Genomic DNA, 115,343 nt, shown 5'->3' with positions numbered 1-115,343 from the left:
TCCACCTCGGCGCTGACCTGCTTCTCCTTGATCGCGTCGGTATCGATCCGCGTGATGGTGCGACCATCCCGGTCCACGAATCGCATACCGGTTACATCGGCCGCGTGCTCGCGTACCCGCGGCATGATGCCCATTCGCTCGGCCACGCCGATGGCCTGGTCACGAATATCGACTCCCTGTCCGCCGGTGCGTAATTCGGCCGCCCGCTCGACCACGGTGGGCCGGAACCCATGCCGCGCAAGCCAATACGCCAGGACCTGCCCGGCAATGCCCGCACCTGAAATCAGAATCCGTTCGTTCCGCATGATCTCTTCCCCAAGTCTCAGAAATACTGACCGATGGTCAGTAGCCAGGGTAGGCTCCTGACCATCGGTCAGTCAATGGCTAGAATTCGAGACATGACCGATGACTCGCGGACCCGCATCCTGCGCACCGCGCTGGAGCTTTTCGCCGACCGCGGGTACTACGCCGTCTCGGTGCGGGAGATCGCCGAACAGGTAGGTCTCACCAAAACCGCTGTGCTCTACCACTTCTCGAACAAGAGCGATATCGTCGCCGCCCTGGTGGAGCCGCTGCTCGTCGAGACCGAAGCCGCACTCGCCACCGTGCGTGAGATCGAGGATCCGGATTCCGCGCGCTGGGCCGTGGTCGAAAGCCTGATCGATATCTGGCTGACCCACCGGCAATTACTGCGCATGCATATGCAGGACCAGGCACTGTCGGCGAACCCGGCGACCTTCGCCCGCCTGCGCGATATCGCCCTGTCGGCCCAGCAGTTACTCGCCGGACCCGAACCCGGCCTCGCCGACCGAGTGCGCGCCGCGCAAATCTATGCGGCACTGAGCGATCCAGTGGTCGTGTTTGCCGATCAACCGGTTACGGAGTTGCGCGCCGCGATCATCGAGGGAGCGCAGCGGCTGCTGGATTCGCCCCGGCCGCCGCACTGCCTGGAATTCCCTCGGCCCCAGCGTAATTCGACAGCGGACAGCGCGGGCAGCACCACCCCGGCCCGCCGCGTCTCTCGTGGACGACCGGCCACAGTAACGGCCGAGTTGATGGAATCCGCACGCCGCCTGCGCGATTCGGACGGCCGCAGTATCAATGAGATCGCCGCCGAGCTGGGGATTTCCCGCGCCACGCTGTACCGCCACCTCAATGCTCCGAAGACAGGCGACCACCCCTGATCCGCTCCGGAAACGGCAAAGCCCGGTCGAGCCATCGGCTCGACCGGGCTTCCCTCACCCGGTACCGAGTTGCCTCGGAAGGTTCTTACTCAGCGCCGATGATGAACGCTTCCAGCTGGTCGCGGGCGATGTCGTCGGCCAGCTGCTTCGGCGGCGACTTCATCAGGTACGCGGAGGCCGGGATGACCGGGCCGCCGATGCCGCGATCGAGGGCGATCTTGGCGGCGCGGACGGCGTCGATGATGATGCCGGCCGAGTTCGGGGAGTCCCACACCTCGAGCTTGTACTCCAGGTTCAGCGGCACATCGCCGAAGGCGCGACCCTCGAGGCGTACGTACGCCCACTTGCGGTCGTCCAGCCAGCCGACGTGATCGGACGGGCCGATGTGCACATTGCCCTCGCCCAGATCCTTCTTCAGGTTGCTGGTGACGGCCTGGGTCTTGGAGATCTTCTTGGACTCGAGACGCTCGCGCTCGAGCATGTTCTTGAAGTCCATATTGCCGCCGACGTTCAGCTGCATGGTGCGGTCCAGCTGCACACCGCGGTCTTCGAACAGCTTGGCCATGACGCGGTGTGTAATGGTCGCGCCGACCTGGGACTTGATGTCGTCGCCGACGATCGGGATGCCCGCGTCGACGAACTTCTGCGCCCACACCGGATCGGAGGCGATGAAGACGGGCAGCGCGTTGACGAAGGCCGCACCCGCGTCGATGGCGCACTGCGCGTAGAACTTGTCGGCCTCTTCAGAACCGACCGGAAGGTAGGAGACGAGGACGTCGACCTTGGCGTCCTTCAGCGCCTTGACCACGTCGACCGGCTCGGCGTCCGACAGCTCGATGGTCTCGGCGTAGTACTTGCCGATGCCGTCCAGGGTCGGTCCGCGCAGCACGGGCACATCGGCCGGCGGCACATCGGAGATCTTGATGGTGTTGTTCTCGCTGGCGAAGATCGCGTCCGAGAGATCGAAGCCGACCTTCTTGGCGTCGACGTCGAAGGCGGCGACGAACTTCACATCGCGTACATGGTAGGGGCCGAACTTGACGTGCATGAGGCCGGGAACGGTCGCGGTTTCGTCCGCGTCCTTGTAGTACTGCACACCCTGGACCAGGGAAGAAGCACAGTTACCCACACCTATGATGGCCACCCGAACTTCGGTGTTGCTCTCACTCATGGCCGCTATTTCCCTCTTTCTGTGGTGCCGCCTTCGTCGATTGCTCCGCAGCAATCAACTCGTTGAGCCAGCGCACTTCGCGCTCGCTTGATTCGAGACCCAGTTGATGGAGCTGCCGGGTGTAGCGATCCAGTTGCCCGCTGGCTCGTTTGATCGCCTCCCGCAGTCCTTCTCGGCGCTCCTCGACCTGCCTCCGCCGCCCCTCCAAGATCCGCATCCGCGCCTCCGCGGGGGTGCGACTGAAGAAGGCCAGATGAACGCCGAAGCCGTCGTCGGTGTAGTTCTGCGGTCCCGTATCGGCCAGGAGCTCGGCGAAGCGCTCCCGGCCGGTGTCAGTCAGCTGGTACACGCGCCGCGCACGGCGTGTGGTCAACCCCGGTGGAATCTCTTCCGCGATAAGGCCATCGGACTGCATGCGCCGCAGGGTCGGATAGAGCGACCCGTAGGAGAAGGCCCGGAACGGGCCGAGCAGTCCGGTCAACCGCTTGCGCAGTTCATAGCCGTGCATCGGAGATTCGAGGAGCAGCCCGAGGATTGCCAGTTCGAGCATCGGGCCTCACCCCCTCCTGACTGTTATTTGCAGATCTAACCGATGGATGCAGTTCCAAACTATATCGCGCCGATATATTTCGCGCGCATGTACCGCCTGACGGAACCCTGAGAGTCCATCTGGGGCGTGCGGGCGGAGTGCCCCCGCAAGTACTCTGGGTCGCGTGCGAATACAGCGGCAGGTAGTGGACTATGCGCTTCGGCGCCGGTCGCTGCTGGCCGACGTCTACGCGGGCCGCGTGGATGTCTCGTCGGTGTGCGATGCGAATCCGTACCTGTTGCGTGCGGCGAAATTCCATGGGCGGGGGAGCGAGGTCACATGCCCCATCTGCCGGAAGGAACAGCTGACTCTCGTATCGTGGGTCTACGGTGACGGGCTGGGACCGGCCTCCGGGTCCGCGCGCACCCCGGAAGAACTGATCCGGCTGGCCGAGACGCGCGAGGAGTTCTCGGTACACGTGGTCGAGGTGTGCCGGACCTGCAGTTGGAACCACCTGGTGCAGTCGTATGTGGCAGGCCAGGCCCCGGCCCCGACCGGGCGCCGCCGAACCGGCACCCGCCGCCGCGCGGCCGAGTGAAGGGCCACGTCGTCTGCTGATTCGCGGGCACACCCGTGCCCGCCGCGGCTTATCGCCGCATGAGCTCGCCCCGCCTCCCCAGGCCAGGACCGTAAGCATCGAGAGTTATTGGAGAGCCAGGCTGTGACATCGCCCTATGACGACGGACCGCACGGCGGCCGCCCCCAGCGTGGCGGTTCGCAACCCGGCCCCGGCGGCTACCCGCCGCCGCGACCGCAGAGTCCGCCGCCGGGAGCACGGCAGCCCGGTCCGGGGCAGCCGGGTCGTCCCGCACAGGGCGGCATGCCGCCGCGTGGACCGCAGGGCCAGCCGATGCGCGCACCCGTGCCACCGCCGGGACAGCAGGCGCGCCGTCCGGTGCCGCCGCCGCAGGGCCGCGCCACTCCGGATGCGACACGCAAGCTGCCCGCACCCGATGCCACCCAGAAGATGAACACCGGCGGCCGGCAGGCCGTGCCCGCGCATCTGCAGCGGGCCGCGACTTCCGATCGCGCCGAACGGGTTTCCGATCGCAATCCGCGGGTGCAGGCCCGCGCGGGGGCCGGCACCGCCGAGCGGACGCGCGGCGATGACCGCACCCGTCCGCCGACGGGCGCGAATCCCGCGGTCTCGCGCCGTCCCCAGGGTGGTGGTCCGGGCGGTCCGCCGCCGCGGCGCCCCGGCGGGGAAGGGCCCGGTGGCGGTGGCGGTAGTCGCAGGCCGAAGAAGAAGTCGCCGTGGAAGATTGTGCGCCGGGTCGCCTACGTGATCATGGCTTTGCTCATCGTCGCGCCCAGCACCATGTTCCTGGTCGCCTACTCCACCGTGGATGTACCCAAAGCCGGTGACCTGAAAACCAATCAGGTGGCCACCATGTTCATGGCCGACGGCACCTCGGTGCTGTCCAAAGTCGTTCCGCCGGAAGGCAACCGGACCGATGTGAGCATCGACCAGATCCCGCCGCACCTGCGCAACGCCGTGATCGCGGCCGAGGATCGCGATTTCTACACCAATCCGGGCTTCTCCATCTCCGGCTTCGTGCGCGCCGCGCGTGACAATGTCATGGGCAAGGCCAGCGCCGGTGGTGGTTCCACGATCACCCAGCAGTATGTGAAGAACGCGATGGTCGGTGACGAGCGTTCGCTCAGCCGCAAGCTGCACGAGCTGGTGATCTCGGCCAAGATGGCGCGGCAGTGGTCCAAGGACGACATTCTCACCGCGTACCTGAACACCATCTACTTCGGTCGTGGCGCGTACGGCATCGACGCGGCGTCCAAGGCGTACTTCGGTAAGAAGGTCTCGGAGCTGGATCCGGCCGAGGGCGCGGTGCTGGCGGCGACCATTCAGCAGCCGTCGAATCTGGACCCGGAGAAGAATCCCAAGGGCGCGCAGACGCGCTGGAACTATGTGCTGGACGGCATGGTCTCCGGTGGTCATCTGGCGCAGGCCGATCGGGCTGCCATGCAGTACCCGGCGGTGATTCCGGCGGCGCAGGCGGCCGGTGACAAGACCATGGACGGCGGCCCCGAGGGCCTGATCAAGACCCAGGTGCTCAAGGAGCTCGAGGCCGCCGGTATCAGCGAGCACGAGCTGAATACCGAAGGGCTGCAGATCACCACGACCATCGACGCGAAGGCGCAGCAGGCGGCCGTCGATTCGGTGAACAAGACCATGGATGGTGAGCCGGAGATTCTGCGCACCGCGGTGGTGTCGGTGGATCCCAAGACCGGTGCGGTGCGCGCGTACTACGGCGGCACCGACGGTCAGGGCTACGACTTCGCCAATGCCGGTCTGCCGCCGGGCTCTTCGTTCAAGGTGTTCGGTCTGGCCGAGAACCTGGAGATGGGCAAGCCGCTCTCGACGCTGTACGACTCCTCGCCGGTGACGGTGAACGGCATCAAGATCACCAACGTCGAGGGCGAGCAGTGCGGTATGTGCACCATCGCCGAGGCACTCAAGCGCTCATTGAACACCAGCTTCTACCGCATGATGCTGGATATGCCGGGCAACGGCCCGCAGAAGATCGCCGATATGGCGCATAAGCTCGGCATCCCGGAGAACATTCCGGGCGTGGGTAAATCGCTGACCGAAGCCGATGGCAACGGCCCCAATAACGGTGTCGTGCTGGGCCAGTACCAGGTGCGGCCGCTCGATATGGCCTCCGCGTACGCCACTTTGGCGGCCTCGGGCATGTACCGCGCACCGCATTTCGTGCAGAAGGTGGTCACCTCGGACGGCACCATCCTGCTCGATCGTGGCGAAACCGCCGGCGAGCAGCGGATTTCGGCGGCCGTGGCGGACAATGTCACCGATGCTATGAAGCCCATCGCGCAGTGGTCGCGTAATCACAATCTGGCGGGCGGTCGCGATTCGGCCACCAAGACCGGTACCAACCAGCTCGGCGATACCGGCGAGAACCGCGACTCCTGGATGGTCGGCTTCACCCCCGAGCTGTCCACCGCGGTCTGGATGGGCACCGAGCAGGGCGTGAAACTGCGAAATGCCAACGGCGGCATGATCTACGGCTCCGGCCTGCCCGCCGATATCTGGAAGGGCACCATGGACGGTGCGCTCAAGGGCGTACCGAACGGCAAGTTCCCCAAGCCGGGCACCATCGGCGGTCAGGCGGGTGTGCCGTCCTGGTCGGCGCCGTATACCGCGCCCTCGACCACCGACGCGCCCGTGCTGCCGCCGGTGATCACCCAGAGTCAGGTCGAAATCCTGCCCGGTATCACGATTCCGGTGCCGGGGCTGGCGCCGAATCCGCAGAACCAGCAGCGGGCGCAACCGCAGCCCTCACAGGATCCCGGTACGGGTCCGATGTCCGGGCAGCCCGTCGCTCCGGCGGATGGTTCGACAGTGACCACCGCGCCCAATCCGGGTGGGGGCAACGGCAACGGGAACGGCAATGGGAACGGGGCTCCACGCAGTCGGTAGCCTCGAAACGTGATCGAGCAGGAAGTGACCCATCGGTCGACCACCCTCGGTGAGTCGGCCGGTGGCGCACCGGAACCCGGCCCGTCCGCCCCTGTGCGGTATGTCTCCCCCGCACCGCTGGCAGTCGACCTCCGGTCGGTCGACGACCGCGACAAGCCCAGTCGCACCGATACGCTCACCGCCCAACTGTGCGATCTGATCGGCGGTCCGGTCGGCGATCACGCGCTCATCGGGCGGGTCCGATTCTGGACGCCCATGCGGGTGCTCATGGCGTTCGCGGTGCTCTTCCTGGCGCTCAGCTGGTTCGGCAAGGCGGGCTGTATTCAGCAGGCCCCCGACGGCGAGGGCGGGCTGGGTCTGGATTGGAACAATGGCCGCCAGTACGTGGCCATGTGCTACTCCGATACCGTGCCGCTGTACGGCGCGGAGCATCTGAACGAGGGCGCGTTCCCGTACAAGAAGCAGTGGACCGACTTCGGCTCGGACGGTAAACCGCAGACTCGGTATATGGAGTATCCGGTGTTGTCCGGGCTCTACCAGTACGGTGCCATGGTAATCGCCAAGGCGTGGAAGCAATCTCATCTGCCCGGCGCGCTGGAAGTGGTCGTCTACTTCAATGTGGTGGCGGTGGGGCTGGCGCTGGCTTGGCTGGTAACCCTATGGGCCTCAGCGCAATTGGCTGGACGGCGGGTGTGGGATGCCGCGCTGATCGCCCTCTCGCCGCTGGTGCTGGTGCACGCTTTCACCAATTTCGACACGCTCGCAACGGCTTTCGCGGCCGGTGGGATGCTGGCCTGGGCGCGTAGACGGCCGGTGCTGGCGGGCATCCTGCTCGGCTTGGGTGGGGCGGCGAAGCTGTATCCGCTATTGCTGCTCGGGCCGATCCTGGTGCTGTGCCTGCGCGCGGAGCGACTGCACGAGGACGAATCCCGCTGGGGCGGAATGCGTCCGCTACGTGCGGCCGGTGCGACGGCCGCCGGCGCCGCCATCACCTGGCTGGCGGTGAACGCGCCGATCGCGGTGCTCTACGGCAAGGGTTGGCGAGAGTTCTTCCGGCTCAATACCGAACGTCACGCCGACCCGGATTCGATCTACAACGTCTTCACCTCGTTCACCGGTTGGAAGGGGTTCGACGGTGTCCTGCAGTCCACCGATACGCCCACGATCCTGAACCTGATGTCCCTGCTGCTGTTCAGCGCCGCCTGCGCGGGTATCGGCTGGATCGGGCTGACGGCCGCGCGCCGGCCACGCCTGGCGCAGCTGGCCTTCCTGGTGGTGGCGGCGTTCCTGCTCACCAATAAGGTGTGGAGCCCGCAGTATTCGCTGTGGCTGGTGCCGCTGGCCGCGCTGGCGCTGCCGCAGCGCCGAATCCTGTTGGCGTGGATGACAATCGACGCCCTGGTCTGGGTGCCGCGAATGTACTACTACCTCGGCACCGACAAGAAGGGCGTCCCCGAACAGTGGTTCACCGGCACGGTGGCGCTGCGGGATATCACGGTGATCATCCTGTGCGCCTTGGTGATTCGCCAGATCTACCGCCCGGCCGAGGACCCGGTGCGCCGCGACGGTGTGGACGATCCGAGCGGCGGGCCGCTCGATCGCGCTCCCGACCCGGAGTACCCGTGGCTCCCGCCGCTGCTGCGGCCGCGCGCCACCGCCGCCATGAACCACTGAGCCTCGGGCCGACGAGGTCGTAGCTCGCCCCGCCCCGTCATTCCGGCGCGCTTTTGGCCGGAATCCACCGAAACATGTTGCGGTGCCGCAGGTGTGGATCCCGGCCAAAAGCATGCCGGGATGACGGGAGGTACCTCCGATGACGGGGTGACACGTGCCTAGTGCAGGAAGCGCCCCAGTTGGGGAACGGCCTCGCCCGGGTGCTTGGCCTGGATGCCCTCGCCCAGCGCCTCCAGTTTCCAGTCCTGGGTATTGCCGGTGCGGTACACCTTGGCCATCGCCATACCGGTGAACGGCATACCGCCCGCCAGGGTGTAGCGCGCGAGTTCGGCATTGTTGGTGCCGTCGACCAAGCGGGAGAACGCGTTCGCCACCTGTTCGAAGGTGTGCCCCTTGTACGAGGTGACGATGAACAGCAGCGTGGTGACGTGCGTGGGGATGCGGGTGAGGTCGACCACGATCACCTCGTCGTCGCCTTCGCCCTCACCGGTGAGGTTGTCACCCAGATGGCGAACCGAACCGTCCTTGGAGGCGAGGCTGCCGTAGTAGACGACATCGACGGGGCTCATATCGGCGAACAGCACCACCGAGGCGTCCAGATCGATATCGGGGGCGCGGTTTCCGAACATGCCGCCGCGCTTGACCGGATCCCAGCCCAGGCCCATCTTCACGTAGCTGAGCGCGCCGCCACCCTCCTTGCGGAGGTTGATGCGCTGGCCTTTGACCAGGCTCACCGAATGGTTCTTGGGCAGGTCGCGATCCGCGCTCGGATCGGGCACGAGTGCGGGCGCCACCGCCGCGCCCTGCGGCGGATAGTCCGGTGCCGCAGGCGGATAGCCCGGTGCGGGCGGCGGGTAGTCCGCGGCCGGCGGGGCATAGCCACCGGCGGGCGCGGCCTGCTCGACGGGCCGGGACTGCGCCTGATTCACCTGTACGCCGTGGTCGGTGACCAGTGCGGCGAATCCGCCCGCATACCCCTGCCCGACCGCGCGTACCTTCCAACCGCCCTGCCGCCGATACACTTCCAGCGCGATGACGATGGATTCGGTGTCAAGGCCCTCGATCCGGTACTCGTACAGCGGATTTCCGCCGAGGTCGGTGACGACCGCGACGGGTGCGGATATCCGCCCGAAGTTGTTGCCCGCCTCGTCCAGGGTGACGACCGCGCGAATCTGCTGGATCCCGGCGGGCACCGCGCCCAGCGAGATCACCAGGGACGCGGGCTGCCCGGACGCACCGGGCTGCAGATTCACTCCCGGTCCGCTGGGTTGATTGAAGAACACGAAGTCGGCGTCCGTTCGGACCTTGCCGTGCTCGGTGACCAGGAGTGCGGACAGATCCGCGGGGGCGGCGATCTGCACGCTGATCACCACATCGTTCACATTCAAAGAGCCGTTCTGGCCCTTCACCAATGCTGCGGACAAGGTCGACCCTTCGCTTGTCGGTGCTTTGGCTGCCACTCTACGAGAAAGAGACCGGCGCGGGCGGCGACCTGATCAGTTAGGGTTGCGCCACCGTTTCTAGTATGGGGAATCGATGGCACAGCTGTTCGAGAAGTCCAAAAAGGTGATCGAGGCACATCTTTCGGGGACCGGTATCCGCGCGATCGCGGGTTCGATGGTCGCCTATGAAGGCAATGTGCAGTTCAAGAGCGCCGGCTTCGGCGGCGGCGACGGTGTTCTCGCGGGTTTGAAGCGCCGCGCCACCGGTGAATCGCTCTCCCTCATGGAGTGCTCGGGTCAGGGCCGGGTGTTCTTCGCGGTGAACGGCCAGAACGTGACCGTGGTGGATTTGAACAATGACACCCTGCAGGTGGAGTCGCAGCAGCTGCTGGCCTTCGCCGGAAATCTGCGCACCGATGTGACTTTCGCGGGCGTGCGTGGCGCGACCACCGGCGCGGGTCTGTTCACCACCAAGGTGTCCGGTCAGGGTCAGGTGGCGTTGCTGTCCGCGGGTGGGCCGCTGATTCATCTGGAGGTGTCGCCGCAGTATCCGCTCGTGGTGGATCCGGATGCGTTCGTGGCGGCGCGCGGCAATCTGCAGCAGTCTTTCGTCACCGATGTGTCGTGGCGCGATGTGATGGGTCAGGGTGGCGGGGAGGCGTTCTCGTTGCGCTGGGACGGGCAGGGCGTGGTGTTGATCCAGCCCGCCGAACGGTAGGGGACGGCGAATGTTCGAGCAGATCAACGCAAAAGTCGTGAAGGTGAATCTCGCCCAGGCGGGCGGGGTGGTGGCGCGCACGGGCGCGATGCTGTTCTACACCGGTGATGTGTCGTTCTCCCCGCATCAGGTGCCGGGCGCGGGTGCGATGGGCGGTATGGCCGGGCTCGCCGGTATGGCCGGTCGCATGATGGCGGGTGAGCACGAGCGCACCATGATGGCGCAGGGCAATGGCGAAGTACATTACGGTTTCGCGGGTTTGGAGACCCATGTGGTGCAGCTGCAGCCGGGCGCGGTGCTGCGGGTGGAGGCGTCGCGGCTGCTTGCCAATACCGCCGGATTGCAGAGTTCGGTTGTGTCGGTGATGAGTTCGGGTGGCGGGCAGGGTGGGCGCGGCGGCGGCATCATGGGCGCGCTGCGGGGTGCCGCGTCCGGAGTGCTCACCGGCGCGGGCATGTTCACCACACAGCTGTCCGGGCAGGGCAGTGCCGTACTACTCGGGCACGGCGGCTTTTTCGAGCTACCGGTCGGCGGGCAGTACCCCGTCGTGGTCGACCCGCAGGCTTTCGTAGCGACCTACGGGAATGTGCAGACGGAATTGAAAACCGCGTTGAGCTGGCGGGACGCGGTCGGCCGTGGATCCGGTGAGGCCATGCAACTGCACTGCGCCGGCCAGGGCGTCGTCTACGTGCAAGCCTCCGAACAGAAGCTGTGAGACTGCCATGAGCACCCTTCTCAATCCGATGAATCTTGTTGAAAGCGATAATCTTCCGGGCAACGATTATGCCTACAGCATTGATCTGCGCCAACCGTGGTTCATGCGCCGGGGCGCGATGATCGCGTACTACGGGCAAATGGAGTTCCGGGCACTGACTCACGGTCTGCAGGGCGGGCTGCTGCACATGGTGTCGCAACAGTTTTCAGCTCCATTATTCACCGGTGACTACGTGATTGCCGAAGGTCACGGGAAATTGATCATCGGCGATCGTGGATACAACATCAACTCCTATGACCTCGACGAGGGCAATCTCACCATCCGTGCCGCGAATTTGCTGGCATTCGAGCCGGGACTGTCACTGAATCAGTCGATCGTGCCCGGGTTTCTCACGCTCATCGGCACGGGCCGATTCCTGGCGTCCTCCAACGGTCCGGTCATGTTCGCCGAACCGCCGCTGCGGGTGGACCCGGAGGCGCTGGTCGGCTGGGCCGACTGCCCCTCCCCCAGCCATCATTACGACCAGCGCTGGGTTTCGAGTTTCCTGGCGGCCGGTGCGGCGCGATTCGGCGTGAACTCCGGTGAGGAACGGCAATTCGACTTCACCGGCACGGGCACGGTGCTCATTCAGTCCAGTGAGAAGATCCTCGACGACGCACACCTGGTGCGCGCCATCGAAGGACAATTGCAGAGCGGAATGACCCCGGGCGGGCTGCAACAAATCCAGGCCGTGGTCATGCAACAGCTGGGCGCGCAGCAGACGCACTGAGTGCCCACACTGAACAGGGCACGCCAGAGGTTTGCTGCCATTGCAACGCGGCGCCGCGCACCCGTGGCAGGATCGGTCGGGTGAGCGACGGTGAGGTAGAACCCGCGGAAGCGCACGACCAGTATTTGCGTGCCTTCCGGCATCCCGCCGTGTCCCGGTCGCAGCTCGAGGACCTCCTCGACGCCGTGAACGGCTTCCTGGACACCATTACTCCGGGCGAGGGTGAGTTCGTGCCGCAGGGCGGCTGGGCGCCGGAATCCACCGCCATGGCGTTCCAGATCGGGCGTGCCGTCGAACAGGTGCTCACCGAACGCGAGAACGCCGAACAGGAGTTGGTGCACCGCCGCGATATTCGTGATCGCCTGGTCGTGGCCCTGGACGCGGTGCTGGACTGCCTCCGTACCCTGCCCGATCTCGCCGAGGCCGAGATCGCGCTCGGCACAACGGCTGTCAATGAGGGATTCCAGGTGTTCGACGACGGCTCGGTGCGGACCACCGTCTCGCAGGAGATCGGCGCGGATCTGGGTGCGCTGGAGGCGAGACGGGTCGAACTCGACGAACAGATGACCGCCGCCGTCGCCGCCCGCAGCGGATTGATCGACGACACCACCGATCTCGTGCGCGACCGGCTCGGCGTGGCCGAGGTCGGTATCCCGTGGGTGATCCTGGAGGCCACCAAGGGCGGGCTGGATGTCTCCGAGCCCTTCGAATTCGCCGCCCACCACCTGCCCGACTCCGAATTACGGGATCTCATGGTGCAGTTGGTCACCGATATCGAATTGGCGCGCACGCTGGAAGACGACGCGTAACGTCGGGTCGAGAGCTCCGAAACTGCCTTCCGAGGAGATGATTCGGTGAAGAAGCTGATCAATGATCCGGCGGATGTGGTCGACGCGGCATTGGCGGGTATGGCCGCCGCGCACCCCGATTTGCGGGTGGATGCCAAGCACCGGGTGGTCGTTCGGGGCGACGCGCCCGTACCCGGCAAAGTGGGTCTGGTCTCCGGTGGCGGCTCCGGGCACGAACCCCTGCACGCCGGATTCGTCGGCCACGGCATGCTCGACGCCGCCTGTGCCGGAGAGATCTTCACCTCCCCCGTGCCGGACCAGATCCTGGCCGCCACCAGTGCCGTCGACGCCGGGGCGGGTGTGCTGCACATCGTGAAGAACTACACCGGCGATGTCATGAACTTCGACATGGCGGCCGAACTCGCCGCCGCGGAGACCGGGACGCAGATCCGCTCCGTCGTGGTGAACGACGATATCGCCGTGCGGGACAGCCTGTACACCGCCGGGCGGCGGGGCGTGGGAGCCACCGTGATTCTGGAGAAGATGGCCGGGGCCGCCGCCGAATCCGGCCGTCCACTCGCCGCGGTCGCGGGCATCGCCACCCGCGTGAGCGTCGAATCACGCAGTATCGGAATGGCTTTGACCTCCGGCACCGTCCCCGCCGTCGGCCACCCCACCTTCGAACTCGGTGACGACGAGATGGAGATCGGCATAGGCATCCACGGCGAACCCGGCCGCCGCCGCGTACCCCTGGCCCCCGCCCGCGAGATCGCCGCCATGCTCGTCGAACCGATCCTCACCGACCTGCCCTTCACCCGGGGCGATCGCGTGCTCTGCTTCCTGAACGGGATGGGCGGGACACCGCTGATCGAGCTGTACCTCATGTTCGACGAGGTAGCGCGACTGTTGCGCGGGCACGGCGTGGAAATCGAACGCTCCCTGGTGGGTTCGTACATCACCTCACTCGATATGGCGGGTTGCTCGGTGACCCTGACCCGCCTGGACGAGGAGCTCACCGCGCTGTGGGACGCACCCGTCCGGACTCCCGCCCTGCGGTGGGGCATGTGATGACGGTCGACGCGGCGGCCTGGATACGAGACTTCGCGGCGCTGATCGATACGCACGCCGACGAACTGACCGCCCTCGACGCGGCGATCGGCGATGCCGACCACGGCACCAATATGCGACGCGGAATGGCCGCAGCGGTCGCGGCACTGGATGATTCGGCCCCGGACAGTCCGGCCGAGGTGTACAAGCAGACCGCCATGGTGCTGATCCGCACCATCGGTGGTGCGAGCGGTCCGCTGTACGGCACCTTCTTCCTGCGCTTCGGCGCCGCAATCGACAGCGGTTCGGGCACAGTCGATTTCGCGCGCGCATTCCGTGCCGGGCTGGAGGGTGTGATCGCACGCGGTAAAGCCGAGCCCGGCGACAAGACGATGGTCGATGCCTTGATCCCCGCTGCCGAAGCACTCGACAAACAGGTAGCCGCAGGCAGTTCCGAGACCGAGGCATTCGAGGCGGCGTCGCTGGCCGCAGAATCCGGCCGAGACGCGACCACTCCCCTCATCGCACGCAAGGGCCGAGCCTCCTACTTGGGCGAACGCAGTGCGGGACACCAGGATCCCGGCGCGACCAGCGCCGCCCTCCTGGTCCGCGCCGCCCGGCAGGCCCTGCGATGATCGGCCTGGTGGTCGTCTCCCACAGCCGCCCCCTCGCCAGAGCCGCCATAGCCCTGGCCACCGAACTCCTCCCCACCCAGCCGGTCCACATCGAAATGGCCGCGGGCTCATACGAAAACACCCTCGGCACCGACGCGGTCGCGGTAGCGGAGGCCATCACCGCCGCCGACAGCGGCGACGGCGTCCTGGTCCTCATGGACCTCGGCAGCGCCATACTCTCCGCCGAAACCGCCCTGGAACTCCTGGAATCCCCAGTCCGCGTGCGCCTCTGCGCCGCCCCGTTCATCGAGGGCCTGATAGCCGCCCTGGCAACAGCCGGCGCCGGCACAGACCTGGAAGAGGTCGCCCGGGAAGCAGAAAAGGCCCTCGACGCCAAACGCGCCCAACTGGGCGACGAGCACACACCCCCAGCCGAACCACCTCCCCTCACAACGCAACACACAACCGGCCGGCACACCGTCTCGATCTTCGAAGTCACCAACCCACACGGCCTACACGCCCGCCCCGCCGCCGAACTCGTTGCGGCCCTGCGCGATCTGGACGCCCACATCGAGCTCCGCAATGCCACAACCGGGGCGGGACCGATACCGGCGGACAGCCTCACCCGGCTGCTGACCCTCAATATCCTTCCGGGCCAGCAGTTGGAGGTAACCGCGTTCGGTCCCGACGCGACCGACGCGACCGAGGTGGTGCGTTCATCGGTCAGAGGCGGCAGTTACCCGGGGCCTACCTAGCCGGGCCGAAAGCCCCCCGCGTTTCGCGGATCGGATGGGAGGAGCAGGATCGAGGGATGACGCTGAAGGAACAAGCTGACACGTTTCTCGCTCTGCATCAGCCGGGGAATCCGGTGATTCTGCCGACCGTTTGGGATGCCTGGTCGGCGAAGCTGGTGCAGGAGGCCGGGTTCGCGGGGATCACTGTCGGGAGCCATCCGCTGGCCAATTCGCTCGGGAAGCAGGATCGGGAAGGGATGACCTTTCCCGAGGTGACCGCTCGGATTCGGGAAATCACTGCCGCCGTGAGCATTCCGGTGTCGGTGGATATCGAATCCGGGTATGCGCAGAAGCCGGCCACCCTCATCGAGGGGCTCCTCGAGGCCGGGGCGGTGGGGCTCAATATCGAGGACACCGTGCACAGTGAGGGCGGGCGACTGCGGGAGCCGCAGGAGCATGCGGATCTGGTGGGAGAATTGCGGTCGGCCGCGGATGCGGCGGGCGTGCACTTCGTGGTGAACGCCCGCACCGATGTGTTCCTGCGGCCCGATACCGGAACCCCGGCCGAACGGCTCGACAGTGCGCTCGAGCGGTTGCGGCTGGCCGCCGCGGCCGGGGCCGATGTGCTGTATCCGGTGGGGCGGCACGAGCCCGAGGTGCTGCGCCGCCTCACCGGTGAACTGCCGTTGCCGATCAACTCGATCGGGATTCCCGATCAGGGTGGGCGCGCCTACTTCGCCGAATTGGGTGTTGCCCGAGTGAGTTTCGGACCCTTCCTGCAGAACGCGCTCACCGAATACGCCGATGGCCTGTTCGGCCCCTGGCGCTGAATCGATTCCGTCAGGAGTGCCGGAAACACAGTGTGCCCCACTGGAATCCGGCACCGATGGCGGAGAGTAGATAGGTATCGCCCGCGCCGACCCGATGCTCGGTGCGGGCTTGATGCAGCGCGGTGAAGACTCCGGCCGAGCCGGTATTGCCGAGCCGGTCGAGGGTGACGGGGGCTCGATCCATCGGCACTCCGAGTTCCGCCATGGCCGCGTTGAGAATATTCAGGTTGGCCTGGTGCAGGAAGAAGTGGTCGATCTCGGCCACCGTCAACCCGGCGCGGTCGACGGCGGTTCGAATACTGTGTGGGAGACGGCTTGTCGCGGTCTCCCAGACGGCGCGGCCGTCCATCTTCAGGTAGTGCGTGCGATCCGCGACGGTGTCCGCACTGGTCGGCAGGCGAGATCCGCCCGCCGGAATCTCCACGTCATAGGAGAGTTTCGAGCCGAAGTCCCAGGAGAGCAGGCCCGCCCCGGATGCGGCCCCACGGGTGAGGACGACGGCTCCGGCGGCATCACCGAAGAACACGCCGGTCGTCCGCTCGCGTGGATCGGTGACCCGGGACGCGCAGTCCGCGGCGATCACCAGCACCGCGCGCGCCGACACCTTCAGCAGATGTGCCGCGAGCAGAATCGCTTGCAGCCCATTGGCGCACGCCGCCTGGGTGACGTCCAGCGGCAGTGCCCGTTCCGCGCCGAGTTGTGCCTTGACGATCAGCGCGGTGGACGGCAGGGGCTGATCGCCGGTATAGGACGCCACGATGACGGCATCGAGATCGCTCGCCGCGAGCCCGGCATCGAGCAGCGCCGGGCGAGCCGCGGCGACACACATATCCGAGACCGCTTGATCGGGGGCCAGTCTCCGCCGTTCGCGGATACCCGTCCGACGGACAATCCATTCGTCGGTGGTATCGAGTGTCTCGGTCAGCTGCCCGTTGGTGACGACGGTCTCCGGCAGGTGAATTCCACTGCCCACCACCGTAATCGGGATGGCCATGCGGACATCGACCGCACAGTTACCGACCGCCTCCTCCAGCCCGTTCACCGGGTCGCCGCGAATGCCGCGGTATTGCGGTCGGGTGCGATCAGCTCGGCCAGGTCCACATAGAACCTGCCCGATTCGCAGTCCTCGCCGAGAAGAATGCGCCGGGCCGCCTCGGTGACCAGCGCGCCGCCGAGCGCCACATCGGAGGCGAGCTGCGGCCAACTGCTCAGTGTGCGGCCGATTTCCGGGAAGGCCGCGGCCAGCTGCGGGCTGATGCGCTCGGCGTCGACCATGGCGAGAATGAGTTCGGCGCGCGCCGCGGCGGTCAGGCCCGCCAGTTCGGCGGCGCGGGTGTCGCCGAGCCTGCCGTGCAGCAACGGTCGATCCGGTTCCAGATCGAAGCGCTCGATATCGAGCATGCCGCGGTCATTGCAGTCCATGAGCACCGGAATGCCCAGTGCCCGTGCGTACTCGCGGGCGGCGAGCTTGATGTACGGGGTGTCGCATTCCTCCACGAGCAGATCGATCGGGGACTCGCCGCCGCGGAAGAACTTGTCCATGGTGTCATCGGTGAGACCCTCGGGCAGGATCTCGACATCCAGGTAGGGGTCGATCTCGTAGAGCTGACGGGCACAGAGCACCGCCTTGCCGACCCCGATATCGTGCACGCCCGCGCGCAGCCGGTTCATATTCGACAGGCTCAGTTCGTCGAAGTCGGCGAGCCGGAACGCACCGCCCACCCCTTCCAGGGCGAGGGTGACGGCGGCGCTACTGCCCACCGACAGCCCGATCACCCCGATGCGACGGCCGAGCAGTCGGCGCTGTTGCGGGCGCTGGATCTTCTCCCGATTGCGGTCGGTGCGCACCAGGCGGAACTCCTCGCGCGGCAGCACGTGCACCAGCCGGCCCGACCACGGGTACCAAGCCCACGCACCGTACGACCAGGGCGCGGCGCCGGCGAGCTGTTCGGTTACCTTGTCCGCCAATTCGATATCGGTGAATCGGCGGTGCGGTTCGCGGCTGCGGATCAGTTCGATCAGCTGCGTATCGATGGTGTCGTGGACCTCGGTGACATCGTCGGATTCGAGCAGGGCGCCGAAGGCCACGCGGTCGTCGGCATACCTGGGTTCGAACAGCATCGGACGCCAGCAGTCGCCCGCACCGGTGCGGATTGTGCGCAGCGACCGCGGCTCGGGGTGGGACTCGGCCTGTTGGGAGATCCACGCGCCCCCAACTGCGGCGACCAGTGCGGGGAAGTTCGCGGACCAGAGGGCGACGAGATCGGCGTATTCCGCTGCGCCCCTGTCGGTCCGGTGCACCAGGATGACGACGTTCTCGGTGTATTGCTCCACATATCGGCGGGTGCCGGGTACCGGGTGGAAGCCGAAGCGGCCGTGGAATCGGTCCTGGCCGTCCTTCGTACCCGAGGTTCCGATCATGATCTCGGCGCCCAAATGGTGTGCGGCGCCGATGGCGACGGCATTCAGATGAACACCCAAACCGAGTTTGCGAGATCGTTGCTCAACCACCAATCGGCTGTGTTCGAAGACCACGTTCGGCTCGACGCCCTCGGCGGCGAGCACCCTGCGATATTCGGCGTCGCCGAGGAAGACACGCGACTGGAACAGCGCGCCCGTGACGGGCGTGGAGAGCCTGATATACCCGAGCGGTTCACCGTCGGGATCTCGCCTGGCGATGAAATGCCAAGCGCCGTAATCCAAGTCCTGGTCGTCGCGAAGCGACCCGTCGTCGGCGCGGAAGTCCGGGCGTCGGCCGTGGTCGTAGAGGATACGGGCGCGCAGTTCACGCACCCGACCCACCAGACCCTCGTGACCGACGCCGTACCGCGGCACATTGAAGGCCGAAATATGCCATTGCGCAGGAGCATTGGCGTCGTCCACGGAACCGTCCCGGGTCGTCCGAGGTCCACCGGAGAATGCCACGCAGAATTTCCCTTCCGAGTGCAGGATTTTGAGATCGTGTGGGACGCGATCGGTGCCGGAAGTTGAATCTGAAGGCTGAATCGGCAAGTACCGAAACACGTTTGCTGAAGGTTAGCAGGACGTGTTTGGGTACCCTGGATTGGACGCGGCCACCGGCGCGTGCCGAACTCCGCAGTCTGATTACACCCGCGCGGACACGGCCGTTGGGAACCAGCAGAGAATCTCTTCACCCGCGAGGATTCCCGCGGATGTGGTGCTGGTGAGATCGGGAGCGATCCACCCGAGCTGTTTCAGCTCACCGCGCCGGGAACGAATGGCATCGGCGGTGCGCGGCAACCTGCGTCGAGTGCATCGACAACAGCCGGGTCCGCGGCCGGCGAACTGGCCCCCACCGACCGATACCATCGGAATTCTGGATCAGTGCAAACTCGCCAACTTCACCGAATCAGGTTGAGCCCGAGTAGGTTTCGGACCATCGCCTATAGAATGCCCGCACCGAACGCGCCCAACAAGCTCATCGCACCCTGGTACTGAGCCCCCGCTGCGGGGCGGTCCGGCCTGAGCGGTCAAAATCTCTGCGTAGATACGCAAATCCGCCCTCCCAGCCCGAACTCTGACCGCGCAGGCCGGTTTCACCTTCTTGAACAGTGCGCGCAAGCCAGAGTGTGAAGTCAGTCCTTGAGACCCGCGTAGTTGGACAGGGCGCGCAGGCCGTTGGAGGCGCGGCGCTGTTGTTCGGCGGTTGCCTCCAGTGTCGTCTTCACCGCACGCGCGTTGCGGAAGTATTCGGGGGCAATGGATCTCGCTTCCTGCAAGGCATCCACCGCGTCGTCGGGTTTGCCGGCCGCCAGGTGTGCGCGGGCGGTGTCGAGCCAATAGTGGGCGCTGCGTTCGCGCGGAAATTCGGCGGGCAGTCGAACTATTTTGGCGATTTTCTGGGCCTCTGCGACGCGACCGAGATCCACTGCCGCATTCAGTTCCCATAGTCGCAGATTGGTCGGCCCGACGATCGTGCCGAGCACTTGACGATCTCCGACCCGCTCCGCCAGCCCACCGGCCGCGCCGAAATGGGTATCGGTGGTGTCACTGTCACCCGCGAGACAGGCAAGCCCCGCACGGCGCATGTGCAGCGCACACAACACCGCTGCTGCTGTGTCGTCGGCGGCATAGGGTTCGATATCCGCGATGGTGCGGTCGGTCAGCCGAATTGCCTGTGCCGTGGCTCCGATCCGGGCGAGCGCCGCGGACTTCACATATTGGGTTGTCGCCAGCAATAAGGGATCAGCGGAACGCTCGGCGGCCCACACCATCCGATCGGTTGCCAGCATGGATAGGTCGTTGTGACCGAGTTTGTGAGACAGCGTATTTGCCGCCCGGTACACGCTGGTCAACAGCACGTAGGCGGGAGCACCATCCCGCTCACCGGCGACCAGGAGCTGCTCGGCGAGATCGGGTAGCACCTTGGTGAGCTTCGCGTACGCGGCGGCATGCCGCCAGCGCACAACCTGCTCGACCAGGGGACGCAACTGTTCGAGGGAGTCCGGCTCGAGAGACGGCAGCAGATCGGTGGACGCGAGCACACGGCGCACCGCCGGAATCGTGCCGTCGAGGCGCGGCCGTTCATTGTCGATGCCGTAGATCAGGTCCGCTTCCACGCCGAGCGCGTTGGCCACCGCCCCGATCCAGACCGAAGAGGCCGCGGCGGCGCCTGTCTCAACCTTCGCCAGCCGGTTCTTGCTCACGCCCGCGGCCATGGCGAGTTTGGTTTGCGTCATTCCACGCAGCTTGCGGTACTTCGCGATTCGCCGACCAGGGTGTTCGGGCTCCAGCATGCAGCCAACGCTACCGGCAAAATGTTGCCCTTGAGAGGGCAACTTCAGGGCATCTTCATGACCTGATTCGTGCGTAGCGTCACAGGTGGATCGATGTTGGGGAATTCGAGGACCGGGAGGCACCTGATGGAAACCGTGATCACCATGCTGTTCATTGCCGCGGTACTGCTCGTGACCGGGCATCCGTTCCGGGGTGGGGCGCATGCGGCGCACCGGGTTCGGGGGCTACCGGTTTCGGTGATTCAGGCTCGGCTCACTCGGGAGCGCGGCGCCGTGCCGGTTCGGGGGTGGTGAGGATGTTGGAGATTCCCACTGCCATCGGGTATTTGCGGAGCGATATCTCGGGGGTGCGGCAATCCTGGGATGAGATCCGCATGCGCAGTATGGCGGCACGACTGGGCTACACATTGGCGAAAACCGTTGTGTTCGGGCTTTATACCGATGAGCCGGTGCAGCGGCTGATCGATGTGGTGCGGTCGGTGGATGCCGAGGCGGTGATCGTGCCGAGCCTCGAGCATCTGGGCGGGGTCGTCCCGAAGCCGCTGTTGGCGGTGGCCGACACGATCACCGTCGATCCGCAGGAAACATTCGCCCGCTGGATCATTCCGCCCGAAGCGGCTGCCGATATAACAGCTCGATAGTCACTCGAACGCGTTGGTGAACCAGTCGAGGATCTCCTCGCCGGCACGAATACCGGAGGCCGCGGTGACCGTCAGATTGGGGTGGGTCCAGGCGAGTTCTTCCAGTTCGCCGTGGCGGGGCCGGATGGCGGCGTGGGCCGCGCGCAGCATCTCGGCATCGAGAGCACCGTCACCCGCCGCGAGCAACCGGGCAGAACTATCCAGGTCGCCCGAATTCTCCAGGCGGCGACGGACTTCCGCCACCGTACGACTCTTACAGACCGCGTTCGGCATGGTGTAGATCTTGCGGCCCTGTTGGGAGGCGGACCAGCCGCGCGGGCGGCACCAGGCATCCCACTCGGCGAGGAAGTCCGCGGGCAACGCCGCGAGATCGACCACCAGGTAGCAGAAGAGTTCATCGGCGACCCGATACTTCAGCACGAAGGAATCGTCTGTGCGCGAATGCAATTCGGCACTGATCTCGGCGAGCGAGGCGCTGGTGGCGCGGACGTCACGGTCCAGGGCCGCCCGCCATTCGGCATCGGGTTGACCGTTGTCGAGAATGTTCCCGCCATTGGTGGTGACGGCATACCGCCAGGGTGCGCCGGGCAGCTGAATCCTGTTGAACTGCTCGATGGTTCGGGTGGTGGTGGGGATAACCACCGCCATCTCCGCGAGCGCCTTCAGGCGGTCCGCCGCCGCGGCCGTCATATAGGAGAGCGGTTCGCCGTCCAGGTGTTCCACACAGACGGTAGACAGGTCCGGCACCGTCCCGAAGGCATTGCGGGAGTAGATCATCGTGCGATCGAGATCGGTGGCGATCAGCGTTCGGAAGCCGGTCACTGGTCGCTCACATCCTTGATCAGGCCCATGCACGCGTAAGCGAGGTCGGGGACCACTTCGACGGGCACGTCGCGCGCCGCGGCGAGCATACGGATGTGCGCGTGCTCGGGCGCATCGGCGTCGCGTACCAGCACCCGCCAGGGCAGGCGGCGCAACAGCACCCGGGTCGTCTCTCCCACACCGGGTTTCACGAAATTGACGCTGGATATCCCGTACTCCGCGCGCACCTTCTCCACCGAAGCCCAACCCGCCCAGTCGGGCGTCCGGTCCGAACGCTGGATCGCGGCCAACTGCTCGGCGATCCAGGGTCGCACGGTGTCGAACTGCACGCTGACCGCATCCACCAGGCGCGCGGAGACATCCTCGCCCGCCAGCTCCCGATAGAACTTCGCACCGTGGAAATCGCGCGGGCCGATCAGGGTGTCATTGAGCACCGTGCGCGAAACCAGTCCGGAGACAGTGGAATTCAGGCATGCGGAGGCGATGAGAAAGTCGTCGCGAGTGCCGTAGGTGCGAACACAGCTGCCCGGGTCGGCGAGCACCACCAACTCGTCGTTGAACCGCGCACCACCGGCCGCATGGTAAGCGTCGAGGGCTTCGCCGAGTTCACGGGTGATCGCACCCTTGCCGGTCCAGCCGTCGACGAACACGATGCTCGACGGATCATGATGCCGCGCAAGATAATCGAGCGCTACCGAGTCGATACCCCGATCCCTGACGATCGACACCGCGTAGTGCGGAACCTCGAGTCCCCGGGTTCGCAACCACCGGCGCATCAGGACTCCGACCGGCGTGCCGGCCCGGGCCAGCGACACCAGCACGATGTTCTCGCCGCGCTCGGCGACCACCAGTTCCGAGACGGTCGCCACCGCCGACGCCAGTCGCTCCGCACTCTCGGCGAGCACCTTGTCGAACAGCTCCCGATACGCGGCATCGGGCTGATACTCCACCGGCAACGACTCGGCGTAGTGCGCGGCGCCGGATTGAATGCGCCGTTCCCGTTCGGCCACATCGGCTTCCAGATCCACGGCGGACAGATCCTTCAGCAACCATGCCACCTCGTCCGGGGCATACGAGCCGAACTCCGGACCGCGCAGTGGCGGCGGAAGCGCGGGAAGCACAGCGGCCACCGCGTCACCGGATCCGATTCCCGGCACGGTGTTCGATCCGCCGATACCGGCGGCCGTGCGCACGGCCGCGAGCCGTCGCGGGTCCGCACCGCGCAACACCGCCAGCACCACATCGGCCCCCGAGGCGGTCAGCACGTCGAGCAACCCGCCTTCGGCGGTGAGGCGATCGGTGTCGGCGGGTTCATCGGCGATCACCAGCAGGATCGGCTCGGCCGCACCCGGCTCCGGCCAATGCGCGTTGTACAGATAGCGCGATGACTCCTCACCGGATTCCGGTGCGATGAAACGGAATCCGCGCCGCAGCGGATACCCGGGCTCGTCCAGGACATACGCCGGTGACCGGGTGGTCGTCTGATACCGAGTCGGCACCCCGCCCTCGGCGAGGGCGGCGGCCAGCCGCAGCGGCAGATACATGAACTCCTCGTGCGCGAGCACCACCACCGGGCGGCCGAGCGAGCCGTCCGCAGACCGCGCTTCGGTCTCCCACGGCAGGGCGTGCAGCTCATGACGGAGCGTTGTCGCGGCGTCGGTGACGGCTGATTCGAAGTCGGCGATGTCGGAGTTCAGAATGCCGTGCCGGCCGCCTTCGGGGACGGTCTCCGGCCAGGGCAGCGCTATCCGGGCCACCCGGCCTCGTACTGCCGCGGCCGGGTTGAGTTGCGGATCCGGCAGTGCGGCAACGGAATCGACCAGGTCGGCGGGGAGCAGGGTTTCACCGGAGGCGAGGCAGACCGTGTCGATACGGACGCCGAGGTCGAGTGCGGCGGCGTCGAATGCGATGCGGTCGGCCGCGGTTCGCATGTCGACCAGGGACGCCAGCACGTAGTGGGGGCGCGGGTTGAAGGCGTGCAGCGCGCGGATGGCGTCCAGAGCCGTTGCACCGGTGGAGATTTCGTCGTCGACGAGAACCATCGGCAGCTGGTTGCGGAAGATCCCGGCGGGCGCGGGTTGCAGCATGTGCGAGGTGGCGTGCGAATGGCCCTCCTCGAATCCGGTGAGCACCTCGGCGGTGGGCACGGTGCGGCGCGTCGAGTGCAGGTAACACCGCGCCTGAATGCGCGCGGCCACACAGTGGCCGAGTCCCGTTGCGGTTTCCGCGAATCCGAGCACGATGACGGGGCCGTCGATCTGCTCGCGAACCAGATCGCCGAGCCGATTTCCGGCCTCGATCACGCGATGCGGATCGGTCGGCAGATGCTTACCGAGCACGGTGGATACCAGCAGATGCCCGCGCCGCGGATTACGGCGCAGCCCGGGCTCGATGAGCTCGGCGATCTGCCACTCGCCGGGCAGCACGTACGAGTTCCCGTGGCGGAGTCCGAGGCCCAGTTCGCGGGTCGCCCAGGGCGCGGCGGTCAGGACGCCCTCGGCGGTCACGGTGCCTTCAGAACCCGAGCTCACGATGCCACCAGCACTTTCAATAGATCCACGAAGGAGACGCCCTTATTGGTGACTCCGAAAACTCTTGCGCGCAGGATGGTTTGGTGAGCCCAGCTGCGGTGCGGTTTCATCTCGTTCATTTTGTTGCGGTACTCCGAGGCCGCTACGCCGCCGCAGTCCTCGCGCAGGATGTCGAGGGCGTCGGAGTACTCCTCGTGGGTGACCACGGAGAGAGCGTGCACCACCGCGACGTGTGAGGGGTGGATGACGGTCTTGCCCTGAATGCCGTTGGCGCGGTCCAGGGTTATCTCGCGCAGCAGGCCGTCCAGGTCGCGGCTGACCAGGTATTCCCGGAACGGCACCGCGTCCGAGTCGGCGAAGGGTGAGGTGCGCAGTTGCGGGCGGAACATACGCTCGTGGTCGGCGAAGTACTCCCAGACCGGCCCGGTGATGGTGAATCCCGTTCCGTCCGTTCGCCCGAGGTAGTTCACGATATCGGCGATGACATCGGCGACCACGCGCACGTCGTAGATGGTCAGATCGCGATCGCGTCGAATTCCGAAGGTGGAGCACATATCCGTGGCTCCGATGCGCACCGCGAGCACGCTGTCGCGGCGGGCGGTGAGCAGGTCCTGGATGCGATGCAGCTCCAGATCGCGGGTCTGCCGATGCACCAGCGCGGGCGATTCCAGCACGGGCATACCGAAGACGGTGCGCCCCAGCACTTTCGACGCCTCGTCCAGCGCGTCGAGGTATTTCGCCCCCGAGGTGCTGTCGAATTTGGGGAAGACGAAGCCGGTGAGCACGCGCGCTCCGGGCCCGATGGCGGAGACGATCTCACCGATGGTCTCGGCATCGCGCACGCGCACGAACAGCAGCGGATACGCGGCGATCCCGCTGCCGAGTTCGTCCAATGTCGTTGCGGCCTGCTTCTTTCCGAATTCCAGGTCGTGGTCGGCGACGGCATCCTCGAGGTCGATGACCATGGAGCAGACCCCGCGTGCGGCCCGCCGCTGGATGGTGACGGTGAGGTCGGCGCGGGTGGCGGGGACGTACAGCGTCGCGCCCAAGGCCATCGCGAGCAGGTCGCGGTCGCCGGACTCGCCGAAGGGTTCGGGCAGTCGGTGGAAGAGCAGTCGCAGTTCCGGCCCCGGCACCTGCGGGAAGTGACGCATGGGGAAGCGTTTGTGCAGGGATACGGGGGCGACTTCCGGATAGGTGCTGATAATCGCGGTCATCGTCGCCCGTGCCTCCTACTGATCGGTCGTTTTATCTATCGGTACTTCGCATTCGATCTACAACACCCGCTATGAACGCCGAGATGGCATCCAGTTCGGAGATATACGCCCAATAGTCCGGATGTGGGCCGGTGAGCCCGGCGACCACCCGATCCAGGCGTTCGGACTGGGCATCCAGTACCGAACCCCACTGCGGGACGAGGCCGTTGTTCACCGCCAGCATCTGCGCGTCACGCAGTTTGAACCGAACGGTTTTGGCCTTCTCCTGTGGCTTCTCGCGGACCTCGCGTAACAGTGTCAACCGGTCGGTGACAGCGTCGGCCTGCTCCTCTGCGGAGGCGAGGTGCCCGCGGGCGGATGTGGTCAATTCAAGCGTTTGCTCCGGGTCGTTGTGCTGCAATGCGGCCCGGGCCCGGGACAGATCCGCGGCTGCGGCGTCGATGGCTCGGTGGGCTTGCCGCTCATTGTTCGCCAAATCCGCCGAACTTGCAGCGTTGAACTCTCGGAGCAGGGCAGACAGCGCCGGCGTGAGTCGCTCGGTGCGATGCTGGGCGGCCGCCAGCCGAGTACCCGCGGATGCGAGGGCGGTAGTTGCCGAATGCTGTTTGCCCGGTGCGTCTTCCAGTGCCCTTGACAGCGCACGGGTGCGGTTCTCCAACTCCGTCGCGGCCTCGCGCGTGGCGCCTACCCCGGCACTCGTGGCGGCCTCCAGTGTGACGAGGCCCTCATCGACCGCGGCCTTGCACAAGATCACCGAGGAATAGCCGGAGAACGGTGAGGCGTCGGCGGCCTGCCGCGCCTGCCGCGCCGCCGACCGCACCTGCGCCACCAACTGCGGCACCGTCCCGTACACCGCGACCGCGTGCTCGAGATGCGCCTGATTACCGCGATAGAACTCGTCCACTCCGCGCGCCGCATCGGCGAGTTTGCGTACCTGACCATCGATTTCGGCCCGCGGGACCGTGCCACCGTCACGTTCGGCCTGGTCGAGACGTTCGTTCAGGGCCAGATAGGAGCCCGCCGCGTCATAGCAGCGGGCCCGCACGCGATCCCACTGCGCGGCCATCCCGCGCTCGGGAAATACCTGCGCGGAGGCCGCGACGGCATTCTCGGCAATGCTCTGCCGGGTGTCCATGTCCAGGAAGGCGGCCGTCAGCGCCGTCCGGGCCTGTTGCACCCATGCTGTGTCCCGAGGGGTCCGGAACCATCCGCGTCTACGGCCTGCCACGCCCCGATGTTAGGTGCACGTTCACACTGCGGGCGACTGTGACGATCAACCCGGTGACATGTCGCGCGACAGGCCGATGCCCGGGGATGTCCTCGGTTTGTTCATGCACAAGCCAGGGGAAAACTACTAGGGTCGTACCTGCGGACCCGGCAATTCGGACATGCCGCGCTACAAGAACGTTTGAACGCTTTCCAACGGAAGGGATTCCCGCATGGGTGTCAGTTTGTCCAAGGGCGGCAATGTTTCGCTGACGAAGCAGGCCCCGAACCTCACCGCCGTGTCGGTCGGCCTCGGCTGGGACGTGCGGACTACCACCGGGACCGACTTCGACCTGGACGCGAGCGCCATCGCCACCGGCGCGGACAAGAAGGTGGTGTCGGACAAGCACTTCGTGTTCTTCAACAACCTGACCTCGCCCGAAGGCTCCATCGTGCACACCGGCGACAACCTCACCGGTGAAGGCGAAGGCGACGACGAGATCATCAATGTCGATCTCGCGGCCACCCCGCCCGCCATCGAGTCCATCTTCTTCCCGGTCTCGATCTACGAGGCGGATCAGCGCGGCCAGAGCTTCGGCCAGGTCCGCAATGCGTACATCCGCGTGCTCGACCGCGCCAATGGCGCCGAGCTGGCCCGCTACGACCTCAGCGAGGATGCCTCCACCGAGACCGCCATGGTCTTCGGCGAGCTGTACCGCAACGGCGCCGAATGGAAGTTCCGGGCCATCGGCCAGGGCTACGCCTCGGGCCTGTCGGGCATTGCCCGCGACTACGGCGTCAACGTCTGATCGAATAGCTCGACGCGCCAGAGGGGCTCAGCAACCCGGGCCCCTCCTCGTGCGAGCATTCCCCGATTCACAACGATTCCGGCACTACGAAAGGCCCCCTAGCGGTGCGTATTTTCGGCCTATCCATCATCGTCTCGGTGCTGTCTCTGATAGCGGCATTCGTGTACGGCGGTCCGACAGCGCTGGCACTGTGCGCCATCCTGGGCATCCTCGAGGTGTCGCTGTCGTTCGACAACGCAGTCATCAATGCCAGTGTCCTGCAACGGATGAGCGAATTCTGGCAGAAGATCTTCCTCACCGTCGGCGTCGTCATCGCCGTCTTCGGTATGCGCCTGGTCTTCCCGCTCGCCATCGTCTGGATCACCGCGGGCCTGAACCCCGGTCGCGCGTTCGACCTGGCGATGAACCCGCCCGCGGACGGTGCGCTCACCTTCCCCGACGGCAGCGCCTCCTACGAGAAACTGCTGACCGACGCGCATCCGCAGATCGCCGCCTTCGGTGGCGCGTTCCTGCTGCTGCTGTTCCTGAACTTCATCCTCGACGACCACGAGATCACCTGGCTCGGCTGGATCGAACGGCCGCTGGCCAAGCTCGGCAAGCTGGACATGCTCTCGGTGGTACTCACCCTCGGCGCGATTCTCATCGCCGCGGAGATCATCGCCGACGCGGATGACCGTGGCACCGTGCTGATGTCGGGCGTGCTGGGTGTGATCACCTACATCGTGGTCGACGGCCTCGGCTCGATGTTCCACACCGAGGACCTCGAAGAGGGCGGCGAATCCGGCCCCGGCGGCCTGGTCAAGGCCACCGGCAAAGCGGCATTCTTCCTGTTCCTGTACCTGGAAGTACTCGACGCCTCGTTCTCCTTCGACGGTGTCATCGGCGCGTTCGCCATCACCTCGGACCCGATTCTGATCGCCCTGGGCCTGGGCCTGATCGGCGCCATGTTCGTCCGCTCCATCACCGTGTTCCTGGTCCGCAAGGGCACGCTGTCGGAGTACGTGTACCTGGAGCACGGCGCGCACTGGGCCATCGGCGCACTGGCGATCATCCTGCTGGTCTCGATCGGCGTGCACGTCAACGAGATCGTCACCGGTCTGGTCGGTGTCGCGTTCATCGGAGCGGCGTTCATCACCAGCATCATTCGCAATCGGAGGCTCGACGATGACGAGTCCAAAAGCGTGAGCAGTGAGGAACCGACACCGGTCGGCTGAACCCGGCGGTCAGAGCATGCGGCGCGGGATGACCATGTGTCGAGCGCGCCGCACCGACACCCGCGCCCACACCAACTGCTGAACGGCCAGTGTGGCCCAGCCGGCCAAAGCCATTCCGGCGATATTCAGGAACAGCTGCGCCACACTGCCCCAGATGGTCGAACCATTGCCGAAGGCGATACCCAATGCGATATTGCCCGCGGCGGGGACCGTGGTGACCGAGATGAAAACCCCTGCCAGGCCAACGGATTTCGCCGAGGTGATGGACAGGACACCGGCCGCGCCCGCGATTACCGCGACAATGAACGACCACTTGTCCGGCGTGTAGATGAATGCCGTGCCGGGGCGCGGGCCGACCACATCCCCGAGGGTGACCCAGCCCAGCGCGCGGGCGATCAGCGTCAGCACGATGGTGACCGCGATGGCGGTCACGAAACCCGTGACCAGCGTGCGAATCGCCAACCGCAGCAGGATGAAACGCCGGCGAACCAATGCCACGCCCAAGGCCGCGATCGGACCGAATTCGGGGCCCAGCACCATGGCTCCGACGGTCAGAATCTGCGAATCGGTAATGATGGCGATACTGGCGATGACGGTCGCCAGCGTCAGAAAACTCAGGTAGGACCAGTTCAGTTCGGTGTCCTCATAGGACCGCTGGGTCACCTCCGCCCACACCACCGCATCCGAGCTACTGCCGGGCGTGCGGATCTCGGCCTCGAAACCCCTGCGCGACAACCAGGTTCCGACCTGCTCGATCTCGATACTGCCGTCCCGGTGCACCTTCAGTGCGCGCAGGCGGTCGATCACATCGTTGGCGGCCTCGCGGGCCACCTGGGCGGTGATCACATCCCCGGGCGGACGCACGGCCGCGCCGCGGAAAACGGCGAGACCCGTGACCGCCTGATCGCATTCCAGCGCGGCGAGCACATCGTCGGTCATGGTGGCGGGAGCCATAATCCGCAGGTGCAGCATGCGCACAGTCTGCCGTGCGCGCGCCCGCACTGTCCCTTCCCGACACGCAATCGGTCAGGCGCGGGCGAGTTCGGGCCGCCCGACAGCCGGGACCAGCGCCTCGGATGTCGCGCCCGACGGTGTCCGGCGGGAGGCGAGCACCATCCCGAGGATGCCGACCGCGAGCCCGGCAATTGTCATGGGGTGCAGCGGTTGTGCGATGAACAGCCAAGCCAGCACCGCGGTGGTGACCGGCGTCGCGAAGAACAGCCTGCCGACCCGGGTGGCGTCCCAGCGGCGCAGCATGGCGTTCAACAGCAGGAACGCGCCCATGGAGTTGATCAGCACCATCCAGGTGAGCGCGCCCGCGAAACGACCGGGATCGCTGATATGGAAATTGCCGCTCAGCAGGACGAGGAGTCCGGCGAAGGGGGCGCTGAACAGTTGATGCACGGCGGTGGCGGCACGCGAGTCCACGGTGGGGGTGAACTTCTTCTGGTAGACCGTGCCCAGGCTCAGGCCGAGCAGGCCGATCACGCACAGCAGCAGGCCCAGCCAGGTGAAATTGGATTGATCGCTGACCGCCAGGGCGACGCCGAGACCGCCGACTCCGAATCCGAGCCATTGCCGCCTGCTGATGTGTTCACCGAGTACACCCGAGAACAGCGCTATGACAACGGGATTCAAGCCCTGCACCAGGGAGATGACGGCCGCGGAGACGTGCTCACCCATAGCGGTGTAGAAGGCGCCGAACTGCACGATCTGCATGAGCAGGCCGGCGACCATCACATGGCGTAGTTGCCTGCCGCGGGGCCAAACCGCGTGCACCGCAAGGCCGTACAGCACCAGTAGCGGACCGGCGACGGCGTAGCGGCCGAGTAGCACCACCATCGGCGGGGCCGCGCCGACGCCGATGATTCCCACGATGAACGCACTGCTCCACATGAGTACGAACGCGGGCTGTGCGACCCCGTTCATGAGCCGGTCCTGCATCGGTATCTCCGTTCGAGTAACCCCTTAAGACGGTTATTACCCTGCGCTTGTCGATGTAACCTGTCAAGGGGGTTATTGTGAAGACATGTTCACCTTCGTCAGCGGCAATCTCGCCCTGGACTTCATCGGCACCGTGAAGGCCCGGCGCGGACGCTTCGAGGACACCCTCGAAACACCCGCCGACCTGGGCACATGGGCGGTCGCCGCGAACCTGCTGGATAGCGCGCCGGACGCGGACGCCGCCGAACTGGCACGCGCGACACGACTACGCGAAGCCACCTGGCGCATGGCACTGGCGGTCATTCACGACGAGACCATTGCCGAATCGGATCGTCGGCTCGTCAACGAAATCGCCCGCGGCACAACGCCCGGCGTCGAACTCTCTGCCGACGGAGGGATATCGCGCAGCGGCACAGGCGAATCCGTGCTCGCCGCCATCGCCCGATCGGCCATCGAATTGGTAGGCGGCGCGGACCGGAATCGGGTCCGCGAATGCGGGCGCGAGGACTGCACTCGCCTCTACGTCGACACCTCACGCGCGGGTTCGCGGCGCTGGTGCGATATGACCGTGTGCGGAAATCGCGCGAAGAGCGCGGCATTTCGCGCCCGCAAGCCCGAAATCGATTCAGCGACAGCGCATTAGAGCGCCGAGTACGCCAATACCGGTGCCGGATCCCGCTCGAATCCGCCTGCCTCGCTATCCCTCACCCGCGGCTTGGCCCGGATGAACAGGAAGAAGAACACCACCAGCAGCACCGCCCGGCCCCACACCCCGAACTGCACCACATTCTCGGTCACCTCGGCGGAGTGCCCCGAACCGAGTGTGTAGAAGTACCGGAACACCCCGATCCCGATCGCGGCGTCGGCCAGCAGATACGCCCCGACCAGCGTCCACGGCACCTCCAGGAGCACCAGGAACGGGATCAGCCACAGCGTGTACTGCGGCGAATGCACCTTGTGGAACAACAGGAATCCGCACAGCATGGCACCGCTCACGCCGATCCACGGGTACAGCCCGGTGACCGCGAACCGCCGCCAGCCCAGCCAGGTCGCCACCGCGAAAGCGACCATGATCAGCAGCGGAGAGGCCACGGACACCACGTCCTGGAAGGTCGCCTCCGCGGCGGGTGTGCTGCCGAACAGTGGGCGCAAACCCCAGTACCAGATCGAATTCGTGGTGATATCAGCCTGCCGCAATTGCTGGAAGGTGATCGACGCCCGCCAGCCCTCATATCCCGCCAGCGCGAACGGCAGATTGATCGCCGCCACCGTGACCAGGGCGGTTCCGGCCACCGCGAACGCGCCCCGCACATCGAAAGGACGCGGTGAACGCGCGTCCACACCCGGCTCCGGCTCGCCGACCAGCACATGTAAAAGCAAGGGCAGCACGAAGATTCCGGGATACAGCTTCAGACAGAAGCCGATACCCAGCAGTACCGCCGCGGCAATTGCCCTGGCCCGCAACGAATATCGGGTCATAACCGTCACGGTGTACGCCGCGCCGACCGCCGCGCACACCACCGGCAGCTCCCAATTGTGGAAGGCGTACAGGATCAGTGGCGGCCCGGCCGCCCACAGCAGCGCCGCGCGACCGCCCATGCGGCCCAACATGTACGCGGTCAACAGCGCGAACGGAGCCAGCAGCAGCGCCGAGTGCAGCAGGAACGCGGCGTCATCATTCGCGCCGACCGCGCCCAGCCACATGAAAAGCCCACTCAGCACCGGATATTCGACCGCGCCGCCGGTGAGCGCGCCATCCGGGGTGATACCGCCACTCAGGTACGGGAAGACATGCTCATTGATATCGCGGCCCAGCCACAGGAACTGGATATCGGAATAGCAGACCGTCGAATCCTTCACCGAATCGAAGATGGTGCTGCGCCCGAATTCGTCGAACGGCGCGCCCGCGCAGCGCGCCTTGTTGAAGTAGGCCACCAATAATGTGACCGCGCACACCAGTACGGACACGAACGCGAACGACGACCACACCCCGCCCGCGCGACGGTCGGCGACCGGCTCACTGGCGACGGGTCGGTTCAGCATGGCCACCACCATAGGGCCAGCACCCCGATCCCGGCCCGTCAAACCCGTCGACCGAGCCGATTTCGCTGCTCACACCCCGTTCATGTAGCCTTGGCGGGTTGCTGACGCAACGAACCCTCCTGCCACGGATCGTCCGTGGCCGTTTAAGCCCATAGGAGGTGATGAGGTCCGTGCGTCATTATGAAGTGATGGTTATCCTCGATCCGAGTCTGGACGAGCGCACCGTTGGCCCGAACCTGAACACCATGCTCGGCGTGGTTGGTCAGGAAGGCGGCAAGGTCGACAACGTCGACATCTGGGGCAAGCGTCGTCTCGCTTACGAGATCGCCAAGCAGGCCGAAGGCATCTACGCGGTCGTCAAGCTGACCGCTGAGTCCGCGACTGTCAGCGAGCTCGATCGCCAGCTGGGACTGAACGAGTCGGTGCTGCGCACCAAGGTGCTGCGGCTCGGCAAGAAGTAGGTCCTGTCCTCCCGCATGTGCGCTCACAATGCGTCGGTCTGTGTCTCTAGGCTGGGCGCAACAGGCGAGTGCACTGCGGACTGCACCGGATAGCAGGAGGAACAATGGCAGCAGGCGACACGGTCATTACCGTCATCGGAAACTTGACGGCTGACCCCGAGCTTCGATTCACGCCCGCGGGAGCGGCCGTCGCGAACTTCACGGTCGCGTCGACTCCCCGTGTGTTCGACCGTAATACCAATGAATGGAAAGACGGCGAAGCGCTTTTCTTGCGCTGCAACATCTGGCGAGAAGCTGCGGAGAATGTCGCCGAGAGCCTGACCCGTGGATCTCGGGTGATCGTGAGTGGACGACTGAAGCAGCGCTCCTATGAAACCCGCGAGGGTGAGAAGCGCACGGTCGTCGAACTCGAGGTCGAAGAGGTCGGTCCGTCCCTGAAGTACGCGACCGCGAAGATCAACAAAACCACCCGTGGCGGTGGCGGCGGAGGATTCGCAGGTGGCGGCGGCGCTCCCCAGGGGGGCGGCGGTCAGGGCGGCGGCGGAGGTTTCTCCGGCGGAGGCAGTGGCAGTGGCGGAGGTCGTGGCGGCCAGAGTGCCGGCGACGACCCGTGGGGCAGTGCGCCCGCAGCCGGCTCCTTCGGGGGCGGGCAGCAGATGGACGATGAACCGCCGTTCTAGGCAACGGCTTTCGCAGGGAGCTTGAGAGCTCCCCCAGGATTACGGAGTAAAACCCATGGCCAAAGCACCGGCACGCGAGAAGGTGCTGAAGAAGAAGGCTTGTGCTTTCTGCAAGGAAGCCAAGACCGGCACCGTCAACATCGACTACAAGGACACCGCGCTGCTGCGCAAGTACGTGTCCGATCGCGGCAAGATCCGCGCGCGCCGGGTGACCGGTAACTGCGTGCAGCATCAGCGCGATGTGGCCGTTGCCGTCAAGAACTCCCGTGAGGTCGCACTGCTGCCTTACGTGTCCACGGCTCGCTGAGAAGGGAAGACACAGCAATGAAGTTGATTCTGACTGCTGATGTGGACAACCTCGGTGCGCCCGGCGACACCGTGGAGGTCAAGGACGGTTACGGCCGTAACTTCCTGCTGCCCCGCGGCCTGGCGATTGTCGCCAGCCGTGGCGCCGAGAAGCAGGTTGCCGGCATCCGTCGTGCCCAGGACGCGCGCAAGGTGCGCGACCTGGATCACGCCAACGAGCTGAAGCAGGCCCTCGAGGGTCTGACCGGCGTCGCGCTGTCTGTGAAGACCGCGGGCACCGGCAAGCTCTTCGGTTCGGTCACCACCGCCGACGTCGCCGCCGCCATCAAGGTTGCGGGCGGCCCGGTTGTCGACAAGCGCAGCATCGAGCTGCCGAAGGCTCACATCAAGAGCACCGGCAAGCACGGCGTCGTGGTGCACCTGCACCCCGATGTGGCTGCCAAGTTCGACCTGCAGGTCAACGCCGCCGAATAAGTTCGGCGCGAGCGGAGGCCGCCTTCGTACTTCTGGTGCGAGGGCGGTCTCCGATTCATTTCCGCTATGCACCGCTGTGTGATTCGCGGTGCTGTTTGCCGGGTTGTGGATGGTTGAGCAAACCAACCGCTCTCTTTGTGCAGCGGGTCACACGCCGGTGAAATACTGTTCACCGAACACGCCCGAAGGTGGACGGACGGCGACACGCCGGAGCAATTCGATCCACAGTTGCCAGCATTGAGAAATAGGCCACTACCTGGGCGTTGCGCGTCTCAGCCGAGTGTTGTCCCCAAGCTATCCACAGGGGGTGCACAACGGTTGGTGAACAACACCCACTTTGTCCACAGGTGTATGCACAGCTCGGTTTGTCGGTGCCTGTCCGGTCACCTAGGTTCACAGCGTGGCGGCCCGAATCTGTCGGTACGCAGGCGTAGAAACGGTGAGGAAATCGCTTCCGGGCCGGAAGAGGGAGGACGGTCGAAATGGCAGTCATCGACGATCGCGGCCATGACGATAACGGATCCTCCGAGTACCGTGAAGCCCCCGGTGAGGATTTCGGCCGCCAGCCCCCCCACGATATGGCCGCCGAACAATCGGTCTTGGGCGGCATGCTCCTGTCCAAGGACGCCATCGCCGACGTCATCGAGGTAATCCGCCCCGGCGACTTCTACCGCCCCGCCCACCAAGCCGTCTACGACGCCATCCTGGACCTCTACGGCCGCGGCGAACCCGCCGACCCCGTAACCGTCTCCGCCGCGCTGGATCGCAAAGGCGAACTCAAGCGCATCGGCGGCCCCCCGTACCTGGTCACCCTGACCCAAACGGTCCCCACCGCGGCCAACGCCGGCTACTACGCCGAAATCGTCGCGGAAAAATCCGTCCTGCGCCGCCTGGTAGAAGCGGGCACCCGCATCGTCCAATACGGCTACGCCGGCGCCGACGGCCAAGATGTAGCCGAGGTAGTAGACCGCGCCCAAGCCGAACTCTACGACGTAACCGAACGCCGCTCGAGCGAAGACTTCCTCCCCCTCGAAGAGCTGTTGCAGCCGACGATGGACGAAATCGACTCCATCGCCAGCCGCGGCGGCATTTCCCTCGGCGTCCCAACAGGTTTCACCGAACTCGACGAACTAACCAACGGCCTCCACGCCGGACAGATGATCATCGTCGCGGCTCGACCCGGTGTGGGTAAGGCGCTCGCACTCGACACCCCGCTGCCGACGCCGACGGGCTGGACCACCATGGGTGAGGTTCAGGTCGGCGATCTACTGCTGGACGCGAACGGTAATCCAACCCGTGTGGTGGCAGCCACCGAGATCATGTCCAACCGGCCCTGCTACGAGGTCGAATTCTCCGATGGCACAGTGCTTATCGCGGATGAGCAGCACCAGTGGCTGACCGAGACACGGGCGTCTCGACGGTCCGCGCAGGCCGCGGCGACCGGGTACAACCGAAATCGCAATCAACGAACGTTCGCCGAAGTTCGCACTACTGCGGAGATCTCGGCAACCCTGCGCTGTGACACCGCCGATCGGCGTCTCAATCACAGCGTGGTCAATGCCGCAGCGCTACAGCTGACGCAGCGCGATTTGCTGGTGCCGCCTTACACATTGGGCGCTTGGCTCGGTGACGGGACCTCCGCGGCCGCACAACTGACCACCGCCGATCCCGAGATCCTGCATCGTATCGAAAACGAGGGAATCGTTACGGTGCAATCGAAGTCGGCTGCACTGCGCTATTATCTGCAGCTACCTGCCGAAGCGGCGGTTCCGCCTCGTAACTGCGCAGTGTGCGGCACCAAGTTCGTCCCCTTCACCAGTGAAGTCCGAACCTGCGGACAGTCCTGTGGCGGCAAGGCCCGATTCGTTTCGGCACCTGTTCCCGCACCTGCCTGCGCCGTCTGCGGTGGCCCGTCCATCGGACTTCGCATGTGTCAGACCTGCCGCAACACGGTGGGATCGGTGCAGGCGCGACTTCGCACGATTGGCGTGCTCGGCGACAAACACATTCCGGTGGACTACCTACGCGCCTCCGAGACCCAGCGGCGCGCCATGTTGGCAGGTCTGCTCGACACCGACGGCACCGTGACCAAGGGTGGTTCGGTGCAGTTCGCGGTGACCAGTGAACGCCTTGCCCGCGACGTCGAGGAGTTGATCGTCAGCCTCGGTTACCGTTGCCAGCTCTCGACCAAGAGGGTTCGGGGTCGCACCGAACAATCGTCGACGGCATACACCCTGACTTTCGCGACCGAGGACGAAGTCTTCGGCCTGAGCCGAAAAGAACTGCTACACAAGAAGCGCCGCGGTGCGATCAATACCGCCCGTTCGAACTCTCGCTTCATTGTGGATGTACGCCCGATCGCGAGCGTGCCGGTCCGTTGTGTAGAGGTCGCCAACGCGGACCACCTCTATCTCGCAGGCCGCGCCATGGTGCCGACCCACAACTCCACGCTCGGTATGGATTTTATGCGGAGCTGCTCGATCAAGCACGGTATGGCGAGCGTTATTTTCTCCCTGGAAATGAGCCGCACCGAAATCGTCATGCGCCTCCTATCCGCCGAAGCGAAGATCAAACTCGGTGATATGCGTTCGGGTCGCATGAGCGATGACGACTGGACTCGACTGGCTCGCCGTATGAGCGAAATCAGTGAAGCGCCACTATTCGTGGACGACTCCCCGAACCTCACCATGATGGAAATCCGCGCCAAGGCTCGTCGGCTGAAACAGCGCCATGACCTGCGGCTCATCGTGGTCGACTACCTCCAGCTGATGAGTTCCGGTAAAAAGGTGGAATCCCGCCAGCAGGAAGTCTCGGATTTCTCCCGAAGCCTTAAACTAATGGCCAAGGAATTGGAAGTCCCGGTTATCGCAATCAGTCAGCTGAACCGTGGTCCAGAACAGCGAACCGATAAGCGACCAATGGTCTCCGATCTTCGCGAATCGGGCAGCCTCGAGCAGGATGCCGACATGGTTATCCTGCTCCATCGACCCGATGCATTCGAAAGAGATGACCCCCGCGGAGGCGAAGCCGACCTCATTGTCGGTAAACACCGTAATGGTCCGACTGCGACCATTACAGTGGCACATCAGCTGCACCTGAGCCGGTTTGTCGATATGGCCCGAGGCTGATCGCGGCAACTGTAGATTCTCGTTCCGCACTGCATCTCCTCACTCTCGGCTGCATGTGATCTTCACTCATGCAGCGTATTTGAGAAGTTGAGACCAATGCTCCGCACAGTCTGTGTGTGGGGTGGACAATCAGAGTCACCAGGTTGTCGCGGAGGGGGTCTGCGGTTATGGTGCGGTGCAGTTCAACGACGGTTGCTGTTCAGGTGCGGTCGTGTGAGGCCGAGCCTGTCTCCTTCCCCTGGGCGGAAGTGACTTTCGACCGGCTCTCGGGTTCCCTACCGTGGCGGACGTTCCGTTGGTACTACGGACAGAAGCACTACTCTGGCGAGTACTGGTCGGCGACGGTCGGCGACGGCATCGTCTACGAGTCTCTGCTCGAACTGTCACAGCTTCGGATCGCTGACTACGACAGGGCAGTGAGTGACATTGCCGCGCAGCCGTTCTCGATGCGGACGGTCATCAACAAACGCCTCTATCGGCATGTGCCCGACTTCCTGCTGCTGAAGGATTCGCGACCGACTGTTGTCGATGTCAAGCCCCGCAAGAAGCTGTCCAACCCCAAGGTTGCCTTCACGTTGGAGTGGTGACTCGGTATGCTCAGCCTCAAGGCGGTGAAGCAGCGGACATTCAGATCGCCGACGCATCGGTGCTGGAGTCTCGGTCGTCCAATCGAGCATGGACTTTGATGAAGACGAGCGCCAGGCCCTGATCGATGAGGGCGTTAATCCGGACGACCCGGAAGTTCAAGCCGGGCTTCTCTGGGGGTCGAGTAGCCCAAGGGCGATACTGCACCGAAATCTGTGCAGCTCAGCGGCTTTCGCCGAACTGTAGCAAATTACGACAGGTGTGGCGCTGGAACGCGGAACCGATCGATGCTGCCCGGGCCACAATCCATGACGCGCGGACAGCTGCGAACGCCGTCCACTCGGCGCGATTGGAAAAGCGCGTGAGGGAAGTCGAGTTGATGCTGAGCGGTCCGACGCGCCGCTGACTACCAGTTCCGCACAGCAGAAGCTGTCGATATGTCGGTGTAGCGTCCACTTCCTTGCGTCAACCGTCCCCGCCGTGCCGGATTCGGCGACCCCGTTCCTGGACCCCCTATGCCAGGAGGCCGACCGGTCGCGTCGCTCGACTTCCTTGCACTGAACTATCCCGCGAAAAGTGTTGTGCCGCGGGCTTGATGAGCCACGTAATTGTGGGTGAAAAGTTGGGAGCCCGGAGGAAGAAAAGAAGAAGGAACCGGTAACCCAAAGAAATAGCCAACGAAAAATTGTCGGGCTTCAGGTGATGCTTGACGTTTTGACTTCACGGGATGTTTGACGTCACCAATTCTCGGTGGGCGGATCGGCTGCACCCGACGTCACCACCAGAAATCCCTGATCTCGGCCCTACTCGGACCTCTAAAACCGACCGGTCACCTGGTCTAATGCGAGTCTGGCAGAGCGGGGCCTCGCCACTTTCTCCCGATCCCCACCCATGGCTGCTACGGCAGCCTAATAGATTCATTACATTTATTTTCGGTACAACACCCAAACTCAAAGTTTAATTAGGAGACATAGTCTTGAAGCGTAATATCGCAGTAACACGTGTTGAGTTCAATAAGCACTTCGTTGGCTACCGAGGCAATAGACCGATCCGCTCGCATTCACGATTGCATGTGAGCCTTGTGGACGAATTCTATGTGTCGAGGAGTTCCTATGAGGTCGTCATTTTGTGCTGTACCGGTCATCCCAGGGGTGCCCGGCGGTCCCGGCCTACCGATTCCGGAATCACCACCGCAAGACCCCGGCGGTTCAGGTGGACCCGGTGGTGGTCAGGGCGGCGCCGATACGCCCGAGACAGCACCGCCTGTGACGCCTGGCCCCGGAGTTCCGCCAAAGGGTCCGCCAGGTACCGGCGAGGGCGGCACCCCCGATAGTCCGCACCCAGTTGATGACCTTGGGTGTGCTGGCGGTACCCGGACTCAGCCTCCCGCTCGAGCGGACCACTCGCCGACGTCAGGGACCGACCGCAGCACGGCCGGAACCGGAATGACTGAAGCACGAGCGCGCACTCCGCGCAGTACAGGACGCAGTTCGCCGGTGTCGTCGAAGCACCTACGATTAGCGGCGAGCATTCTGCTATTTCTTGCGGTACTGAGTCCGATCGCTCGACTGTGCCCGGGTGGGAACCTGGTCCCGGCCACCGATGCCGCCGTGACCGCGTTCGGTAGCGTGGCCCCGGCCGCGCTTCCAGAATCGCTCCCTGTGGAACTACGCATCCCAGCTATCGCGGTGGATGGACCGCTCTCCGAGCTCGGCCTGAATCCTGATCGCACCGTAGAACTTCCGACGGACTTTCAGGTGGCGGGCTGGTACCGAAACGGCCCCCCACCCGGAGACATGGGCTCCGCGGTCATCCTGGGACACGTAGACTCCTACACCGGACCTGCGGTCTTCTACCGACTATCGTCACTGCGCCCCGGGGACCAGGTCGACGTGACAAGAGCGGACCGATCGGTTGCTCACTTCCGCGTTCAGGAAGTAGCCACCTATCTGAAGTCAGAGTTCCCAACTCATGAGGTCTACGACTCGCGCGGATACAGCGCGCTGCAACTGGTGACGTGTGGTGGCGAATTCGACCACACCACAAGAAGCTATCTGTCCAACGTAGTGGCCTACACCGTGCTCGTGGGCATCACCCCGTAGCCCGCTGGCACGCCATGGCCCTGAAGAGACCCGGGCTCGCAGCATCAACCTCGGTCGATGAGGGCGGTTTGACCGCGAATACTGCGCGCCAGGTTGTCGCGAGAGCGGGAGACGGTGTTGATCTTGTCGTGGTGGGCCCACTTTACGCGACGGCAACCCCGCAGCCCCTACAAAATGGTGATCTGTCGGTATCCCCTACAGGAACTCGCGCACCGACACCACGATAACCGACATGGCTCCGACTGCTGCGGCTATCGGCGGCGCGCTCTTATACCCCCACCAGCCGGCGCTGTTCGAGGCTGAGTTTGTGGACCCGGCAAGAAAGCTGGATCCGGCACCGGCGTCAGCGCCAGCGGTGAGCCGATGTCGAAGCAGTCGACGCAAAACCACGAACATCAGGAGCATCCAAAGGCAATCCCACATAATGATGTTGGCTGGGTCGCCAAGGGCGTTTCCGCTGTCTTTCCGTAGTGCGTGCCGTGCGGGAGCAGCCTCGGGCGCAGATTTGGCCGTAGCTGGTTGGGCGCCCTGGCTCTCCGGTGGAGACGCATCGCCTCGCGCCACAGCTTGATCTGTATCCATTGGCCGACTAGGAGCACTCGGTGCAGCGGAAGCCTTGGCGGCGGTGCCTGTCCGGGTGGCGAGACTGCGCGCCAGCGCCGCAAACCAGCCCGCGACGAATTGGGTAGACGTCTGGCCGGTTTCGGTGACGGATTCCCATACATAGGCGCCATGGCGTGCGACAACATCCTGATATCTCGCCCACGTTGCGGGTTCGAGGAGCGCGGCGTTGTCTGCGACGGCAAAGGCGACCGCGTCGAATGCTTGTATCACCAGGTTCCCGGCGGGTTCGATCGGCACCGATGGGAATCGCGGGCCAGCAATCTTTTCCGTAAGGAGGGCAATGCCGTCCATAGGTTGATTCTCACCCACGCTGAGAATGTCGGCGACTTCGCTCGGTTCGAGTGTCACGCCTACTACGGCGAGCAAAATATTGAGCGCGACTGTAGCCACTTTGAGCAATGCCGCCTGCGCGTCGGGACCATGAACCGGCACCCGAGGGTCCGAGGCTTCCGCAAGGCGCTGACTGAGCGTCCTTTCGGACGTCAGCGTCAGTGTTCCGACCGTGTTGCCGACCACATCATTGCTTACGACGGCGGCGGCGGTCTTCACCGTTGTCGCGACAACAGCTTGAATGATAGAGGACAGTACGGTACTTGGGTCGAGCGGGGACAGCAGCGCCTGGCCGATGATGTTCGTCAACGCGTGCAGTATCGGTGCGCCGGTGGGTGCGTCGCAAGCGAGGTCTTCTGCAAGGCATAACGAAGCCACGCGTCCGGTGAGCGCGCCGAAGTCTGCGGCAATGTCTTGTTGCGGTCCGATGCCACCGCCCGCTGGCATCGTCTGTGCAACTGGTGGCAGCCCCGCTAATGCTGTTCGGTCGGTGCCGGGTGCGGGGGCGGGTGTGTGCTGTCCCGGCGCGCCAGGGAACACTGGTGCCCCCGGGTCACGGGTCGGGTCGCCGAAGAGTGCGGCGCCGGCTATCTTGTCCGGTGCCACCACGCCGTATCCGAGCCCTACTTCGCGAAGGAACAACGAAACAACGTGCGCCCCTTGTGAATACCCCAGCAAAGCCAGGCTGGTGTTCTCGCATTTACTTGTGATCGCGCGGGTCATGCTCCGCAGCTCGTCGAGTCCGGCGAAGACGGATTGTGTGTACGGCGGCGTGGCAGCGCCGGGCACGATCCCGCCGAACGCCGCGGGATAGGGCACGTATGCGCGATCGACCGCTCCGGGCTTCGAAACGCTGGCCAGCAATGGCGCGAAAACGCCCGACAGCATGCCGGTGTCGACGGTGGGCGATGCGCTGAGGGAGGACTGCCCTGTGCCCTGAACGCCGAGGGTGTACAAGGCCGGGCAGTCGGTCGGATCGAATTCCGGAGCGGCGGCAGAGGGTTGGGCTACGACGGCGCCTGTGGCTGCGATGACGGCACACGCGCCGGTTACGGCGACTGCTTGAGCTAGCTTCCTCGACACAACGATCCGACCTCTCTGCGACTCGAGCTTTACTTGGACTTGCCGCACTTCACGTTGATCCCGCTGGGGTTGTCATAGCCCCCTAGAGCAGGCCGCCGGTCAGAAAATGGATTGTGCCTCCCGCGACGGCGAGAAGTCCTGTGACGAGGTCGATTACGGGCTGGAGGATCATTCGGACAGCCTTTCGGTTGATCGTCTTTGTATCGGTTCGGCGTAGTGAATTGTTTGCGGCCCGACCCCCGACGGACTGTTTTGAGATGTCGGGGGTCGGGCCACAAACCAAGCATTCGTGTCAGAACAGCGAGTGGACCAGAACGCTGACGACACCGGTGAGAAGGTTGCCTACGACCGGCAGCAGACCGCTGAGAAGACCGCCCATGTTTGTTTAACCTCTTCTTGTTTGGTGAGTGGTGGGGCCCCCGAGGACCGTCCTTGAGAGGACCGTCCTCGGGGGCGCTTGCTTGGTCGCCCGCCAGAAGAGGGATCGCCCACTAGTTGCGAACACTGCTACTTCCGTGGCGAGACTCGACCGTGACACCGCGTGCCGCTGCAGCGGCCAACGTTGTTCGCCGCTGCAGCGGCAAACAACGCGCGCGAGCATGTCGCACCAGTTGTTTACTGCTGCAGCAGTAAACAACGCGCGCGAGCATGTCGCGCCAGTTAGATCGGCATCGGAAGGTACTTCGTAGGCCGCGCAAACCTGGATGGGTTAATTTCTGGCTTCGGACTGTCGTTGGGCTCGAGCCGGTTTGGAGTGCGGCCAAGGTGAGGTTCCCCCGAGGAAGTGGACACCTGATGCCTCGGCGTACTTTGCCTCGATGCAGAACAACCAGCCCGGTTCGATCTGATGGCGAAGTGCGCCGCCTCTGGGGCCGCCGCCGCCGTCGCGGTACCCGCCGGCACCACCGGTGCCTGTGGCGGGTTCGATGTCGTGCGGATGGCGCGATTGCTGAAGGTATCGGCATCGGGGTTCTACGAATGGAAGAAACGCAGGGCCGCAACAGAGTTGACGACACGGCAGCAGCGGCGCGCCGATCTGAGCGTGAAGATCGTGGAGGTACACGCCGACTCCGACCGCACCTACGGGTCACCACGAATCACGGCTGAGCTGCGCGAGCACGGGGAAGTGGTCACCGCCAAGACCGTCGCGGCGATTATGGCGGAGATCGGGATCGAGGGCTTGAGTCCTCGCACGTTCAAGGTCCGCACCACGGTGGTCGATCCGACGGCGTCGTTCCCGCCGGATCTGGTGCGCCGAAGGTTCGATCAGGGTCGCCTGAACGCGGTGTGGTTGACCGATATCACCTATCTGACCTGCGGTGAAGGTGACATGTTCTTGTGTGCGATCCGGGACGGGCAGGTGGCCGGGACCGTGTTGCATTCCGATCGCGGCGGGGAGTTCACAGCCGGGTTGACAACGAAAGCCTGTGCCACACACCAGCTTCGGCGATCAATGGGCGATACCGGGATCTGCTGGGACAACAGCCCCGCAGAATCGTTCTGGTCGAGTTTCAAGCACGAACACTACTATCGGCACGCCTATGTGATAAAGGCTGAATTGGTTGCCTCGGTTAACAATTGGATCGGCTGGTACAACACTGGCCGCCGGCACTCGGCAATCGGGATGGTCAGTCCCATCCGCTTCGAGCAGTCCCTGACAGTCGCAGCGAAAGCTGCTTGATTTCCTGTCCACCATTCGGGGTGAACCTCAAGGGGCGTATGAAATTCGCGTCTGGATCGACCCATCCACTCCTACCGATTGGATCGAAGACGGACAGTGACATTCATACGTGTGCCGTTAAACGGCGAAGGGAAACCAGTGACGTTTCCGTCCAACTCGCCCCGGCGGCGTCCGATCAAACGATTGATCGTCGCCGGGGCGACGGTTGTGACCGCCACGGTCCTGCTGATATTCAATGGGGTAGCGTCAGCGGCCCAGCCCCCGGTCGGGTTAGGGACGGCCACATCGTTCGCGGTATTGGCGGGCCAGACGGTCACCAACACGGGACCTTCGATTATCACCGGCGATCTGGGGGTCAGCCCGGGTTCCGCGGTCACCGGCTTTCCGCCGGGATCAGTGGTCGGAACCATTCACGCTGCCGACGCGGTGGCGTTGCAAGCGCAATCAGATCTGACTACGGCATATAACGATGCTGCGGGTCGCGGTCCTGCCACCGCTGCTCCCCCTGATCTCGCCGGCCTCACACTGGTCGCGGGGGTGTACAACACGGCGGGCCCCATGGGCCTAACCGGGACAGTCACCCTCGATGCGCAGGGCGATCCCAACGCGGTCTGGATCTTCCAAGCGGGATCTACGTTGATCACGGCATCGAGCAGCACGGTCAGCCTCATCAACGGGGCCTCAGCGTGCAACGTCTTCTGGCAGGTGGGTAGCTCCGCAACACTGGGCACCAACTCCACCTTCGTCGGAACCATCATGGCGTTGACCTCGATCTCGGTGCAGACCGGAACCATCGTGGAGGGACGGGTACTGGCACGCAACGGCCAGGTCAGCCTGGACAACAACAGGATCACCCGACCCAACTGCGCTATTCCACCGACGTCCACGACGACAGCGCCGCCGACAACGACAACGACGACAGCGCCGCCGACAACGACGACAGGCCCACCGACAACGACAACAGGCCCACCGACAACGACAACAGGCCCGCCGACAACGACGACAGGCCCGCCGACAACGTTGCCGACCATCCCCATCCCCCCTGGCGGAGTTGTCCCCGTCATCCCCGGCGGCATCCCGGCTGGCATCCCCGGCGGTGGTGGCGGAGTCGGAGTTCTCCCCATCCCGATCCCCATTCCCATTCCCATTCCCATTCCGATTCCCCCTGGCGGTGGTCCCGGTGGACCGGGCGAGCAAGGGCCCGGCGAGCAAGGGCCCGGCGAGCAAGGGCCGGGCGGGGACGTGCCCGAGGGGTCTCCGGAAACGGGTGGCGGTGGTACTGCCTAGCCCGGAGAATTCACCGTTTTCCGGCATTGTGTACCGGTAGAGAGCGAAAGGTGCTCTAGCAGGCGGCCGGGAGGGTTCACCTCCCGGCCCTCTCAGAGCCGTGTGTGACAGTCTCCCGTCACACGGCTCCTATCATCGAGCGTTCACGGTTGCGGGGTTCCCGATTGCCCAGTCGGAGAATAATTTCGGGTAGGCCTCCGCGGCCTTCGGAAGCGCTTCACGTGCTCGTTTCCAACGGCCCCGGAACCGCCTACCTTTCTGCACGAGCCACCGCACCAGATAGTCATTGATCCGTTCGACCACCAATGGGCATGCCTGTCCAGCATCGCGCGACTATCTCGAAACAGGTTGCCGCACTGGCCACCTCGCTGTAGAAAGCCGGGTACTGGGCATCTCATGGTGTCGACTGTGAGGTCTCAGGACATGCTTGTCGGTTTGTTCTCAAGAGACGCTTGACGTTTCAGTCCTGAGCATGGTCGGGTTGCTCGTTTGTGATCCGCCCGACCGACAACGACGACTACGCGCGTCCACGGACACATCGATCGAGCACAGCTGTGAAGTTTGGGCGTAGCCCTGGAGAGTCGTCGCGGTGAGGTCCGGGAAATGCATTGCTGATTGAGAACCTACAGGCGGCAACGAAAGCCAATCGATTTCATCATTCGAGTGACACGTGAGGTGCAAACGAGTGACACGTGAGGTGCAAAGCTGAGGTCTGCTGGGATGAAGTGACCTCGGTCCGAACCCGAGTGCGGGGCATGTGATGAGTTCACATGCCCCGCACTGGGTTCGGTCGATTTTGTGTGTCAGTGGCCGCTGATTGTTGTCGTCACCGGCGGGGTCGTGGTCGGCGCGACCGTTGTGGTGGGGGCAACCGTTGTCGGAGCCACAGTGGTGGGGACGGTCGTGGTGGGGGCCGCGGCGGCCGCAGGGTCCGTGGTGGTCGGGGCGACGGTGGTCGGGACCGTGGTGGTCGGGGCCGTTGTCGTGGGGGCCGTTGTTGTGGAGCCCGGGGTGGTGGGGGCGGTTGTTGTGGTGCCCGAGGTCTTCGACGTTGTTGTGGTCGAGGAGGGGGTGGTGGTGACGTTGGCTGTGGTGACGCCGGTTTCGGGCTTGGCGGCCTTGTAGGCGGCGGCGAGGTCAGCCGGTTCGGGCTTGGCGGTGGTGGTTACCGGTTCGCCTTTTTGGGCTTGCTGGGCGAGGTGGGTCAGCCAGGCTGCGGCGTATTCGGCTGAGGTCAGGGGCTTTCCGTTGGACTGGTCGGCGTCTTTCCAGTAGTCGAAGTGGTGGCCGGTGTGGTCGGGGCCCAGGGTTTGCTGGTACGGGTCGCTGAGGATGACCGGGATGGTGTTGGTGTTGGTGACGATCAGGCCGACGATCTCGTTGAAGACCTTCTGGGGCAGGTAGGCCAGGGGCGACATGTCATTTGTCGCGATATTGTCGGCGGCGGCGACAGGGGCCGCGGTGGTCGCGCCGGGCTTGTAGCCGGGGGCGGAGACCTTCAGCAGGACCGAGAGGAAGGTTTCGTCGCTCTTCATCCAGTTGGGGTTGGACCCGATGTACTGGAAGGCGTTGAGCGCGATGCTGCCGAGTTTGACGGCTACGTCCTGACCGGTCGCGGGGGTGAGCCCGTCGTTCTGGAGGGCGTCGACATTGATTTGACGGCCGACGTTGATCGCCAGCTGCAGCAGCGAAATGTTCTGCGGCGCAGAGCAGGTGAGGTCGCCATCGGAGCAGAAGGAGGCGATTTTGCCGTTCAGTTTACCGAAGTCGCCACCGGTGTCGGGGAGTGCGCCTTGGCCGCCCGCACCCTTGCCGCCGTAGTTGGTGTCGAAGTTGTCGGGGTGGTTGGGGTCCTGGGCGCCGATGAAGGTGCCGTCGCCCGCCTTGCGGCCCGGGTCGGCGAGGATGACCACGCCGAGCACCTTGTCGGGGTCGACGATGTCGTATTTGCCGTCGGCGCCGGCGTTCTGGTTGCCGACCTGCATGGCGACGCGGCGAACCACGTCCGAGCCTTCGCTGTAGCCGACGATGGAGAACTTGGTGTTCGGGCAGACCGACGCGATTTCGCGCATCACCCGCTTGGTGTTGTCGACACCGGCGGTGACGGCGGCCTCTTCGGAGTTCAAGTTGGCCGGGTACGCGATGTAGATGGCGGCGTTCGAGTCGGAGCCGACGGCATTGCTGCCCGCGTTCACGACCGGGTCGAGCCATTCGCTCTTGTGGTCGCCGGACAGCGCGGCGGGCAGTTCATTGCCGTTGGCGTCGACCAGCATGGCGGTGGTTCCGGAGACGGGCGTGTCATTGCGCCCGGCGACGGAGATGGTCACCATGTCGTGGCATTCGGTGACCGATGAGGTGAGTTGCGTTTCCGTGGTGCGCGGCGAGGAGGTGATGCCCCAGGAGGCCGCGACGGCTACGACGAGTCCCAGCGTGGCGAGTGCGGCCACGGGTATCGCGGTGCGACGGTTTTTCCCGAGGTAGGACCATATGCGCGCAAAAAAGGTTCGAAGAGCCAATGTCCCGGTTCCCATTCCCGTTCCGGTGGATGGACCGGCCCCCCGACGGGCCGTGATTCTTCCAGGACGTCGGAATCGGGAAGGGAATCGTTACTGCGGCTACTGGTTAGTGGGCGCGGAGCAGGCGTCCGGCGGCGTCCACGGCGGGTGTGGAGGACCCGGCGTCATTGATGAAAACGGCGAAGGCCAGGTCGTCTTCGATGCCGACGAACCAGCCGTGCGCGTGCTTGTCATCGATGAATTCGGCGGTGCCGGTCTTGCCGAGCAGGCCCGGGATATCGGCCAGTTGGGTGGCCGTGCCCGAGGTGACGGTCTCCCGCATCATGGCTTTGATCTGATCGGCTGTCCCGGCGGGCAGTGGTGCGGCGGCATGGTCGGGGGTGCCGGGTCGGCCTTGCACCAGGATCGGATTCGGCGGCGCGCCGTGTGCGAGTGCCGCGGCGACCAACGCCATCCCGAAGGGCGTGGCGGTGACCTTGCCCTGTCCGATGCCCTCCTCCACGCGCAGCGCGGGTGTGTCGGCGACGGGCACCTTGCCGGTGACGGTGGTCAGCGCGGGTGTCACATAGTCGAGCCCGAGGCCCAATTGGCTCGCCGCATTGGTGAGCCCATCCGGTGGCAGGTTGACCGCGAGCCGTCCCATGGTCGTATTGCAGGATTTCGCGAACGCGGTGTGCAAAGGCACGCTGCCCAGGTCGAAGTTGTTGTCATTGGGAATCTGTCGCCCCTCGATATTCTCGGTGCCCGGGCACGGCAGCACGGTGTCCGGAGTGACGGCACCCGACTGCAGTGCCGCCGAAACGGTCACCGTCTTGAAGGTGGATCCGGGCGGGTACAGCCCGGTGAGTGCGATCGGTCCCTGCGCGTCGGCGGGGGCGTTCTGCGCGATGGCGAGCACATTGCCGCTGGATGGTTGTAGCGCGATGATGGTCGCGGCCTGTGGAATCGGCGCGAGCGCGGCCTCGGCGGCCCGTTGTAGCGCGGGGTCGAGGGTGGTGCGAATGTCGTTGACCGGCTTGGCATCCGGCCCGCCGACGCGCTGTGTCCCGTCGGTGCCCTGTGCCCGCACGGCCCACCCCGCCGCCGCGTCGGTGTCCTGTTGCCAGAGGTCGGCGAGCCCGGACCAGGTGGGTGAGGTGAGGGCGCGGTCGGTGGTGAGCAGCCGGGTCTGTGGCGCCAGGGTGACATTGGGCAGCGCCGTGAGCGCGTCCTGGATGGGTGCGATGTCAGCGGCCCGCAGGGTGACGGCGGTGATCGATTTACCTTGTGCGGCAGTCAATTCCGAGTTCAGCGAGGCTGCGGTGATATCGGCGGCGACCTGGTGCAGCAGTGCGGCGACGGCCGCGGTGTCCGCGCCGGGCGCGAGGTTCACCAGGGTGACGATCTGCTGGGTCATGAATTCGCCGCCGGTGCTGTCCAGGATGCGCGCGGCGGGTGTCGGGTCGACGGCACTGTAGGACAGCGGCCCGATATCGAGTCCGGGGGCGACGGTGGCCGGATTCCAATGCACCTTCCAGCCGTCGGCGGTGTCGTCGAGTCGCCCGGTGGTGCTGTACGTCCACCGGTTGTGGCCGTCCTTGCCGAGTCTCCAGTCGGCCGCGAGGGTGAAGGTCCCGCCGCCGTCGGCCTTTTCGACCTTGTCGACCTGGAATTTCACATCCTTGCCGAGCCCGTCGTAGAGCCCGGTCAGGGTGTCGGTGGCCGGCTTTCCGTCGGTGGTCGCCGCGGCCGCCGCGGCGATATCGTCGCGGTTCAGCGCGTCGGCGAAGTTATTGGCCGCCTCTTGCATTCGGTCGGCGGTTTTGTCGCCGGAGCAGGCGGTCAGTGCAAGACCGGAAGCGACGACCATTCCGAGCAGTCTGGTTCCCGTGCGCATCGGCCCGACGCTACCTGCCGATCAGTCGCTGGGCACGGACCCGCGCGGCTACTGTCGCGGGGTGGGTTTCGAGGTTCGGGTGGACAGTGCGGGTGCGATCGAGATCGTCCGGGCGGCGGTGCGGTTCGGCTGGAGCTGGGATGCGACCGATGTCCGCAGCTTCGCGCGCCGAGTGGGCTGGGCTACACCGGAACCGGTGGGCACCATGCGCCACGGTGCGGTGTTCTCGCGTACCGGGCTGAATATCTGGTGGGATTCAGCCATGTTCTGGGGCAGCGGGCGCAGGCTCCAGTATGTGCGGGTTCCGGTATCGGATTGCCCCGCGACCGGTAATCCCGAACTGCTCGCCGATGCGCTGGCCCGGGTGCGCGCGGCCTTCATCGAAGTATGGGGTGAGCCCGAATCCGGCGCGGGACCCGATGACGGACCGGCTTGGATCTTCCCGAATCTATTGGCGGGCTTGGCGATCGGCCCCAATACGGTCGATCTCATGCTGGTGAATCCCCTGGACCAGCGCTTCTGGATGGACAAGCGGCATGAGGGCGCACGCCGGCGCGCCGGGCTCGGCGGCTGGGGCCGGTTCACCGAGGATCTCGCCGACTATCTGGAGTCACTACCCACCGACGCGCGCCTGGTGATCACCGCCCCCGGCGGCAGGTACGTCCAATTCGCGGTGGAGCCGGGCGAATTCACCGGTGAGCTGAGTCGCAGCGAATTCATCGACCCCACTTGGCGTTACGGCGACGAGGTCGGCGATCTCCTGGTGGCACAGGGCTGGACGCCCACCGAGGACGCGAACTGGTGGCGCAAACTGCGACGCGATGCGGGCCGCACCGCCATCGGTCATTTCGCCGCCCGCGCCGTGGAGGCGCTGCGCATGTTGGAGGTACAGGCCGTCACCGAGCTGGTGGCCGATGCCTGGATCGAGGGCGGCGAGGATCTGGAGATCGAGGCGCTGGGTATTCCCGCGCATGCGACCGCCCGCACCCAGCGCGCCGAATTCCTGCGCAGCAATGCCCCGTACGGATTCGATATCGGCCCGCTGCGCGTGGATGTGCCCAGCGGTATCGATATCGCCCGCGCCGCAAGGGAATTCGAGTGGTCCTGGACGCGCGCGGATATCACCGCTTTCGCCGAGCGGATCGGCTGGCAACTGGAGGGCGAGCCCGGCCCGGCGGATCGCCTGGTCCCGGTCAAAACCGAACTGCGCGTGGATCATTCCCGCGCCAGATTCTGCTACGACGGTGACCGGCTGGAGTCGGTGTGTATCACCTTGTCCGACAGTATCGAATCCCACCTGTACGAGGAGGGTCCGCCCGCCGAGGTCCGGGAACAATTGACGGCGGCGGTGACCCGCGCGGTGGACGGCCTGCGCACCGAGTTCGGCGCACCGATTCACGGCACGCTCTGGCATGCGCACGGCCCGGTCTGGTCGTCGCCGAATCTGTGCATAGGTGTTGTGCCGGACGACAATACGGTCGAGCTGTATCTGGTGAATCCCGCCGAACGCGCCCGGCAGTTGATCATCGAGCAGCAGCGGACCGCGCGCCGGGCGGCCGAACGCGAATGGCGGCAGTTCTTCGACGATCTCGCGGTGGTGGTGGCGGCCCTGCCCGAAAACACCGAGGCCACAATCGATGCCGGCGATCGCGGCACCGCGCATTTCCTGCGTGACACCGACGGCCTGCGGGTGCGCCTGGATGCGGAGGCCGGTCTCGGCCTGCACCCGCGGATTACCGGGCTCATGCGCGCCAATGGCTGGCAGCGTCCGGAGGCGGCTCGCCCGGTGTGGCGGCACGGCCTGTATCGCCCGGTGCTGTATCGCGATTTCCGGCAGTTCGTGGAGTTCGCGCTGTGGCCGCTGCGCACCCGGATGGGTCCGTACACGACACTTCGGGTCCGCGCGGGGGATGAAGATCACGATCTGCGCACCCCGTCGACGGGGGCTACCGGCTTCTGATCGGCTCGCACCTAGAGTCACTGCCATGACCGAGATCGACGATGTGCGGGTGACCCGAGAGAGCTATGACGAGATAGCGGAGCTGTACACCACCACGTTCGGGCAACCGATCGAGGAGAATCCCTTCGATCGGGCCATGCTCGATGTGTTCGCTGCCGGGGTGCACGGCACCGAGAGCGGGCTGGTCGCCGATCTGGGCTGTGGTCCGGGCCGGGCAGCGCGCTATCTGGATTCCTTGGGGCTGAACGTTTTCGGCCTCGACCTGTCCGCCGAGATGATCAGTCGTGCCCGGGCGACCGCGCCGCACCTGCGGTTCGAGGTCGGCTCGATGGAGAAACTGGATCTGGCCGATGCCTCGCTGGCGGGAATCGTGGCCTGGTACTCCATCATTCACACTCCCCCGCATCGAATCCCCGCCGTGCTGGGTGAATTCGCGCGCGTGCTGCGCCCGGGTGGTCACGCACTGTTCGCCTTCCAAGCCTCCGATGAATCGCGCGGCATCCAGGAGCATGACCACAAGGTCGCGCCCTCCTACCGCTGGGCCCCGGACACGCTGGCCGCCACTCTCGAGGAACTCGGCTTCATCGTCACAGCGCGCATGTCCCGCACCGCGCTGCCCGATGAGCGCACCCCGCAGGGCTGCCTGCTGGCCGTCAGGAGCTGAGCGGCTGCGGCTCGCGGGCCGCACGCTCGTCGAATGCCGCTCGGGCGGTACCGATTTCGTCCACGTGTGCGAGTGCCCACTGCCCCATGGCGTGGGTGAGTCGCCCGAGATCGGCCCCGAGCGGTGTGAGTGAATACTCGACTCGCGGTGGCACCGTGGGATAGACCGCGCGCCGGACCAGGCCGTCGCGCTCCAGGTCGCGCAGGGTGCGGGTGAGCACTTTCTGGGTGATGCCGTCGAGTCGGCGGCGTAACTCGTTGAATCGAATCGGATGCTCGCCGGCCCGAAGGACTCCGAGTACCAGTAGCACCCATTTGTCGGCGAGCACCGCGAGTACATCGCGTGCCGGGCAGCGCTTCAGATAGTCCTCCACCAGATCGGTGGATTTCTCCATGTCGAAGACGGTATCCATCAGGAACCTCGGGATCTATTTAGTGCCTTCTTCCGAGAAGATACTACGAGCCGAAGAATCGAAGGCATGCGAGCGATCACTCAACAAGCCCTCGGCGGACCGGAAGTACTGGAGCTGGTGGAGGTGGAGCGGCCACACCCCGGCGCGGGTGAGGTGCTGGTGCGCGTCGCCGCCACCTCGGTGAACGCGGCCGACTGGAAACTCCGCACCGGGGAGGTCGACAAGCTGGGCCCGCCGCCCTTCACCCTGGGCTTCGACGTCTCCGGGACCGTGGCCGAGACAGGTTCGGGGGTAACCGATTTCGGCATCGGCGATGAGGTATATGGCATGGTGTTGAGTCGTTCGGGCGCGTACGCCGAATATGTGGTCGTCCCAGCGGATTACCTCGCACCCAAGCCCGCGAGCATCGACCATTCGCAGGCCGCCGCCCTGCCGACCGCGGTGCTCACCGCCTGGCATGCCCTGACGAAAATCGCTCCGGGGCAACGGGTTCTGGTCCATGCCGCGGCGGGTGGCGTCGGACATCTCGCGGTGCAGATCGCCAAACTGCACGGCGCGTATGTGATCGGCACGGCGCGCTCGGATAATCACGAGTTCCTGCGTTCCCTCGGCGTGGATGAGGTGATCGATTACCGGACAACAGATTTCACGACGGTGACCCCGCCGGTGGATGTGGTGTTCGATCTCGTCGGCGGCGAGTACGGCGAACGCTCGCTCTCGATCCTGACTCCGGACGGCCGTCTCATCGACGCACAGCGCGATGACGCGCTCGATGATCCGCGCTTCCACCGCACCTATGTGGCCCCGTCCGGTGCGGATCTGCGTGAGATCGCGACGCTGGTCGATCGCGGCCTGCTGCGGGTCGAGGTGGCAAGTGTCATGCCATTCGCGGACGTGGCTCGGGCACATCGGCTCAGTGAATCCGGGCGGGTGCGCGGCAAGATCGTGCTGGTCCCGTAGGCCGCCGCCGATTCCTGGCTATCGCGACATTCGTATGCGTGGCCCGCCCTCGCGTCCTACCGTCGAGCAGAGACGAGAGCAGGGAGTTGTGGTGACGTACTGGGACAATGAGGTCGATGTGCTGGTCGCCGGATCGGGCGGCGGCCTGGCCGGAGCGTATACGGCGGCGCGCTAAGGGCTGACGGTGCTGCTGGTGGAGGCGACCGAGAAATTCGGTGGCACCACCTCGTACTCGGGTGGCGGCGGAATGTGGTTCCCGTGCAATCCGGTATTGCGGCGCGAGGGTGTGGACGACACGTTCGAGGACGCGCTCACCTACTACCGCGCCGTGGTCGGCGATCGCACGCCCGCCGAACTCCAGGAGGCGTATGTGCGCGGCGGCGCGCAGGCGATCGAGTATCTGGAGAGCGATCCGAGCATCTCGTTCCAGATGTTCCCGTGGCCGGACTACTACGGCAAGGCCCCCAAGGCGCGACTGGACGGCAAGCGGCACATCATTCCCAAGCCCCTCGCCGCCGCGAAACTGGGCGAGCTGAGTGAGTCCGTGCGCGGGCCGCTCGCCACCGACCGGCATGGTGCGCCACAGCCGGACTATCTGATCGGCGGGCGCGCCCTGGTCGGACGCTTCCTGCTGGCAATGGCCAAGTACCCCAATGCTTCTGCGATTGAATACCGCGCTGGTGGAGTTGGTCGTCGAGGATGGCGCGGTGGTCGGCGCGATCGTCGAGCACGCGGGCGAACGCAGTGCGATCCGGGCTCGTAAGGGAGTCCTGTTGGCGGCGGGCGGATTCGAAGGCAATGACGAACTGCGGCAGCGCTTCGGCGTACCCGGCGTCACACGAGACACCATGGGGCCGTGGGGAAATCTCGGCAAGGCGCATGAAGCAGGAATGGCGATCGGCGCGGACACCGATCTGATGGATCAGGCCTGGTGGTCGCCGGGCCTGATCCACCCGGATGGCCGCGCCGCGTTCGCGCTGTGGTTCACCGGCGGCATCTTCGTGAATCAGGCCGGTGCGCGATTCGTGAACGAGTCCGCGCCGTACGACCGGCTGGGCCGGGAGATTATCGAGCATACGGACGGCGGCTCGGTGAGCCTGCCGTTCTGGATGATCTACGACGACTCCGAAGGCGTTGTGCCGCCGATCAAGGCGAGCAATGTGCCCATGGTGGAGACCGAGAAGTACGTCGAGGCCGGGCTCTGGCACACCGCCGACACGCTGGAGGAGCTGGCCGCCGAGATCGGCGTGCCGGGGGACGCGCTCGCCGCCACGGTGGCGCGGTTCAACGAACAGGCCGCCGCCGGGGTGGACGCGGACTTCGGGCGCGGCGATGAAGCCTACGATCGCGCCTTCTCCAATGGTGCATCGCCGCTGGCCCCGATTGTGAAGGGGCCGTTCCACGCTGCCGCCTTCGGAATCTCGGACCTCGGCACCAAGGGCGGACTGCGCACAGATACCGTCGGCCGGGTGCTGACCGAGGCCGGGACGCCCATCCCCGGGCTGTACGCGGCGGGCAACACCATGGCCGCGCCGAGTGGCACGACCTATCCCGGCGGCGGTAACCCGATCGGCGCGTCCGTGCTGTTCAGCCACCTGGCGGCGCTGTACCAGGCGAGCCGCTGACAACTTCGAGGGGCTCTGGACTTGGGGGCCTAGAGTCGCTTTCATGAGCGACGAGACAGCTCCGGGCGTGCCCGCACGGGCGCGATACGACGTGGTGGTGGTCGGTGGCGGCCACAATGGCCTGGTAGCCGCCGCGTATCTGGCGCGGGCCGGGCGGTCGGTACTGGTGCTGGAGCGGCAGGACCACACCGGCGGCGCGGCCGTCTCGTCCCGGGTGTTCCCGGGTGTGGACGCGCGACTGTCCCGGTACTCGTATCTGGTGAGCCTGCTGCCGCAGCAGATCGTGCGAGAACTGGGGCTGCGCTTCGAGACTCGCAAACGCCGCATCTCCTCCTATACGCCGGTCGGTGCGGGCGGACTGCTGGTGGACAACGGTTCCGAGGCGCGGACCCGGGCGAGTTTCGAGCGAGTCACCGGCTCGGACAAGGACTTCCGAGCCTGGCAGGACTTCTACGCGCGCACGGCCGAACTCGCACAGCGGGTGTTCCCCACACTCACTCGGCCGTTGCCCACCCGCGACGAAATACGCGGCACCGTAGCCGATTCCGCGATATGGGAGTCGATTTTCGAACGCCCCCTGGGTGACTGGGTGGAGCGGGAATTCGCCGATGACACCGTGCGCGGGGTGGTCCTCACCGATGCGCTGATCGGCACCTTCACCCATGCGCACGATCCGTCACTGCTACAGAATCGCTGCTTCCTCTATCACGTGATCGGCGGCGGCACCGGCGACTGGGATGTCCCGGTCGGCGGTATGGGCGCACTGACCGATGCCCTGGCGACGGCGGCGCGGGCGGCCGGGGCGGAGATCATTACCGGTTGCGCCGTGACAGGTATCGAAACCGACGGCAGCACAGCCGAAGTCGACTTCACGACAGGAGATCGCGCGGGCACCGTGTCCGCCGGATATGTGCTGGCGAATGCCGCACCCTATGAGCTGGCCCGGCTGCTCGGCGAAACCGCCGAGCGACCCGAGGGCTCCCAACTCAAGATCAATATGCTGCTGCGCCGCCTACCGAAACTCCGCGATACCTCGGTAGATCCGGTCGATGCCTTCGCGGGCACGTTCCATATCGCCGAGTCCAGTTCCCAACTGGCGCAGGCATATCGGGAAGCCGCTGGCGGGCAACTCCCCTCTGCCCCACCCGCGGAGATCTACTGCCACACCCTGACCGATCCCTCGATCCTGTCACCGGAGTTGCGCACCCAGGGCGCACACACCCTCACCCTCTTCGGATTACACACTCCCGCCGGGCTTTTCGCGGCAGACCCGGAGGGCACGAAGGCACGACTCGTCGATGCCACTCTCGCCCAATTGGATTCGGTGCTGGCCGAACCCATTCGCGACTGCCTGGCCCTCGACGGCGACGGAAATCCCTGCCTGGAGGCGAAATCCCCGGCGGATCTGGAGCGCGATATCGGCCTGCCCGGCGGTCATATCTTCCACCGGGATCTCGAATTCCCCTATCTCCCCGCCGATTCCGACGGCTCCCCCGCAGCCCGCTGGGGCGTGGCCACCACGCACCCGAACATCCTGCTGTGCGGTGCGGGCGCGATTCGTGGTGGAGGCGTGAGCGGGGTTGGTGGCCACAATGCCGCGATGGCGATACTGGAGTAGATCGCCTGTCTGGATAGCGAAGGGTGTCAGGGCGTTTCGATCACGGCGGCCGGCTGCTGCCCCACGTGCGGACTCTGCGCGCAGACATCCACACAGCAGCCGATGAAATCATTCACCAGCGGCGAGGTGGCGGCCGAGGCGGGCCAAGCCACGGCGACGCGGCTGGGGCCGATGCCGTTCACCGGCCGGTAGACGATGCCCGGGCGCGGGTAGTAGCGGGCCGAGGAGGCGGGGGTGAAGCTGAGTCCGAAGCCATTGGCGATGGCGGTCAGCCATTCGTCGGTATTGCGGGCGATGGCCCCGATAACGGCGGTGGCCGCGGGCCGGGCGTCCGCGCCTATCCAGAAGTCGCGCCACCAGCCATTTTCCGGTGGTGAGGCGACGAATGGCTCATCCCAGATATCCCGGAATTCGATCTCCGCGGTGGCGGCGAGCGGATGGTCGGCGGGCAGGGCGAGCCAGCGCGGTTCGGTGAACAGCTCCCGGGTGCGGTAGCCGTCGTGCCCGGGGAATGGGAGTCGGACCAGTGCCGCGTCCACATCCCCGTCGGCGAGTCCGGCGCTCGGATCGGTCCACCCGGTCTGCCGCATATCGACCCGCCAGCCGGGATGCGCGCGCCGGAAGGCGGACACGATCTCGGGCGTGAATTCGTTTGCGGCGCTTGCGATGAACCCGATGCGCAGTACCTTCCCGGCCCGGCTGGCGCCGCTCTTGGTGTCCCGCAGCATGCGGTCCCAGCCGGCCAGTAGCACGGGAGCGTGCTCGGCGAAGACGCGTCCGGGTTCGGTGAGTGTCATTCCGGTGCGGGAGCGCGTGAAAAGCTCCACGCCGAGCTGGTTTTCGAGTTGTTTGATCTGTTTGGTCAGCGCGGGCTGGGACACGTAGAGCCGTTGAGCGGCCCGGGTGACGTGCCCCTCCTCCGCGACGGCGACGAAGTAGCGCAGCAGTCGCGTGTCGATGTCCATTCCCTCAGGTTATGAATGCGGGTATTGGACGTGAAATCCGGGTCGGGCCAGGCTTGTCTTCATGAACGGTATCGAAAACGGTTCCCGCCCAAGCATTGTCATCGCCTACCACTCCGGCTGGGGGCATACCGAGGTGCTCGCGGAGGCGGTGGCGGAGGGTGCGCGACTGGCGAACGCGCGCACAACCGTGGTGGCTGTCGACCGGATCACCCAGGACGATTGGGATGCTCTGGACAGCTCGGACGGCATTGTCTTCGGCAGCCCCACCTATCTGGGTGATGTGTCGGCGGCCTTCAAAACCTTCGCGGAGGCCACTTCTCGCCGTTGTGTCGAGGGCAGCTGGCAGGACAAGGTCGCGGCGGGTTTCACCAATTCCGGGGCCATGAGCGGTGACAAACTGCATGCGCTCATGTCCATGACGATTCTGGCCGCGCAGCACCATATGCATTGGGTGAACCTGGGTTTGGTGGCGGGCTGGAATTCCGGCACGGCAAGTCCGGAGGATATGAACCGGCTCGGTTTCTGGCTGGGCGCGGGTGCGCAGACCGATACCGATCTGCCGCCGGATGCCGTGTCCCGGGCCGATATTCGCACCTGCGCGCACTTGGGTGAGCGGGTCGCGCGGGTGGCCGCACAGCTGCGGCTGGGGCAGGCAGCGCCGCTATGAGGTGCGGCGGCCGTCGCCGGCCTGCTGTCCCATGATGTCGGTGCAGCACCGAATGAAGTACCGCACAATGGGATCCGCCTCGGAGGCGTCCGGCCAGACCAGCGCGACCCGGGTCTGACCGATGCCGTGTACGGGCCGGAACACCACGCCCGGATGGGCATTGGTGGCGGCGGTGGAGGCCGGGGTGAAGCTGACGCCGTACCCATTGGCGATGGCGCGCAGCCACTCGTCGGTATTGCGGGCAATGGCTCCGATAATGGCGGTGTCGGCGGGCCGGGCGTCCAATCCCATCCAATAATCGCGCCACCAGCCGGTTTCGGCAGGTGAGGCGACATAGGGTTCATCCCAGAGTTCGCGGAAGGCGATGTCCTCGCGTTCGGCGAGCGGGTGATTGTCCGGTAGTGCGATCCAGCGCGGTTCGGTGAAGAGTTCGCGCACGTAGTAGCCGTCCTGGCCGGGGAACGGTAGTCGTAGCAGCGCGACATCCACATCGCCCTCGTCGAGTCCGGCGGTGGGGTCGGTCCAGCCGCCCTGATGGATATCGACCTGCCAGTCCGGGTGCAGCCGGTGGAAGACGCGGATGATCTCCGGAATGTGCCCGTCGGCGGCGCTGTGCACGCAGCCCAGGCGCAGGACGCGGGCGGCCCGGCTGGCATCACTCTTGGTGTCGCGCAGGATGTGGTCCCAGGCGCCGAGGAGTCCGGGAACCCGTTCGGTGAGTACCTTTCCCGCGGCGGTGAGTGTCCAGCCCGCGCGGGATCGGATGAAGAGCTCCACGCCGAGTTGTTGTTCCAGCTGTTTGATCTGGGTGGCGAGGGCCGGTTGGGCGACGTGCAGCCGCTGCGCTGCCAGCGGCAGGGACTCGGTCTCCGCGACCGCCAGGAAGTAACGCAGCAGTCGCGTGTCGATATCCATGCAATCAGGTTATGGACGGCGCAACCGGTAGGCACATCCCGGCGTCACCGGCCGGGACGACCGGGGATGCGATTCGGGGTTCCGGCACATCGCCCATGCTCGCAGATGACCGGCGTGAGGCGAACCGAATTAGTCGAAGCGCGCGAGCTAGGGTGAGTTAGCCGAAAAGTAGCCGACTCGCGAAGGGGGCGGAAGGAGGCGCGTGAATCCCACTGAACCCGAACAACATCAGCCTCAGCACCGCAGGGCTCCGCGCCCCGTGAGCGGCCGGCTCTACCGCGCGACCCGCCGCGCCGCCGGATCCATGGACCGCTGGCTGCGCCGGGTCAGCGCCGCTCCACCGGAGCCGCCCGAGGACGCGCCCGAACCGGAGGAGCCGCCCGTCTCCGCCGATCTACTCGATTTGCTGCGGCATATGGGTGTGGCGCTCATCGCCTCCGGTGAGACCACCAATCAGGTGCAGCGCATTCTGGATGATCTGGCCCGCCGCTACGACGCCGATGAGGTGCACTTCTTCGTCCTGCCCACCGGCATTTTCGTGCGCGTGCACGATTCCCGCGGTACGGCCGTGGACCTGCTCGAGACCAGTGTGGATACGCTGCGGCTGGATCAGATCGCCGCGCTGTACAAGCTCATCGACGAGATCAAACACAAGGTGCCCCCGCCCCGGCAGGCCACGCTCGCGCTCGCGCGGATCCTCGATTCGCCGCCGCCGACCGCGGTGTGGCTCATGCTGCTCGGCAATGTGGTGCTGACCACGGGCCTGGGGCTCATGCTCAACCCGACCGCCAATGCCCTGCCCGGCTATATCGTGATCGGCCTGGTGGTGCAGTTGCTGATCATGATCGCCGACCGGATGCCACTGATCTCGCTGGGCCTGCCGGTGCTCGCCGGTGGCGCGGTCACCTTGCTGGCCTTCGGTTTTCCGCACGCGCTGGGCGGTGGCAATCCACAGCAGCTGCTGGTGCCGGGCGTCTCCACGCTGCTGCCGGGCGCGACGCTCACCAATGGCTCCATCGAATTGGCGACCGGCTCGATGGTGGCGGGTGCGAGCCGCACCATCTATGGCTTGAACAAACTGTTCCTGCTGGCCTTCGGCGTACTCATCGGCTTACAGCTGCTCGGCCCGAATCGCTCCAATCCACCCGATCATATGCATCAATTGGGTTGGTGGGCACCGGTTCTCGGCGTATTGCTGATCGGGCTCGGACACTCCTGGCGGGCCAGCGCACCGCCGAAGTCACTGCCCTGGCTGCTGGTGGTGCTGTACGCGGCGTTCGCGGCGCAGCGGCTCGGTGTGCAGATCGGCGGCGGACTGCTGGGGTCGTTCCTGGGTGGCATGGTGGCGGTGCCCGCGGCATATCTGGTGCAGCGCAATCGAAATGCCCCGCCGACCCAGGTGGCGTTCCTGCCCGCCTTCTGGATGCTGGTGCCCGGCGGTATCGGATTCGCCGGGGTGTCGCAGCTGGTGGCCGAATCCGATGCGAACGGGCTGCACGTACTGGTGACCACCACGCTGACGGTGCTGGCCATCGCATTGGGCGTACTGGTCGGCTCGGGTCTGGCGACCAAACGGCCGCCGCAGATCACACCCATGGTGGAGCAGTTCCTCGGCCCGGACACCGGGCGGCATTCAGCCGACCGCCGGAAGTCCTGAACCGGGCGTGCCGAGCCACCGCAGCCAGTGCGGTGCGAGCAGTGCGGCGAATTCTTCGTAGCCGGGTGCGTCGGGGTGGTAGCCGTCGGTGGCGGCGACCTCGCGCATCCAGATCCGATTGTCCCGCAATTGTTGGTGCGCACGCAGATACGGCACATCGGCGCTGTCACAGAGTTCCGCGAAACGGGCATCCAGAGCCAGCAGCCGCTGATTGTGATCCTCGTCCACATTCGGCGGGGGCGCGACGACCATTGTCTGCCAGCCTTTTTCCCGCACGCCGCGCAGGATGGCGGCGAGGTTCTCCACCGAGTCCGCGGGATCGACGCGGAGGCGGCCGTGCTCGAATTGCGAATCATTGACGCCGGTGGAGATCACCACTCGACAGTCCGCTCCGGCGGGCAGCCGGGGTGTGCACTCGGCCTCCCAGCGGGCGCGTAACTCGGTACTGGTTTCCCGGCGAATCCCCAGGTTGTAGTAGCTGAGCGGCTGTCCGGCCGCGGCGGCGCGGACCGCGAGACGGCCCGCCCAGCCCAGGCATTTTCGATCACCTATCCCCGCCACGAACGACTCACCCAGGAAACACACACGAAGATCAGGTACCACCGGCCGATACTCGCACAGCGCGGCACGAACGGGCACGACATGTCGGCGCGGCGGGCGGGGTCGTCCCGATCGGAGTCCGCGACGGGTTACGGTAACCGGCGGGTTGGAAAGTCGGCTTGCCGCCGACCGGACACCCCACCCCGAGCCGACCATGGGACCGCAGTCGTTCCCACGATCCGAAAGCGCCCATAGGACATGCGAGTCGACGGACGGGAAATTCCTGTCTCCGGCAGCCTGCTGCAGCCGCGGATCCGGCGGACCAGCGACATTCTGCGTGTCGTGCTGTCCGCGGTGCTGACCGCCGTCATCATCACCGGCTCACTCATCACCCGCCCGCAGTGGGAGGCGCTGGAGCGCTCGGTCTCCGACATTGTCGGATTCCTGACGCCGGAGCAGTCCAATCTGGTCTACATCCTGTACGGCATAGCGATTCTGGCGCTGCCGTTCGCGATTCTGGTGCGGCTCATCTGGAGTCGGCAGTGGAAACTGCTGGGCGGCTTCCTGTCCGCCGGATTGATCGCGCTGCTGCTGTTCTCCATGACCGACACCGGATTCAGCGCGCCGCGCTGGCATCTGTCCGAGCCCGAGCAGGTCAATACCTTCCTGTCGCAATTCCTGGACGATCCACGCTGGATCGCCATGCTGGCGGCCACGCTCACCGTGGCGAGCCCGTGGCTGCCCGCACGCTGGCGGCGCTGGTGGTGGACGCTGCTGCTGGCCTTCGTGCCGATCCACCTGGTGGTGTCGCTGGTGGTGCCCGCGCGCGCCCTGCTCGGACTCGCGGTGGGCTGGCTGGTGGGCGCGATCATCGTGCTGGTGGTCGGCACGCCCGCACTGGAGGTTCCGCTCGACGCGGCCGTACGGGTGTTGGCGCGCCGCGGTTTTCAGGTGACGGCATTCCATGTGGTGCGTCCGGCCGGGCGCGGGCCGCTGGTGCTCTCGGCCAAAACCGAGGCCGACTCGCTGACCGTGGAGATGTACGGGCAGAACCAGCGCAGCCGCAGCGCGCTGCGACAATTGCGGCGCTGGTTGACGATTCGGCCCGGCGAGTATCCGACCCTCTTCGCCTCCATGCGGCGCGCGGTCGAGCATCGCGCGCTCATGGGTATCGCCATCGGTGATCTCGGGCTGGGCAGCAACCGGCCGCTGACCGTCGCCGCACTGGATCGCGGCTGGATGATGTACGCGCACACCGTGCCTCGCGGTAAACTGTTCTCCGCCGCGGACGGCGAGAAGATGCTCGTCAAGGTGTGGCAGGCGCTGCAAACCCTGCACGAGGCACAGATCTCGCACGGTGATCTACGCGCCGAGGATATTCGAATCGTGGACGGCGAGGTGCGATTCGGCGGTTTCATGATGTCCGAGTTCGGCACCTACGAGGTGCGGTTCCAATCCGATATCGCGCAACTGCTGCTCACCTCGGCGGCACTGTTCGGTCCGGAGACCGCCGTGCGCACCGCCCTGGAATTGATGGGGCCGCATCGGGTACTCAGCGCCTCCCGGCGGCTCACCAAAACGGCTATCCCCGAACAGGTTCGGCATTCGGTGCCCGATGCCGGCGACCTCATGAAGGCCACCCGCGACGAGGTGGCGGTCCAGACCGATCAGGACAAGATCGAGGCCGCGCGCATCACCCGGTTCTCCCGCAACCAGTTCATTCAACTGGTACTGCTCATCGGCCTGGTGTACGTGGCGTACCCGTATATCAGCGCCGCACCCGGCTTCTTCTCCGAACTACAACAGGCGAACTGGTGGTGGGCGGCACTGGGCCTCACCGTCTCTGCCCTGACCTATCTCGGTGCGGCAATGGCGTTGTGGGCCTGCGCATCCGAAGAAGTCAACTTCCGCAACCTGCTGCTCATGCAGGTCGCCAACACCTTCGCCGCGACCACCACCCCGGCGGGCGTGGGCGGCCTGGCGCTGAGCGTGCGCTTCCTGCAGAAGAGCGGCCTGGGCGCGGTGCGGGCCACCGCGGCGGTCGCGCTGCAACAGACCATCCAGGTCGTCACCCACCTGGTGCTGCTGCTGTTCTTCAGTGTGGCAGCGGGTGTTTCGACGAACCTCTCGCATTTCGTCCCGAGCGCGACGGTCCTCTATCTCGTGGCAGGCGCCCTACTCGGCCTGGTCGGCGTAACCATGTTCGTCCCCAAGATCCGCCGCTGGCTGGTGCACGAGGTGCGCCCGCAATTGGCAGACGTCCTGGCGCAATTGAAAGACCTGGCCCGCCGCCCGGCCCGCCTGGCCATGATCATAGGCGGCTGCGCCACCACCACTTTGGGTATGGCCCTGGCCCTCTGGGCGAGTATCGAAGCCTTCGGCGGCAGTACAACTTTCGTGACGGTCACCATTGTCACGATGATCGGCGGCACCCTGGCATCAGCCGCTCCGACACCCGGCGGTGTAGGCGCAGTCGAGGCCGCTTTGATCGGTGGTCTCGCAGCCTTCGGAGTAGCGGCGACCATCGCGGTCCCCGCCGTCCTCCTCTACCGAGTCCTCACCTGCTGGCTGCCGGTCTTCTGCGGCTGGCCCATCATGCGCTGGCTCACCAAGAACGACATGATCTGAGCACACCCGCCTACTGTCCGGCCAGCTTGGCCACGACCGGAGCGAACCTCTCGGCGAAGTCGGCACCGAAAACGAAGTAGGAGAAACCCATCTCCTCACGCCGCCGCTGAATTTCCTCGATGGCGGCCGCCGGATCATCCGGCAGTACGGTCATCGCGTCCGCGGCGCGCAGTGCGGCGGTATCGGTATTCGGCGGTGCCATATGCGGCGCGACCGCATCCCCGATAACTGGAACCGCAAGCGCGAGTTCGATATTCGGAAGCGCACGAAAGTCGTGTGCCATTCGCGCGACTTCACCCCGAGGCTGATCCCCCAGCACAAAGGTCACCGTGTCGGCGACCTCAGCCGCCAACGCCCGCGCCTTCGGCCCGTACACGGCCATCGCCACCGGCGTATGCCGATCCGGGCCATCGAGTTCCCGCAGGCGCCCAACGGTCTCCCGCACCTGAGCCAACCGCTCATGCGGCGGCGGCACAGCGGGCATCCCCTTATCCCGAAGCTCGTCCTCGATCCCCGGCCTCCCGGTCCCGATCCCCATCTCGAACCGCCCCTCGGTCAGCAGCGACAACGAATGCGCTTCCCAAGCCGTCAACCAAGCCGGCCGCAAAGGAGAGGCATAAACCCACGACCCCACCCGCAAATCGGTCAACGCCGCGACAGCGGCCAACATGGGCCCGGGCGCCGGTTGCATCAGCGGAAAGTCCGGCACCAAGAACGTCGAATACCCACTATCGGCAACCCGCCGCGCCCGATCGCGCCACGTAGGCACATCACCCCTGAGCGGAGCAACAACCCCGAATCGAAACGGTCTCGTCATCCCTGAACTCCTGTCCGTCGGAACATCCAGAGTTATCGACGACGAATCCACCCGAAATTCATCGGTACGGCCGAGACCGCGTCCCGAAGCCTTCCACGTCGTCAGGCAACGTAGCCGAGAACTCTACGAACCATGTCTTCATTTCCCGTCCCAGCATGTGTTGTTGATGTGAGACTGATCGACCGGTTTTCACACCCGTTCTACTTGCGGAGTTCTACCTTGAGGACCTTGCCGCTGGCGTTGCGGGGGAGTTCGGAGACGATGACCAGGTCCTTGGGGTGTTTGTAGCGGGCCAGGGATTCGTTCAGGAAGGGGGTTATTTCCTCCAGGGTCAGGTCGTTGACGCCCTCGATCAGGGCGACCACTGCTACCGGGACTTCGCCCCACTTTTCGTGGGGGCGGCCGATTACCGCTGCTTCGTGGATTTTGGGGTGGGCGTAGAGGACGTTTTCGACCTCGGCGCAGTAGATGTTCTCGCCGCCGGAGATGATCATGTCTTTTTTGCGGTCGACAACGTAGATGAAGCCTTCGGGGTCGGCGCGGACGAGGTCGCCGGAGTGGAACCAGCCGCCGTGGAAGGCTTCGACGGTGGCTTCGGGCTTGTTCCAGTAGCCCTGCATCATGGTGGGGCCGCGGTAGACGATTTCGCCGATGGTTCCGGGGGCGACGTCGTTCATTTCGTCGTCGACTATGCGGGCCTGGATGGTGGGGATGGGTTTGCCTACCGAGCCGAGTTTGGTGAGGGCGTCCGCGCCTTCGAGAACGCAAGTGATGGGCGACATTTCGGTTTGGCCGAAGACCGCGACATTGATGGCGTCGGGGAAGCAGTCGGCCATGGCTCGCAGCACCGTGTCGGAGGCGGGGGCCGCGCCCCAGCACAGCGCCCGCAGCGCCAGTTTGCGCTGTTTGACGGTGGGTTCCTCACAAATGAGCTGCCACTGTACGGGTACGCAGAAGGCGGCGGTGGCCTGCTCGGCTTCGATGGCGTCCAGGAAATCGGTGGCGTCGAACGCGCCCAGCGGATGCAGCACGGTCTTGCCGCCGAGCATGAAATACGGTGTGAGGCTGCCCAATCCGGCGATGTGGAAGAGCGGGGAGCTGCAGAAGCCGATGGAATCGGGGGTGATCTCCATGGCGCGCAGACAGGTGAGGGCCTGCGCGTTCAGGTTGGCGTAGGACAGTACCGCACCCTTGGGGCGGCCGGTGGTGCCCGAGGTGTACATGATCAGCGCCGGGGTGTCCTCCGGAATGTCCAGTGGCGCATGGGGTTCGCCCGCCTCGGCGAGTGCATCCTCGAAACCGAGGACGCCGTCACCGGTCTGCCCGTTGATGACCACGATGGTGTCCAGGCCGTCCGCCTGTCCGGCGACACCGACGGCCAAGGGCTGCAGCGGCACATCGGTGACAATGGCCTTCGCGCCGGAGTCGCCCACGATATAGGCGACCTCCGGCGGAGTGAGCCGGAAATTCACCGGCACGGCGATGGCCCCGAGGGCATTGATGCCCATGACGGCCTCGATGTACTCGGTGTAGTTCAGGGCGAGGATGAGCACGCGGTCGCCTAACCCGATCCCGCGACGGGCGAGCGCGTCGGCGAATTTCTCCGCACGCTCGTGCAACCGCTTCCACGTGGTGTCCACGCCCTTGAACCGGAAGGCAACATGGTCCGGCCGCATGGCCGCGTGCCCGGCGACCTGGTTGACCCAGTGATTGCGCCTGGACCGGATCGGCTCGTCGAGCGGCCGGAAACCTGTGGTCATGCTGTGTCCTTCCGTCTGGTCGTCCGCGAGAATACCAACTAACTTCTTGGCGTGACAAGGGTTACAGAGAAGGTTCTGATGAATGTTTGTCATCGATTCAATCCGCAGCTCAGACGGCACAAATTGGCCTCGATAGCGTGGCGGCCCGCGTGGAGTTATCCCCAGGTAAGCGGCCAGAACACCACCGAAAGTGCAAACTCCGACTCACATCGAGGTTGAAGCCCCATATGCAACTATGCGAGTATCAAAGCCAGTTGTGAGAGGCTATGAGAGGACTGCGCCGATGCTTCGTACCAGGTTCACCGAGACCTTCGGGGTAGAGCACCCGATCGTGCAGGGCGGCATGATGTGGGTCGGCCGCGCCGAACTCGCCGCCGCCGTGTCCGAGGCGGGCGGCCTCGGCATCATCACCGCGCTCACCCAGCCCACCCCGGAGGATCTCCTGAAGGAGATCGAGAAGGCCCGGTCCCTGACCGATAAGCCGTTCGGTGTGAATGTGACGATCCTGCCGTCGATCAACCCGCCGCCGTACCAGGAGTACATGCAGGCGATCATCGACTCGGGCGTGAAGATCGTGGAGACCGCGGGCTCCAATCCCGAACCCTTTCTGCCGTACTACAAGGCGGCCGGAATCAAGGTGCTGCACAAGTGCACCAGCGTCCGGCATGCGTTGAAGGCGCAGAAGATCGGCGTCGACGGCGTCTCCATCGACGGTTTCGAGTGCGCGGGACACCCGGGTGAGGACGATGTCCCCGGTTTGATCCTGATCCCCGCCGCCGCAAAGGCTTTGGACATTCCGGTCATCGCCTCCGGTGGTATCGCCGATGCGCGCGGCCTGGTCGCGGCGCTGGCGCTGGGCGCGGACGGCGTGAATATGGGCACCCGCTTCATGTGCACCCGGGAGTCGGCCATCCACCAGAGCGTCAAGGAGCAGATCGTCGCCAATACCGAGCGGGCGACCCAGCTCATCTTCCGCACCATGCACAACACCGCGCGCGTGGCCGATAACGAGATCAGCCGCAAGGTCGTCGAAATCGAGAAGGCCGGCGGCAAATTCGAGGATGTGCGCGATCTGGTCGCCGGTGCGCGCGGCCGTCGTGTCTTCGAAGAGGGCGATCTGGATGCCGGCATCTGGTCCGCCGGACAGGTCCAGGGCTTGATCGACGACATCCCGACCTGCGCGGAACTGGTGTCCCGCATGGTCTCCGAGGCCGAGGACCTGATCAAGGGCCGACTGGGCAGCATGCTGGCCTGACGATCACCCCGAATCTTCTCACCACCGCAATAGACGGTTTGAGAATTTTCGCTAAGAGCCCTTGGCAGAACTTGCCAAGGGCTCTGGCCATTTCGGGTGTCCGGAGCCCGCCGATACGTCATGCTTTAACGACAGTCCGACGTGGCGGAGGTGCCGAAATGGCAATCACTCGTATCTATCTCGACGATGACGCGGTACGGCGGACCATGGCCATTTCAGGCGTCGACACCGAACAAGACGCCGTGAACCTAGCGTTACGGTTCTTCAGCCTGCACGCCACACCGGCCGATCTGGAACACCCCATTCACCTCCACGCGGCGAAGGCGTCGTAGCCGAGGGAATTCCCCGGCACCGGCTGCTCCGGAGCCACCCGGCCCGCCACCCATGGTCATGGGTGGCGGGCTGCGGTTGGTCACGACCCACCTGCGCGAAAGCTATTCTGGGCGAGGCGAAAGTTCGGCAGAATCGCCGAAGGTACCCCGGCGCACACGTCGCCGGACCACGGGGAGGATTTTCCTGTGCGGCAGCGTACGACAGCATCGAACGATCAGGCACCCGGTTCCCAGGTGTCGATCGTCGGTGTCGGCTACCGGTCGACGGGTACCGCCTTCGACAACGACTGGTTCGCGCTCGCCGAACACGAGGTGGCCGCACTCGATCCGCGCCAGCGCGTCACCCTGGAACTCGCGGTCGAGGCCCTCGACGATTCCGGCCTGGGCTACCTCTCCCCCGGCTCACGCGCGGGCGTGGTCTTCGGCACCGCAACAACATTCGGCTCCACCGCACTCAATATCGCCCACCAACTCTCCCGAACCCTGGACCTGCACGGCCCGAGCCTGCTGGTGGCGAGTGACCGCACCGCACCGCTGGTGGCGGTCGATACCGCGGTCCGCCTGCTCGCCGACGAATCCGTGCCGTTCGTCATAGCGGGTGGTGCAGACCTCACGCTGCTCACGGAAGGCACGCTCCCCCAGGGCTTTTCGACGATTGCCATAGCCGAGACCGGTCACGCCGCCGTCCTGATCCTGCAGCGTACGCAGGACGCCCTGCGCACCGGCACCCGCCGCTACGCCGAATTCAGCGGCGCCGGAATGGGTTTCCCGCACCCGGATGACACCGCCGCCCACATAACCGTGCACAGTCCCGCTGAGGCCCCGAAAAGCACTGCCGTACAACGAGCCCAGCCCGCGCGTGCCACCGAACCACCGCTTCTCATCCCGCTGTCCGCCCGAGACCTCGACGCCCTGCACGAGTTGGCGCGCCGCTACGCGGCCGAGGTGGCCTCCTACCCCACCCTGCGCGATTTCGCCGCGGCCGTGGCCCGACGCACCCCCGACCGCATCCGAGCCGCCATCCTGGCCCACGACGTCACCGATGCCGCGACTCAACTCCGCCTACTGGCCACCCAGCTCACCGCCATGGCGGGTACCGCACTCGCCACACCGCACCGTGGCTCGAATGCCGCCACGGCAGCGCGGCCCGGCGCGGCGAGTAGGCCGAATGACTCTGCGGCGGCGACCAATTCGTGCGGCGTGGCAGGGGAGATGGTGCGGCACGTCATGGGCTCCGCACGGTCCGAGGGCAGCGGCCCGGACGAGACCGGCGAAGTCGTCGGGGTCACCGCCGAGACGCGCACGGGCGGGCTGCTGTTCCTGTTCTCGGGCGGCGGCGGGCACGCGCGCATGGGACGCGGGCTGGCGGCGCGATATCCGGTCTTCGCGACGGCCCTGGCCGAGGCGACCGATGCCGTGGTGGAGGCCGGTGGGCCGCGAGTGTGGACCCCGCGCAATGGATTCGGGCCCGGGGAGCCCGGACAGGAGTTCGCACAGCCCGCCCTGTTCGCGTTTCAGGTGGCGCTCGCGGAACTGCTCGCGTGGTGGGGCGTGCGGGCGAATGCCGTTGCGGGACATGGGGTCGGTGAGCTCGCGGCGGCGGTGGTGGGTGGCGCGATATCGCTGGCCGTCGCGGCGCGAGTGGTGGTGGCGCGCGGCCGGCTGCTGTCGAAGATCGGCGAGGACGGTGCCGCCGCCGTGCTGGAGGCCACGCCCACCGAGGTACAGCGCCTGATCGATCCCATGCGGGCGGCGGTCGGCGTGGCGGCGGTCGACGGACCGACCTCGATCACGGTCTCGGGCGACCCGCGCTATATCGACGCACTGGTACGGCGCGCACATCGGCGGGCGATCTTCGCGCAGCGGATCACCGCGGACAGTGCCGCCGCCGGAGCCATTACAGTGCCGCATGCCCCGCGCGCCCAAGCCCTTGCGCCACAGTTGGTTTCGGAGCTCGGCAACATCCCGGCGCGGCGCGCGGAGCTGCCGATATTCTCGACCACGCGACGCGGCGCGGTGATCGGCGAGCCACACAACGACGACCGAGCGAACCTTGCCCGCCCGTCCTCCGCCGCCCCTGGCATGGAGCGCGCGGAGCATTCGAATATCGCCGTCCATTCATCGGATCGGCCCTACGCGAACGGGGTCATGAGCGCCGGTGCGGAACCACGCATGGACGCGGCCTACTGGGGCGCGAATGCCGCCGGTCCGGTGGAGCTCGGAGCGGCGCTGGAACGCGCTGTGGCAGCGGGTATTTCGACCGTGATCGAGGTGGGTCCGCACGGGGTGCTGACGGCCGCCGTCCGGGAGCAGGTGACCTTTCGGGAGTCCACGTATGCGGTCGGGTCCCGGGTCGACGAGGCGACGAGTCTGCTGCGCGCGCTGGGTCTGCTGCACCTGGAGGGACGGCGGATCGACTGGTCCGCACTCGGCGCACTGACGGTCGCACCGCCGGAAAGGCGTTGGGGCCGAAGGGTTTCGATGCAGGGCGTCGGCGTGGCCATGCCCGAGGTACGGATTCGGGCGGAGGGCACCTATGTGGTGGCGGGCGGACTCGGGGACTCGGGGGCGCTGGTGGTGCGCTGGCTGCTCGAGGCCGGCGCGCGGGATGTCGTGGTGCTGACCCGGACCCCTCGCGCGCTGCCCGAGCCGCTCGAAGGCATGGAGGAGTGGATCGTGGTCGTCCGCAGCGATGCCGCCGATCGCGCGGATCTGGCTGCGGCACTGCAGGATATCCGTGAGTGCGGGTCGCCGATTCGCGGCGTGGTGTTTGCCGGAAGGGAACTGCATCGGGTGGCGGCCACCAATCTCGTGGAGCTGACCGCGGCCGATCCCACGGATTTCACCATCGGATTCTCGGGGGTGGGATGGCAGCCGCTGTCCCGCGTGTCGGAAGGTGGCGCGCCGGTCACGTGGGAATGATGACGCAATGACCGAGGCGCCGCCGTGACGTTCGAACTGCTCTCGCTCATTGTGCTGCTCGGGATGACCGGGCCGATCCTGGCGTGGCGGCCGCAATGGCATGTGCCGGTCATCCTGGGTGAGCTGCTGGCGGGAATTCTGTTCGGCAGCACGGGTTTCGGGGTGCTGCACCCATCGGACCGGACGTTCACCTTCCTCGCCGATATCGGGTTCGCGGTGGTCATGTTCGTGGCGGGTACCCATGTGCCCATGCGGGATTCGACCATTCGGTCGGCGCTGGGGCGCGGTGCGATGCGCGCCGGATTGGTGGGTGTGCTCGCCGTTGCCGCCGGGCAGGGTGTGGCCGCGATGTTCGATACCGGGCACGGGGCGCTGTACGCGGTGCTCATCGCGTCCTCGTCGGCGGCGCTGGTGCTACCCATTCTCGATTCGCAGGGCTTGACCGGAAAATCGGTGCTGGAGTTGACCGCTCAGGTCGCGATCGCCGATGCGGCGTGCGTGGTGGCGCTGCCGCTGGTAATCGATCCGGCCAACGCCGGGCGGGCGGCGCTGGGTGCGCTCGCGGTGTCGGCGGTCGCGGTGGTGCTGTACTTCGGGCTGAAGTATCTGGGCGATTCCGGGCTGCGACATCGGTTCCACAAGGTGTCCGAGCAGCGCGGGTTCGCGCTCGAACTGCGGGTGAGTCTGGTGCTGTTGTTCGCGCTGTGCGCGCTGGCGACCCGGACGCATGTGTCGATCATGCTGGCGGGCTTCGCGCTCGGCCTCGTGGTGTCCGCCATCGGTGAGCCGCGGCGGGTGGCCAAGCAGCTCTTCGCGATCGGCGACGGTTTCCTGACGCCGCTGTTCTTCGTATGGCTGGGCGCGCGCCTGAATCTGCGCGAGTTCGGCGATCACCCGTGGCTCATCCTGCTCGGCCTGGCGCTGGGGGCGACCGCACTACTGGCGCATACGTCCATGCGGATCACCGGTCAGCCGATTGTGTTCGGAGCCATGGCCGCCGCGCAGATCGGGGTGCCGGTCGCGGCGGTCACCGTCGGCACCGAATTGCACGTACTGAAGCCGGGTGAACCCGCCGCCATCATGCTGGGCGCACTTGTGACGGTCCTGGCGACGGCGCTGGCCGCGAATCGCGCCGCGGTCCGTTCCGCGGTAGCGGCGCGGTGAGCGAACAGCCGGGGCCCGCGTAATTCCGGCGGCGCGGTTCAGTTCTCGCGGCCGAGCAGCCGATCCGTTTCGCGGCGTTCACGTTTGGTGGGACGCCCGGTGCCGCGATCCCGCTGGGGCAGGGTGGCGACCACGATCGGATCCGGCGGCGGCGGGCTCTTGTCGATCATGCACAGCACGGCCACGGCCGCACCCACCCGCTTGGTGAGCAGTCGCTGCACCACGACTATGCGCTCGGCACCGGCCACCCGGACGCGGATCTCGTCACCATGTTTGAGCGGATGCGCCGCCTTCACTGCGACGCCGTTCACGCGCACATGTCCGGCGCGGCAGGCGGTTGCGGCCGCGGACCTGGTCTTGAAAAGACGAACGGCCCAGATCCAAGAATCAACTCGGGCCTGGGCCGGTTCGCTCGGAAGAGCTGACGTCACGAGCTACACGATACGTGTGGCTTATGCGTTGATGCGACGCGCGGTGACAACCATGTCGGGGCGCAGCGGGGTGTAGGAGACGGGGGTGCCGGTCTGGACCGCGTTCAGCAGTTTGCCGTCACCGGCGTACATGCCGACGTGTCCGCCGCCATTGGTGATGACGATATCGCCGGGCTGCAGGTCCTGGAAGGCGACGGGCGCGCCGACGTGCGACTGCTCGAAGCTGGTGCGCGGCAGTTCGACTCCGGCCTGCTTGTAGGCCCACTGCACCAGACCGGAGCAGTCGAAGCTGAACGGGCCGGTGGCGCCCCAGGAGTACTGCGCGCCGACCTTGGTCTGCGCGGCCTCGAGAGCGATCTGCGCGGGGCCGTTCTGCTTCTGCGGGAACAGCTCCGGAAGCTGGAAGCCATTGGCGCCGGGGGACGGATTCACACCGACCTGCGGGATGCCGTTGGTCTGGAAGTCCTTGACCGCCTGGTTGAACTGCTGCACCTGTGGCGCGAAATCGTCCGGTACGTCGAAATTCCCGATACCGGGGATGTCGACGCTGGCGGCCTGGGCGGTAATCGCCGGGAACGCGCCGGTTGTCGTTGCTGCCATAGCGCCCATGACGATGGCGCCCTTCACGGAATTCGGTACCCGAGATTCCCGCTGCATGCTGTGCTTACCCACCGAGCCGCACTCTCCGATCTTGCTTACATCCCGATTCGCTGACGAACGTTTCTGAGGTTCGTCGCCGACTAGCCGGTAACATCGCGGGCCGCCTCTCCGATGAAGCGACAGACTCCGCTAAGTCACGAAGAGATTACGACTGCCAGCCCGTGTTGTCCACCCCACACGCGGCGCGTCACGTGATAAACCGCAAATCTCCCGGCAGATACACGAATTCGGCTTCGCCACGCCGGATCACGGGAAGATATACGCGATCGAAATCCCGGTTACTTTTTGGCAAACTCGCATTCGGCAAACAACTCGTGCAGGGTACGGGTGGCGCTGCCACGTGCTCGGGAGCGCAGGTGGGCAGGGACTTTCAACTGCCGGCTTGCACCACACGCTCCAGGTCGGCAATGCGGCGGCGCGCGTCGGCGAGTTCGACCTCGAGTTGACCCAGGGCCATGACGAGAGGGCCGACCGCGAGATCGGCGACCAATTGCGGGTCGTCGTAACCGCGTTCGATGGCCACCAGGATGTTGTTGCGAATACGGGCGGCCACCACCGCCTCGGCGGGTACGGTCCAGGACTCGACCACCTCGGCGACGGTGGACGGGGCTTCCTCCGACATGAACCCTCCCTACCTGAACAGCTGCGAACCAGCCATAAGGGTAGCGAGGGCGCAAGCGCGACAACGGGTCCGAAGCGAACACCCACTTCCGACAAAACGGACAACCGGTCGTGTCGGTGACGGACAGGCGTATGAATGCCGGTTCATTGGTCCGTCTAGGGGCTTCGGTAGATGCCCGGATATTCCTGGATTTTGGCGCTACGGTCGTCGCGTGGACCCGGTCAGAAATCCGTACGCCCCGGGCGCCGGACAGCGCCCACCCGAACTCGCGGGCCGCGATCGGCAGCTGGACGCCTTCGACATCGTGCTGGAGCGCATCGCCCGCGCTCGCCCGGAGCGCAGCGTCATGCTCACCGGTTTACGCGGGGTCGGAAAGACGGTGCTACTCAACCAACTTCGCTCGGCCGCGCGCACCCGCGGCTGGGGTACCGGCAAACTCGAGGCACGCCCGGATCAGGACTTGCGGCGGCCACTCTCCTCGGCGCTGCACATGGCGGTCCGTTCCATCGCTGTGGCACACCGCAATCCGGAGCAGGTGGACGATTTCCTGGGAATTCTCAAGGCTTTCGCCCTGCGATCGACCGCCGACAAGGGTATGCGGGAGCGCTGGAATCCGGGCATAGATGTACCCGCGGTGACCGGTCGCGCCGATTCCGGGGATATCGAAATCGATCTTGTAGAGCTGCTTTTGGAGGCCGCGCAACTTGCCCGCGACATAGGCGTCGGCATTGCGCTGTTCATCGACGAGATGCAGGATCTGGGTCCGCAGGACATCTCCGCCATCTGCGGGGCCTGCCACGAATTGAGCCAGGACGCAGCACCTTTGATCGTTGTCGGCGCGGGCTTGCCGCATCTGCCCGCCGTCCTGTCGGCCTCCAAGTCGTACTCCGAACGCCTGTTCTCGTATCACCGCATCGACCGCCTGGATCGGGCGGCCGCGGACCACGCGCTGATGGCTCCCGCCGATCGGGAGGATGTGAAGTACAGCGCGGCGGCCCTGGACGCGCTCTACGAAAAGGCCGACGGCTACCCGTATTTCGTGCAGGCGTACGGCAAGGCGACCTGGGACGCGGCGGCGCAGAGCCCGATCAGCGAAGAGGATGTGGCGGTGGCCGCACCGCATGCGGAGGAGGAGCTGGCGGTGGGCTTCTTCGGTTCCCGATACGAGCGGGCGACCCCGGCCGAGCGCGAGTATATGCGGGCCATGGCCGATCTCGCCGGTGACGACGGTCCGGTCTCCACAGCGGCCGTCGCCCGCGAACTCGCTCGCAAGCCGGCGTCCCTGTCCCCTGCCCGGGACGGCCTCATCAAGAAGGGGCTCATCTACTCCGCGGAGCGCGGAACGATCGGTTTCACGGTGCCGCATTTCGGCCGATATCTGCGCGGAGTCCAGTAACCCCTACCGGTGGGTAACAAAGACTTCTACACTCGAATGTGATTCCGATCACCTCCGAGGAGGACGCAATGGCGACCACAGCGAAAGTCGACGCCACCGAAGAGCAGGCCAGGGCACTTGTCGAGGAATCTCGCGAAACCGACTGGGCCAAACCCTCTTTCGCGAAGGAGATGTTCCTCGGCCGCTTCCGCCTCGACCTGATCCATCCGTTCCCCAAGCCAGGTCCGGCGGATCAGACCAAGATGGATCTCTACCTCACCGGGCTGCAAGCCTTCTGCGAGACCATCGACGGCCAGCGCATCGAGACCGAAGGCCGCATTCCGGACGAATATGTGCGCGGGCTCGCCGAACTCGGCTGCTTCGGCCTCAAGATTCCGGAGTCGTACGGCGGTGTCGGCCTCACCCAGGTCGGCTACAACCGCGCGCTCATGCTGGTCGGCTCCGCGCATGCCAGTCTGGGCGTGCTGCTCTCGGCACATCAATCCATCGGCGTTCCGGAGCCGCTCAAACTGGCGGGTACCGAGGAGCAGAAGAGAGAGTTCCTGCCGCGCTGCGCCAAAGGCGCGGTGAGCGCATTCCTGCTCACCGAACCCGATGTGGGCTCCGATCCCGCGCGCATGGCCTCCACCGCCACCCCCACCGCCGACGGTGAGGCCTACGAGATCAATGGCGTGAAGCTGTGGACCACCAATGGCGTGGTCGCTGAACTCCTGGTCGTCATGGCCCGGGTGCCCCGGAGCGAGGGGCATCGCGGCGGTATCTCCGCGTTCATCGTGGAGGCGGACAGCCCGGGAATCACTGTGGAGCGCCGTAACTCGTTCATGGGCCTGCGCGGCATCGAGAACGGCGTCACCCGTATGCACAATGTGCGGGTACCCAAGCGCAATCTGGTCGGCCGCGAGGGTGACGGGCTCAAGATCGCGCTCACCACGCTGAACGCGGGCCGCCTCGCGATTCCGGCCATGTGCACCGCGGCGGCCAAATGGTCGCTCAAGATCGCCCGCGAGTGGAGCGGCACCCGCGTGCAGTGGGGCCGCCCGGTCGGTGAGCACGCGGCGGTCGGGGCGAAGCTGTCCTTCATCGCCGCAACGACTTTCGCCCTCGAAGCCGTCCTGGATCTGTCGGCGACCATGTGCGACGAGAACCGCAATGACATTCGCATCGAGGCCGCGCTGGCCAAACTGTGGGCCTCGGAGATGGCCTGCACCATCGCGGACGAACTGGTGCAGATACGCGGCGGACGTGGGTACGAGACCGCGGCATCTCTGGCCGCGCGCGGCGAACGTGCCGTGGGCGCTGAGCAATTGATGCGAGATCTGCGCATCAACCGCATTTTCGAGGGCTCCAGCGAGATCATGCGGCTGCTCATCGCCCGCGAGATGGCCGATGCGCATATGTCGGCGGCGGGCGCGCTGGTGGATCGCAATGCCGAGCTCAAGGACAAGGCGAAGGCGGCGGTCGGTGCGAGCGGTTTCTACGCCAAGTGGTTCCCGCAACTGACGGTCGGCTCCGGCACGGTGCCCGCCACCTTCGGCGAATTCGGTCCGCTGGCAAGGCATATGCGGTTCGTGGAGCGCATGTCGCGCAAGCAGGCCCGGGCGCTCACGTACGGAATGGCGCGCTGGCAGGCGAAATTGGAGTACAAGCAGGGCTTCCTGGGTCGTATCGTGGATATCGGCGCGGAGCTGTTCGCCATCTCGGCCGCCTGTGTGAAGGCCCAATCCCTGCGGGTGGCAGGCGATCCCGACGGGGTGGCGGCCGAGGAGCTCGCCGAGGTGTTCTGCCGGCAGTCGCGGATTCGGGTGCAGAAATTGTTCGAATCCCTGTGGGACAACACCGATGACGCCGATACCGAGCTGACCCGGGGCATTCTCGACGGCCGCTACAGGTTCCTCGAGAGCGGTGCGCTCGATCCGAGCGAAGGTACCGGGCCGTGGATCTCCGAGTGGGAGCTCGGGGCATCGACGGAGCAGAACCTGCTGCGGCCGTTCCTGCCGTCGACGAAGGCGACGGCGGGCATGTAGTCGAGTCGATACGAATCTGCCTCTATCTAGCTCACCAGCTAGATAGAGGCAGATTTCTGCAAGAACCCCTCGCGAGGGCTATCTACAGCTTTCTAGTACTGACACTAGATTTCTGTAGATACGCCGATCGGCGGCGGGATAGATCGACGGCGTCAGTTGGACAACTTGTCCATAACATCGGGTGTGAACTGCTAACAGAGCGGCAATATCCATCGACAACCGGGCAAAAGGCGAACTCTCCAGGAGCACGTCATGTCCACTCGCACCCGCGCAGCAGACCACGACGGACACCACCTCACCGTCACCGCGGATGATGGCGTGCCCATTGCCGTCCGCGAATTCGGCCCCGCCGACGCACCCCTGACCGTCGTATTCGTGCACGGGCACTGCCTGCGCACCGAATCCTGGGAGTTGCTGCGCGGATATCTGCAACCGCGCTGGGGCGAGGACGCGCACATGGTCTTCTACGACCATCGCGGACATGGCAATTCGGGTATGGCCGATCCGGCGACGTACACCATCGATCAGCTGGCGCTGGACCTGGACGCGGTACTGCGGGCGGTCGCGCCCACGGGTCCGATTGTGCTGGTGGGACATTCGATGGGGGCCATGACCATCCTGGCCTACGCCCGGCTCTTCCCGGAGACCATCGGCACCCGCATCGCCGGGGTGGGCCTGCTCGCTGGCGCGGCCAACAGCGTCACGCGAGTCGGCCTGGGGCGCTTGCTGAACGGCCCGGCGGTCACCTCGCTGCGGGTGGCGGTACGCCGGGCCCCACGGGCCATGGCGGCCTCGAAACACTTCACCCGGCACATCTTCGAGCCGATCATGCGAGAGGCGTCCCTGGGCACCCGCAAGGTGAGCCCGCGGGTGCTGGCGGTGGCGACGGCCATGCTCAACGAGACCTCACTGCTGACCATGGCGAGCTTCCTGGAATCGCTCATGCGCTTCGACGAGACCGCCACCCTGCATCGCCTGGGCGCGATTCCGGCGCTGGTGCTCGCCGGTTCGGCGGACGTCGTGATCCCGTTCGCGCACTCGGTGGTGCTGGCGTCGCAGCTCGACGATGTGGAGCTGGTGCGCCTGGACGGGGCCGGGCACAGCGTGATCATGGAGCGCGCGCAGGAGGTCGCGGCGGCCATCGCGACCCTGGTGGATCGAGCCCTGGCGGCGCTGGCGAACCCGGGCGAGCGACCCCGCGGACACGAACCGGAGTGCGGCCCGGAGTTGGCCATCGCGGGCTGAACCGAGACCCGGGGCCACGCCCCCCACCAGCGAGTATTGCTCTGCGACGAGACGAACAGAGTATCTTCACGTACTGTGTTGTAGATCATATTGTGTGGTCTGTCACACGGCTCGAGGAGGCTTTCGATGACACGCAGCGAGATTGCGGAACTCCGCTACACGGTCGGCCAGCTCCGGCAGTGCGTCAGCGCATTGCGTTCCCACTACGGGGAGACCGGTTCGGTGCGCCGGTTGGAGAACGATTTGGACCGGCTCGTCATAGATGCCGACGAGTTCGAGCAGGCCCCGCCGCCGGAGACACCGCGCGGGAAGCAGGAGCCCATCTACGTCCCGGACGCCAAGCATGACGAGGCGGCCTGGATGGGTGCACAGGACGAGGGCCTCGGCTTCCACTCCCGCCCCCGCACCAAGTAGCACCGCCCCGCATCGGGGTACGGGGCAATTGAGCTCCCGCCCGGGACACCGACGTCCCAGGGCAGGAGTGTGTGCGCGATCGGCCCTGGCGCACGATCCGCACCGGTGGCAACGATCGGCGCGTTGCGCTCACGACCCGGAGCGATGCCTGCCGAAACGTCGTGGCGGGCGGGCACCGTGGAATCGCGCGCCGCGCGGAGTCGGAGCCATCTGCTCGGTGTAGGCCGATTCGAAGACGGCGGCGAGGGCCTCCGACGGGCCGGTGGGAATGGCCGCCAAGCCGTAACCGCCTTCGCGGCGGGCCAATTCGTGCAGCAGCGTGGTGACCATGCGCAGGCCGGCGGCGCCGCCCGGATCACCGAGGGCAATGGCCGCGCCGTGCACATTCAGGCGTTCGGCGGGATCGAACTCCCAGCCCTCACGCTCCCAGAGCCGGGTCAGCGCGAGCACCTCCACGGCGCTGGACTCGTCGATCTCCAGCAGATCCACCTCGTCCAATTCGAAACCGCTGCGCGCCAAGGATTTCGCGATGGCCTGACCGGCGGCGGGCACGGCACTCTCCAATTCGCCGGTGGCCGAGGCCCAGCCGACGAGATAACCCATGGGTTCCAGGCCCAGATCCACCAGCCGGTCCTCGGCCACCACCAGGCAGCCCGACGCCGCGAGGGTGCGGGTGCTGCTGTTGCCGACGGTGGTCACACCGCCGGGCAGGAACGGTTCCAGTACCGCGAAGGCGCGCGGCGAGACATCGTCGCGCAGGCCCTCATCGCGGTCGACCAGTTGCACCACACCGGAATTGGCGTCCTCGGGTACCGCGTTCACCACCACCGGCGCGGTCTCCGCGCCGAAGATGCCCTGTCGCCGTGCCCGCGCCGCCCGGCGATGACTGGCCGCGGCGAATTCATCGGCGTCCCGCCGGGAAATGCCGTAGTGCTGGGCGAGCAGCTCGGCGTACTTGGATTCGCCTGCGCCACGCATGGATTCGGCCGCCGCCCAGACCGCCAGTTGCTCGCCGGTATCCGCGCCGAGCTGTTGACCATTCGCGAACGGGCCGGAATTGCGTAGTCCGGCAAGGGTTATGCCGCCGAACGCGGGTCCCCCGCCGACCGGCGCACCGCCGCGCGGGCCGTCGGGCAATGGTCCCGCGCCGAGCGGTCCCCGCCCGCGCTGCCCGGGTCCGTGCGGACCCGATTCTCCGGATTGCGCAGGGGCACCGGGGAATTCGGCTCCCACCGCCAGCACCACATCGGCCGCACCGGTCTGCACCATCATGGCGGCGGTGATCAGGGCGCGCAGGCCACCGCCGGGACCGCCGCCGATGGGGAATTCACCGATGGACGGGGGTAGGCCCGAGAGCGGGATGGCGGCGCGCACCGCGCGGTGGTCGGAGACCGCGGTGACGAGTTGTTCGATGCGATACGGGTCTATCCCCGACCGGCCCACCACCGCGCTCAGCACTGTCGAGACCAGTCGCTGCGGCGTTACCGCCGCCAGCGCCCCGCCCGGCAGACCGACGGGTGTGCGCATCGGCATCACGATCGCGGCTCTCCTCATCAACCGGCTCCCTTCGAGCTCTGCACCGGCCCCCCTGGTGGGGTGTCTAGCTCAGGGCAAGGTCCCACAGTCGTGTTGCTGCTGTGTGACGGTCCGCGAACGGAAAATGGAGGGCCGCGCGCCACTTGTTCGCGGGGGTGTCCGAATCCTGGTGCGATCGAGGCCGCTTCGCGAGTTAGCCGTTTGTTCACCAATCAAACGACCGGCCGTGAAATAACGTGATTGTGGCGCAAATCACGCGATCACGAATTCGCGGTACCGAGCTCGAGTGATAGCTGCCCTGTCGTAGGGTGCTCACCATCACATTCGATGCCGGAGGTAACGATGACGTTCCACGGGGTAGAGCAGCGAGGCATCCAGCAGTGAGCGCCGCACCAGTCAAGGGTCCTGAATCGAACACGACCGGGGTATTCAGCAAGGGTCGCGCGGCCATCTCCGCGCGCACCCTACGGACCGACAGCTGGTGGGTTCCACCGCTGGTCACCGTGCTGGGCCTGGGCACCTTCGTCATCTATGCCACCGTGAGATCCTTTGCGCGCGGGGCGTATTGGGTGAACGACTACCATTATCTGACGCCGTTCTACTCGCCGTGCCTGAGCGCGTCGTGTGTCGAGGGGTCTTCGCATCTCGGCACACCGATCGGCGAGCTGCCCATGTGGATTCCGCTGGGCTTCCTGGTGTTGCCGTTCCTGTTGCTGTTCCGGCTCACCTGCTACTACTACCGCAAGGCCTACTACCGCGCGGTGTGGTTCTCCCCGCCGGCCTGTGCGGTTGCCGAACCGCACGCCAAGTACACCGGCGAGACCCAGCTGCCGCTGATCATCCAGAACGCGCACCGCTACTTCTTCTTCGTGGCGGCCGTCATCGCGGTGATCAACACCTATGACGCGGCAATCTCGTTCCACGCCAAGGACGGTGGCTTCGGCATCGGCCTGGGCACCATCATCATCACGGCGAACGCGCTGCTGCTGTGGGCGTACACGCTGTCCTGCCACTCCTGCCGGCATATCGCGGGCGGACGGCTCAAGCACTTCTCCGCGCATCCGGTGCGCTACTGGTTCTGGACCAAGGTGTCCGCGTTGAACACCCGGCACATGCTGCTGGCCTGGACCACGCTCGGCACGCTGATGCTCACCGACTTCTACATCATGTTGGTCTCGCACGGCACCATCAGCGACCTGCGCCTCATCGGCTGATCCAGCCGACCCCAATCCCCAAGTCTGTCAGGAGTATTCGGTTCCATGCCTGAAGTCGAACGGCACAAGTACGACGTCGTGGTGATCGGTGCGGGCGGCGCCGGACTGCGCGCGGTCATCGAAGCCCGCGAACACGGCCTGTCGGTGGCGGTGGTGTGTAAATCGCTGTTCGGCAAGGCGCACACCGTCATGGCCGAGGGCGGCTGCGCGGCCGCCATGGGCAATGCCAATGAGAAGGACAATTGGCAGACCCACTTCAAGGACACCATGCGCGGTGGCAAGTTCCTCAACAACTGGCGGATGGCGGAACTGCACGCGCAGGAGGCTCCCGACCGGGTGTGGGAGCTGGAAACCTATGGGGCGCTGTTCGATCGGACCAAGGACGGCCGGATCAGCCAGCGCAACTTCGGCGGTCACACCTATCCGCGGCTCGCGCACGTCGGTGACCGCACCGGGCTCGAACTCATCCGCACCATGCAGCAGAAGATCGTCTCGCTGCAGCAGGAGGACTTCGCGGCCACCGGTGACTACGAGGCGCGCATCAAGGTATTCGCCGAATGCACCATCACCGAGCTGCTCAAGGATGGCGACAAGATCTCCGGGGCCTTCGGCTACTGGCGCGAATCGGGGCGGTTCATCCTCTTCGAGACGCCCGCCGTGGTGCTGGCGACCGGCGGAATCGGCAAGTCCTACAAGGTGACCTCGAACTCCTGGGAGTACACCGGCGACGGGCACGCGCTGGCCCTGCGCGCGGGCGCGACGCTGACGAATATGGAGTTCCTGCAATTCCATCCGACCGGAATGGTCTGGCCGCCCAGCGTGAAGGGCATCCTGGTCACCGAGGGCGTGCGTGGTGACGGCGGCATCCTCACCAATACCGACGGCAAACGCTTCATGTTCGACTACATCCCGCCGGTGTTCAAGGGCCAGTATGCCGAATCCGAGGAGGAGGCCGACCTGTGGCTCAAGGACAACGACGCGGCCCGTCGCACCCCTGACCTACTCCCCCGCGACGAGGTGGCCCGCGCCATCAACGAAGAGGTCAAGGCGGGCCGCGGTACCCCGCACGGCGGTGTGTACCTGGATATTTCGTCTCGGTTGCCCGCCGACCAGATCGTGAAACGGCTGCCGTCCATGCATCACCAGTTCAAGGAACTGGCGGATGTGGACATCACCAAGGAGCCCATGGAGGTCGGTCCGACCTGCCACTACGTCATGGGCGGCATCGAGGTCGACCCGGACACCGGTGCGGCGACCGTGCCCGGATTGTTCGCCGCGGGTGAGTGTTCCGCGGGATTGCACGGCTCGAATCGACTGGGCGGCAACTCGCTCTCGGACCTGCTGGTGTTCGGCCGGCGCGCGGGACTGGGCGCGGCCAACTATGTGGAGCAGCTGCCCGGTCGGCCCAAGATCTCCGATCTCGATATCGCCGCGGCCGCGAAAACCGCTGTGGCGCCGTTCGATCCGCCGACCGACGGCACCGGCGAGAACCCGTACAGCATGCATATGGATCTGCAGCAGACCATGAACGATCTGGTCGGCATCATCCGCAAGGAAGGTGAGCTGAAGCAGGCCATCGAGAAGCTGTCGGAACTTCGGGACCGCTACGACGGCGTCCTCGTCGAGGGGCATCGACAATTCAATCCCGGCTGGCATCTGGCCCTGGATCTGCGGAACATGCTGCTCATCAGCGAATGTGTCGCGCAGGCGGCATTGCAGCGCACCGAGAGTCGCGGCGGCCACACCCGCGATGATCACCCCGGCATGGATCCGGTGTGGCGGCACAAGCTGCTGGTCTGCCGGATCGATCCGGACGATATCGGCTTCTCGGTGCCGTCGGTGACCGTCACGCCCGAGGAACAGCCGCCCATGCGAACCGACCTGATGCGGCTGTTCGACGTACACGAACTCGAAAAGTATTACAGCACTCCCGAACTCGCGCCCGTGCGGGACGGCGCCGGAGAGGCGGAATAGTCATGGGTTACGACGCGAAATTCAAGGTCTGGCGCGGTGACACCGAAGGCGGTGAACTACAGGACTTCACCGTCGAGGTGAACGAGGGCGAGGTGGTACTCGATGTCATCCACCGCCTGCAGGCCACCCAGACCCCGGATCTGGCCGTGCGCTGGAACTGTAAGGCGGGCAAGTGCGGATCGTGTTCGGCGGAGGTGAACGGGCGGCCACGACTGCTGTGCATGACCCGCATGTCCACGTTCACGCCGGAGGACGTCATTACCGTGACGCCGTTGCGCACCTTCCCGGTGATCCGGGATCTGGTCACCGATGTGTCGTTCAATTATCAGAAGGCGCGGGAGATTCCGTCCTTCACACCGCCGGTGGATCTGAAACCGGGCGACTACCGCATGCAGCAGCGGGATGTGGAGCGGTCGCAGGAATTCCGCAAGTGCATCGAATGCTTTCTGTGCCAGAACACCTGTCACGTTGTTCGTGATCATGAGGAGAACAAGGAGTCCTTCGCGGGGCCGCGGTATCTCATGCGGATCGCGGAGCTCGAAATGCATCCGCTCGATGTGGCGGATAGGCGCGAACTCGCACAGGACGAGGCGGGGCTCGGACTCTGCAATATCACCAAATGCTGCACCGAGGTATGCCCGGAGCACATCAAGATCACCGACAATGCGCTGATCCCGCTCAAGGAGCGGGTGGCCGATCAGAAGTACGATCCGCTGGTCTGGTTGGGTAACAAGCTCTTCCGCCGCTGAACCTCGCCGCCACGGCATGTCCTTTGGCCGGGATCCACAGTTGCAGTGTGGATCCCGGCCAAAAGCATGCCGGGACGACGGAGGGTTACAGCATGGCGACGACCGCCAGCGCGACCGCGCCGACCAGCAGTCCCACGGCCACCGCCGACACCAATGCTCCGGTGAGTACGTATATGCCCATCGCCGATACCGCGAAGAGCATCCCTACGATCAACCGTTCCATCCAGTCGTCGGGACCCAATTTGCGGTACCGGGGTCGCGAATTCTTCAGCCCTCGGTCCACGAAATATCGGATACCCACGCTCGCCCCTGGCAAACATGTTTTCGATACACAACGGCCGCCGTTTCGTGATCTTCCGCATGAGCGGTCGATGAACAGTAGGTTCACCGACCGCGGCGGGTAATCAATCGCGCACGATCAATTCGGTGAACGAATCCCATTCCCGTACACCGAACACCAGAGCGGGCCCCGCCGGATTCTTACTGTCCCGCACACCCACCCGCCCATTGTTCAGGAACGCCACCTCGACGCATTCCTTACCCGCGCCACTGCGGGTGCTCTTGAACCAGCGAGCCCCGGCCAGTTCGGCCAGTTCCTGCACACTCATACTCCGTCCTTTCTTCGCCTGAGCGGAGCCCTGCGTGGTTACGCTCCGCTGCCGCCTCCGGGCCTGACCGCTCAGGCGGCATACTCCTTCGCCACCTGCCGCAGCAGGTTTCTGCTGTCCTGGACCTCCAGCGCGCAGCGTTCCAGGCACTCCTGCGCCCGGCGATAGCGCTGGACGTCGCCCTGTCTTTCGAGATACAGATCGCCGGTGAACCCCTCCACATAGACCACCGGGGGCTCCACCGGCTGCCCTTTGCCATCGGTCCCGAACTCGAGAATCACGAACGGCCCGGTCGAAAGTCCCAGGGGGACACCGGCTTCAAAGGGCAGGATGCGCAACACGACATTGGGCCTGGTACTCAACTCCGCCAAGTGCCGCACCTGCGCCGCCATCACCCTTGCACCTCCCACCGACCGGTGCAATACCGATTCGTGCAACACCATGGCGACCGTGGCCGGATGCATGCGGCGGGTGATCAGCGCCTGCCGCTGCAGGCGCAGCTGGACGCGCCGATTCACTTCCGCCGCAGTGTCTTCCGGGTATCCCAGGGTGTTCAGGGCCCTTGCGTAGTCGGCGATCTGCAACAGCCCGGGCACCAATTCCGATTGGTAGCAGGACAACTGCTGTGCGGATGCCTCCAGACCGACATAGATGTCGAAGTTCTCCGGAATGAGATCGCCGTAGGAGTGCCACCAGCTCTTCACCGCGGCCTGCTGCGCCAAACCCTTCAGCCCGTCCGCGATTTCGGCCGGAATGCCGTAGATACGGCACAGCTCGTGGATATCGATGGTGCGGATGCGGTCGGCATTGCCCTTCTCCAACCGCTGTAGCGTGCTCGCCCCCCACTCCATGAGTTTGGCGGCCTCGGCGATGGTCAATCCCGCCTGTATCCGCCAGTCCCGCAAATAGCGGCCGAGCTGGCGGCGGGGCAGGGTCGATGACGCAGGGCTCTCTGACACGGCGCGCTCCGTTCTCGTCGCGGGCACGAGCGGGCGGTGGCATGACAATGCCGGGCCCCGGCGACGATCCCGGACCGGGTGATGCCGTGGAAAAGTCTTGCGGTACACCGGCTCCCGCCCGGACGCACATCTCATCGGCTGGGGCTTCGTCCACTATGGAGAATCCTCCTCCCCCAAGTGGATTCACTGCTGGGAATTCGCGCAACTTTGCGTTCTCATCGTCGAAAAACGCCCGCCGAGGGTCCGCTCGTGGTGTGCTGGATGTGTGCCCGGGGCGGTGTTGCCAGTCCCCTTTCGTTTCCTGAATGCTCCGGGCACTTCAGGAATTCCATGCGGAACGAGGAGTCATGGCCGAAGTCGTCACCCCCTGCCACCGATCTCCCCCGGAGGTCGGACCATGCAACTGACCGCCCTCAATATGCCCGTCGCCGGATTGCTGGTGTGTCGCAGGGATCCCGGCATCATGAGCGTCGAACAGTCCCATGCCGCAATGCAATTACACCTCGATTGCACCGTGCAGACCTGTAAGGTCCGGCGCCGCGCCCGCGCGACGCTGGTGGAAGAGGGCCGATGCGTGCTCGACGAGCGCGCCCTGCCATGACAACCGACGCCAACCGGTACGAGCGCACGGTCTTTCGCGCACTGTGGTGGATGCTCGATCTCCGCCGCGCCCTCAACCGGCGTCACAACCGGAGCGCCCCCAGCCCTTCCGGCGCCCAGTCCCCAGGCCAAGTCCCCGGCCGTAAAGACAGCTGCCGCACCGCCTTTCGATAGCCGCCGCACCCCCCTCCAGGTGCGTCGGCAAACCCCCGCCGCGTTGCGTCAGCGCGGTTCGGCCCGCCCGCTCCACAGACGGCAGGCGGGCCGAACCGCATCCCATCTTTCCCGACTGGGCCTACCCTGGAATCCATAGCGCCGCGGCACTTCTCACCGAATCAAGCATGCCGCGCCGGTGGTTAGGGGACACCTTGTCGGCCTTGGAACACTCTCGACCACCTCTGCCTCGAGCCGCACGCCTGGACGATCTGGATGCCGTGCAAGATCTCGAGAAATCCGTATTCGCACACCTCGCCTACCCCTATTTCGTACTGCGCCAACTGTTCGACCTACACGGGCCGCAATGGCTGGTCACCGAACACGACGGACAGCTAGGCGGATATCTGCTCACCGCGCTGAGTTGCGACGGCACCGCATGGCTTCTGGGACTCGCGGTCGCCGAAGACTGCCGGGGACTCGGATACGGGCGAACACTGCTGGAGACCACGCTCGAGCACTGCCGAGCGGAGGGCGCGGATGAAGTCCGTGTGACTGTCCGGTCAGGAAATCTCGCGGCCCAACACCTGTACAAAAAGGTCGGATTCATCTGGACCAAGCACGAGACCAAGTACCTCGGGCCGAATGAGCCCCGAGATATCCTGGTATGCAGGCTTTAGTGAGTACACTGCGTCCTATTTGTTGCGGAGACACCGTCCAGGTGCGCATCTAGGCTTGAACTTCAGAGGGCTTGTGTACGAACGCAAGGGGAGCAGATGACCACCATAGTGGAGGCAGCCCTGTCGTCGCCGGTGTATCGGGTGCCGGAGCGGGACGATCTGCCCGATATCCAGAATATCGACGCGGCTGCCTTCCGTGACCGCTACCCATACTTCGTCCTGCGCCAACTTCTGGAAGCGCACAGTTCCCGCTGTGTCGTCGCCGTCGAGCCCGGAAACGATGGGGACGGGGATGGCACGGTAGTGGGCTACGCGCTGACTATCGGAGAAGGGGCGCGAGCTTGGTTGATCAGCCTTGCGGTCTCCCGTGATCGGCGCGGCCGCGGCTACGGGCGTGGTCTGCTACAACACACCGTGCAGGTGTGCCTGGAAGCGGGCGTCGACGAACTCCTGCTGACGGTCGACCCGAAAAACACGCCGGCCAAGACGCTTTTCGAGGAATTCGGGTTCGTGGTCCACGATCGGGATGAGCGGTACTTCGGCGATGACGAGCCTCGTGATGTGCTGCTCTACAAGCTGCACCGCGTACCCGATCCGTTACCGGCTGTTGTTTCCGAAAACGGTTACCCTGGAACCTGATTGGCGGTTCGCAGTAGGGGAGTAGCCGAATGCCGGGGGATGACGCGCGGTCGGAACTGTTGGTTTCGGTGATCGAGAGTATCGATGACCGCGCAGTGCGACATACCGAGAAACTCGTCCCGACCGCCCTGTCCGGCTCCGCTGTCCTAGATGATCTGCACTGGCATGCCGAAATTCTGATCGACCGGTCCGACCTGATCCGATTGCGCGGGAACAGCAATCGACTGATGTTCGGCACGGTGTACCAGCGAGCACTGGATACCGCACCTGGCCGCGAAGCTTGGCGGGCGCCGCTGCTGGCTGGGCTGCTGGCCGCCGAGATCGAATTCCGTGGACCATTGCGGCTGAGTCAGACCCAGAACACCCAACTTGCCGCCGAATACGAGACCCTGGCCCGCGAACTGACGCGCGCGAGGCTGCCCGCCCATGCGGTGCTGGCCTGGCGCCGCGCCGTCGCACTGCACCGGCTGACCGAGGAGGTCGACGAGGAGGATCGGTGTGGGCTGGCATTGGCCAGAGCCCGGCGTCGCGCCACCGCACCGGGCTGGCGTCGAGCCCCCGGCATGGCGTCGGATCTGTTGTGCGGCTACGGATATCGTCCCTTCTGGCTACTCGGCTGGGTAGCCATTCAAATCATGGCGATTATCGGGCTGGGCCTGCTCTGGAAGGGCACGAAGCCGTGGACCGACGTCGTATATCTGAGCGTTGTCGGTTTCCTCAACCCGCTTGATCCATCGAACACCAACGATATGGAGCCCCCGGCGCAGGTGCTGTTCGCAGTGGAGGCGTGGCTCGGTGTGGTGTCGATGTCGGTGTTCTTCGCATTGCTCGTGCGCCGGTGGTTCCGGCTGTAGCGATTCGACGATTACCGGACAAGCCCGCCACGGTAGGTCGCCACGACGATGCGGTCGCGCAACTGCCGGAGGCGGGTATCCCACTGTTTGGAGAAACTCGCTTTCGACTGCAACTCGCGCCAGGGTGATCGCATGGCGTCCGGGGTATGCGCTCCCGGCATCCACAGATGGCCCAGATGCTCGAGCATTGCCGCCAGCACATCCAGCTGTCTCTCATCACCGCTCCGAACTCCCGCCGCCGCAAGCACTTTCGCGTCGATGACGGTGAGCAGCCAGTCGTGCACCGCGAGGTCCTGACAGAACCGCACCGCATCCGGGATCTCCTCGGCCACCCGCACCGTGATATTCGCGGTCCGGGTCGCCTCGTCATCGAGGCGGAACGACACCGCGGGTCCCGCGGTGCCGCCGATTTTGACGGTCCAGCGCAGCCGAGTAGTGGGTGCCAGCAGCGGTGGATCCTGGTCCAACAGTGGCGATTTGAGCAGCTCGTCCAATTGTCGGGCACAGATCGAGGAGAGGTCGAGCGTCTTGGGGCCGGAGGCGGTGAGGTAGCCGGCGATCAACTCCTCGTCGGCGATCGACCGGTCGGGGAGCGTATCGATCGCCTCTGTCGTGCCGAACCGATCGACATAGTGCGACCAGGGCTGTCGTTTCCGCCGTGGCGTGCTCATCACGGTGGTGTGCGAGGACATCTGCGACAACCGGCCACCGACCAAGATGGCCGTCGATGACACGGTCCCCACCACTCGGGTCTCGGCGGTCGATCCCCAGGACAGATAACAGTCGACCCCGACCGCTCTCGGCGGCGAAAAGGCAAGGGGGGCAGGGCGTTCGCGGCGGCGTACCGTCGCCCCCGGTACCAGCGCCAGCAACTCCTCGGTAGCCTGGCCGTCCAGTGTCGTGGAGTGTGGGAGCAGGCAGGTACGGATCTCGCCGAGCACCACGATCGGCACCGGTGTGGTGCGACGAGACGATGAGTTGGACGTGGCCGGTGCGGTTCTCGTCATGGTCAGGTCCCGTCGAGTAGCAGATGCCCGACGCGTTCGACAACCTTGGAAGGCACCGTAACCTGCTCCGCGCGCCCCTGCGCGGCAACATAACTGGCCACGTCGTCATCGATGGCGAGATGGTCGAGGATGAGGCGCACCGCGTGCTCGATCGGCAGATACCGCTTGGGCAGCATGGACAGTGTCCGATACGCCGTGAACGGGGCGGCGTCCTGATTGAGCCGCACCACCGGCGGCAGATCCTTCCAACCACCCGGCCATTCCCGAGTCGCCGACCACTGCTGCGGTTCCACCACCGCCGCACCGTGATAGCGGAGCATGCCCAACCGCAGCAGTTGCCATACCGCCGCGAGGAACGGACACGACCAGCGCCGGAACTCGTCCCGGTCGTGCCACAGCTCCACATCCAGAAAGATCGAATGTTCGCGGCGGCCGTATTCCTGTGCGGGACGGTAGGTTTCGCGATGCATGGACGATCGGGAGATGCCGGTCCGTTCTCGTCGCCCATTGCACAGCCAGCCCGATTCGGTAGTCGGCGGGCGTCGCCCGGTGGCCGTCTCCTCGTCCTCGGGTTGGGCGACCAGGCGGGCGGCCACCATTTGGGCGACCGGAATCGGCGCTCCCACAGCGACTCCGGCGGCGAATACCGGGGCCTCGTGGCAGCCCGACTCCCTGGCCAGATAATCGATGGGCAATCCGGCATCCGCGGCGACATCGAGCAGGCGGTCGAGTACCTTGGCCGGTTCGATGGCGGTCTGGAAATAGTCGTCCATCAGATAGCAGGTGCTGACCCTGGCGTCCGGACCGAACTCGACGCGAGCCGATTCGGTGAATGCCCGCACCAGCGGAACGGCGCGCCGGAACTCGGCCCGAATCCGATCGGTCTCATAGCGAATCTCGTCGAGCGAGAAGTGACCGATCTCGATCGACAGATGGGCCATGGGTAGCGGCGCGATGGCAGATTCCTCTGATGACTCACGATAGGTTGGCTGCGGCATTACTCGATATCCCACGTCGACTTGTCGGTCAGCCGCCGCGCCAAGCGCATGTACGCATCCGCCGTCGCCTCATTGGCGATTCGAGCATTCACATCGACGTCCAGGATCACCTGTTCACGCCACTGCAGCATCGGCTCGATCGGCGTCTGACCCAACACCATGGCCGCACCGAGACCATTCGCCATCGCGAGTTCCTGCAATGCGATGGCCTGCTCGTCCAGCCAGGTGTTCTGTTCCGGGCGATCCGCGTCGCGGGTCCGATCGGGAGTGTTGCGGGTCCGGTCCGTGGCTGCCACCGCGGTGCGCACACAGCGGGTCGAGGCGAGCAGCGCCTCGCGATTGTGTCCCCACTCTTCCCCATGATCGAGCAGCCCGTTGTCGCCGTACACCAGGCCGCCGGCCGCTAGCACATGCTGGCGAGTCCAACGGTGATAGACCAGCCACCGATGCACCCGGCTCCGCAACTCGGCCGCGGCGGTAATCCGCAGCGCGAGATTCAAGGCAACCGAACGGCCGGCGCTGAGATCGACTATCACCACACTGAATTCGTTCAGCAGCTTCGAGAACAAGGCGGTGCCCTGCTTCACCATCGAGTCATCGCATACGGTGAACTCCGAGCCACCCAGGTCCCCCGGATAGAGCACCAACTTCCCCGCGCCGGACTGAACACGGCGCAGCTGCTTCCTGTCGCTGGTGTGGGCGATATTCAGCCGCGCCGCCTCACCGACGTCTTCGAGCAGATACGAGTGCATGCCGGTACCCGGGGTGACACCACGTTCGGCCCGACCGATCTCGAACAGCGCACCGGCCGTGGGAGAACCGAAATCGAAGTCGACGTACGCCACGTCGTCACCGCGCAGGCTCAGCCGGTAGGCGATATTGCAGCTCGTGACCGATCGACCCGTACCGCCCTTGTCGGAGGTCGCGAAGACCAATGTGGGTTCGCGGGTTCTCATCGGGTGGCGTCCTCCCGGGCATAGGCCAGGGAGTTGAGCCGCAGCAATGCGTCGGCGGCCAGGCTCTCCGCGGTGTGCGGACGTTTGGACGAAATGTCTCGCGCCCGGTCCAGGGCCTGTTCGATCGCCTCCAGCTCCTTGCGCCGGGGCGAATAGGCAGCGTCACTGATCTGCAGAAACTCCTGATTCAGCAGATGATCGGCCTCGCTGATCTTGCCCATCGCGGCGTTCTCCATCGTCGAGGTGGCCAGCGGGGGCCGCGAGAAGGTGCTGTGCGCGACCACCAGGCACTCCATCATGCGTTCGGTCAGGAACCATGACGGCGCGGGATCACTCTCGGAGTCGGTGGGAGCAAGGTTGTCCCACAGACCGGAGGAGCGGCCGTGGCTGATGGCCCGATCCTGCATATGCTCCATGGCCGTGGCCGCGAGGTCGAACAGCTGCTCGCGGGTATCGACATCGCGAGCCAGGCGGGCCGCCTCCAGGCTGCGCTTGAGCAGCAGCGTGGTGAAGTCGGCGACGTGGTAGCCCAGCAGCGGCCCCGCGTTCACGGCTTGAGATCCCTTGAGCGTCAAGGTGATTCCGGGGTAGTGCAGGATGGCGGCCGGATCGTCGGGGACTTCCCGGTTGAGGATCCGCGCTCGCTGGGCCAGCTGTTTGAGAACCTCGACGGTGCGTGCCAGATCGGTGGTGGACTCCCGTTCCAGCAGATCCAGAATCAGGAAGGAGGTCACCGCCAAGCTGTAGTAGTCGGACTGTTTGCCGTCGGAGGTTCGCCATGGCAGGTCCTCCAGCGGCCAGCGGCCGGTGCCGAACCGCGAGATCGTGGACCAGTAGCGCTGGGTCAGTTCGGCTCGCCTCTTCAACGACTCCGCGAGCGCCAGTTGCTCACCCTCGAGCAGGTCCGGCTCTTGAGTTCGTTGCGAATAAAGATCTTTCACGCCATCGAGAGCGACAAGGGTGAAGTAGAGATACGGCTCGGTGACCGCATACCCGGGCTGCCGGGCGATGCGGATCGGGGACCCGTCGACCTCGGCGGCCCTGCCGTCGATACCCCAGCTCCATCCACATTCGAAGAGCAGGTTGTCATCCCGCAGGTCAGTGTCGGGAGTCTGGCCGGTCCGAATATCGTTGCGCGCCTGCACTCGGATCCGTTCGAGCGTGGCGGAGAAGTTGGCGACGACATCCTTGGGAGCGGCATTCGTCTGATTGACCAGCGCCAGAATCTCCTGTCCGGCAGGAGAACTGGAGTGCGGGGTGTGAATGACGAAGCTCCGGATCAGACCTGTCATGGCCGAGGTCAGACGAGCCTGCACCCGCGGCGTCACGGCATTGATCCGCTTGTCCAGCCGCTCGGCCTCGAGCCGCACCTCGCCACTGAGGTAGCGCTGTAGTCCGCGCACGAAGCGCAGCACCGAGATACACAAGCTCAACGACATCGAATAGGAATCGACCACATCGAGTACGCGCTGCTCGGAGGTGGGCTCACCTTGCCCGACATCACGAAAGTAGCTGCCGCCGGCGAAGATCGGCTCACCCTCGGAATCGGTGTAGCGATCAAAGAACTCCTCGATCGCCTGCACCAGCAGTCGGCCGATCTGAAGATCCTCACCGAGAACCGACATAACCCACGCAACATCCTCAGCGGTAGCGATTCGCTCCGGATCCAGGGCGAAGCTCGACAACTCGGTCGCCGGATAGAGCAGGCACATCAGTTGCTCGGCATCACACACCGAATTGCTACCGTCGCGGCCACCCCAGACCCATTTGCCGTCCCGATACGAGGTATCCAGATGCGCCCGCCATAGATCCAGAAGTTGTTGCCGCGGTCGAATTCTCATTGCCGCCCCTCCCCGAGCCGACCCGTTACGGCTCCTCGCCGAACCCGCCCTCCCCAGTGTGACCGTTATGTCCGCATCTTGTCATCGGTTGCGCCAGAATATGTTTCGCATGACCCCAGCAATCCCCGAGCGTTCGCGCACCAGTCGATCGTGCGGACCGGGCGTGAGTTGTCCAACACCCGTGGGCGATTCGGCGCACGCAAGGGTCAGAGCAGCGCCGGAGAGCCGGTCACGAAGCTGCCCGAGCTTCACTGCCCATTGACGGGAGAACCCCGGCTCGTCGTCCAGCCACCGCCAAAATTCGCGCAGGGACGGTGGCGTATGAGCTCCTGGCATCCATAGGTGTGCAAGGTGTTCCAGCGGAGGCGCCAGCCGCGTGATTACATCACGGGGGTGTTCTTCCTGCTCCACCCCGGCAAGCACGTCCTCGAGAGTGGTGAGCAGCCAGTCGTGCGCGGCCAGGTCCTCGCAGAAACGTTGCACAGCCAGCAAATTCGCAGCGTGCGGGATGGTGATCAAGACCATCCGAGTGGACTCATCTTGCAACCGGAAGGCCAGCGAGCCTTCTCGCGATACGGCCCTGGCATCGGCTGATTCGACGCGAGCCGCCCAGCGCAGCCGGGTGGGCTTGGTCCGAAACGGCGAGCGATTGCCCAGCCCTGCATCGGTGCGCAGCCTGGTGAACAGCAGATCACTGATCGAGCCCAGATCGAGCGTGTCATCTCTGGAGTTGTGCAGGAACCCATCGATGAGTTCCGTTGCGGCCGTTCCGTCCTCACCGACGCGGTTGATCAGTTCCATCGTGCCGACCTGACTGAGATAGTGCTGCCAGACCATCCTGCGGGGCTTCGACGCCCGAACCACCTGCACGCTGGACGAACTCTGCACGATCCGGCCGCCCAATATCACCCCGTGAGAAGCTGCCGTTCCGATAGCCCTGGCGTTCTTGTGCGACGGAGTCGCCAACTGACAGTCGACTCCGACCGCTGTATCCGAGGAAATCGCCCGAGCCGACGGCCTTTGCCACATCCGGACCGGCTGCCCCGGTACAAGTTTGAGCAACTCCGTCATCTGTTCCGTGGACAGCGCGGAGAGGGTGGGGAGCAGGCCGGTACGAACCTCACCCAGCAGTACCAATGGCTCGGTCACATCACGTCGTTCCGACCGCACTGACGAAGACATGGCTCAGGCGATGCGTAGCCGCCCGCGGCACTGAGATCGGAAATTCTTCCACCCGACCACGATCGAGCACCTGCTGGTAGACGGCTTCATCGATTTGCAGATGATCGAGAATCAGCCGAACAGCGTGTTCGATACTCAGATAGGTGTGGGGGAGGATCGAAACCGCCCGATAGGCGGCGAACGGCTCGGCCTCGGAATTGAGCTTCACCACCGCGGGCATCTTCTTCCAATCGTTCGGCCAGGTGCCGGTCCACTCCGCCGGCTGCGCCACCACCGCACCTCTGTCACGAATCATCCCCAGCCGCAGCAATTGCCAGATCGACGTAAGGAAAGGACACGACCACTGGGTCCTTTCCACCTGCCCGCCGTCCCCTCTCTCGGTCCACCGCCGCCACAACTGCACGTCCAGGAAGATCGAGTGGTTTCGCGCGCCGAACTCCTCCGGTGGGCAGTACTGCGCGACCCGCATTGCCTGTGCCACAGCGAATTCCGAGGATCGTGTGCCGTTGCTCAACCAGCCCGACTCCATAGTCGACGGGCGACGTCCGGTCGCATTCTGTTCGGGTTCCGGGACAACCCGGGCGGCCATCATGCTCGCCAACTCGATCGGCCGCGCAGTGGGCTCACCGTTGACGAACACGGGGACCTGGGCGCAGCCCGCCTCGCGAGCCAGATAGTCGATACGCACACCGCATTCGGCTGCCGCGGTGAGCAATTCGTCGAGGATGACAGTTGGATCGGTGTCGTGCCGGAAATAGTCGTCGATCAGAAAGCAGGTGCTGACCCGCGCGGCAGGCCCGAACTCGGCTTGTGCAGCAGCGGTATACGCCGCGATCTGCGGTACGACCTGCCGCAGCTGGACCTTGATCCGGTCGTCGTTGCTGCCGAAATCCTCCATAAAGAAGTGCCCGGCTTCAATGGACAGGTGTGACAGTTCCTGCCCCTCCAGCCGAATGTCCGCACTGGCCTCGCTGTAATCGGATACCGAGTTCACCACTCCCTCAGGCTTTCCCAAACAGCCTCACTCCGGAGCAGAGCGGCGAGCTCACGGAAGGCGGACACCGTCTCTGGATTGGCGATCTGCGCTGCAACATCATCGTCGAGTATCACCTGCTCGCGCCACTGGAGGACAGGCTCGACCGGCGTTGCGCCAAGCATTACGGTATCGCCTAGCTGGTATCGGTTGGCCGCAGCCTTGGTCAGCGTGTTGTCCTGTATCTGCAACCATGCGGCCTGCGCGGGCCGCAGACCTTCGGTTTGATTCAACGCCGGCACCGCGGTGCGGACATAACGCACAGCGTCCTGCAGTTCCCCACGGTGATGGCCGCATTCCTGTCCGGCATCGAGCAGACCGTGCGGACCGTGCACGAGACCGTGGGCTGCAACAATGTGCTGGCGACTCCAGCGGTGGAACACCAGCCAGCGGACCGCGGCCGACGCCAATTGCGGCCTGGCGGTCGCCTGCAGGGCCAGGGTGAGTGCGGCGGACCTGCCCGCACTCAAATCCACCATGGTGACATCGAATTCGTCCTCACAGCCCGCCAGCAGTTCGGTACAGCGCCGCGTGACGGTCTCATCGGTTCCGGAGAATTCAGCGCCGCCGGCATCACCGGGGAACAGCACCAGTCGCCCGGACGGATGCCTCGAATGCTGCAATTCGGGACGATCGGTCTCCGAGCGCACACTGAGACGCGCCGCCGAGCCGGCCTCACCCAGCAAATACGAATGCATCCCGACGTCGCCGCCGATGCCGCAGTCGACTCGGCTGATCTCGAAAATGGCTCCGGCCGTGGGTGATCCGAAATCGAAGTCGAGGTAAGCGACCTTCAGCCCCTCCATGCTCAGCTGGTACGCCATATTGCAGCTGGTCACCGATCGGCCGGTACCGCCCTTGTCGGACGCGGAGAACACAAGCACGTCACAGGCTCCTGGTCGCATCGATGCGGGCATAGGCGAGTTCGTCCAGTTCCAGCATCGCCTGCTGAGCGAGACTCGCTGCGGTGCCCGGCGTTTTGTCGATCAGCCGCCGAGCGCGATCGAGTCGGCTGCGAACGAGCGTGAGAGCGGTGCGATTGGCGGAACTGTCGACCTCGCTGAGATCGAGCAGCTGCTGATTGAGCAGATGCTCGGCTTCGGTGAGCAATTCCAGCGCGCGCACCACCAGACCGGGTGAGCGCAATGGCGGATCTCCGTACATGCGGGCCGCGGCGACGAGACATTCGACCATGCGCTCGGTGAAATACCATGAGGGCTCGGTGATTTGGTCGCCGCCGAAGATTCGACTCGGGTCATCCCACAAACCGGTGGCACCGTCACGGAACGCCCGTTGATTGAGATGATCCATGCTCAACGCCGCCAACTCCAGTAGCGCGTCCCGCGTCTCCATGGTGGCGGATAGCCTCGCAGCCTGCAGCGTTCGCTTCAAAAGTGTAGGGGCATAGTCAGATACGGTCCATGACAGCGGCGGACCGTTGTCGACACCAACGCTACCGATCAGGCGCAGTCGAACTCCAGGACTGTGCATCGCACGTGCTGGATCTTCTTCCATGACCCGGCTCACGATTCGGCCACGGCGCGCCAGTTCATGAAAAATCGGTGCGGCCCTGTCCAAGTCGTCATTACTGGCGTCTCGATTGAGAAGATCCTGCATCAGTACAGCGCACACCGAGAGACTGAAGTATTCCGACTCCTCACCAACGGAAGTACGCCAGGGAATATCCTCCAGCGGCCAGCGACCGGAACCGAAGCGGGCGATGGTCGACCAGTACCGCTGTGCCAAATCCCAGCGCAGCTGCAACGCTTCCGCCAAGCGGCGCTGCTGACCGTCCAGCAGGTCCAATTCACGGGTACCCGCAGAGATCAGGTTGTTGATGCTGTCCAACGCGGCCACGGTGAAATGCAGATACGGCCGGGCGATCGCATACCCGGTCTCCTCCGCAATCGGCATGTCTACGAAGTCGATCGGTGCGGCGCCACCGACCAGGCTCCAACTCCACCCGCATTCGAACAGCAGATCCTCGTCGTACAGATCGACGCCGGGCGTCTGGATGAGTGTGACGTCATTGCGCAATCGGATACGTACTCGTTCGAGCCGTTCGGATACGGCTTCCACGACAGATTCTTGCGACGCGTCGGTTTGGTTGAGCATGTACAGCATCGCCTGTCCTTCGGCCGATTCCGGCGTCACGGTATTGACCACGAAGCTGCGCACCAGACCGACCATCGCCGCGGTGAGCCGGGTATCGACGCGGCTGTCGAGCATCTCCACCCGGCGGGAGACTTCCCGGATATCCCGGCGTACCTCGGATGCGAGCGCGGTGCGGAATCCGATCAAGAACTTTCGGGCGGCAAGACACAACGTGAGTGACATCGAATAGGAGTCCACGACATCAAGCCGGAGTTGCTCTGGAGTGGGCGGCCCGCCGTCCTGGGTGACGAAATAGCTGCCGGCGGAGAAGACCGGAAGGTCCGCGACTACGCCGTCCGCATCCTTGCTCACCTCGGTGTACCGCGTGATGTAGTCCTCGAGCAATCCGACGACGGCGGTACCGATCCGCACATCCTTACCCATTGGTGCGAGTACCGCCCTGATGTCCGGGGCGATCTGATTCGGCAGGTGCAGTTCGAACCCACGGAGCTCGGTGGCCGGATACAGCAGGCACAACAGCTGTTCGGCATCGCTGATGGAGTTGGAGCCGTTGCGGCCGCCCCATGTCCACTCGCCCTGGTGATAGCAGGCGGCCAAGAGTGACCGCCACACACCCAGAATCTGCTGTCGTGGCTGAATTCTCATCGACGCCGTCCCCTGCCTGCCGTGGCTTGCCTCGCCGGTCGCAAAACCATCATGCGTCAGGACCGTGGGGTCGGGGCGGCGTCGGCCGAAAACGCAGGGCTGGTCGGACGATTCGGGCGGGGGTCGCACAGGGTGTGTGGGTTGGGCGGTAGCGTCGGCGGTCATGGACCGGAGGGTTCGGCGGGTTGCCACCAGTTATGTGCTGTTGTTGCCGAGCCTTGTCGGGGTCGGCTGTTTTCTGCTGGTTCCGATTGGGGTGGTGCTTTGGTTGAGTTTGCATAGTTGGAATCTGTTGGGGCCGGTGGAGTTCGCGGGGCCGGCGAATTGGCGGGCTGTGTTGGGGGACCGGCAGTTCGGGCATTCTTTGGGTGTCACGGTGGTGTTGACGGTGATGGTGGTGCCGGTGCAGACGGCGCTGGGGTTCGGGGTGGCTGCGCTGTTGGCGGGGCGGGGGCGCGGGGGGAGTGTGCTGCGGGTGGTTTATGCGCTGCCTTGGATGTGTGCGCCGGTGGCGGTGGGGGTGGTGTGGCAGTGGGTTTTCGCGCCTACCGGTGGGGCGTTGAATGCGGTGCTGGGGCGGCGGGTCGAGTGGTTGAGTTCGCCTGGGCTGGCGTTGCCCTGCGTTGCGGCGGTGCTCATTTGGATGAATGTGGGGTATGTGGCGCTGTTCTTCGTGGCCGGGATACGCGCGATACCCGCGGAGATTCTCGATGCGGGTGCGCTGGACGGGGCTACCGGGTGGCGGCGCATCCGATGGGTCATTCTGCCTTTGCTGCGGCCGACCATGTTCTTCGTGCTCGCCACGGGGGTGTTGACGGCGTTTCAGACCTTTGACGCGGTGTACGCGCTCACGCGTGGGGGACCGGACCATCGCACGGATGTGGTTGCCATGCGGCTGTATTCGGAGGCGTTCGATGCGGCGCGACCGGGGCGGGCCGCGGTTATGGCGGTGGTGATGTTCGCGGTGATGTTCGTGATCACCTTCGCGCAGCATCGGTACTTCCGGGATCGGACCAGTTATGAGTACTGAACTGCGCGGGAGCGCAGTGCGTTCCGGGGTGGCGTACCTGGTGCTGATCGCAGGAGCATTGTTCACGGTCGCACCGCTGGTGCTGAGTGCCTGGACTGCTGTCAAGACGTCGGGGCAGTTCGCGAACGAATCCGCCTTGGCGGCACCGCATCCGATGACACTGGACAACTTCCGGGCCGTGTTGGATCAGGGGCTCGGGCGGGCGGTCGCCGTTACCACGCTGATGACGGTGTGCATCACCGGTGGACAATTGCTCGTCTCGATACTCGCCGCGTATGCGTTCGCGTGCACCAGCTTTCCCGGTCGGGAGGCACTGTTCTGGGTGTATCTCGGGACCATGATGGTGCCGAGTGCCGTCACCCTCATCCCGCTGTACCTCATGTTCGCGAAGCTCGGGTGGCTGAATACCTTCTGGGCGTTGGTATTGCCCTTCCTGTTCGGCTCGCCGTACGCCATATTCCTGCTGCGCCAATACTTTCGGGCCATACCGGGGGAGCTTCTCGACGCGGCGCGCATGGATGGGGCCAATACCCTCGACATACTCGTCGATGTGGTGGTGCCGATGAGCAAGCCGATTCTGGCCACGCTCACCGTCATTACCGTGGTGTCGCAGTGGAACAGCTTCATGTGGCCGTTGGTCGCGGCCAGCGGTGCGAAGTGGCAGGTGCTGACCGTGGCCACCGCGAATATGCAGACCCAGTACAACTCGCAGTGGCCGCTCATCATGGCCGCCACCACCCTCGCCATCGCGCCGCTGGTGGTGTTGTTCGTGGTGTTCCAGCGGCAGGTGTTGCGGTCCATCGCTTGGACGGGGCTCAAATGAGGGTGCAGGATTCGACGCGGGCGGTGCTCGGGATCGCGCTCGCCATCGTGGTATTGATCGGCGCGGCACTGTGGTTGGGCCGGGAGGGCGATGGATCCGGGCGCACCGTGGTGCGATTGCGTATCTGGGATCAGAGTTTCGTCTCCGCGTACCGGGCCTCATTGGATGAGTTCGAGCGGGCCAATCCGGATATCGAAGTGCGAATCACGCTGGTGCCGTGGGCTTCCTACGCGCGCAAACTCCGGCTGGATGTGGCGGGCGGGATTGCCGACGATCTGTTCTGGACCAGTCTGTACGAGGATTACGCCGATAGCGGGCACCTCGTCGATATCGGGCAGACGCTGGGCTCCGATGCCGCCGCGGCCTGGGATCCGTTCGCGGTCGCACAGTTCACCCGCAATGGAACACTGTGGGCCGTACCGCAATTCGTGGATGGCGGCAGTGCGGTGTTCTACAACCGGGAACTGCTGGAACGGGCCGGAGTCGATCCCGCCGAACTGGCGGGAATGAGCTGGAGTCCCGACGAGGGCACCGATACCCTCCGGCCCATGCTGCGGCGGTTGCGGGAGGTCGCGCCGTGGCCTTACAACGCGGCCAAGGACTTTCAATCCCTGCAACTGCCCTACATGGGATCAGCCGGCGCGGTGCTGCAGCGGGACGGGCGCTTCGCCTTCGCGAATCCGCAGGGGGACATGGCCTTCAGCTACCTGGTGCGGTTGATCGCGGACGGGTTGTCGCCCTCGGCGGCGGACACCAACAACAGTGGTGACTTCGCCAAAAGCGCCTTCCTGCAAGGGAAGATGGCGCTGTTCCAATCCGGGAGCTTCAATCTCGCCACCATCTCGCAGAACGCCGGATTCCGGTGGGGGCTCGCGCTCATCCCGCGCGGACCGAAAGGCAGGATCAGCGCGAACAATTCGATCGCGGTGGCGGGCAATACGGCCTCACCACATCCGGAGGCGACCAAGCGGGTACTCGCCTGGCTGGGCAGCGCGGCGGGCAATCGACACCTCGGCCTGGACGGGGCCACCATTCCCGCCGTCATCTCCGAACAGCAGGTGTACCGGGACTATTGGGCTCGGCACGGCGTGGATGTGACGCCGTTCTTCGATGTGCTGCGTGATGGACAGATCTCCGCCGGCGGCGGGCCCGGATTCCCATCCGCACTCGAGGCCATGGACCCGATCCTCGCCGAAATATTCCTCGGCCGACTGCCCGTGGACACCGGCTTGATACGCGCACAGGACGCCGCGAACAATGCCCTCGACCAGCGGTAGGTCAGATACGGCTGTGATCGGTGTACGGCGTGCGCGGACCGAACTTCGGCTTGTGCGCGAAACCCGCCAGACCCAGCAGGCGCACGGCCCGATAACGGTGTGGCCGAAGCGGTTCCAGATACTCGACCATCTCGTCATCGTCGATGGGACGACCCAGTAGCGTCCAGCCGACCGTGGCGGCGAGGTGAAAATCACCCACCGACAAGGCATCCGGATCACCGAAGGCGCGCTGCGCGATCTCGGCGGCCGTCCACACCCCGATCCCCGGGACGGTACGCAGTCGCTCCGCGGCCTCGGTATGACCCAGCGTCGCCGCCTCCTCCAGCTTCGACGCGATACGGGACGCCAGCACAATGGTTTTCGACCGCTGCGGGCCCACATTCGCCCGGTGATACACCCACGACGGAATATGCCGCCACGTCTCCGCGTCCGGCATCACCCGCAGACCCTCCGGCGCGGGACCGGGCGCGGGAGTTCCGTACCGCCACACCAGCTTTCGCCACGAATCATGCGCTGTCTTGATGTGCACCTTCTGCTCCAGCACCACCGGCACCAGCGCCTCGAACACCAAGCCGGTCCGCAACATCCGCAAGCCCGGATTACGCCGATGCGCCTCGACCACCTTCGGATGCTCCGGCGCGAAGCCGCTCAGATCCTCATCCAGGCACAGCATCGCCGGAAGTTGCTCCAGGAACTCCTCGGCCCCCGGACCCCACGCCCGCGCCTCGACCGCATTCCGATCGGCCTGCCGCAGCCGATACGTCACCACCCCGGACTCCATCCGCGAGGCATGCCAGTGCGCGCCATCCGGCGTCTCCCGATGACAGGGATCACCGAAGCCATGCCGCAGCGGCGAGACGGTCGCGGCGAGATCAATCGGCCGCTCCGACCGCACCGTGCGCGCGAGAGCGCTGGTGGTCGGCACGGAGGTCATCGGGACATTCTGCGCGACACCCGGGAAGCACCGCAGCGAACCCCCGTCCACTGGTGACCGGCAACACCCCACCATTCGTCGGCCCGGCTCCTCCACCCCGCCATCCCGGCATGCTTTCGGCCGGGATCCGGCATGGCCACACATCCGCCGATCGTGTGGATTCCGGCCAAGGACGCGCCGGAATGACGGGGTCGGGCGTCGCTAACGATCGCGACCCGGCGCAGGTGCACCGCCGGTCGATGCTGGGCTGCGAGGGTCCAGCAAGAACTGCGCGAGATGCTCAGCCGGCTTTCCCGCCAGCTGGTCGGCCTGCGTGCGGCACGAGAACCCGTCGGCGAGGAAGACAGCATCCTGCGGAGCATCGCGCAGCGCGGGCAGCAAGCCGTTCTCGGCCACCGCGACCGAGACGTCGTAGTGCCCGCGCTGCATTCCGAAGTTTCCGGCCAGCCCGCAGCATCCGGCGATCTCGTGGATGGTCGCGCCGGTGCGCTCCAGAATCCGGCGGTCCGCCGCGAAGCCTGAGACCGCGTGCTCATGGCAGTGCGGCTGGACCACGACATGTCGGCCGGTGCGATCCGGTGGGGTCCAGTCGGCACACGATTGCAGGAACTCCGCCAGGGTACGCACGGCCGCCGCGACGGTGTGCGCGCGCGGATCATCGGGCAGCAGACGCGGGAGATCCTCGCGTAGGGTGGCGGAGCAGGAGGGCTCCAGGCCGACGACCAATCCACCCGCCCGCACGTGTGCGTCGAGCGCATCCACCGTGGCGCGCAGGCGAATTCGTGCCCCGTCGAGTTGGCCGGTGCTGATCCAGGTCAGCCCGCAGCACACCCGGCGCTCGGGAATATCGACGCGATACCCGAGTGAGGAGATCAATTCGACAGCCGCCCAAGCGATCTCCGGATCGAACGCGTCGGTGAACGTGTCGATCCACAGCACGACGGCGGGCCTGCTCGCGTCCGCGGCAGATATCGCCTCGCGCCGACTCCTTGCCGCCTCACCGGGCGCGCCGCCCAGCGCGGTGACAGATCCGCGCCCCGAAATCTCGAACCAGCGGCGTCGCCACCCTGCCGGCTCACCGGGCGCGGTGACAGATCCGCGCCGCTGGGTCTCGAACCGGCGTCGCCACCCCCGGCGGAAGCTCTCGACAGCCAGCGGCGGAATGGGACGGCGCGCGTCGATTCCCGCTGCGCGCAGCACTATTCGACGCAATGGACCGGCTGTCGCGAGGGCATTCGCGACGCGCGGAAGGCGCGTGGCGGCGGCAAGCCACTCGGGAAGCCGGCCGAGAGCGTAATGGTCCACCGGGCGGAGGCGGCCCTGGTAGCGGCGGTGCAGGGTCTCGGATTTGTAGGTGGCCATATCCACCCCGGCGGGGCAGTCGGAGTGACATGCCTTGCAGGACAGGCAGAGATCCAGGGATTCGGCCACGGCGTCGGAGCGCCAGTCGAGGGCGCCGCGAACCACCTCCTGCAGGACGCGGGCTCGGGCTCGGGTGCTGTCCTTCTCATCGGAGGTGGCCAGATAGGACGGGCACATGAAGCCACCCGAGGAGCCGGTGTCGGCGCGGCATTTACCCACCCCGACACAGCGGTGTACGGCGGTGGCGAGATCGCCGTCATCGGGGAAGGCGAAACCACCCGCTGCGGGCATCGGGCGTACACCGACCAGGCGCAGGTCCGAGTCAATGGCATTGGGGCGCACCATGACACCGGGGTTGAGGATGTCGTCCGGGTCGAACAGGGACTTGAACTCGGCGAAAGCGGCCAGGGCGGTGGGGGAGTACATGTGGCGCAGCAGTTCCGAGCGCGCGCGGCCGTCGCCGTGCTCACCGGAGAGGGAGCCGCCGAAGGCGACCACCTGGCGGGCGGCATCCTCGAGGAAGGCCCGAAAACGTTGCGGCGCATCGGCTATCGGCAGATCCAGGCGGACGTGAATACAACCGTCACCGATATGGCCGTAGAGCAGGCCGTCCACGCGATGCTCGCGCATGAGTTCCTCGAACGCACGCAGGTAGTCGCCGAGACGATCGGGTGGGACGGCCGCGTCCTCCCAGCCCGGCCACGCCGGATTCCCCTCGGGTGTGCGACCGGAGAGCCCCGCGCCATCGGCGCGAATCGTCCACAGCGCCTTGGCTTCCCATGCGTCCAGCACCAGCCTGGAATCGACCGCGTGCGCGGACCGGCAGAGCAGTTCGGCGGTCTCCCGCGCCTGCTCGGCAGTCGCGCCCTCGATCTCCACGAAGAGCCAGCCACCGCCGCGCGGCAGGGTCGGCACCGCACCACCGCGATGCCTGCGCACCACATCGACCAGGCGGGCATCCATCCCCTCGACAGCGACCGGGCGCACCGCCAGCACGGCAGCGACATCGTCTGCGGCCGTTGGCATATCGGGATAGCCGAGCACCACCAGCACGGTCGCCGCCGGTATCGGCACCAGCTCGACCGTGGCTTCGAGTAGCAATCCGCAGGTGCCCTCCGAACCTACGAACGCCTTCGCCACCGACGAACCACGCTCCGGCAGTAGACGTTCCAGCGCGTATCCCGATGCCTGGCGCTTGAATCGCCCCAATTCGGTACGCAGCACAGCGAGATTCGCGCGGGTGAACTCGCTCAGCCCCGGTACCACCGACAACTCGCTGCCGAGCCGCCGTTCCTCCCCGCGCCCATCGAGTACCCGCAGTTCACGCACGGTATCCGAGGTCCGTCCCCAAGCCACGGCATGCGGTCCGCAGGCATTGTTCCCGATCATCCCGCCGAGGGTGCACCGATTCTGCGTCGACGGATCGGGACCGAATCGCAGACCGTGCGCCGCGACCGCACCCTGCAACGCCCCCAGCACCACTCCGGGTTGCACTCGCGCCCACCGCTGCCGCGCGTCCACCTCGAGAATCGCGTTCATATGACGGCTGAAATCCAGCACGATGCCCGCGCCAATGGCATTGCCCGCCACCGAAGTCCCCGCACCTCGGGCGGTAACCCCGATACCCTCCGCCCGCGCGAATGCGAGCACCTCGCGCACATCCCCGTCGGTGCGCGGAAACACCACGGCCGACGGCAGCACCCGATAGTTCGAGGCATCGGAGGAGTACTCCGCCACCCGCCGCTCGGACGCGTCGACCTCCCCCTCGATCCGCCCGCGCAACCCCCGCACCACCATCTCGCTCACCCCGCCAGCCTAAGAGCCCACCGCCCGACATAATGCGAACGCGCACGTAATGGCGCTGGTAAACGCCGAGAAGGCCCCTGCGTCATTACATGCACGTCGGGAGAGCCGTGTTCGCCGACAGCGAATTCGGGGCGGAATGGACTTGTCCTGAACCTTTGTTGAGGTTTTAGTGTCGGTGGTCTGAGGTTTGATGGACTTCAGAGCGGTGAGGAGTCCGGGATGAGTATGGAATCGGTGGCGTGGAATCAGCTGTATCGGCAGATGAACGCGCCTACGGAGCAGCGTCCGCTGCGGCTGGCGACGGCGAAGCGGATTCTGGCGTTCGCGCACGCGCATCATCGGCAACTGGTGGCGTTCCTGGTGTTCAGCATTGTGTCGGCACTATTGGCGGTGGCCACGCCGGTGCTGGCGGGGCGGGTCGTGGATGCGATCGTAAGCGGGTCCGCGCCGCGCAGGGTGCTGGTGCTGGCGGCGATCATCGCGGTGGTGGCGGTGCTGGACGCGGGGCTCGGGCTGGTGATTCGGCTGCTGTCCGCGCGGATCGGGGAGGGATTGATCTTCGATCTGCGGACCGCGGTCTTCGATCATGTGCAGAAGATGCCGATCGCGTTCTTCACGCGTACCCGGACCGGCGCATTGGTGAGCCGGTTGAACAATGACGTTATCGGGGCGCAACGAGCCTTCAGCTCCACACTCTCCGGAGTCGTCACCAATGTGGTGACACTCGCCCTCACCCTCGCCGTCATGCTGCGGCTGTCCTGGCAGATCACCCTGCTCGCGCTGGTACTGCTACCGGTATTCGTGCTGCCCGCGCGGCGCATGGGGGAGAAGCTCGCCAAGATCCAGCGCGAAGCCGCCGGATTGAACGCCTCCATGAGCACGCAGATGACCGAGCGGTTCTCCGCGCCCGGCGCGACGCTGGTGAAGCTGTTCGGGCGGCCGCATCAGGAGTCCTCGGAGTTCGGGGTGCGGGCCGGGCGGGTGCGCGATATCGGGGTGCGCACCGCCATGCTGCAGACCGTCTTCGTCACCGCGCTCACGCTGGTCTCGGCGCTCGCGCTGGCGCTGGTGTACGGGCTCGGCGGGTACTTCGCGCTCGAAGGAAAGCTGGAACCCGGTGCGGTGGTGGCACTTTCGCTGCTGCTCACCCGGTTGTACTCACCGCTCACCGCGCTGGCCAGCGCCCGCGTGGACATTATGTCCGCGCTGGTGAGCTTCGAGCGGGTCTTCGAAATCCTGGATCTGAAACCGCTCATCGAGGACGCGCCCGATGCCCGCGTCGTGCCGGACGGACCCATCGCGGTGGAGCTGGACAGGGTGAGCTTCGGCTACCCGTCCGCCGACAAGGTGTCTCTCGCCTCGCTCGAGGATGTGGCGACCCTCGATACCCGCGGCGGCGAGGAGGTACTGCACGAGGTGAGCCTGCGCGCCGAACCCGGGCAGATGGTGGCCCTGGTGGGCTCCTCCGGAGCAGGCAAATCCACTATCGCGCAATTGGTTTCGCGACTGTACGACGTGGACTCCGGAGCGGTACGGCTGGGCGGCGACGATGTGCGCGAACTGACCAGCCGATCCATTCAGGACACCGTCGGCCTGGTCACCCAGGACGGGCATCTGTTCCACGACACCATTCGCGGCAATCTGCTGCTCGCCCGGCCCGAGGCCGGCGAGGACGAACTCTGGAATGCCCTGGAGCGGGCCCGATTGGGTGAGCTCATCGCCTCACTACCCGACGGCCTGGACACCGTGGTCGGTGAACGCGGCTACCGGCTCTCCGGTGGCGAACGCCAGCGGCTCACCATTGCCCGGCTGCTGCTCAAGCAACCGCGCGTGGTGATCCTCGACGAGGCCACCGCCTCGCTGGACTCCACCTCCGAGGCGGCGGTGCAGGAGGCGCTGGCCGAGGCGCTCGACGGGCGCACCGCGCTGGTCATCGCGCACCGGCTGTCCACCATTCGCAATGCCGATCAGATCCTGGTGCTCGAACACGGCCGCATTGTCGAGCGCGGCAACCACACCGAGCTGCTGGCCGCGAACGGCCGCTACACCGAGCTGTACAGCACCCAATTCGCCGACTCCAGCGAGCCCGCCGCCGCCTGAGCGCTATTTGCCGAACCGGCAAATAAAGTTGGCAGCTCGGGAAATCTCGATAACGTCGTAGGAATGGGAGCACACACGCACGGGCACTCGCATTCACACGGAACCACGACACACCAGGGCGAGCACGCCGCGCCGGGAAATGGGCACGCACACGGCCACTCCCATGGGCACGGCCACGATCACACCCATGACAGCATCGACTGGGCCACGCAGATCGGGCATCTGCGCCGGGAAGACGCCATGGCGGCCGACGCCCAGGCGCAGATCGCCCAGCGGCTGATCGGACTGCTCACCGGGACCGGTGCACAACCGGTGGTCATGGATATCGGGGCCGGGGCGGGCGGGCAGAGCGCGGCCTTCGCACGCGAGCTCGCGGCGCGCGGCGGCGGGCGGCTGATCATCGCCGACGCGGTATCGGAACTACTGGACGCCGCCCGCGCGACCACCGCGGCCGCGCTCGGCGGCGACAACCGGGTGAGCATCGAAACCGTACTGGTCGATGCCGCGGCGGACAGTGTCCTGGATGCCGTCTCGCAGGCGGACCTGGTGTGGGCCTCGCGCATGGTGCACCACCTGCCCGATCAGCAGGCCGGTACCGATCGGCTCGCCAAGCTGGTGCGCACCGGCGGCTGGCTGGCGCTCGCCGAGGGCGGACTGCCCCTGCGTTGCCTGCCATGGGATCTCGGTGTCGGCACCGCCGGGCTGCAGGATCGGCTGCTCGCGGTCCGCGACGAATTCTTCGGCCGAATGCGCGCCGAGATCACCGGCACCGTGCCCATGCCGTACGGCTGGGGCACCGCCCTCACCCGCGCGGGCCTTACCGAGGTCAGCTCGTTCAGCGTCCTCACCGATCAGCCCACCGCCACCCCCGAGGTGCGCGAGAGCGTCACCAACTGGCTGGACGGTCTGCGAAACCGTATGAGCGACAACATCACAGCGGATGACCGTAAGGCCCTCGACCTGCTGCTCGATCCCGCCGCCGACACCTATATCGGCGCGCGCGACGATATTTTCCTGTTGGGCGCCACCACAATTCACCTCGGCCGCCGCTGACCCATAGCGAATCGGTGCTACGACGTTTGCAAGATCAAGTGAGAATGCATTGTCGGCGGTATCGGCGCGACATCCTCCTGTGACCGTTCCGTTAGAGTACGGCCGGTCCCAAATAGCCTGCTATACGGCATAATTCGGGTTCCCTGGCACAGCTGTCGGATGCTTGTTTCACATGCCGGGGGAGGAGTCTCGGTGAGCCGTACCACGGAGCAGCGGCAGGTGCCCGCCTTCGGTTTCGATGATTTGCAGCGTTTCGCCGCTGCCGCCCGTAATAGTGGCGCGCAGCAGCGAACGCCCAGCCCGGCAGCGCCGCCGCCGCTGGAGTTACGCGTAACCAGTGAATCCCGCCGCACCGGCGATCAGTGGACGGTGCCGGAAAAGCTGGTGGCCGAATGCACCTCGGGCAAAGTCGTTATCGACTTCACCCAGGCCTACTGCTCCCGGCGCGCCATCGATATCCGAATCAATGCCGGCTCCGGCACGATCGTGGTGATCGTGCCGCGCGGCTGGCGGGTCGATCTGGATGCGGTGGAATTCGGCACCGGCGGGCACATATCGAATCGGGTGACCCTGCCGCGTTTTCCCGGCGCGCCGCTGATTCGCATCGAGGGCCGGGTGGAATCCGGGGCGCTCAAGGCGCGCTATGCGTTCCGTTCCCCGAAGGGGTGGCTGCGCGGAGACCGCTGAGGTCACCGATTTCCGGATGCGGTAGGAACAGAGGGTGACGCGCTGGCTGCTGCACGTCGACCTCGACCAATTCCAGGCCGCGGTCGAATTCCGGCGGCATCCCGAGCTACGCGGGCAGCCGGTCATCGTGGGCGGGAGCGGGGATCCGGCCGAGCCGCGCAAGGTGGTCTCCTGCGCGTCCTATCCGGCGCGAGCGCATGGGGTGCGCGCCGGAATGCCGCTGAAATCGGCGCTGCGGCTCTGCCCGGACGGGGTATTCCTGGCGCAGGATCTCGCCACCTACGCGGAGGCGTCCGAGGAGATCATGGCGCTGCTGCGGACCTTTCCGGGGCGGGTGGAGGTACTCGGATTCGATGAAGCCTTTCTCGCCGTCGACACCGACGACCCGGAACAGCTCGCCCGTGAAATACGCGCCGCCATCGCAGAATTGGGGCTGACCTGCGCGGTCGGCATCGGAGACAATAAACTCCGCGCCAAACTCGCCACCGGATTCGCCAAAGCCGTGGGCAAGACCGGGGATTCGGACACCATTCGGGACGGCGGCACCGGGATATTCCGGCTCACCGCCGATAATTGGACCGAACTCATGGCGCATCGCCCCGCCACCGCGCTCTGGGGCATCGGGGCGCGTATCGCGAAACGCATGAGCGCCATGGGAATCGAGACCATCGCCGATCTCGCCGCCGCCGATCAGGAACTGCTCGCCAAGGAATTCGGCCCGAACACCGGACCGTATTTCTGGGTGCTCGGGCACGGCGTGGGCGATACCGATATCGCGGAACCGCGCGAACCGGTCGGACACTCCCGCTCCGAGACCTTCCCCACCGACCTCACCGAACTCGCGGAATTCGATGCCGCCATTACCGAACTGGCCACCCAGGTCGCCGAGGAGACCTTCGCCGGCGGGCGCAGTGTGGGCCGGGTCGGAGTCACCGTGCGCACCAAAACCTTCTTCACCCGCACCAAACAGCGGAAACTGCCACAACCGACCACCGATGTGGACGAGGTGGTCCGGACCGCGCTACGGGTACTGCACAACTTCGAACTCGACCGCCCGATCCGGCTGCTCGGGGTGCGCGTCGAATTCGGAGCGTGACCGCACGCCGACCACGCACATCGCGTTTGTCATGCTGGGACCAGGCATACCGACGGAAGGCAGCACCGGACAATGACCAACTACCAGAACATCAGCTTCGTGACGGACGGACCGATCGCCCGCATCACGCTGAACCGGCCCACCGCCGCCAACGGTCTCGATCAGGCGCTCTCCGAGGAACTGGTAGCCGCCGCCACCTACTGCTCCGAAGATCCCGCCATCAAGGTCGTGGTGCTCACCGGTGCCGGGAAGTTCTTCTCCGCCGGTGGGGATCTGCGCGCCATGGCCGACAGCCCCGATACCCGCGAATTCATCGCCAAACTGGCCGACACCCTGCACCAGGCGGTTTCGACGCTGGCGCGGATGGACGCACTGCTCATCACCGCGGTCAACGGGACCGCCGCCGGTGCGGGTATGAGCCTCGCGGTCGCCGGTGACCTGGTGGTCGCGGGCGAATCCGCCGCCCTCACCATGGCGTACACCAAGGTCGGGCTCAGCCCGGACGGCGGCGCGTCCTACTACCTGCCGCGCCTGATCGGGGTGCGCCGCACCCAGGATCTGATGCTCACCAACCGGGTGCTCACCGCCGCCGAAGCCCTCGACTGGGGACTGCTGCACCGGGTGGTGCCGGACGCCGAACTCGCCGACACCATCGAACAGCTGGCCCAGCAGTTCGCGCGGGGACCCAAGGGCTCCAATGCGAATGTGAAGAAGCTGCTGCTGGTTTCTTCGCAGCACACCCTCGAGGAGCAGCTGGCCACCGAGGCCGCGTTCATCACGCACTGCGCGGAATCCGCCGACGGGGCCGAGGGGATTGCCGCGTTCGTCGGCAAGCGCGCACCCAAGTTCGCCTGAGCCACACGGTGATTCGCCGGGAACGCGGGAACCGGGTCAGTTCTTCAGGAACTCCAGGATTTCCGCGTTCACCTCGGCGGCATGGGTGATGTACAGGCCGTGCCCGGCATCCCAGAACTCCTTCAGCACCGCGTGCGGCGCGAGTTTCACGGCCTGGCGACTGGTGATATCGATCGGAATCGACTGATCGGCCAGGCCGTGCAGCAGCAGGAACGGGACCGTCACCGCGGCCACATCCGGGCGGTGATCGGAGTTGAACAGCTCCCGCTGCACGGCGATCGTCGCGTAGGCGGAGGCCGACAGGCAGCGGCCGATCTCCATATCGATCACAGCCTGCGAGGTGCCGCGGCGCAGATGCGTCGCGAAGTAGCCCTGCGCGCGCTCGGCGAACCACTGCGGGCGATCCGACTTCAGCTGCGCCGCCGAGGCTTCGAACACCGCCTTCGGTGCGCCGAAGGGATTGTCCTCGGTCTGGCACATGAACGGGATCGCCGGGGCCAACAGGGCGATCCGGCTCACCCGGTCCTGACCATGCCGGGCCAGATAGCGCACCACCTCTCCGCCACCCGCCGAATGTGCGACCAGGGTGGCATCGTTCAGGTCCAGGTGATCGATCAGGGCGGCCAGATCGTCGGCGCGGGTGTTCACGTCATAGCCGGTGGCCGGACGATCCGAGCGACCGTGCCCGCGGCGATCCACCAGAATGCAGCGGTAGCCGTGCTCCAGGAAGTAATGCAGCTGGTACTCCCACATATCCGAGTGCAGGGACCAGCCCGCCACGAACACGATCGGAGCCCCGATTCCGTAATCCTCGTAGGCGAGGGTGGTGTCGTCGGTGGTCTGGAAGTAAGGCATATCGGCTGCGCTCCTTTGGCTTTCGCTGTGCTGAAGACAACTATGCCGTGCCGCGGGAACGAGAGCGATTACGTACGAGGTAAAGTCACCGATTCCGTCCGGAAGACTGCCCTGACCAGCAGCGGAGTCTTATGCTCGGTGCATGGAGTTCCAGGCGATGGTGGCACATGAGACGGACAGCGGGATCTCACTCGTCCGCGAGACGGTCGGCGACGACCTCCTCGGCCCCGGCGACGTGACGATCAAGGTGCACTTCACGAGCGCCAACTACAAGGACGGACTCGCCATCACACCCGGCGGCGGTGTGGTCCGCGAGTATCCGATCATCCCCGGCATCGATATCACCGGCGAGGTATTCGCCTCGGACACTCCGGAATTCGCCCCCGGCGACCTGGTCATCGCGCACGGCTACGACATCGGCGTCGCACACAATGGCGGTTTCGCCGAATACGCCCGCGTCCCCGCCGACTGGGTGGTGAAGCTCGACGGCCTCACCCCGCGCGAGGCGGCGACCCTGGGCACCGCCGGTTTCACCGCGGCCATGAGCGTGCAGGCGTTACTCGACCACCGCATCACCCCCGAGTCCGGTCCGGTGCTGGTCACCGGTGCGACCGGTGGGGTCGGCACGGTCGCGGTGGACATCCTGTCCGGCCTCGGGTTCGAGGTGATCGCCTCCACCGGAAAGATCGGTGCGACCGAACTTCTCACGGCTCTGGGCGCGTCGACGGTAATCGGCCGCCTCCCCGCCGAAGGCGAGAAACTCCGCCCCCTGGGCAAGGCACAATGGGCCGCGGCCGTCGACAGCGTCGGCGGAACGTCCCTCGCCCACATCCTGTCGGCCATCAAATACGGTGGCGCGGTAGCGGCCTCGGGCCTCACCGGCGGCCCCGAACTCCCCACCACCGTCATGCCCTTCATCCTCCGCGGCGTCTCCCTGCTCGGCGTGGACTCCGCCCACTTCCCGATCGCGGCCCGCCGCGAACTCTGGGCCCGCCTCGCCAAAGACCTGAAACCCCGGCATCTCTCATTGCTGGAGAACTACGCCCCCATCACCGAAGCCGAAGCGGTCCTGCACTCCATCCTGGAGGGCACCCACTCCGGCCGCACCGTCCTGGCGGTGGCAGGGGAGTTCTAGCCGACCGTCGCCCGCACCAGGTTGTGGTCGGACACCCCGGCCACATCCTGGACAGCGGTGTCCCGCACCGGTATTCCGCGCACCACCACATGGTCGATGAACTGCGACTTCGCCGCACCCGAACTACGCGGCCGGGTAGCGATGGAATCCGCCGGCAATTCGGCGACGAGGTAATCCGCGCCCAATGCGACGCCGACCTCGTCCCGACCGGCATTGAAGTCGCCGAGCAGCACCGCAGGTCCATACGCCAGCTCACGCAACCGTGCGAACTGCCCACCCCGCCGATCGTCACCGGTCACATGCGTGGCGACCACGAGCACCCCCTCCACCTCCACGGCGAGATAGCCCTTTCCCGGATCACTCGTGAAGTCCCCGCCCGCGAAGTCCCGCCCGGCTCCGTCGACGATCAACACCAGATATTCGGCGCGATCCTTCAGGACCGACTCGACCCGTCGCGGCCGCGGCACCCGCGGATACCGCAAGACATGAAAGTTCCGCTCCGGCAGCGCGGCCCGAAGGCTCGCCAGCTGATCGCCACTGACCTCCTGCAAGGCGATGACCTGCTCGGACCTCCCGCCCACCACCGCCGTGACACCGGCGATCCGCACCGCCTCATCGGGCCAGCGCGCACCGAATCCCCTGTCCCAGTTATCGGCGTGTACACGATGCAGGACATTCCAAGTGGCAACAGTGATCACAAATTGCCAGGTTACGAGATGCGAACGGAGAGCGTTTCATGTGAAACACGCACGGTCCGTGGCCGGAAAATGGGGAGGAGCCCGGGCGTGGGGGACACACGCACGGGCTCCTCATGGTGAGCGGTCGCGGGTTAGGCGGTGGCGCTCAGGGGGCGGCCGTCGAGAGCCGGTTCGATGACCGGTTCGATGG

100 protein-coding genes and 2 pseudogenes (2 of these 102 running past the window's edge) are annotated in these 115,343 nt (G+C 65.6%); 58 read left to right on the top strand and 44 right to left on the bottom strand.

Annotated features, from left to right (window positions below; translation table 11 throughout):
* Window positions 1–305: the 5' end (the start) of an FAD-dependent monooxygenase gene (locus tag GFY24_RS03095; RefSeq protein WP_153803354.1), read on the bottom strand. 907 nt of this gene lie to the left of the window's left edge; 305 of the gene's 1,212 nt are visible here — the first part of the coding sequence; it begins with the start codon at window positions 303–305; its stop codon lies off the left edge, out of view.
* 93 nt (window positions 306–398) lie between these two features.
* Between GFY24_RS03095 and GFY24_RS03090 the strand changes: the two genes are divergently transcribed.
* On the top strand, window positions 399–1,184 hold the full coding sequence (locus tag GFY24_RS03090) for a TetR family transcriptional regulator (protein ID WP_153803353.1): 786 nt from the start codon (window positions 399–401) through the stop codon (window positions 1,182–1,184).
* Window positions 1,185–1,269: 85 nt separating this feature from the next.
* On the opposite strand, the gene GFY24_RS03085 is transcribed toward GFY24_RS03090, so the two are convergent.
* Both GFY24_RS03085 and GFY24_RS03080 read right to left on the bottom strand, forming a co-directional pair.
* Complete coding sequence (locus GFY24_RS03085; protein ID WP_153803352.1) at window positions 1,270–2,355, bottom strand: inositol-3-phosphate synthase; 1,086 nt, start codon at window positions 2,353–2,355, stop codon at window positions 1,270–1,272.
* Window positions 2,348–2,905: a PadR family transcriptional regulator gene (locus GFY24_RS03080; protein WP_067574917.1), complete on the bottom strand. Its 558-nt coding sequence runs from the start codon at window positions 2,903–2,905 to the stop codon at window positions 2,348–2,350. Before GFY24_RS03080 ends, GFY24_RS03085 begins: the two co-directional genes overlap by 8 nt.
* Before the next feature lie 163 nt (window positions 2,906–3,068).
* Between GFY24_RS03080 and GFY24_RS03075 the strand changes: the two genes are divergently transcribed.
* The 3 genes from GFY24_RS03075 to GFY24_RS03065 all read left to right on the top strand — a co-directional run bounded on the left by GFY24_RS03075 (window position 3,069) and on the right by GFY24_RS03065 (window position 8,072).
* On the top strand, window positions 3,069–3,482 hold the full coding sequence (locus GFY24_RS03075; protein ID WP_084515684.1) for a DUF5318 domain-containing protein: 414 nt from the start codon (window positions 3,069–3,071) through the stop codon (window positions 3,480–3,482).
* A 750-nt stretch (window positions 3,483–4,232) separates the two neighbouring features.
* Window positions 4,233–6,398 carry a transglycosylase domain-containing protein gene (locus GFY24_RS03070; protein ID WP_228565968.1) on the top strand — a complete coding sequence of 722 codons (2,166 nt, stop codon included), beginning with the start codon at window positions 4,233–4,235 and terminating at the stop codon, window positions 6,396–6,398.
* A 93-nt stretch (window positions 6,399–6,491) separates the two neighbouring features.
* Window positions 6,492–8,072, top strand: a complete 1,581-nt coding sequence (locus GFY24_RS03065) for a glycosyltransferase 87 family protein (protein WP_309230420.1) — start codon at window positions 6,492–6,494, stop codon at window positions 8,070–8,072.
* Between the two features lie 158 nt (window positions 8,073–8,230).
* Here GFY24_RS03065 and GFY24_RS03060 read toward each other — a convergent pair whose 3' ends face one another.
* Complete coding sequence (locus GFY24_RS03060) at window positions 8,231–9,496, bottom strand: TerD family protein (RefSeq protein ID WP_153803350.1); 1,266 nt, start codon at window positions 9,494–9,496, stop codon at window positions 8,231–8,233.
* Between the two features lie 112 nt (window positions 9,497–9,608).
* Between GFY24_RS03060 and GFY24_RS03055 the strand changes: the two genes are divergently transcribed.
* The 8 genes from GFY24_RS03055 (at window position 9,609) to GFY24_RS03020 (ending at window position 15,729) form a co-directional block, all read left to right on the top strand.
* On the top strand, window positions 9,609–10,232 hold the full coding sequence (locus tag GFY24_RS03055) for an AIM24 family protein (protein WP_153803349.1): 624 nt from the start codon (window positions 9,609–9,611) through the stop codon (window positions 10,230–10,232).
* A gap of 10 nt (window positions 10,233–10,242) precedes the next feature.
* Complete coding sequence (locus tag GFY24_RS03050) at window positions 10,243–10,947, top strand: AIM24 family protein (protein ID WP_153803348.1); 705 nt, start codon at window positions 10,243–10,245, stop codon at window positions 10,945–10,947.
* A gap of 7 nt (window positions 10,948–10,954) precedes the next feature.
* Window positions 10,955–11,716, top strand: coding sequence for an AIM24 family protein (locus GFY24_RS03045; protein ID WP_153803347.1), 762 nt, complete (start codon window positions 10,955–10,957; stop codon window positions 11,714–11,716).
* Between the two features lie 80 nt (window positions 11,717–11,796).
* Window positions 11,797–12,525, top strand: coding sequence for a hypothetical protein (locus GFY24_RS03040; protein WP_153803346.1), 729 nt, complete (start codon window positions 11,797–11,799; stop codon window positions 12,523–12,525).
* 45 nt (window positions 12,526–12,570) lie between these two features.
* Entirely contained in the window at window positions 12,571–13,572 is a 1,002-nt protein-coding gene (gene dhaK / locus GFY24_RS03035) for a dihydroxyacetone kinase subunit DhaK (RefSeq protein ID WP_309230375.1), read from the top strand.
* Window positions 13,572–14,186 carry a dihydroxyacetone kinase subunit DhaL gene (gene dhaL, locus GFY24_RS03030; protein ID WP_153803548.1) on the top strand — a complete coding sequence of 205 codons (615 nt, stop codon included), beginning with the start codon at window positions 13,572–13,574 and terminating at the stop codon, window positions 14,184–14,186. Before dhaK ends, dhaL begins: the two co-directional genes overlap by 1 nt.
* Before the next feature lie 8 nt (window positions 14,187–14,194).
* The gene (gene dhaM / locus GFY24_RS03025) at window positions 14,195–14,920 is read left to right on the top strand and encodes a dihydroxyacetone kinase phosphoryl donor subunit DhaM (protein WP_309230374.1); all 726 of its coding nucleotides are present in this window, start codon (window positions 14,195–14,197) and stop codon (window positions 14,918–14,920) included.
* 56 nt (window positions 14,921–14,976) lie between these two features.
* Window positions 14,977–15,729 carry an isocitrate lyase/phosphoenolpyruvate mutase family protein gene (locus GFY24_RS03020; protein ID WP_153803344.1) on the top strand — a complete coding sequence of 251 codons (753 nt, stop codon included), beginning with the start codon at window positions 14,977–14,979 and terminating at the stop codon, window positions 15,727–15,729.
* Window positions 15,730–15,739: 10 nt separating this feature from the next.
* On the opposite strand, the gene GFY24_RS03015 is transcribed toward GFY24_RS03020, so the two are convergent.
* The 3 genes from GFY24_RS03015 to GFY24_RS03005 form a co-directional block, all read right to left on the bottom strand.
* Window positions 15,740–16,771, bottom strand: coding sequence for a beta-ketoacyl-ACP synthase 3 (locus GFY24_RS03015; protein ID WP_309230373.1), 1,032 nt, complete (start codon window positions 16,769–16,771; stop codon window positions 15,740–15,742).
* Complete coding sequence (locus tag GFY24_RS43265; RefSeq protein WP_309230372.1) at window positions 16,768–18,612, bottom strand: ThiF family adenylyltransferase; 1,845 nt, start codon at window positions 18,610–18,612, stop codon at window positions 16,768–16,770. The genes GFY24_RS03015 and GFY24_RS43265 overlap by 4 nt, the downstream gene beginning before the upstream one ends.
* A gap of 713 nt (window positions 18,613–19,325) precedes the next feature.
* Window positions 19,326–20,486 carry a helix-turn-helix domain-containing protein gene (locus GFY24_RS03005; protein ID WP_194852716.1) on the bottom strand — a complete coding sequence of 387 codons (1,161 nt, stop codon included), beginning with the start codon at window positions 20,484–20,486 and terminating at the stop codon, window positions 19,326–19,328.
* A gap of 126 nt (window positions 20,487–20,612) precedes the next feature.
* On the opposite strand from GFY24_RS03005, the gene GFY24_RS40960 reads away from it, so the two are divergent.
* Together GFY24_RS40960 and GFY24_RS03000 are read left to right on the top strand one after the other, a co-directional pair.
* Entirely contained in the window at window positions 20,613–20,780 is a 168-nt protein-coding gene (locus tag GFY24_RS40960; protein ID WP_194852715.1) for a hypothetical protein, read from the top strand.
* 2 nt (window positions 20,781–20,782) lie between these two features.
* Window positions 20,783–21,127, top strand: a complete 345-nt coding sequence (locus GFY24_RS03000; protein WP_153803342.1) for a hypothetical protein — start codon at window positions 20,783–20,785, stop codon at window positions 21,125–21,127.
* Here the strand turns inward: GFY24_RS03000 and GFY24_RS02995 are convergent, their stop codons facing one another.
* From GFY24_RS02995 to GFY24_RS02980, 4 genes are all read right to left on the bottom strand, one after another.
* Complete coding sequence (locus GFY24_RS02995) at window positions 21,128–21,904, bottom strand: HAD family hydrolase (protein ID WP_153803545.1); 777 nt, start codon at window positions 21,902–21,904, stop codon at window positions 21,128–21,130.
* Between the two features lie 41 nt (window positions 21,905–21,945).
* Window positions 21,946–24,480, bottom strand: coding sequence for a phosphoribosyltransferase domain-containing protein (locus GFY24_RS02990; RefSeq protein ID WP_309230371.1), 2,535 nt, complete (start codon window positions 24,478–24,480; stop codon window positions 21,946–21,948).
* Window positions 24,477–25,634, bottom strand: coding sequence for an HpcH/HpaI aldolase/citrate lyase family protein (locus GFY24_RS02985; protein WP_153803543.1), 1,158 nt, complete (start codon window positions 25,632–25,634; stop codon window positions 24,477–24,479). The genes GFY24_RS02990 and GFY24_RS02985 overlap by 4 nt, the downstream gene beginning before the upstream one ends.
* Before the next feature lie 94 nt (window positions 25,635–25,728).
* Window positions 25,729–26,874 carry a hypothetical protein gene (locus tag GFY24_RS02980; RefSeq protein ID WP_309230370.1) on the bottom strand — a complete coding sequence of 382 codons (1,146 nt, stop codon included), beginning with the start codon at window positions 26,872–26,874 and terminating at the stop codon, window positions 25,729–25,731.
* A gap of 262 nt (window positions 26,875–27,136) precedes the next feature.
* Here GFY24_RS02980 and GFY24_RS02975 point away from each other — a divergent pair, with 262 nt between their 5' ends.
* Window positions 27,137–27,712, top strand: a complete 576-nt coding sequence (locus GFY24_RS02975; RefSeq protein ID WP_153803341.1) for a TerD family protein — start codon at window positions 27,137–27,139, stop codon at window positions 27,710–27,712.
* A 137-nt stretch (window positions 27,713–27,849) separates the two neighbouring features.
* Window positions 27,850–28,926, top strand: coding sequence for a DUF475 domain-containing protein (locus GFY24_RS02970; protein ID WP_375335988.1), 1,077 nt, complete (start codon window positions 27,850–27,852; stop codon window positions 28,924–28,926).
* A gap of 9 nt (window positions 28,927–28,935) precedes the next feature.
* Here GFY24_RS02970 and GFY24_RS02965 read toward each other — a convergent pair whose 3' ends face one another.
* Together GFY24_RS02965 and GFY24_RS02960 are read right to left on the bottom strand one after the other, a co-directional pair.
* Window positions 28,936–29,898 (bottom strand): DUF389 domain-containing protein, encoded by a 963-nt coding sequence (locus GFY24_RS02965; RefSeq protein WP_153803340.1) that lies wholly within the window; start codon window positions 29,896–29,898, stop codon window positions 28,936–28,938.
* A gap of 54 nt (window positions 29,899–29,952) precedes the next feature.
* Window positions 29,953–30,870, bottom strand: coding sequence for a DMT family transporter (locus GFY24_RS02960; protein WP_228565906.1), 918 nt, complete (start codon window positions 30,868–30,870; stop codon window positions 29,953–29,955).
* An 85-nt stretch (window positions 30,871–30,955) separates the two neighbouring features.
* On the opposite strand from GFY24_RS02960, the gene GFY24_RS02955 reads away from it, so the two are divergent.
* Window positions 30,956–31,513, top strand: a complete 558-nt coding sequence (locus GFY24_RS02955) for an ABATE domain-containing protein (protein WP_153803339.1) — start codon at window positions 30,956–30,958, stop codon at window positions 31,511–31,513.
* Here GFY24_RS02955 and GFY24_RS02950 read toward each other — a convergent pair.
* Window positions 31,510–32,913, bottom strand: coding sequence for a glycosyltransferase 87 family protein (locus GFY24_RS02950; RefSeq protein WP_153803338.1), 1,404 nt, complete (start codon window positions 32,911–32,913; stop codon window positions 31,510–31,512). The genes GFY24_RS02955 and GFY24_RS02950 overlap by 4 nt on opposite strands.
* Window positions 32,914–33,083: 170 nt before the next feature.
* Between GFY24_RS02950 and rpsF the strand changes: the two genes are divergently transcribed.
* The 7 genes from rpsF (at window position 33,084) to GFY24_RS02915 (ending at window position 40,649) form a co-directional block, all read left to right on the top strand.
* Entirely contained in the window at window positions 33,084–33,374 is a 291-nt protein-coding gene (rpsF, locus tag GFY24_RS02945) for a 30S ribosomal protein S6 (RefSeq protein WP_297614012.1), read from the top strand.
* A gap of 104 nt (window positions 33,375–33,478) precedes the next feature.
* Complete coding sequence (locus GFY24_RS02940; RefSeq protein ID WP_153803336.1) at window positions 33,479–34,054, top strand: single-stranded DNA-binding protein; 576 nt, start codon at window positions 33,479–33,481, stop codon at window positions 34,052–34,054.
* Window positions 34,055–34,109: 55 nt separating this feature from the next.
* Entirely contained in the window at window positions 34,110–34,361 is a 252-nt protein-coding gene (rpsR, locus tag GFY24_RS02935; protein ID WP_067567655.1) for a 30S ribosomal protein S18, read from the top strand.
* A gap of 17 nt (window positions 34,362–34,378) precedes the next feature.
* Window positions 34,379–34,834, top strand: a complete 456-nt coding sequence (gene rplI / locus GFY24_RS02930) for a 50S ribosomal protein L9 (RefSeq protein ID WP_153803335.1) — start codon at window positions 34,379–34,381, stop codon at window positions 34,832–34,834.
* Between the two features lie 482 nt (window positions 34,835–35,316).
* Entirely contained in the window at window positions 35,317–37,962 is a 2,646-nt protein-coding gene (gene dnaB, locus GFY24_RS02925) for a replicative DNA helicase (protein WP_153803334.1), read from the top strand.
* A gap of 248 nt (window positions 37,963–38,210) precedes the next feature.
* Window positions 38,211–38,549 carry a TnsA-like heteromeric transposase endonuclease subunit gene (locus GFY24_RS02920; protein ID WP_194852714.1) on the top strand — a complete coding sequence of 113 codons (339 nt, stop codon included), beginning with the start codon at window positions 38,211–38,213 and terminating at the stop codon, window positions 38,547–38,549.
* 1,092 nt (window positions 38,550–39,641) lie between these two features.
* Window positions 39,642–40,649, top strand: a complete 1,008-nt coding sequence (locus tag GFY24_RS02915) for a class F sortase (protein WP_309230369.1) — start codon at window positions 39,642–39,644, stop codon at window positions 40,647–40,649.
* A gap of 195 nt (window positions 40,650–40,844) precedes the next feature.
* Here the strand turns inward: GFY24_RS02915 and GFY24_RS02910 are convergent, their stop codons facing one another.
* Complete coding sequence (locus tag GFY24_RS02910) at window positions 40,845–42,686, bottom strand: cutinase family protein (RefSeq protein ID WP_153803331.1); 1,842 nt, start codon at window positions 42,684–42,686, stop codon at window positions 40,845–40,847.
* Between the two features lie 847 nt (window positions 42,687–43,533).
* Between GFY24_RS02910 and GFY24_RS02905 the strand changes: the two genes are divergently transcribed.
* Together GFY24_RS02905 and GFY24_RS41605 are read left to right on the top strand one after the other, a co-directional pair.
* On the top strand, window positions 43,534–44,367 hold the full coding sequence (locus GFY24_RS02905) for an IS3 family transposase (protein WP_153803330.1): 834 nt from the start codon (window positions 43,534–43,536) through the stop codon (window positions 44,365–44,367).
* Window positions 44,368–44,463: 96 nt separating this feature from the next.
* Window positions 44,464–45,162: pseudogene (locus GFY24_RS41605) on the top strand (ice-binding family protein); the annotation flags it as partial.
* A gap of 73 nt (window positions 45,163–45,235) precedes the next feature.
* Here GFY24_RS41605 and GFY24_RS41600 read toward each other — a convergent pair.
* The 3 genes from GFY24_RS41600 to GFY24_RS02890 form a co-directional block, all read right to left on the bottom strand.
* Window positions 45,236–45,385 (bottom strand): hypothetical protein, encoded by a 150-nt coding sequence (locus GFY24_RS41600; protein WP_228565980.1) that lies wholly within the window; start codon window positions 45,383–45,385, stop codon window positions 45,236–45,238.
* A gap of 1,072 nt (window positions 45,386–46,457) precedes the next feature.
* Window positions 46,458–48,185 carry a cutinase family protein gene (locus GFY24_RS02895; RefSeq protein WP_153803329.1) on the bottom strand — a complete coding sequence of 576 codons (1,728 nt, stop codon included), beginning with the start codon at window positions 48,183–48,185 and terminating at the stop codon, window positions 46,458–46,460.
* Between the two features lie 91 nt (window positions 48,186–48,276).
* Window positions 48,277–50,046 carry a penicillin-binding transpeptidase domain-containing protein gene (locus GFY24_RS02890; protein ID WP_153803328.1) on the bottom strand — a complete coding sequence of 590 codons (1,770 nt, stop codon included), beginning with the start codon at window positions 50,044–50,046 and terminating at the stop codon, window positions 48,277–48,279.
* Window positions 50,047–50,107: 61 nt separating this feature from the next.
* Between GFY24_RS02890 and GFY24_RS02885 the strand changes: the two genes are divergently transcribed.
* Both GFY24_RS02885 and GFY24_RS02880 read left to right on the top strand, forming a co-directional pair.
* The gene (locus tag GFY24_RS02885) at window positions 50,108–52,006 is read left to right on the top strand and encodes a DUF6301 family protein (protein WP_153803327.1); all 1,899 of its coding nucleotides are present in this window, start codon (window positions 50,108–50,110) and stop codon (window positions 52,004–52,006) included.
* A 25-nt stretch (window positions 52,007–52,031) separates the two neighbouring features.
* Window positions 52,032–52,670, top strand: coding sequence for a class I SAM-dependent methyltransferase (locus GFY24_RS02880; RefSeq protein WP_153803326.1), 639 nt, complete (start codon window positions 52,032–52,034; stop codon window positions 52,668–52,670).
* Here the strand turns inward: GFY24_RS02880 and GFY24_RS02875 are convergent.
* Complete coding sequence (locus GFY24_RS02875) at window positions 52,660–53,082, bottom strand: helix-turn-helix domain-containing protein (RefSeq protein WP_153803325.1); 423 nt, start codon at window positions 53,080–53,082, stop codon at window positions 52,660–52,662. The two genes, GFY24_RS02880 and GFY24_RS02875, sit on opposite strands and share 11 nt — an antisense overlap.
* A 66-nt stretch (window positions 53,083–53,148) precedes the next feature.
* On the opposite strand from GFY24_RS02875, the gene GFY24_RS02870 reads away from it, so the two are divergent.
* The 3 genes and pseudogenes from GFY24_RS02870 to GFY24_RS02860 all read left to right on the top strand — a co-directional run bounded on the left by GFY24_RS02870 (window position 53,149) and on the right by GFY24_RS02860 (window position 57,285).
* Window positions 53,149–54,042 carry an NADP-dependent oxidoreductase gene (locus GFY24_RS02870; protein WP_153803324.1) on the top strand — a complete coding sequence of 298 codons (894 nt, stop codon included), beginning with the start codon at window positions 53,149–53,151 and terminating at the stop codon, window positions 54,040–54,042.
* Between the two features lie 91 nt (window positions 54,043–54,133).
* Window positions 54,134–55,667 (top strand): annotated as a pseudogene (locus GFY24_RS02865) (FAD-binding protein).
* Between the two features lie 43 nt (window positions 55,668–55,710).
* Entirely contained in the window at window positions 55,711–57,285 is a 1,575-nt protein-coding gene (locus GFY24_RS02860) for an NAD(P)/FAD-dependent oxidoreductase (RefSeq protein ID WP_153803323.1), read from the top strand.
* Window positions 57,286–57,311: 26 nt separating this feature from the next.
* On the opposite strand, the gene GFY24_RS02855 is transcribed toward GFY24_RS02860, so the two are convergent.
* Entirely contained in the window at window positions 57,312–58,250 is a 939-nt protein-coding gene (locus GFY24_RS02855) for a LysR family transcriptional regulator (protein WP_153803322.1), read from the bottom strand.
* Between the two features lie 61 nt (window positions 58,251–58,311).
* Here GFY24_RS02855 and GFY24_RS02850 point away from each other — a divergent pair, with 61 nt between their 5' ends.
* Window positions 58,312–58,917 (top strand): flavodoxin family protein, encoded by a 606-nt coding sequence (locus GFY24_RS02850; protein ID WP_153803321.1) that lies wholly within the window; start codon window positions 58,312–58,314, stop codon window positions 58,915–58,917.
* Here GFY24_RS02850 and GFY24_RS02845 read toward each other — a convergent pair.
* Entirely contained in the window at window positions 58,912–59,832 is a 921-nt protein-coding gene (locus GFY24_RS02845) for a LysR family transcriptional regulator (RefSeq protein ID WP_153803320.1), read from the bottom strand. The two genes, GFY24_RS02850 and GFY24_RS02845, sit on opposite strands and share 6 nt — an antisense overlap.
* A gap of 202 nt (window positions 59,833–60,034) precedes the next feature.
* Between GFY24_RS02845 and GFY24_RS02840 the strand changes: the two genes are divergently transcribed.
* Window positions 60,035–61,489, top strand: a complete 1,455-nt coding sequence (locus tag GFY24_RS02840) for a threonine/serine exporter ThrE family protein (protein ID WP_153803319.1) — start codon at window positions 60,035–60,037, stop codon at window positions 61,487–61,489.
* On the opposite strand, the gene GFY24_RS02835 is transcribed toward GFY24_RS02840, so the two are convergent.
* Window positions 61,466–62,074 carry a GDSL-type esterase/lipase family protein gene (locus GFY24_RS02835; protein WP_309230367.1) on the bottom strand — a complete coding sequence of 203 codons (609 nt, stop codon included), beginning with the start codon at window positions 62,072–62,074 and terminating at the stop codon, window positions 61,466–61,468. The two genes, GFY24_RS02840 and GFY24_RS02835, sit on opposite strands and share 24 nt — an antisense overlap.
* Window positions 62,075–62,287: 213 nt before the next feature.
* Between GFY24_RS02835 and GFY24_RS02830 the strand changes: the two genes are divergently transcribed.
* Window positions 62,288–64,657: a lysylphosphatidylglycerol synthase transmembrane domain-containing protein gene (locus GFY24_RS02830; RefSeq protein WP_153803317.1), complete on the top strand. Its 2,370-nt coding sequence runs from the start codon at window positions 62,288–62,290 to the stop codon at window positions 64,655–64,657.
* A gap of 10 nt (window positions 64,658–64,667) precedes the next feature.
* Here the strand turns inward: GFY24_RS02830 and GFY24_RS02825 are convergent, their stop codons facing one another.
* Both GFY24_RS02825 and fadD5 read right to left on the bottom strand, forming a co-directional pair.
* Window positions 64,668–65,474: an LLM class flavin-dependent oxidoreductase gene (locus tag GFY24_RS02825; RefSeq protein ID WP_153803316.1), complete on the bottom strand. Its 807-nt coding sequence runs from the start codon at window positions 65,472–65,474 to the stop codon at window positions 64,668–64,670.
* Between the two features lie 200 nt (window positions 65,475–65,674).
* Window positions 65,675–67,234, bottom strand: coding sequence for a fatty-acid--CoA ligase FadD5 (gene fadD5 / locus GFY24_RS02820; RefSeq protein ID WP_153803315.1), 1,560 nt, complete (start codon window positions 67,232–67,234; stop codon window positions 65,675–65,677).
* A 283-nt stretch (window positions 67,235–67,517) separates the two neighbouring features.
* Between fadD5 and GFY24_RS02815 the strand changes: the two genes are divergently transcribed.
* From GFY24_RS02815 to GFY24_RS02800, 4 genes are all read left to right on the top strand, one after another.
* Window positions 67,518–68,489 carry a nitronate monooxygenase family protein gene (locus GFY24_RS02815; protein WP_153803314.1) on the top strand — a complete coding sequence of 324 codons (972 nt, stop codon included), beginning with the start codon at window positions 67,518–67,520 and terminating at the stop codon, window positions 68,487–68,489.
* A 158-nt stretch (window positions 68,490–68,647) separates the two neighbouring features.
* Window positions 68,648–68,821, top strand: a complete 174-nt coding sequence (locus GFY24_RS02810; RefSeq protein WP_153803313.1) for a type II toxin-antitoxin system VapB family antitoxin — start codon at window positions 68,648–68,650, stop codon at window positions 68,819–68,821.
* Window positions 68,822–69,007: 186 nt separating this feature from the next.
* On the top strand, window positions 69,008–71,743 hold the full coding sequence (locus tag GFY24_RS43260) for an acyltransferase domain-containing protein (protein ID WP_153803312.1): 2,736 nt from the start codon (window positions 69,008–69,010) through the stop codon (window positions 71,741–71,743).
* Window positions 71,744–71,767: 24 nt separating this feature from the next.
* Window positions 71,768–72,907, top strand: a complete 1,140-nt coding sequence (locus tag GFY24_RS02800; RefSeq protein ID WP_309230366.1) for a cation:proton antiporter — start codon at window positions 71,768–71,770, stop codon at window positions 72,905–72,907.
* 38 nt (window positions 72,908–72,945) lie between these two features.
* On the opposite strand, the gene GFY24_RS02795 is transcribed toward GFY24_RS02800, so the two are convergent.
* The 3 genes from GFY24_RS02795 to GFY24_RS02785 form a co-directional block, all read right to left on the bottom strand.
* On the bottom strand, window positions 72,946–73,338 hold the full coding sequence (locus tag GFY24_RS02795) for a S4 domain-containing protein (protein ID WP_309230365.1): 393 nt from the start codon (window positions 73,336–73,338) through the stop codon (window positions 72,946–72,948).
* A 21-nt stretch (window positions 73,339–73,359) separates the two neighbouring features.
* On the bottom strand, window positions 73,360–74,010 hold the full coding sequence (locus tag GFY24_RS02790) for a C40 family peptidase (protein WP_375335987.1): 651 nt from the start codon (window positions 74,008–74,010) through the stop codon (window positions 73,360–73,362).
* Between the two features lie 358 nt (window positions 74,011–74,368).
* The gene (locus GFY24_RS02785; RefSeq protein ID WP_153803311.1) at window positions 74,369–74,620 is read right to left on the bottom strand and encodes a hypothetical protein; all 252 of its coding nucleotides are present in this window, start codon (window positions 74,618–74,620) and stop codon (window positions 74,369–74,371) included.
* Between the two features lie 211 nt (window positions 74,621–74,831).
* Here GFY24_RS02785 and GFY24_RS02780 point away from each other — a divergent pair, with 211 nt between their 5' ends.
* The 4 genes from GFY24_RS02780 (at window position 74,832) to GFY24_RS02765 (ending at window position 79,699) form a co-directional block, all read left to right on the top strand.
* Window positions 74,832–76,016: an ATP-binding protein gene (locus GFY24_RS02780; protein WP_309230364.1), complete on the top strand. Its 1,185-nt coding sequence runs from the start codon at window positions 74,832–74,834 to the stop codon at window positions 76,014–76,016.
* A gap of 68 nt (window positions 76,017–76,084) precedes the next feature.
* Window positions 76,085–78,040 carry an acyl-CoA dehydrogenase family protein gene (locus GFY24_RS02775; protein WP_153803310.1) on the top strand — a complete coding sequence of 652 codons (1,956 nt, stop codon included), beginning with the start codon at window positions 76,085–76,087 and terminating at the stop codon, window positions 78,038–78,040.
* A 252-nt stretch (window positions 78,041–78,292) separates the two neighbouring features.
* Window positions 78,293–79,285 carry an alpha/beta fold hydrolase gene (locus GFY24_RS02770; RefSeq protein ID WP_153803309.1) on the top strand — a complete coding sequence of 331 codons (993 nt, stop codon included), beginning with the start codon at window positions 78,293–78,295 and terminating at the stop codon, window positions 79,283–79,285.
* A 126-nt stretch (window positions 79,286–79,411) separates the two neighbouring features.
* Entirely contained in the window at window positions 79,412–79,699 is a 288-nt protein-coding gene (locus tag GFY24_RS02765) for a hypothetical protein (protein WP_153803308.1), read from the top strand.
* Window positions 79,700–79,828: 129 nt separating this feature from the next.
* On the opposite strand, the gene GFY24_RS02760 is transcribed toward GFY24_RS02765, so the two are convergent.
* Window positions 79,829–81,253 carry an acetyl-CoA acetyltransferase gene (locus GFY24_RS02760; protein WP_153803307.1) on the bottom strand — a complete coding sequence of 475 codons (1,425 nt, stop codon included), beginning with the start codon at window positions 81,251–81,253 and terminating at the stop codon, window positions 79,829–79,831.
* A 362-nt stretch (window positions 81,254–81,615) separates the two neighbouring features.
* Here GFY24_RS02760 and GFY24_RS02755 point away from each other — a divergent pair, with 362 nt between their 5' ends.
* The 3 genes from GFY24_RS02755 to GFY24_RS02745 are packed head-to-tail and all read left to right on the top strand — an operon-like array spanning window position 81,616 to window position 85,172.
* Window positions 81,616–82,449, top strand: coding sequence for a hypothetical protein (locus tag GFY24_RS02755; RefSeq protein WP_309230363.1), 834 nt, complete (start codon window positions 81,616–81,618; stop codon window positions 82,447–82,449).
* A 45-nt stretch (window positions 82,450–82,494) separates the two neighbouring features.
* Window positions 82,495–84,423: a fumarate reductase/succinate dehydrogenase flavoprotein subunit gene (locus GFY24_RS02750; protein ID WP_153803306.1), complete on the top strand. Its 1,929-nt coding sequence runs from the start codon at window positions 82,495–82,497 to the stop codon at window positions 84,421–84,423.
* Window positions 84,424–84,425: 2 nt separating this feature from the next.
* Window positions 84,426–85,172 (top strand): succinate dehydrogenase/fumarate reductase iron-sulfur subunit, encoded by a 747-nt coding sequence (locus tag GFY24_RS02745; RefSeq protein WP_153803305.1) that lies wholly within the window; start codon window positions 84,426–84,428, stop codon window positions 85,170–85,172.
* Between the two features lie 85 nt (window positions 85,173–85,257).
* On the opposite strand, the gene GFY24_RS40955 is transcribed toward GFY24_RS02745, so the two are convergent.
* The 3 genes from GFY24_RS40955 to GFY24_RS02735 form a co-directional block, all read right to left on the bottom strand.
* Window positions 85,258–85,395, bottom strand: coding sequence for a hypothetical protein (locus GFY24_RS40955; RefSeq protein WP_194852713.1), 138 nt, complete (start codon window positions 85,393–85,395; stop codon window positions 85,258–85,260).
* Window positions 85,396–85,576: 181 nt separating this feature from the next.
* The gene (locus tag GFY24_RS02740; protein WP_153803304.1) at window positions 85,577–85,780 is read right to left on the bottom strand and encodes a DUF397 domain-containing protein; all 204 of its coding nucleotides are present in this window, start codon (window positions 85,778–85,780) and stop codon (window positions 85,577–85,579) included.
* A 71-nt stretch (window positions 85,781–85,851) separates the two neighbouring features.
* On the bottom strand, window positions 85,852–86,739 hold the full coding sequence (locus GFY24_RS02735) for a helix-turn-helix transcriptional regulator (RefSeq protein WP_309230361.1): 888 nt from the start codon (window positions 86,737–86,739) through the stop codon (window positions 85,852–85,854).
* Window positions 86,740–87,136: 397 nt separating this feature from the next.
* On the opposite strand from GFY24_RS02735, the gene GFY24_RS02730 reads away from it, so the two are divergent.
* The 4 genes from GFY24_RS02730 (at window position 87,137) to GFY24_RS02715 (ending at window position 89,665) form a co-directional block, all read left to right on the top strand.
* A complete protein-coding gene (locus GFY24_RS02730; protein ID WP_153803302.1) occupies window positions 87,137–87,340 on the top strand; it encodes a hypothetical protein in 204 nt (67 codons plus the stop codon).
* A 433-nt stretch (window positions 87,341–87,773) separates the two neighbouring features.
* Window positions 87,774–88,172, top strand: a complete 399-nt coding sequence (locus GFY24_RS02725) for an N-acetyltransferase (RefSeq protein ID WP_194852712.1) — start codon at window positions 87,774–87,776, stop codon at window positions 88,170–88,172.
* Window positions 88,173–88,268: 96 nt separating this feature from the next.
* The gene (locus tag GFY24_RS02720) at window positions 88,269–88,811 is read left to right on the top strand and encodes a GNAT family N-acetyltransferase (protein ID WP_153803300.1); all 543 of its coding nucleotides are present in this window, start codon (window positions 88,269–88,271) and stop codon (window positions 88,809–88,811) included.
* A gap of 29 nt (window positions 88,812–88,840) precedes the next feature.
* Window positions 88,841–89,665 (top strand): hypothetical protein, encoded by an 825-nt coding sequence (locus GFY24_RS02715; RefSeq protein ID WP_153803299.1) that lies wholly within the window; start codon window positions 88,841–88,843, stop codon window positions 89,663–89,665.
* An 11-nt stretch (window positions 89,666–89,676) separates the two neighbouring features.
* Here the strand turns inward: GFY24_RS02715 and GFY24_RS02710 are convergent, their stop codons facing one another.
* From GFY24_RS02710 to GFY24_RS02675, 8 genes are all read right to left on the bottom strand, one after another.
* Window positions 89,677–90,672, bottom strand: a complete 996-nt coding sequence (locus tag GFY24_RS02710) for an SCO2521 family protein (protein ID WP_153803298.1) — start codon at window positions 90,670–90,672, stop codon at window positions 89,677–89,679.
* Window positions 90,673–90,674: 2 nt separating this feature from the next.
* Window positions 90,675–91,670 (bottom strand): SCO2522 family protein, encoded by a 996-nt coding sequence (locus tag GFY24_RS02705; protein ID WP_153803297.1) that lies wholly within the window; start codon window positions 91,668–91,670, stop codon window positions 90,675–90,677.
* A complete protein-coding gene (locus tag GFY24_RS02700) occupies window positions 91,670–92,626 on the bottom strand; it encodes an SCO2523 family variant P-loop protein (protein ID WP_153803296.1) in 957 nt (318 codons plus the stop codon). Before GFY24_RS02700 ends, GFY24_RS02705 begins: the two co-directional genes overlap by 1 nt.
* Window positions 92,623–94,467, bottom strand: a complete 1,845-nt coding sequence (locus tag GFY24_RS02695) for an SCO2524 family protein (protein ID WP_153803295.1) — start codon at window positions 94,465–94,467, stop codon at window positions 92,623–92,625. The genes GFY24_RS02700 and GFY24_RS02695 overlap by 4 nt, the downstream gene beginning before the upstream one ends.
* An 81-nt stretch (window positions 94,468–94,548) precedes the next feature.
* On the bottom strand, window positions 94,549–95,616 hold the full coding sequence (locus tag GFY24_RS02690; protein WP_153803294.1) for an SCO2521 family protein: 1,068 nt from the start codon (window positions 95,614–95,616) through the stop codon (window positions 94,549–94,551).
* A 1-nt stretch (window position 95,617) separates the two neighbouring features.
* Entirely contained in the window at window positions 95,618–96,643 is a 1,026-nt protein-coding gene (locus GFY24_RS02685) for an SCO2522 family protein (RefSeq protein WP_309230360.1), read from the bottom strand.
* Window positions 96,640–97,566, bottom strand: a complete 927-nt coding sequence (locus tag GFY24_RS02680; protein ID WP_309230359.1) for an SCO2523 family variant P-loop protein — start codon at window positions 97,564–97,566, stop codon at window positions 96,640–96,642. Before GFY24_RS02680 ends, GFY24_RS02685 begins: the two co-directional genes overlap by 4 nt.
* A 1-nt stretch (window position 97,567) precedes the next feature.
* Entirely contained in the window at window positions 97,568–99,442 is a 1,875-nt protein-coding gene (locus GFY24_RS02675; protein ID WP_153803291.1) for an SCO2524 family protein, read from the bottom strand.
* A gap of 163 nt (window positions 99,443–99,605) precedes the next feature.
* Here GFY24_RS02675 and GFY24_RS02670 point away from each other — a divergent pair, with 163 nt between their 5' ends.
* The 3 genes from GFY24_RS02670 to GFY24_RS02660 are packed head-to-tail and all read left to right on the top strand — an operon-like array spanning window position 99,606 to window position 102,572.
* Complete coding sequence (locus GFY24_RS02670; protein ID WP_153803290.1) at window positions 99,606–100,472, top strand: carbohydrate ABC transporter permease; 867 nt, start codon at window positions 99,606–99,608, stop codon at window positions 100,470–100,472.
* Complete coding sequence (locus tag GFY24_RS02665; protein ID WP_153803289.1) at window positions 100,462–101,295, top strand: carbohydrate ABC transporter permease; 834 nt, start codon at window positions 100,462–100,464, stop codon at window positions 101,293–101,295. Before GFY24_RS02670 ends, GFY24_RS02665 begins: the two co-directional genes overlap by 11 nt.
* Window positions 101,296–101,297: 2 nt before the next feature.
* Window positions 101,298–102,572: an extracellular solute-binding protein gene (locus GFY24_RS02660; protein ID WP_309230418.1), complete on the top strand. Its 1,275-nt coding sequence runs from the start codon at window positions 101,298–101,300 to the stop codon at window positions 102,570–102,572.
* A gap of 1 nt (window position 102,573) precedes the next feature.
* On the opposite strand, the gene GFY24_RS02655 is transcribed toward GFY24_RS02660, so the two are convergent.
* Together GFY24_RS02655 and GFY24_RS02650 are read right to left on the bottom strand one after the other, a co-directional pair.
* Window positions 102,574–103,506: a DNA-3-methyladenine glycosylase gene (locus GFY24_RS02655; RefSeq protein WP_153803287.1), complete on the bottom strand. Its 933-nt coding sequence runs from the start codon at window positions 103,504–103,506 to the stop codon at window positions 102,574–102,576.
* A 201-nt stretch (window positions 103,507–103,707) separates the two neighbouring features.
* Window positions 103,708–106,665 (bottom strand): FAD-binding and (Fe-S)-binding domain-containing protein, encoded by a 2,958-nt coding sequence (locus GFY24_RS02650; RefSeq protein ID WP_153803535.1) that lies wholly within the window; start codon window positions 106,663–106,665, stop codon window positions 103,708–103,710.
* A gap of 228 nt (window positions 106,666–106,893) precedes the next feature.
* Here GFY24_RS02650 and GFY24_RS02645 point away from each other — a divergent pair, with 228 nt between their 5' ends.
* From GFY24_RS02645 to GFY24_RS02625, 5 genes are all read left to right on the top strand, one after another.
* On the top strand, window positions 106,894–108,774 hold the full coding sequence (locus tag GFY24_RS02645; protein WP_153803286.1) for an ABC transporter ATP-binding protein: 1,881 nt from the start codon (window positions 106,894–106,896) through the stop codon (window positions 108,772–108,774).
* 63 nt (window positions 108,775–108,837) lie between these two features.
* Window positions 108,838–109,827, top strand: a complete 990-nt coding sequence (locus tag GFY24_RS02640; protein WP_153803285.1) for a methyltransferase — start codon at window positions 108,838–108,840, stop codon at window positions 109,825–109,827.
* A gap of 192 nt (window positions 109,828–110,019) precedes the next feature.
* Window positions 110,020–110,514 carry a hypothetical protein gene (locus GFY24_RS02635; RefSeq protein ID WP_153803284.1) on the top strand — a complete coding sequence of 165 codons (495 nt, stop codon included), beginning with the start codon at window positions 110,020–110,022 and terminating at the stop codon, window positions 110,512–110,514.
* 34 nt (window positions 110,515–110,548) lie between these two features.
* Window positions 110,549–111,610 (top strand): DNA polymerase IV, encoded by a 1,062-nt coding sequence (locus tag GFY24_RS02630; protein ID WP_309230358.1) that lies wholly within the window; start codon window positions 110,549–110,551, stop codon window positions 111,608–111,610.
* A 72-nt stretch (window positions 111,611–111,682) separates the two neighbouring features.
* Window positions 111,683–112,465 (top strand): enoyl-CoA hydratase/isomerase family protein, encoded by a 783-nt coding sequence (locus GFY24_RS02625; protein ID WP_153803283.1) that lies wholly within the window; start codon window positions 111,683–111,685, stop codon window positions 112,463–112,465.
* Window positions 112,466–112,501: 36 nt separating this feature from the next.
* On the opposite strand, the gene GFY24_RS02620 is transcribed toward GFY24_RS02625, so the two are convergent.
* Entirely contained in the window at window positions 112,502–113,320 is an 819-nt protein-coding gene (locus tag GFY24_RS02620) for an alpha/beta fold hydrolase (RefSeq protein WP_153803282.1), read from the bottom strand.
* A 142-nt stretch (window positions 113,321–113,462) separates the two neighbouring features.
* Between GFY24_RS02620 and GFY24_RS02615 the strand changes: the two genes are divergently transcribed.
* The gene (locus tag GFY24_RS02615) at window positions 113,463–114,455 is read left to right on the top strand and encodes an oxidoreductase (protein ID WP_153803281.1); all 993 of its coding nucleotides are present in this window, start codon (window positions 113,463–113,465) and stop codon (window positions 114,453–114,455) included.
* Here the strand turns inward: GFY24_RS02615 and GFY24_RS02610 are convergent.
* Both GFY24_RS02610 and lon read right to left on the bottom strand, forming a co-directional pair.
* Window positions 114,452–115,153 (bottom strand): endonuclease/exonuclease/phosphatase family protein, encoded by a 702-nt coding sequence (locus GFY24_RS02610; protein WP_309230357.1) that lies wholly within the window; start codon window positions 115,151–115,153, stop codon window positions 114,452–114,454. The two genes, GFY24_RS02615 and GFY24_RS02610, sit on opposite strands and share 4 nt — an antisense overlap.
* A 131-nt stretch (window positions 115,154–115,284) precedes the next feature.
* Window positions 115,285–115,343: the 3' portion of an endopeptidase La gene (gene lon, locus GFY24_RS02605; RefSeq protein WP_153803532.1), read on the bottom strand. 2,329 nt of this gene lie beyond the right edge of the window; the window shows 59 of its 2,388 coding nt (coding positions 2,330–2,388); its start codon lies beyond the right edge, outside the window; its stop codon occupies window positions 115,285–115,287.

Source organism: Nocardia sp. SYP-A9097 (genome assembly GCF_009649815.1).
Classification (GTDB): domain Bacteria; phylum Actinomycetota; class Actinomycetes; order Mycobacteriales; family Mycobacteriaceae; genus Nocardia.
The sequence above is the reverse complement of the archived record's forward strand: the minus strand, read 5'-3'. Positions and strand labels throughout refer to the sequence as shown.

Bases quoted from the DNA above. Each gene is read 5' to 3' on its own strand.
- GFY24_RS03090 (WP_153803353.1), top strand. From the start codon at position 399: ATGACCGATGACTCGCGGACCCGCATCCTGCGCACCGCGCTGGAGCTT.
- GFY24_RS03085 (WP_153803352.1), bottom strand. From the start codon at position 2,355: ATGAGTGAGAGCAACACCGAAGTTCGGGTGGCCATCATAGGTGTGGGT.
- GFY24_RS03080 (WP_067574917.1), bottom strand. From the start codon at position 2,905: ATGCTCGAACTGGCAATCCTCGGGCTGCTCCTCGAATCTCCGATGCAC.
- GFY24_RS03070 (WP_228565968.1), top strand. From the start codon at position 4,233: ATGGCTTTGCTCATCGTCGCGCCCAGCACCATGTTCCTGGTCGCCTAC.
- GFY24_RS03055 (WP_153803349.1), top strand. From the start codon at position 9,609: ATGGCACAGCTGTTCGAGAAGTCCAAAAAGGTGATCGAGGCACATCTT.
- GFY24_RS03050 (WP_153803348.1), top strand. From the start codon at position 10,243: ATGTTCGAGCAGATCAACGCAAAAGTCGTGAAGGTGAATCTCGCCCAG.
- GFY24_RS03045 (WP_153803347.1), top strand. From the start codon at position 10,955: ATGAGCACCCTTCTCAATCCGATGAATCTTGTTGAAAGCGATAATCTT.
- dhaL (WP_153803548.1), top strand. From the start codon at position 13,572: ATGACGGTCGACGCGGCGGCCTGGATACGAGACTTCGCGGCGCTGATC.
- GFY24_RS03020 (WP_153803344.1), top strand. From the start codon at position 14,977: ATGACGCTGAAGGAACAAGCTGACACGTTTCTCGCTCTGCATCAGCCG.
- GFY24_RS03005 (WP_194852716.1), bottom strand. From the start codon at position 20,486: ATGCTGGAGCCCGAACACCCTGGTCGGCGAATCGCGAAGTACCGCAAG.
- GFY24_RS40960 (WP_194852715.1), top strand. From the start codon at position 20,613: ATGGAAACCGTGATCACCATGCTGTTCATTGCCGCGGTACTGCTCGTG.
- GFY24_RS03000 (WP_153803342.1), top strand. From the start codon at position 20,783: ATGTTGGAGATTCCCACTGCCATCGGGTATTTGCGGAGCGATATCTCG.
- GFY24_RS02995 (WP_153803545.1), bottom strand. From the start codon at position 21,904: ATGATCTACTCCCGCAATGCCTTCGGGACGGTGCCGGACCTGTCTACC.
- GFY24_RS02985 (WP_153803543.1), bottom strand. From the start codon at position 25,634: ATGCGTCACTTCCCGCAGGTGCCGGGGCCGGAACTGCGACTGCTCTTC.
- GFY24_RS02975 (WP_153803341.1), top strand. From the start codon at position 27,137: ATGGGTGTCAGTTTGTCCAAGGGCGGCAATGTTTCGCTGACGAAGCAG.
- GFY24_RS02965 (WP_153803340.1), bottom strand. From the start codon at position 29,898: ATGCTGCACCTGCGGATTATGGCTCCCGCCACCATGACCGACGATGTG.
- GFY24_RS02960 (WP_228565906.1), bottom strand. From the start codon at position 30,870: ATGCAGGACCGGCTCATGAACGGGGTCGCACAGCCCGCGTTCGTACTC.
- GFY24_RS02955 (WP_153803339.1), top strand. From the start codon at position 30,956: ATGTTCACCTTCGTCAGCGGCAATCTCGCCCTGGACTTCATCGGCACC.
- GFY24_RS02950 (WP_153803338.1), bottom strand. From the start codon at position 32,913: ATGCTGAACCGACCCGTCGCCAGTGAGCCGGTCGCCGACCGTCGCGCG.
- GFY24_RS02940 (WP_153803336.1), top strand. From the start codon at position 33,479: ATGGCAGCAGGCGACACGGTCATTACCGTCATCGGAAACTTGACGGCT.
- rpsR (WP_067567655.1), top strand. From the start codon at position 34,110: ATGGCCAAAGCACCGGCACGCGAGAAGGTGCTGAAGAAGAAGGCTTGT.
- rplI (WP_153803335.1), top strand. From the start codon at position 34,379: ATGAAGTTGATTCTGACTGCTGATGTGGACAACCTCGGTGCGCCCGGC.
- dnaB (WP_153803334.1), top strand. From the start codon at position 35,317: ATGGCAGTCATCGACGATCGCGGCCATGACGATAACGGATCCTCCGAG.
- GFY24_RS02915 (WP_309230369.1), top strand. From the start codon at position 39,642: ATGTGTCGAGGAGTTCCTATGAGGTCGTCATTTTGTGCTGTACCGGTC.
- GFY24_RS02905 (WP_153803330.1), top strand. From the start codon at position 43,534: ATGGCGAAGTGCGCCGCCTCTGGGGCCGCCGCCGCCGTCGCGGTACCC.
- GFY24_RS02895 (WP_153803329.1), bottom strand. From the start codon at position 48,185: ATGGGAACCGGGACATTGGCTCTTCGAACCTTTTTTGCGCGCATATGG.
- GFY24_RS02890 (WP_153803328.1), bottom strand. From the start codon at position 50,046: ATGCGCACGGGAACCAGACTGCTCGGAATGGTCGTCGCTTCCGGTCTT.
- GFY24_RS02880 (WP_153803326.1), top strand. From the start codon at position 52,032: ATGACCGAGATCGACGATGTGCGGGTGACCCGAGAGAGCTATGACGAG.
- GFY24_RS02875 (WP_153803325.1), bottom strand. From the start codon at position 53,082: ATGGATACCGTCTTCGACATGGAGAAATCCACCGATCTGGTGGAGGAC.
- GFY24_RS02870 (WP_153803324.1), top strand. From the start codon at position 53,149: ATGCGAGCGATCACTCAACAAGCCCTCGGCGGACCGGAAGTACTGGAG.
- GFY24_RS02860 (WP_153803323.1), top strand. From the start codon at position 55,711: ATGAGCGACGAGACAGCTCCGGGCGTGCCCGCACGGGCGCGATACGAC.
- GFY24_RS02855 (WP_153803322.1), bottom strand. From the start codon at position 58,250: ATGGACATCGACACGCGACTGCTGCGCTACTTCGTCGCCGTCGCGGAG.
- GFY24_RS02850 (WP_153803321.1), top strand. From the start codon at position 58,312: ATGAACGGTATCGAAAACGGTTCCCGCCCAAGCATTGTCATCGCCTAC.
- GFY24_RS02845 (WP_153803320.1), bottom strand. From the start codon at position 59,832: ATGGATATCGACACGCGACTGCTGCGTTACTTCCTGGCGGTCGCGGAG.
- GFY24_RS02830 (WP_153803317.1), top strand. From the start codon at position 62,288: ATGCGAGTCGACGGACGGGAAATTCCTGTCTCCGGCAGCCTGCTGCAG.
- GFY24_RS02825 (WP_153803316.1), bottom strand. From the start codon at position 65,474: ATGACGAGACCGTTTCGATTCGGGGTTGTTGCTCCGCTCAGGGGTGAT.
- fadD5 (WP_153803315.1), bottom strand. From the start codon at position 67,234: ATGACCACAGGTTTCCGGCCGCTCGACGAGCCGATCCGGTCCAGGCGC.
- GFY24_RS02815 (WP_153803314.1), top strand. From the start codon at position 67,518: ATGCTTCGTACCAGGTTCACCGAGACCTTCGGGGTAGAGCACCCGATC.
- GFY24_RS02810 (WP_153803313.1), top strand. From the start codon at position 68,648: ATGGCAATCACTCGTATCTATCTCGACGATGACGCGGTACGGCGGACC.
- GFY24_RS02785 (WP_153803311.1), bottom strand. From the start codon at position 74,620: ATGTCGGAGGAAGCCCCGTCCACCGTCGCCGAGGTGGTCGAGTCCTGG.
- GFY24_RS02775 (WP_153803310.1), top strand. From the start codon at position 76,085: ATGGCGACCACAGCGAAAGTCGACGCCACCGAAGAGCAGGCCAGGGCA.
- GFY24_RS02770 (WP_153803309.1), top strand. From the start codon at position 78,293: ATGTCCACTCGCACCCGCGCAGCAGACCACGACGGACACCACCTCACC.
- GFY24_RS02765 (WP_153803308.1), top strand. From the start codon at position 79,412: ATGACACGCAGCGAGATTGCGGAACTCCGCTACACGGTCGGCCAGCTC.
- GFY24_RS02760 (WP_153803307.1), bottom strand. From the start codon at position 81,253: ATGAGGAGAGCCGCGATCGTGATGCCGATGCGCACACCCGTCGGTCTG.
- GFY24_RS02750 (WP_153803306.1), top strand. From the start codon at position 82,495: ATGCCTGAAGTCGAACGGCACAAGTACGACGTCGTGGTGATCGGTGCG.
- GFY24_RS02745 (WP_153803305.1), top strand. From the start codon at position 84,426: ATGGGTTACGACGCGAAATTCAAGGTCTGGCGCGGTGACACCGAAGGC.
- GFY24_RS40955 (WP_194852713.1), bottom strand. From the start codon at position 85,395: ATGGAACGGTTGATCGTAGGGATGCTCTTCGCGGTATCGGCGATGGGC.
- GFY24_RS02740 (WP_153803304.1), bottom strand. From the start codon at position 85,780: ATGAGTGTGCAGGAACTGGCCGAACTGGCCGGGGCTCGCTGGTTCAAG.
- GFY24_RS02730 (WP_153803302.1), top strand. From the start codon at position 87,137: ATGCAACTGACCGCCCTCAATATGCCCGTCGCCGGATTGCTGGTGTGT.
- GFY24_RS02720 (WP_153803300.1), top strand. From the start codon at position 88,269: ATGACCACCATAGTGGAGGCAGCCCTGTCGTCGCCGGTGTATCGGGTG.
- GFY24_RS02715 (WP_153803299.1), top strand. From the start codon at position 88,841: ATGCCGGGGGATGACGCGCGGTCGGAACTGTTGGTTTCGGTGATCGAG.
- GFY24_RS02710 (WP_153803298.1), bottom strand. From the start codon at position 90,672: ATGACGAGAACCGCACCGGCCACGTCCAACTCATCGTCTCGTCGCACC.
- GFY24_RS02705 (WP_153803297.1), bottom strand. From the start codon at position 91,670: ATGCCGCAGCCAACCTATCGTGAGTCATCAGAGGAATCTGCCATCGCG.
- GFY24_RS02700 (WP_153803296.1), bottom strand. From the start codon at position 92,626: ATGAGAACCCGCGAACCCACATTGGTCTTCGCGACCTCCGACAAGGGC.
- GFY24_RS02695 (WP_153803295.1), bottom strand. From the start codon at position 94,467: ATGAGAATTCGACCGCGGCAACAACTTCTGGATCTATGGCGGGCGCAT.
- GFY24_RS02675 (WP_153803291.1), bottom strand. From the start codon at position 99,442: ATGAGAATTCAGCCACGACAGCAGATTCTGGGTGTGTGGCGGTCACTC.
- GFY24_RS02670 (WP_153803290.1), top strand. From the start codon at position 99,606: ATGGACCGGAGGGTTCGGCGGGTTGCCACCAGTTATGTGCTGTTGTTG.
- GFY24_RS02665 (WP_153803289.1), top strand. From the start codon at position 100,462: ATGAGTACTGAACTGCGCGGGAGCGCAGTGCGTTCCGGGGTGGCGTAC.
- GFY24_RS02655 (WP_153803287.1), bottom strand. From the start codon at position 103,506: ATGACCTCCGTGCCGACCACCAGCGCTCTCGCGCGCACGGTGCGGTCG.
- GFY24_RS02650 (WP_153803535.1), bottom strand. From the start codon at position 106,665: ATGGTGGTGCGGGGGTTGCGCGGGCGGATCGAGGGGGAGGTCGACGCG.
- GFY24_RS02645 (WP_153803286.1), top strand. From the start codon at position 106,894: ATGAGTATGGAATCGGTGGCGTGGAATCAGCTGTATCGGCAGATGAAC.
- GFY24_RS02640 (WP_153803285.1), top strand. From the start codon at position 108,838: ATGGGAGCACACACGCACGGGCACTCGCATTCACACGGAACCACGACA.
- GFY24_RS02625 (WP_153803283.1), top strand. From the start codon at position 111,683: ATGACCAACTACCAGAACATCAGCTTCGTGACGGACGGACCGATCGCC.
- GFY24_RS02620 (WP_153803282.1), bottom strand. From the start codon at position 113,320: ATGCCTTACTTCCAGACCACCGACGACACCACCCTCGCCTACGAGGAT.
- GFY24_RS02615 (WP_153803281.1), top strand. From the start codon at position 113,463: ATGGAGTTCCAGGCGATGGTGGCACATGAGACGGACAGCGGGATCTCA.